This is a genomic window from Pseudaeromonas paramecii (genome assembly GCF_039540575.1).
In the GTDB taxonomy this organism is placed as follows: domain Bacteria; phylum Pseudomonadota; class Gammaproteobacteria; order Enterobacterales; family Aeromonadaceae; genus Pseudaeromonas; species Pseudaeromonas paramecii.
Genome location: NZ_BAABFC010000001.1, coordinates 55,386 through 167,582, shown reverse-complemented (window position 1 = coordinate 167,582; position 112,197 = coordinate 55,386). Strand labels below are relative to the sequence as shown.

The following is a 112,197-nucleotide window of genomic DNA, read 5'->3' as shown; positions in this document are numbered from 1 at the left end:
TCAAACACCAGTACGACAGGGATCAGCTCACCTACTGGATCAATCATGCCCAGCGTCTGGATTATGTGCTGCGGCTGATGGATAACCAGGCCCCCTCCAGTGCCACCCCCACAGGACCAAACGGTGCCTGGCTGCGTTACCGGCAGAAATTCATCACCACGCCCAATGTGCAAAATGGGGTGGATTTCTGGCAGGAGCATGACGAGACACTCAGACGTGCCCAACAGCAGTATGGGGTACCGCCGGAGATCATCGTCGGCATCATAGGGGTGGAGACCCGCTGGGGCCGGGTGATGGGCAATACCCGCCTGCTGGATGCCCTGGCTACCCTGGCGTTTGACTATCCCCGACGCGAAACCTTCTTCACCGGCGAGCTGGAGAACTTCCTGCTGATGGCCCGGGAAGACGCCGTCGATGCCCATGAGCTGCGCGGCTCCTTCGCCGGCGCCATGGGCTACTGCCAGTTCATGCCCTCCTCCTTCAAGGCCTATGCGGTGGACTTCAATGGCGATGGCAAGACGGATCTGTGGGATCCCGAAGATGCCATCGGCAGCGTGGCCAACTATTTCCGCGCCCATGGCTGGACCCCCAATGATACGGTGGCGGTGAAGGCCCGGGGCCAAGCCAAGGGTCTGGAGGCAGGTCTGCAGCACAGTTATCCGCTGCGCACCCTGCAAGCGGCCGGGCTAAAGCCAGTGGGTCCAGTGCATCACGCCGAAGCCACCCTGCTGCGACTGGATGTGGGCAAGGGCTATGAGTATTGGTATGGCCTGCCCAACTTCAACACTATCACCCGCTACAACCGCAGCGTCTATTACGCCATGGCGGTCTGGCAACTGGGCGACGCGGTGAAGCAGCAGATGGCCTACGCCTACCAGTCGGCCAATTAGTCTCTGCCGCAAAGCACAACGGGGAGCCAGGCTCCCCGTTGTGGGTCAGTTGATTCGGTGACGTTAGTGAGGCTTAAACTGATTGGTGACCGGATCGTAGAAGTAACCAATCTCTTCCATCTTCATGTCCAGCTGGCCCTTGGTGAAGTTGAAGGTGGCCAGCAGATCCTCCAGATCCGGGCACTCCAGCCGCAGTTTTTCGTTCACTATGCCCAGCAAGATGTTGGCGTCCATGCGCAGGTAGCCGCTCAAGTCCATAGGATGTCTCCTCTGTTTGCCTGGTCTGCTTAACTATAACGCCAGCCCGGGGCACCATTGCAAGGCGACATCACATTTTGTTAACGCTCCCAGTAGGCCTCTTCCAGGCTGTCTTCGCGCTCCGGCAGGCCGCGGGACAGCCGTGGGCTGCTCTGGCACAGCACCTCGTAGCTCACCCGGTTGGCGTACTTGCACAGCTGGGCAAATGAGGAGTATGAGAGAAACGGTGCCACATGCTTGGCGGAGTTGGGCACGGAGGTGCGGTGAAAACAGTTGGCCGCCATGTCATGCAGCACGGCCGACAGGGCGCCATCGCCGGCCCCATTGGTGTTCTTGATCTTATGCGGGCCACCCATGTAGGGCGAGATATGGGAGAACACCGCCAGGGGCGCCTGGCAGTCCGTCCGCCGCATGGGACGGCTGAACTCGAAGCGGTTGAACTCAGGAATACAACCGGGTAACAGCGGGTGGCTGGTCTCCCGCTTGAAAGCCTCGTCGGTATAGCCGGCCATGAAGAGCCCCAAGGGGCCGGCGGTACAGAGCACCAGATCCGCCCACTCCAGTGCCTTGGCGGCCGCCGCCAGCGGATCCTGCTGCCCCGTGAGTACGGCCCCCTCCTCTTCGTTCATCGCCAGCACGGTGACGTACTCGGCGATGAAGGCCTGCCACCAGGCGGGATCGGCCTCGATGACGTGCCGCGTCCCCAGGGTCAACACCACGGGAACCCCGGCCGCCTTGGCCAACGACACCGCCTTCATGGCCGAGGCTTTCATGGTATCGCCCTCTTCCCCCCGCACCAGATAGGCACTGATCACCAGGGCCGCCGCCCCGTTAATCACGGACTCCGGAATGTACTGGTGACTCAAGCGGTTCATGGCGCCGGGGCTGATGCCGAAGCTGCGATCGCCGTCCTGGGTGACAAAGGTGAAGCAGCGGCCGATGGGCCCCTGCACCGGTTGCAGGTGGTTGAGATCCACCCGTGACGAGGTGCTGCACAGATACCGATAGGCATAGCTGCCCACGCCGATCTGCTCGCTCATCACCCCCAACAGGATGGAGCGGGAGTCGCTGAGCACGGAGTAGTTGTGCAGGGTATTGGCCACAGTGCCACCGGCAAACTCGCTCTCCACCAGCTGGCCCGCCAGTATGGCCTGATAGATGGCCTCCGCCGTGTCATCACTCACCAGCAGGGAGTGGCCCTTGCTCAGGCCATAGCGCGCCAAAAAGGCATCATCCACATGGGCCTCGATATCCACCAACGTCTGGTCTATTCCCACCACATAGGGCGGTTGACCCTCTGGGCTGGCGAGGGGCTGGATCATGGGATCGCGACGGTCCACCGGGAAGTAATGCTTGGACTTGCGTTGGCCGGGAAATTTCATCTGGGACACCGGGTTCAGGCTGGGGGCGCGCATGGTAACACGCCCCTTTTGCCCGAAAAAAGAGGGGGGTCAGGACGCAAACGGTTTTCCGATGCCCAGGGCCTGACTGGCCAGCTGGGCCAGCAAATCCAGGTGTTCCGGCTGGTCATTCAAGGCCGGAATATAGTGGTACGCCGCCCCCCCGGCGGACAGGAAGGCGGCCTTGCCCTCCTCGGCTATCTCCTCCAGGGTTTCCAAACAATCGGCGGCAAACCCGGGGCAGATGACATCCAGTCGCCGCACCCCACTGGCAGGAAGCTGCAGCAGGGTCTCGTCCGTATAGGGTTCCAGCCAAGGCTCTTTGCCGAAGCGGGACTGGAAACTTAGGCGCCACTGCTCCGCGGCCAGGCCCAGCTCCTGGGCCAAGGCGTTCGCCGTGGCCTGACACTGGGCCGGATAGGGATCGCCTTCTTTGGCATACCGCACCGGGATGCCGTGGAAGGAGATGAGCAGACAATCCCCCTGCCCGTTTTGCTGCCAATGTTGGCGTACCCGATTGGCCAGGGCGGCGATATAACCCGGGGCCAGGTGGTAGTCCCGCACCAGGTGCAGGGCCGGCACATTCTTCTCACGGCGCATCACCCGTGCCCAGGTATCCAGCACCGGCGCCATGGTGGTGGAGGAGTACTGCGGATAGAGCGGCAACAGGCAGATCTCCTCGACCCCCTGCTCCTTTAGCTGTTGCCAGGCGGTGGCCAATGAGGGTTCACCATAGGTCATGGCCAGGCACACAGGCAGGTCGATATCGGCCTGTAGCAGTCGTGCCTTGATCCCGGCCTGCTGCCGCCGGCCGATGGCCAGCAAGGGGGAGCCATCAGGGGTCCAAATGGGGGCATAGTTGCGGGCCACTCTGGGGCTGCGGCGGGGCAGGATCACCAGCTCCAGCAGGGGGCGCCACAACCAGGGGGCGAGGTCCACCACCCGGCCGTCACTCAAGAAGGGGCGCAGGAATGCCTTGACCCCTTCCGGAGTCGGGCTTTGGGGGGTTCCCAGATTCACCAGGATCAGACCTTGCTTGTGGCGCATCGTGTTTCCTCAGGCAAAAAAAACGTCCGTACAAGACGGACGTTAATACAGCGGAAAGGGTTGGGCAACTTAGCCCAGCAGAGCGGCCAGCTGGCTGCTCACGGCGCTGACCGATTGGGTACCATCCAGGCGCTCGTAACGGGTACGGCCGGCATCGGCTTCGGCCTTGTAATAGCCCACCAGGGGTTCGGTCTGCTGGTGGTAGATGTCCAGGCGCTTGCGCACCGTGGCCTCTTCGTCATCCGGACGGATCACCAAGGCTTCGCCGGTGACGTCATCCTTGTCGGCATCCTTGGGCGGATTGAAGACCAGGTGGTAGACGCGGCCCGAGCCCGGGTGCACCCGACGACCGGCCATCCGCTTGACGATCTCTTCATCCGGCACGTCAAACTCCAGCACGAAGTCGATGGTGATACCCGCTTCTTTCATGGCATCGGCCTGGGGAATGGTACGGGGAAAGCCATCCAGCAGGAAGCCCTTGGCACAGTCGGCCTGGGCGATGCGCTCCTTGACCAGACCAATGATGATGTCATCAGACACCAGTTGGCCCTGATCCATCACTTCCTTGGCCTTGAGGCCCAGGGGGGTACCGGCCTTGATGGCGGCCCGCAGCATGTCCCCGGTGGAGATCTGCGGAATACCGTACTTGTCCATCAGAAACTGAGCCTGGGTGCCCTTTCCTGCGCCCGGGGCGCCGAGCAAAATGATGCGCATAAACTGCTCCCTAAATGTCGGATACGTCTAAATATTCAATTGCGGCGCAAAAGCTACACGCTTTCCGAGCTTTCCTCAACCTTTTGCGTATCCCCCAGATTGGCATGGCGCTTCAGGTCATAGTACTGCTGCTTCTGCTGGTACATGGCCTTGTCCGCCATGCGGTACAAGGAGGCCAGATGGGCACTGTGGGTGTCGGCATAGCCCACGCTGAAGCTGATGCCATGCTCACGCCCCGCCAGGCTGGCAGGTTGGAACTGCGCCTCTTCCAGCCGCTTTTGCAGCCAGGCCCGTTGGCTTAAACCCTCACCGGTCAGGACGATGACATACTCATCGCCGCCGATGCGATACAGGTAGCTGGTGACGCCCTGGACACAGTTGCGCAACCGCTCCGCCACTGTCTTGAGCAAGGCATCGCCGGCTTCATGGCCCTGGGAGTCGTTGAGCTCCTTGAGCCCATTGACGTCCACCAAGAACAGGCCCACCTCGGTATCCAGTGCCGTCTCCAGGCCGGTCATCAGCTGATCGAAGGCGATGCGGTTGCCCAGGCCGGTGAGGCCATCGGTACGGGCCCAGAACGCCAGCTTGTTGTTCAGCGCGCGTTTTTCCAGGTAGCCGCCCAGCTCACGGGCAAACAGCAAGAGTCCCTTGAGCTCTTCATCCCGCAGGCTGCGGGCCGCCACCTGCAACCAGCCACTGCCGTGATTGGTGGGCAGGCTGAAGCTGTACACCCCGTCCTCCAGGGTATAATCCTCATCGCTGCGATAACGGGGTGCCGGATTGTGCTGCGGGAAGCCCTCATCCTTGTGCTGCACCGTCACCATGGGCTCGCCCAGGCTCAGACTGATGGCAAACGGCAGTCCCAGCTCGCAGGCCGTCAGGTGCTTGACCGCACTCTTGAGCACCTGTTGCGGGGTGGAGTCATCGGTGAGGTGCTGACGTAGCAGGATCAGCTGGTTATAGAAGCGATTGGTGATCTCGATACGCTGCAGGCTCAACGCCAGGGTATTGGTGCGCTCCTCCACCTTGGACTCCAGGTTCTGGTTCAGCAGGGTGAGCTCCTTGAGGTAGATATCCTTCTCATTGGCCAGGCTCTCCAGCTGATGATTCTGTCGCTCCAGATCCGCCACCTGCTCGCGGATCCGCCCCTGCATCTCCATCAGCAGCCGCTCGGTATGGGCAAACTCCCAGATGCGGGTGTTGGAGTTCTCCACCGGCAGGCCACCTTCCATGCGCTGAATGATGCCGTTGAGACCGTTGAAGGCACGCAGTACCGGGGCGGAGAAGAGGCTCAAGACCACCATCAGAAACAGCATCACCAGCAGCTGCACCACCAGGAAGGGACGAATGAATTCCTTGATGGCGGTATCCATACTCTCGATGGAGCGGCTGACCCGGATATACAGGGTCAAGGCATCGGTAAAGTCCCGGTCCTGGATGTCCATCGACAGGGTCTGGTTAACGGTGTTATGGGGCAGGTTGGTGAGCTGGGGCGCTATCTCCAGCACAGTGCTGTCCTCCACCTCCTGCTGTTTGTGCAGACGATTGAAGGGCACCAATGCCAGCAAAAAACCCTGCACGGCCTCCTGCTGACGCAGACCGAAGCTGGTGACCACGGTGGCAAATACCAAGCCTTCGTTATTGCCTTCGGAGATCAGCAAGGGATCCTTGATGGACCAGATGGCCCCTCCCTGGACCCCCTCATTGGCCGACTTGCGCAGCTGGGCCAGCTTGGCCTGCAGCACCTTATCCTGTTCCAGCGGCCGGATCCGGCCGCCGTAGTTTTCCTTTACCATGCCGTCGGGCGTCAGCAGATAGAGGGACGAGATGGCGCCGTAGCGATTGGACAGCGCCTCGAAACGAGCCTGGACCTGACCGCTGTAGATGAGGGTGGAGAGCCCCTTGATGATGCTCTCGTGCCCGGTGAGCAGCCGCAGCCCCTCCTTGAGACCGATCAGCTGACGCTCCAGGCCGTCGCGGATACGAAACGCCTCCCCCTTGAGCTCATTGGTCAGGTTATCGGCCGCATAGGTGCGCAGCGCCTGGTACTGCATCAGGCTCAAGGTACCCACCGCCACCAGGGTGAACACCAGCACCAGCAGCAGATAGAGCCGACTGAGGCGTATCATCGTGGTGTCACCTCCTGCGCCGCCCGTTGCTGCATCCACTGGGCAATCTCGTCCGGTAGATACTCCTCGTTAAACAGCATCTCCATGCCTTTGCCCAATACCAGCCAGGCGATCAGCATTTGGCGGCTGTTCGGCATGGGGCGGGAAACCAGCAGCTGCTGATACAAGCCTTTACGCAGATCCCCCATCTGGGGCAGCAAGGCATCGCCGACCGACTTGATACCGGGGAACAGACCTGAGTGTTGATACAGATCGGCCTGCACCTCGGGCGAGAGCAGGAAATGGGCCAGTGCCTGGGCGGCGGCTTGTTTTTCCGAGTCGAGCCCCTGGCTCATGGCCAGCACATAGGAGCTGGACATGGGCTGCATCTGACCACCATCGAGGCTGGGCAACACGGCGACGCCCAACTTGCCTTCCAACTGCTCCTTGAGCGCCTGAAAGGCCCAATCGCCGTCGATGAGATAATCGATCTTGCCCTCATAGAACGCCTGTTCGTTGCAGGTCAGTTCGCAGCGGGTAGCGGGGTGACGATCCGAGATGGCCTTGTAGCTTTCCAGCGCCTTGATCATCTGCGGTGTGTCAAAGCCAAAGCCCTCGCCGGCCAAGGGCCAACCATCATGGGCGGTAAGAAAGGGAATAAACCAGTAAGCCTGGGAGCGCGGCCAACCCAGCCGTCCATCCGGAATAGACTCCAGGCTCTTGGGTGGCGTCACCTTATCCTTGCGGTAGTACAACACCAGCTGATTACCCTGATTAACCGGAATGCCGTACCACTTGGTGCCGACTTGGCCATCGGCCCGCAGGGGTTGGCCCTGAGTCACACTATCCGGCCAGGGCGCCAGGTGGTAGATATCCACGTTGCTGAGCTGATCGCTGGGCATGAAATAGAGATCCGGCAACACCACGGAGGACATCACCTTGTCCCGCAACTCATCGGCGCGAAAATGGTGCTGTACGATATGATGACCGGTCTTCTTTTCGAAGCGCTCCAGCACGATGGGCCTCAGGTGCTCCAGGCTGTGGGCGTTCCACAGCAAGAGCTCCACAGCCGAGCCACACAGGGGCGTCAGGCAGGTAAATAGCAGGACAAGCAATTTGCTTTTTAACACTTTGCCTCCAAACGGTCCGGCAACTTAATCACTTGATAACATTGTGTCACCGGACCGCTATTTGGCAATTACCCAAGCCGGGACTTGTGATATTCCCGGAGCTTTACCCTTAGATAGGAGTCAAAAGCAGGCGGTTGAGGCGCGCCACGAAGCTGGCGGGGTCATTGAGGCCCCCTTGCTCGGTGAGTTGCGCCTGCTCCAGCAACAGCTCTGCCCACTGAGCGAAGGTTTGTTCATCCTGCACTGCCGCCATGCGCTGCACAAGGGCATGCTGCGGATTCACCTCCAGGATGAACTTCTGCGCCGGCACCGGCTGACCGGCCGCCTGCATCAGTTTCATCATCTGGGTGCTCATGCCGTAGGCATCGGTCACCACACACGACGGTGTCTCGGTCAGACGGTGGCTGATGGTCACCTTCTTCACCTTGTCGCCCAGGGCGCTCTGCAGCCGTTCCACCAGGGAGGCGAACTCCTTCTGGGCTTCCTCGTGCTGCTTACGGCTTTCCTCGTCTTCCAGCTCGCCCAGGGCCAGATCGCCACGGGTGACGGAGATGAGCTGCTTGCCATCGAAGTCGGAGAGGTGGCTCAACAGCCATTCGTCCACCCGATCCCACATCAACAGGACTTCCACGCCCTTCTTGCGCAGCAGCTCCAGGTGCGGGCTGTTCTTGGCGGCGGCATAGCTGTCGGCGACTATGTAGTAGATCTTCTCCTGCTTCTCCTTCATGCGGGAGACATACTGCTCCAGGGAGACATTCTGCACGTCGCTGTCGTTGTGGGTGGAGGCAAAGCGCAGCAGCTTGGCGATCTCCTCCTTGTGGCCATAGTCTTCCGCCGGCCCTTCCTTGAGCACATTGCCGAACTCGTTCCAAAACAGCTGATACTTGTCGGCATCGTCCTTGGCCAGCTTGGCCAGCATGCCCAGTACCCGCTTGGTACAGGCCTTGCGCAGCTGGGCGGTGACCTTGTTGTCCTGCAGAATTTCCCGGGAGACGTTCAGCGGCAGATCGTTGGAGTCCAGTACCCCCTTGACGAAGCGCAGGTAGGTGGGCATGAACTGCTCGGCGTCATCCATGATGAACACCCGCTGCACATACAGCTTGAGGCCATGCTTCTGCTCGCGGTTCCACATGTCCCAGGGGGCCTTGGTGGGCACATACAGCAGGCTGGTGTACTCCTGGGTGCCTTCCACCCGGTTGTGACTCCAGGCCACCGGATTTTCAAAATCGTGGGACAGGTGCTTGTAGAACTCCTGGTACTCCTCGTCGGTGATCTCCTTGGGGCTGCGGGTCCACAGGGCGGTGGCGCGGTTGACCTGCTCCCAATGGCCTTCGGTGGCCGGGATGGCGTTCTCGCCCTCCCCTTGGGCGGGCTCGCCCTCCTTCCACAGCTCGACCGGTACGCTGATATGGTCGGAATACTTGCCGATGACGCTGCGCAGCTGCCAGTCATCCAGGTATTCGTCTTCACCTTCCTTGAGGTGCAGGATCACATCGGTGCCGCGCCCAGCCTTGTGGACATCCTCCACGGTGAAGCTGCCGGTACCGTCTGATTCCCAGCAGACGCCGCGATCGGCGCTCTGACCGGCGGCCCGACTCACCACAGTCACCTTGTCCGCCACTATGAAGGCGGAGTAGAAGCCCACGCCGAACTGGCCGATGAGCTGGGAATCCTTGGCCTGATCGCCGGAGAGGTGGCTGAAGAACTGGCGGGTGCCGGATTGGGCTATGGTGCCCAGGTGTTCGATGGCCTCGTCACGGCTCATGCCGATGCCGTTATCCGAGATGGTCAGGGTACGCTTGTCCTTGTCGATGTGCAGGCGGACACGCAGCTGGCCGTCATCTTCAAACAGGCTGGCATCGGAGAGGGCCTTGAAGCGCAGCTTGTCGGCGGCGTCCGAGGCGTTGGAGATGAGCTCCCGCAGGAAGACTTCCTTATGGGAGTAGAGGCTGTGGGCCATCAGGTTAAGCAGCTGCTTAACTTCGGTTTGAAACCCGTGGGTTTCCTTGTGAACGGCTTCTGTCATCTTCTGTTCCTTCGATGAAAGCGTGACTAAACGACAGAAGCCTAGATGGGGCCACCCGGAGGGATTTCAAGGGGCCAACAGCGTCACCGAACCTGTTCGGTGAAAAAATCATCACTCCAGGAGACGACGACCACTCAGGGAATGAGACAGGGTGGTGCCGTCCACCAGCTCCAGCTCGCCGCCCACCGGCACACCGTGGGCGATGCGGGTGACCTTGACGCCCCGCTCCCGCGCCAGGTTGGCGATATAGAACGCCGTGGCTTCCCCTTCGATGGTGGGGTTGGTGGCCAGGATCAGCTCCTCGAGCGGCTCCGCATCCAGCAACTGGGCCAGGCGATCCAGCCCCAGCTCGGCGGGACCTATGCCATCCAGCGGCGACAGGTGCCCCATCAACACGAAGTAACGGCCGCTGTACAGATGGGTCTGCTCCAGCGCCGCCAGATCCGCCGGTGTCTCCACCACGCACAGCTGACGCACCGCCGCCCGCTTGGGATTAGCGCAGATCTCGCAAAGATCCTGTTCGGTGAAGGTGCGGCAATGCCGGCAGTGGCCGATCTCGCTCATGGCCCTGTCCAGCACCTTGGCCAGGCGCTGTCCCCGGGGACGCTCCCGCTCCAGCAGGAAGAAGGCCATGCGCTGGGCGGACTTGGGGCCTATGCCGGGCAGCACCTGCAACTCCCGGATCAATTCATCAAGCAGAGGACTAAATTTCATCTCACAGACCTGTCTCACAGATTAAAAAGGCGGCTGACGCCGCCCTCTTATAACTCAAGATGGGGATTAGAAGGGCATCTTGAAGCCCGGGGGCAACTGCATGCCGCCGGTGAGTTCGGCCATCTTGGTCTTGTTCTGCTCTTCGACCCGACGCACGGCATCGTTGAATGCGGCGGCCACCAGATCTTCCACCATCTCCAGATCGTCTTCCACCAGGCTGGGGTCGATGGCCACCCGCCGCACGCTGTGACTGCCGGTCATGGTGACCTTCACCAGACCCGCACCCGCTTCGCCGGTGACTTCCATTTGGGCCAGCTCTTCTTGCAGCTTCTGCATGCGATCCTGCATCTGCTGCGCCTGTTTCATCAGATTGCCAATTCCACCTTTTCCAAACATCTCATCGCTTCCGAATCGGGGGCCCGACAGGGGCCGTTAACAGGATTTGAGTGGCTGGATACTATCAGCATCCAGCTCGGCGCCAAAGCGCTCAATCATAAATTGCACATGGGGATCCGCCGCCAGGGCCTGCTCCGCCTGATGGTGCAGCGCCGCGTAACGCTGCCGCTCAATGTGCAGCGGTGTGGGCCGCTCCGGCCCCGCCAGATTGACCTGCAGCTGCACCGGCTGGCCCAGGTGAGCGCCCAGCTGGCTAGCCAGCTCCTGGATGGCCCGCTCGCTCACCAGGTGCCTGTGCTCCGGCGAGAGCAGCAGGCGCCAAGGCTGGCCGCTCATGTCGCAGCTGGCGTTCAGGCACAGCTGGCGCAAGCGGCCCCGGATACCGGCCGCCACCATCAGCTCGGCCCAAGGATCGCCGCAGTCCCGCAGCAGATCATCGCTCTGCCACAGCTCGCCAGCCTCGCCGTCCGCCTCATTCACCGCCGGCGGGGCCTGAGTTGGTGCCGACGTGAATGTCTTGGCTGGCGGTGGTGACAGTGAAGCGGGTGACATCGGGGCCTGTCGCGGCCCCTCAGGCTTTGGGGGTGACGGCTCCTGCGGCGTGCTCGCCGGGGCGGCCGACTCGGGCTCCCCCTGACTCACCAGATCCTCGTAGGCACTGAGGGGAATATCGTCCCAGGGGGGCGGTTCCAACCCACTGGCGGGTGTCGTCTGCGGTTTAGACTGTGCCACCGGGGCGCCGCGTTCTGCCCTCGCCGTCGTCCCATCAACGGCGGTCTCGGCCGGGGTCGCCGGGCCACGCACCGGAGCGGGCCGCGTCACAGGATCCGGCTGTGACAAGGCCACACGCGGCGTATCGCGGGGCTGCGGACTTGGCTCGGCAGCCTCGCCCTGACGCTGGCTGCGCAGTCGGTTACGCAGCTGCAGCATCTTGGCCAGCCCATCGCTGCCGCTCGTCTGGCCCGCCTCCTCCGGTTTGGCTGCCGCCTCAGGCAATGGGGCATTGGCAAACCCACTCGGTGACGGCGCGGCACCGTCTGGTGAGGTGCTCACCACCTCAGGTGTTGTGCTGGCGACAGCCGGTTCAGAGACCATGGTTGTGGTGAGGGATGAGGGTGTCGGCACCCTCTCCTGCCGCCAGCGATCCGCCTCGGCCTCAAGCTGTGCCTGCTCGTCGATCAGCGGCTGTAGCACCTGAACCTCTTCCGCCACGCTGTCGAGCACAGCGGGTTCATGGGCGAGCGCCACTGACGGCGCACTCAGGTTGGAAGTCGAACCGAGCGAGCCGCGCGATGACGGGACCGCCTCGGCGTGCAGGGGGCCACTGCGCTGCGGCACCTGAGGCGCTGAAGCCGTCTCAACGCTGGCAGGAGCAAAGGCCAGCATGCGCAGCAGGCTCATTTCCAGACCCGCCCGGCCATCGGGGGCGAAGGGCAGCTCCTTGCGACCGGTGAGCGCCATCTGGTAGTACAGCTGCACATCCTGTGGCGCCAGGCGAGCCGCCAGCTGCTGCACCTCGGCGCCATCGCTGGCCAGGGTATCGGGTGAGCTGCCCAGTAACTGGGTCAGGGCAATGCGGTGCAGCAGGCCGGCCAGCTCGGCATGCAGCTGGTCGAAGTCGGGCCCCAGGCTGCAGATCTCGGCGATCTTGGCCAGCATGGCCGCGCCGTCGCCGTCTGCCAGATGGTGCAGCAAGCCATGAAGATGACGCTGATCCAGGGTACCCAGCATGCTGAGCACCTGGTCGCGGTGTACCTGGCCATTGCCATAGGCCAATGCTTGATCCGTGAGGCTCAGGGCATCCCGCATGCTGCCATCGGCGGCCTTGGCCAGCAGCGGCAGGGCCGCTGGCTCGAAGGGCTGCCCCTCCGCCTCCAGAATGTGTGCCAGCTGGGACACTATCTGCTCACGACTCAGTGACTTGAGATGAAACTGCAAGCAGCGGGAGAGGATGGTAATGGGCAGCTTCTGGGGATCCGTGGTGGCCAGCACGAACTTCACGTACGGCGGCGGCTCCTCCAGGGTCTTGAGCAGGGCATTGAAGCTGTGGCGGGAGAGCATGTGCACCTCATCGATGAGGTACACCTTGAAGCGACCACGGGCCGGGCGGTACTGGACGTTGTCCAGCAGCTCCCGGGTATCCTCCACCTTGGTGCGGGAGGCGGCATCAATTTCCAGCAGATCGACGAAGTTGCCCTGTTCGATCTCCCGGCAGCTGTCGCACTGACCACAGGGCTGGCTGCTGATGCCGGTTTCACAGTTGAGACACTTGGCCAGGATGCGGGCTATGGTGGTCTTGCCCACCCCCCGGGTACCACTGAGCAGATAAGCATGGTGCAACCGCCCCTGATCCAGGGCGTGGGTCAGGGCGGTCAGCACATGCTGCTGCCCCACCATCTCGTGAAAGTTGCGTGGCCGCCATTTTCTGGCCAGTACCTGATATGCCATGGCTTATGCCTGCTCCCTCTCTCTGACGCCGACCTTACTCGCCGTCAAACTGCACCATGCTCAGCACCTTGACCCCCATCCGGGTCAGGCGCGCCTCGCCCCCCAGAGCGGGCAAGGAGATGACAAAGGCGGCATCGTCCACCACGCCGCCCAGACGGCGCACCAGCTTGACCGCCGCCTCGACGGTGCCGCCGGTGGCCAGCAGATCATCGATGACCAGCACCCGTTCGCCGGGTTCAATGGCATCCACATGGATCTGCAGGCAATCCTGCCCGTACTCCAGCTCGTAACTCTCCTCGATCACCTCGCGGGGCAGCTTGCCGGGCTTGCGCACCGGCACAAAGCCCAAGCCCAGGGCCGCGGCCACCGGCGCACCAAAGATAAAGCCCCGGGCCTCCGTGCCCACCACCTTGTCCAATTTGCAATCGCGATACTGCTCAACCAGCAGATCTATGGTCGTTTTAAAGGCCTCGGGGTGCTCCACCAGGCTGGTGATGTCCCGAAACAGTATCCCAGGCTTGGGATAATCGGGAATGGTCTTGATGCAGGACTCGAGGTAGGCAAGGGTTTCAGCGTTCATAACAGCACCGTGTAACATAAAAACAAAGAGCCCGACCAGACGTCGCAAGACGTCGGTGAGGCTCAGTCACGTTTTGCCGCCATAGCTTATCAATGGTCTTGGCCAATGCAACCCTTGGCGCAGAAAAGGGAGACCCGACACGGCTCGCCAGACTCCAATGAAGCGACGATTGATTTTTCAATGACCTATCTCCGTAAACCGGCAGACCGTGCTGGAGAGCCAGGCGGAGTATTTGGCATACTGAACAAGCCAAAACAAGGATGCCCTATGCCCAGATACGATAAACCGCAACCGCCCTCCCCCGAATCCCAGGCCGAAGCCGAGCGTATCGCTCGGGCCACGCAAAAACCCGGCCAGACCAAGGAGCAGACCCGCCTGATAGCCCAGGGTATTCAAAAAGGCATCGAAGAGTACAAGCGACAACAAAAGGCCAAGGCGCGGGAGCGGGACAAAGCCAAGAAGCGACTAAGCAACGCGGCTATCGAGCCGACTGAGGAGGCGCCGGAGCTGGACAACAGCCCTGCGTCGCAGGCTCAGCCCCGTAGCACCAGCTGGTTGCCCTGGAGCCTATTGATCGTCAGCTGGTTATTGTTTGCCGTGCACCTGGCACTGGGCCGCTAAGGCAAGGGCCGGGGTCTGGGCGACAGCCACAGCGGCTCAAAACAGCCGTTGACGTAACGCACCTCCACATCCTTGACCTGTGGCCAAAGCTTGTGGGCCGACCCCGCCACCAGCACGAAGCGATAGGACTGCTCACCTATCTTGCCATTCACAGTCCCGGCGATGGTCCCCAGCACGGTGACACTGCGGCCCGGGGCATAGAGGCTGGGATCCAGCAAGCCTGGCAGGTGGGCCAGAAAACGGCCCTCAGATTTTTCTTGCTGTTGCGGCACGCCGTTGGCCTTGAGTGGCAAGAGCACCACTTCCAGCTCGGTCTGCTCCGCCAGGACCCGGGTGGCGGCAATCACACCGCTCCAGCGTACCGGCTGGCCCTTGGCCGAGTCAGGATGTTGACTCACAGTCGAATAGGGCAGCAAGGCGCTTTCTGGTTCATAGCTAAGCTCATCGGGGACGGACACACAGCCGGTCAGCCACACCAGCGCTAACAGGATCAGCCACGACTTAGGCATAGAGATCAACCTGAATGAGGGATTGCAACTGCTCACGGCGCTCCTGACGCGCCACCGTCTGATACGCGGCCACGGCACGGCTCTCGCGGCCGGAGGGCTGGTCATAGCGCAGACGGGCGGCGGCGGCCACCGCATCGGGATCCACTTGCAGGATCCCAGGGTTGGTCGTAGCACCGGTCGCCGCCTGAACCTGGGGCGCCTGGGTAGCACTGCGCCCGGCATCCAGGCCGGTGGGGCTAATAAGTGCCGAGGTATGAAAGTCGGTGGCCGCTAGCGCCATGGTCACTCCTGATCACTGCTCGGGCTAATTATTCACGGCCCGGCAGTTTTTTCCAAGTCACCTTGTCACGTAAATAGACGGGCTGTGCCAACGCGGCCTCACAGGCCAATCCCTGCTGCCAGGCCAAGCTAGCCAGCGGCAGCATGGCCGCAGCGTCCGGCAGCTCGGCCCCCAGGCCCGTCAGTTGGTTGCGCAAGGGACTCAGCGCCTCGGCATAGGCGGCCCAACCCGTGCCGGCCCCAAGCCAGCCGCCACTGCCGGCGGCCAGGTTGGCCAACCCCTGCCGTACCGCCACCTCGGGAGGCAACACCGCCTCGTCCCCTTGCAGCACCATGGTCTCCCCCATCCGGCGATAGGCGCCAAAATAGACCTCACCCATGCGGGCATCGATGGCACAGAGCACCTGCTCGGCCTGGCTGTCCAGCCAACAGCGCTGGGCCAGTACCGCCAGGTTGGAGATGCCGATCAAGGGCTTGTCCGCTCCCAGCGCCAGTCCCTGAGCGATCCCCACGCCGATGCGCACCCCGGTAAAAGAACCCGGCCCTCGCCCAAAGGCGATGGCATCCAGCTGAGCAAGCGACACCCCGGCCTCGGCCAGCAGGCTCTCCACCATGGGCAGAATGAGGCGGGTGTGGCCCTGGGGCGCCACCTCATAACGGCTCAGGGTGGTTTGCCCCACCAACAGGGCGGCGGAACAGGCTTCGGTGGCGGTATCAATGGCCAGTATCTGGGTCATGGGCATTCTCACGGCTAAGGGGGCTGGCATTGTCACGATTTGCCAGCCAAAAGTCATCGATTCGTTGCAAGTCACGGCTACGGGGCATGGGCGGCAGGCTGCCAAGGAACACCTGACCATAGGGGCGCTGCACCAGCCGGGGATCGCAGAGGATCAGTACCCCCTTGTCCTGACCATCACGGATGAGCCGCCCCACTCCCTGCTTGAGGGCGATCACCGCCTCGGGCAGCTGCAACTCGCCAAAGGGATCACGGCCCTGCAGCCGGCAATCTTCACTGCGGGCCTTGAGCAGGGGATCATCCGGCGAGGCAAAGGGCAGCTTGTCGATGATGACGCAAGACAGCGCCGCACCCTGCACGTCCACCCCTTCCCAGAAGGCGCTGGTGGCCACCAACACGGCGCGACCGTTCTCCACGAAGCGCTGCAGCAAGCCCTGCTTGCTGTCCTCCCCCTGCACCAGCACGGTCCGCCCCAGCTCCCGGCGCAACACCTCCGCCACCTGGTGCAGGCTCTGGTAACTGGTACACAAGAAGAAGATGCCGCCGGGCACCTGGTTGATCACAGGCCACAGTCGCTCGGCCAGCAAGGTGCCACGGCGGGCGTAACCGGTATCCGGCAAGCCGCGCGGCACACACAAGAGGGATTGCCGGCCGTAATCAAAGGGGCTCTCCAGCAGCAGGGCCTCGGCCTGGGCCAAACCCAGTTGCTGGCGAAAATGGTCGAAGGCGTGGTTGACCGTGAGGGTCGCCGAGGTGAACACCCAACTGCTGCCGGGCTTCACCACCTCCTGGGCGAAGCGCTCCGCCACCGACAGCGGCGTGCGGTTGAAGCTAAAGTGCAGCTTGCTGGTGTCATACCAGTAGGCCGCCCCCAGGGTTTCCACCGCCGTCAGCCGCTCCAGCCGGCCCTGATACTCCAGCATGCGTTCGAAGCAGTGGTCGAGCCGCTCACCACGCCCCAGCGCCAGCTTGAGCACCTCATACACCAGCTGAACCGTGTCTTTAAGTCGGCCCAGCAGACGCTGGGCGTTGGGGTCCGCCAGCCATTGCCGCAGATTGCCGCGACCACCTTCAACCCCAAAGGCCAGGCGACAATCCTGGCACGCCAGCAATAGGGCCTCGGCGCACCGCCCCAACTGCGCCATGTCCGGTGCCTCGCTGCGATAGGCGGCCTTGATCTCGTCGGCCAGCTCCATCAGCTGCCGACTGGCCAGCCGCTCGCCGAAATAGTCGCTGGCGATGTCCGGCAGTTGGTGCGCCTCATCGAACACATACAGATCGGCTTCGGGCATCAGCTCGGCAAATCCCGTGTCCTTGACCACCAGATCGGCGAAGAACAGGTGATGATTGACCACCAGCAGCTGGGCCTCCATGGCCCGCCGCCGCGCCTTGACCAGGAAGCACTCCTCGTAACGGGGGCACTCCCGGCCCAGACAGTTGTCATTGGTGCTGGTGATGAGGGGCAGTATGGGCGCCTGCTCCTTGAGACCGGTGAGCTCCCCCAGATCGCCACTCTTGCTGACGATGGCAAACTGTTTGACCCGCGCCAGATCCGCCAGCACCTCGGCACTCTGATCCCGAGCCTCAAGCAACAGCTGATCCAGACGATAGTGACACAGATAGTTGGCCCGCCCCTTTAGCAGGGCGATGGGCTGGCTGTAGGCCATGGCAGTGAGCAGGCGCGGTAGATCCCGGTTATACAGCTGCTCCTGTAGCGCCTTGGATCCGGTGCTGATGATGACCCGCTTGCCGGACGCCAGGGCCGGCACCAGATAGGCGTAGGTCTTGCCGGTACCGGTGCCTGCCTCCACCAGCAAGGTGCCCGCCTGATCGATGGCCCGAGCCACCGCCTCGGCCATCTGCAGCTGGGAGATTCGGGGAGAAAAACCGGGCAAGGCACGGGCCAACGGGCCATCGGCACTAAAAAAGTCGCGGATCACAGGACATCCCTTGGGACAACAGGGGGGCGATTATAGGAAAAAGCGGGGGCAGGACAAAGCAAAGCGCGTATCGGCCACTAGATATAGAGATCCACGTGCTCCTGGCCATCCTTATCGGTTTTCACTTCGGTGTCGGACTCGACGTCGTCTGGCACAGCAGAGGCCTCCTCTTCCTGGGCATGGGGTTCGGGATGATATTCATCCTGCGGCCCCCGCTCCTGCGGGTCTCTATGGGTCTCCACGTGACGCAGCTTGGCCTCCGGCGTGATATGCGCCACGTCCTTATTGAACTCGCCGCTGCCGGGCTTGATGGGTGCCCGTGGCAGTATGCTGAAGAGCAGATCCTGATTGGGCATGATGTATCTCCTGTGCTGTACCTTCATTATCGGCCGCGCTGACCAAACTTTGAGCATTTCCGTACGGATTTGCCGGGCAGCACGACTGGCTTGCATTTTTTTGCCAGCCCTGTATCGTTGGGGCCTATCGAACAAGGAAAGGGTTAGACGCCATGCGAGCACAGCTCCTGAACACTATTCATCATCACCACCATCATCCCGAATAGTCTTTCAGGAGGGTGACTGCTGGAAGACACGAAAGTGAACTTCCAGGCGGCGCCAGCCACAGTTACAAAACCCTCGGAAGATCACGACTTCCGAGGGTTTTTTCATTTAACAAGGATCAAAAAATGGATAGCAAACGCCTGCGTATCGCGATGCAAAAATCTGGCCGCCTGAGCCAGGACTCCCAAGCCCTGCTCAAGAGCTGTGGCCTCAAGATCAACCTGCGGGAAGACCGCCTCATCGCCCACGTGGAAAACATGCCCATCGACATTCTGCGGGTGCGGGATGACGACATCCCGGGCCTGGTGATGGACGGCGTGGTGGACCTGGGTGTGGTAGGCGAAAACGTGCTCGAAGAAACCATGCTGGAGCGCGCCCGCATGGAGATGCCGGTGGACTACAAGGTGCTGCAACGCCTGGACTACGGCGGATGCCGTCTCTCCTTGGCCGTGCCCCAGGAGCAGGTCTGGGAAGGCGTCGCCAGCCTCAACGGCAAGCGCATCGCCACCACCTATCCCAACCTGCTGACCCGTTACCTGGCCGAGCGCGGTGTCAAATACAAGCCGGTGCTGCTGACCGGCTCGGTGGAAGTGGCCCCGCGGGCCGGCCTGGCCGATGGCATCTGCGATCTGGTGAGCTCAGGTGCCACCCTGGAGGCTAACGGCCTCAAGGAAGTGGAGATCATCTATCAGTCCAAGGCGGTGCTCATTCAGACCTGCAACGAGTTGGATCCGGCCAAGCAGCAGATCATCGATACCCTGATCCCCCGCCTGCAGGGCATGCTGCAAGCCCGCGAAAGCAAATACATCATGCTGCACGCCCCCAAGGACAAGCTGGCCGAGATCAGTGCCCTGATGCCCGGCGCCGAAAACCCCACCATCATGAACCTGGCCGGTGACACCAATCACGTGGCCATGCACGTGGTTTCCACCGAGACCCTGTTCTGGGAAACCATGGAGAAGCTCAAGGACCTGGGTGCCAGCTCCATTCTGGTGTTGCCCATCGAGAAGATGATGGAGTAAGGAGGCGTCATGCGTATCGTCAACTGGGCCGAACTGAGCCCGCAGGATCGCCGCACGCAGCTGACCCGACCGGCCATGAATCAGGCCGCCGACATCAGCGCCACCGTGCTCAACATCCTGACCAACATCCGCCGCGAAGGCGACAAGGCCCTCAAGGAATACACGGCCGCCTTCGACAAGGTGCCCGATGGCAAGATAGTCCTGACTCAGGCCGAGATAGACGCGGCGGCCGATGCGGTCACCCCGGCCATGCAGCAGGCCATCCGTCATGCCTATGACAACATAGCCCGCTTCCACGCCGCCCAGCAGATGGCGCCCCTGGTGATGGACACCCAGCCCGGCGTGCGCTGCGAGCTGCACACCCATGCCATCGGCCGGGTCGGCCTCTATGTGCCCGGTGGCAGCGCGCCCCTGGTGAGTACCGTGCTGATGCTGGCGGTGCCCGCCAAGCTGGCCGGCTGCCGCAAGGTGGTGCTCTGCTCCCCGCCCCCCATCGCCAACGAGATACTGTTTGCCGCCCGCCTGTGCGGCGTGAGCGAGATCTACACCATGGGTGGTGCCCAGGCCATCGCCGCCATGGCCTACGGCACCCAGACGGTACAGAAGGTGGACAAGATCTTCGGCCCTGGCAACGCCTGGGTCACCGAGGCCAAGCGTCAGGTCAGTCTGGATGTGCGTGGTGCCGCCATCGATATGCCCGCCGGCCCCTCCGAGGTGCTGGTGATCGCCGATGACAGCGCCAATCCGGAGTTTGTCGCCGCCGATCTGCTCTCCCAGGCCGAGCATGGCCCTGACTCCCAGGTGGTGCTGGTCACCCCCAGCATCACCCTGGCCAAGGCGGTGGATGCGGCGGTGGAACGTCAGCTGCAGACCCTGTCCCGCGCCGACATCGCCCGTAAGGCCCTGGCCGAGAGCCTCACCATACTGTGTGGCGACATCAAGGAGGCCTGCATCATCTCCAACGAGTACGCGCCTGAGCACCTGATCGTGCAAACCAGCGCGCCGCGGGAGCTACTGCCATGGCTCGAAAACGCCGGCTCCATCTTCCTGGGTGCCTGGACCCCTGAGTCCGTCGGGGATTACGCCAGCGGTACCAACCACACCCTGCCCACCTACGGTTATGCCAGAACGGCCTCCAGCCTGGGGCTGGCGGATTACCAGCGCCGCTACACTGTGCAGGAGCTCTCCGCCGAGGGCCTCAAGGGCCTGGGGGACACCGTCATTGCCATGGCCAACGCCGAAGGTTTGGATGCCCACCGCCAGGCGGTGGTGCTGCGGATGGCAGAAATCAACGCCCAGGAGCCTTCAGCATGAGCAAGACCTTGACCCAACTGGCCTGCCAACGGGTGCAGGCTTTGACCCCCTATCTGTCCGCCCGCCGCATCGGTGGCAAGGGCCACGTGTTTTTGAACGCCAACGAGGCGCCCAAGGCCGAGCAGTACGAGCTCGATTGCAGCCGACTCAATCGCTATCCCGAGTGCCAGCCGCCGGAGGTGATCCGCCGTTATGCCGCCTACGCCGGCCTCACCGCCGACCAGGTACTGGTGAGCCGTGGCTCTGATGAAGCCATCGAGCTGCTGATCCGCACCTTCTGCGAGCCAGGCGAAGAAGAGATCCTCTTCTGCCCGCCCACCTACGGCATGTACAGCATCAGCGCCGAGACCTGTGGCGTGGGCATGCGCACCCTGCCGCCCCTGCCGGACTTCCAGCCGGACGTGCCCGCCATTTTGGCGGAGCTCTCCCGCGGCAAACCCATCAAGGTGCTGTTCTTCTGCTCCCCCAACAACCCCACCGGCACCCTGGTGGCGCGGGAGAAGCTGATCCCCATCCTGGAGGCTACCGCCGGCAAGAGCATAGTGGTGGTAGACGAGGCCTACATAGAGTTCTGCCCCGAGGCCAGCATGGTGGACTTGATCCGTCACTATCCGCATCTGGTGATCACGCGCACCCTGTCCAAGGGCTTCGCCCTGGCCGGCCTGCGTTGTGGCTTCACCCTGGCCAATCCGGAGGTGATCAATCTGCTGCTCAAGGTGATCGCCCCCTATCCCATCCCGGAGCCCGTGGCCCAGATCGCCGCCCAGGCCCTGAGCCCGGAAGGGCTGGACACCATGCGCAGCCGCGTGGCCTGGCTCAACCGCTTGAAGGCGGAACTCAAGGCCGAACTGGCCCAGCAGCCCTGCGTGCAGTCGCTGTTCGATGACCACGGCAACTTCCTGCTGGCGCGGTTCGACAGCGGCAGCGCCCTGTTCGCCGCCATGGTGGACGCCGGCATCATACTGCGGGATTTTGGCAGCAAGCCCATGCTGGAGAATTGCGTGCGCATCACCATAGGTGACGAGGCCGAAATGGCCGCCGTCTTGGATGTGCTCAAGCGCCTGTAAGCCAAGGAGTCAAAGTGAACAAGGAACGCATACTTTTTATCGACCGGGATGGCACCCTCATCGAGGAACCCGTCACCGACAAGCAGGTAGACCGGCTGGACAAGCTGCGCTTCGAGCCCATGGTGATCCCCGTGCTGCGTGAGCTGCAGGCCGCCGGCTTCAAGCTGGTGATGGTCACCAACCAGGATGGCCTGGGCACCGACAGCCTGCCGCTGGAGCACTTTCAGCCGCCCCATGACCTGATGATACACCTGTTTGAATCGCAGGGTGTGCACTGGGAAGAGGTGCTGATCTGCCCGCACTTCCCCACCGACGACTGCACCTGTCGCAAGCCCAAGCTGGGACTGGTCAAGCCCTGGCTGCAGAGCGGCCGCATCGATCACGCCAACAGCTATGTGATCGGCGATCGCCTCACCGACATCCAGCTGGCCGAGAACATGGGCATCACTGGAATTCAATACAATCCAGAGACTTGCAACTGGACTCAGATCCGTGACCGCCTGCTGGGCCATGGCCGCCAGGCCCAGGTGATCCGCAACACCAAGGAGACGCAGATCGAGGTGAAGGTGGATCTGGACAAGCAGGGTGGCAACCAGATTGCCACCGGCATCGGCTTCTTCGATCACATGCTGGATCAGATCGCCACCCACGCCGGCTTCCAGCTCAAGTTGGCGGTGAAGGGCGATCTGCACATCGACGATCACCACACGGTGGAAGACGTGGGTCTTGCCCTGGGCGAGGCCCTCAAGCAGGCCCTGGGCAACAAGCGCGGGATCGGCCGCTTCGGCTTCGTGCTGGCCATGGACGAAGTTCAGGCCAAGGTCGACGCCTTCCCCGAGTCCCTGGTGGAGCAAGAGGTGCGGGCCGCGCTGGATCTCTCCGGCCGCCCCTTCTTCGTGTTCCGCTGTGATGCCGACTTCGGCCGGGACACTGTGGGCGAGATGGCCACCGAGATGGTGCCCCACTTCTTCCGCTCCCTGTCCGATGCCATGGCCATCACCCTGCACCTGACGGTCACCCCGGGCAACACCCACCATCAGGTGGAGGCGCTGTTCAAGGGCTTCGGCCGGGCCCTGCGCCAGGCCATCCGGGTCGAGGGCACCGAGCTGCCCTCCAGCAAGGGAGTTCTCTAATGGCACAACAACAGGTCGTCATCATAGACACTGGCTGCGCCAACCTCTCCTCGGTACGCATGGCCATCGCCCGCCTAGGCGTGAACGCCGAGGTGAGCCGGGATGCCGCCACCATCGAGGCTGCCGACAAGCTGATCCTGCCGGGAGTAGGCACCGCCAAGGCCGCCATGGCCAACCTCAACGAGCGGGGCCTGACCGAGCTGGTGCGGGCCGCCAAGCAGCCGCTGCTGGGTTTCTGTCTGGGCATGCAGATGCTGGCCCAAGCCTCCGAGGAGCACATGGGCGGTGAGACCGACATCCCCTGTCTGGGGGTGGTGCCGGGCAAGGTGAAGCTGATGCAGGTGGGCGACCTGCGCCTGCCCCACATGGGCTGGAACCAGGTGGAGCATGACGGCAGCCATCCGCTGTTTGCCGGCATCCCCAGCGGCAGCTACTTCTACTTCGTCCACTCCTATGCCCTGGAGGTGACGGACGCCACCCTGGCCCGCTGTGACTACGGTGGTCCCTTCACCGCCGTGGTGGGCCGGGACAACTTCTTCGGCGCCCAATTCCACCCGGAACGCTCCGGCAAGGTGGGGGCGCGGCTCATTCAAAACTTCCTGGACATGTAAGAGGACGCCATGATCATACCGGCAATTGATTTGATTAACGGCAAGGTGGTGCGCCTCTACCAGGGGGACTACGGCCAGAAGACCGAATACAGCGCCTCGGCCCAGGAGCGTTTCGATCTCTATGTGGCGGCGGGCGCCGCCCAGCTGCACCTGGTGGATCTCGACGGCGCCAAAGACGCCGCCAAGCGCCAGCTCAGCGTCATCCGTGATCTGCTGAAACACACCCCGGCCCCGGTGCAGATCGGCGGCGGCGTGCGTACCGAGCAGGACGTGAAAGACCTGCTGGACGCCGGTGCCAACCGGGTGGTGATCGGCTCCACCGCCGTCAAGGATCCGCAGATGGTGATGGGCTGGATGGAAAAATACGGCGCCGAGCACATCGTGCTGGCCCTGGATGTGAACATCGCCGCCGACGGTCGCCGCCTCATCGCGGTGGCAGGCTGGCAGCAGGACAGCGGTGTCACCATCGAGGAGCTCATCGAGCGCTTCCTGCCGGCGGGCCTGAAGCACGTCCTGTGCACCGACATCAGCCGTGACGGCACCTTGCAAGGTTCCAACGTCGAGCTGTACCGCAGCCTGGCGGCGGCCTACCCGCAGGTGGCCTTCCAGGCCTCCGGCGGCATCGGCGGCATCGCCGATATCGAGGCCCTCAAAGGCTCCGGCGTGGCCGGCATCATATTGGGCCGCTCCCTGCTGGAAGGAAAATTCACCGTGGAGGAGGCCATCGCATGCTGGCAAGACGCATAATTCCCTGCCTGGACGTCAAGGATGGCGTTGTGGTCAAGGGCATCCAGTTTCGCAACCACGAGGTGATGGGCGACATAGTGCCCCTGGCCAAGCGCTACGCCGAAGAGGGCGCCGATGAACTGGTGTTCTACGACATCACCGCCTCCTCCGACGCCCGGGTGGTGGACAAGAGCTGGGTGAGCCGGGTGGCCGAGGTGATCGACATTCCCTTCTGTGTCGCCGGCGGCATCAAGAGTGTGGAAGACGCCCGCCGCATCCTGGAATTCGGCGCCGACAAGATCTCCATCAACTCCCCCGCCCTGGCGGATCCCAGCCTGATCACCGCCCTGGCGGACCGCTTCGGTGTGCAGTGCGTGGTGGTGGGTATCGACTCCTATTTCGATGCCGAGACCGGCTGCTACCAGGTCAAGCAGTACACGGGCGACGAGAGCCGCACCCGCATCACCCAGTGGACCACCCCCGACTGGGTGCAAGAGGTGCAACGCCGCGGCGCCGGCGAAATCGTGCTGAACATGATGAACCAGGACGGCATGCGCAAGGGCTATGATCTGGACCAGCTCAAGCTCATCCGCGGCCTGTGCAAGGTGCCGCTCATCGCCTCTGGCGGTGCCGGCGAGATGCAACACTTTTACGACGCCTTCAGCCAGGCGGACGTGGACGGTGCCCTGGCGGCCTCCGTGTTCCACAAGGGCATCATTCCCATCCCTGAGCTCAAAGCCTATCTGCGCGATCAAGGAGTAGCGATCCGTGACTGAACAACTGCAATTTGATGCCAGCCAACTGGACTGGCAAAAGGTAGATGGCCTGATGCCGGCCATCGTCCAGGACGTGGTGACCGGTGAGGTGCTGATGCAGGGCTTCCTCAACCAGGAGGCCCTCACCGAGACGCTCAAGAGCGGCCATGTCACCTTCTTCAGCCGTACCAAGGGTCGGCTGTGGACCAAGGGCGAAAGCTCAGGGCACTTTCTGAACCTCAAGGCCATCAGCACCGACTGCGACCGCGACTGCCTGCTGATCGCCGCCGAGCCGGTGGGCCCCACCTGCCACAAGGGCACGGTGAGCTGCTTCGACGGCCACCCGCGCCCGCCCCTGGCCTTCCTGGCCGAGCTGGAGCAGCTGCTGGCCGCCCGCAAGGGTGCCGATCCCGAGACCAGCTACACGGCGCGCCTGTATGCCAAGGGCACCAAGCGCATCGCCCAGAAGGTGGGGGAAGAAGGGGTGGAAGTGGCCCTGGCCGCCATGGCCAAGGATCGCGAAGAGCTGATCAATGAATCTGCCGATCTGCTCTATCACCTGACGGTGCTGCTGCAAAACGAAGGTCTGCAACTGGCCGATGTGGTGAACCGCCTGGCTGAGCGCCATCAGACCAAATAAGGCACGCGTCTGTGCTCAGACAACTGCCGCCGAGGCCTTTGTCACAACCACCAGCGCCGCTAGCCACAGCGGCGCTGTTTTTTTCTGAATGCCGCCAACAAGCAGCGGGCAACCTCACAGATCTTAACCTCAATTAACCCTCGACCTCATGGCGTGACACTCACCACGGAAATCGTTTTCAGGCGGTTTAGAGTCAGAGTCGTACCTCGTTTTTGCTGCGCCAGCTTTTACGCCAACCCAGGAGGTCGCCATGAACTTTACCCGCCAACATCAGGCCATGATGGCCCGGGTGGATGAGAATCTGACCCGCATCCATGCCGCCTTGTTCCAGCTGCAGCAACTGCTCAGTCACGCCCGGCAGCAACACTAACGACAGCGGCCCGTCACCGGGCCGCGAGACAATGACTGACGCGTCGAGGTCGGTTGGCCCTTAGGCGCGCGCCAAGGAAAACAGCCGGAAGAAGTTGGCACTGGTGGCCTCACACAGGTCATACACCTGCATGTTGCGCAACCAGGCCACGTATTCGGCCACATCCCGCACGTAGGCCGGCTCATTTTGCTGGCCGCGATGGGGCACAGGTGCCAGATAGGGGGAGTCGGTCTCTATGAGCAGACGATCAAGCGGCAGCTTGCGGGTGACCTCCCGCAGGGCATCGGCGTTGCGGAAGGTAACGATGCCGGAGATGGAGATATAAAAACCCAACGCCATGGCCGCCTGGGCCATCTCCCAATCTTCGGTAAAGCAGTGCAGCACGCCCCCTACCGCCTCGGCCCCCTCCTCCTTTAGGATCTGCAGGGTATCGGCCTTGGCATCGCGGGTATGGACGATCAGCGGCTTGTTGAGCTGCCGGGCCACCTGAATATGCTGGCGAAACGCCGCCTGCTGCTGGGGTATCTGCTCGGGACCATAAAAGTAATCGAGCCCCGTCTCGCCAATGGCCACCACCCTGGCGTCGTCGGCCAGGCTTAATAACTGCGCCTGACTCCAAGGGGTTTCCTGATCCAGCGGATGCACACCGCAAGAGGCAAACACCTGGGGATAGGGTTCGATCAGCTGACGCATGGCCGGGAAATGCTCCAGGGTCACACTGACGCTGAGCAGGTGCGACACGCCCCGGGCCTTGGCTTTCGCCAGAACGTCTGCCACATCCACATGCTTGCCGCCATAATCCAGGCGATCCAGGTGGCAATGAGAGTCGATCAGCAAGTTACTTCTCCTCAATAAGCAGATCGTTGAGCCAGTCCAACAGGCCCAACGACACATTGAACAGCGGATTTTGCCGTGCCTCCTGCAAGCGCCCCAAGCCACGCAACAGCCGCAGCAGCTGGGTAGACGGCTTGGCCGCAAGCCAGTCCAGCAAGGGGCGGGAATCCTGCATCACCAGCGCCGCCGGGGCAAGGCCCTGCTGACGCTTGAGGGCATCAAGCAGCAATAGCTGCAGCCAGTGCAGGCCCAGTGGCAGAGTTTCCAACTGCTTTTGCACCTCGCCCAGGCGCCAGGGGCTCTGGGCCAGGGCCGCCAGCAGCTGACACAGCTGCTGGCGCTGCGCCTCATGGCCCGCATCCAGATAGGCAAGCGTGGCCAGCGGCGCCCCCTGATTCAGGCGCAGATGCATGGCCGAGGCGCCCTGCCCGGCCGGCTGCTGCCGAAGCCAGACCAGGGCGCTGGCTTCGTCTGGCTGAACCAACAGACGCCGACAGCGACTGACGATGGTGGGCAGCAACGCATTGGGTTGATCGGTCAGCAAAAACAGGTAAGCCGCCCCTGGTGGCTCTTCGAGGGTCTTGAGCAGCGCATTGGCCGCCGACTCCGTCATGCGCTGGGCCTGGGGCAAAATGGCCACCTTGGCCCGCCCCAACTGAGGGCTGACGCTCAACTGGCCGATGAGCTCCCGTATGGTATCAACCCCCAGGCTGCGACCGGACACCTCAGGCTGGTGCAGATCCGGATGATGACCGCGGGCCAGCAGGGTGCAGGCGTGACAATGACCACAGGGCGCCCCCTGGTTCGGGGACTGGCATAACACCTGGTTGGCAAAGCGCCGCGCCAGCTCGCCCTTGCCCGACCCGCTGGCACCACACAGCAGCCAGCCATGAGCCAGCCGGCCTTGCTGGGCGCCGTGTAAAAATTGCTGCCAATGGGGGCTCAGCCAGGGATACACAGCTGCTGCTCCAGTATCTGATGGATTTGCGCCCGTACCTGTTCAGGCGTCAGCTGTGCCTGCACCGTGAAGATCCGCGGATCCTCGGCGGCCAGCTGCTGATAACGGGCCCGGGTACGCTCGAAGAAGCTCAGCTGTTCCTGCTCAATACGATCCAGCTCCCCCCGCGCGCTGGCCCGTGCCAGGCCGAGGGCCGGATCTATGTCCAGATACAGAGTCAGATCCGGGGCAAAGTCCCCGAGTACCGCCTGTTTGATCTGGCTGATGAGCGACGCTGAGATGCCACGGCCGCCGCCCTGATAGGCTTGGGAGGAGAGATCATGGCGATCGCCAATGACCCAGTGACCGGCCGCCAGCGCCGGCTTGATGCGGTTCTCCACCAATTGCACCCGGGCGGCATACATCAGCAGCAGCTCGGCCTGCATGGTCAAGGGTTCATCATGCACCTCCTTGACCAGGGTTCGCATCCGCTCGGCCAGCGGGGTGCCGCCGGGCTCCCGGGTCTTTTCTATGGTTTGAATACCACGGGCGCGCAACCAGGCTTCCACATAGGCGACGGCGCTGCTCTTGCCGGCGCCTTCGAGCCCCTCAATGACGATAAATTTTCCCTGGCTCATTGGCGTCCCAAGATGTAACGGCGTACCGCCGCATTATGTTCGCTCAGTGTCTTGGAGAACTGGTGCCAGCCCTCCCCCTTGGCGACAAAGTAGAGGTAGTCACTGTCAGCCGGATGCAACGCCGCCTCGATGGCCTGGCGACTGGGCATGGCAATGGGGGTGGGCGGCAGGCCATCGATGACATAGGTATTGTACGGGTTGGCATCCTGCAGATCCCGCCGACGGATATTGCCATCATAACGATCGCCAATGCCGTAGATCACCGTCGGGTCGGTCTGCAGCTTCATGCCGCGTTTGAGTCGATTGACAAACACGGAGGCGATCAGGGGCCGCTCGCTGGCCTGGGCCGTCTCTTTTTCGATGATGGAGGCCAGGATCAGTGCCTCATAGGGCGTCTTGTAAGGCAGCCCCTCGGCGCGCGTCTGCCAGGCCTTGGCAACAAACGCCTGCATGTGCTGATAGGCACGCTGGAGTATCTCCAGATCCGTCATGCCCACCGTGTAGGCATAGGTCTCCGGCAACAGCAGCCCCTCGACGCTGGCGTGGTCCGCACCCAGCGCCTTGGCCAGGGCCGTATCATCCAGGCCGGCCAGGGTAGAGACGCCATGGGGCAATTGCGCCAGCGTCTTGCGCCAGTCCGCCAGCCGCTGGCCTTCCACCAGGGTGACGTTGAGCAGATATTCCTTGCCCGCCACGATCAGCGCCAGCGCCTCTTTGAGGGACATGCCGGTTTGCAGGGCAAAGGTACCGCTACGTATGGCCGTCAGCTCGGGATGGGTCTTGAGCCAGAGGCTGATGGCCCAACCCGGTGTGGGCTTGGCGGCCAGGCGGCTGACCAAGCGGCCGGCACGCTCACCCTTGTTGACACTGAACAGGGCCGGCACATCACCGACCTTCATCTGCTCCAGCCGCTGCCATTGCAGGTAGCTCCAGCCCGCCAGCCCACTGAGCAACAGCAGCAGCGACAGGCTGATAACCAGCACAACTTTATACTTTAACTTCATCGTGATAACTCTTCTGCAAACGCCGACACACAGCGCCATCTACCGGGTAGCTTCTACCGCGCCACTGACCAACGGGCACCTGGCCCATCAAGGCATTGGTGAGCCAAATCTCGTCGGCCTGCACCAAGGCCGCCGGTGTCTGACTGACCTCTTGGACGTCCCATTGCCACCGTTGCAGTTGGTCCAGGCACCAGGCCCGCATCACCCCGGCCACGCCAGCCTGAGTGAGGGCCGGGGTAAACACGCACTGCCCTTGGCGCCAGAAAAGATTGGCGGTGACAGCCTCCACCAGGTGACCCTGTGTATCACATACCAGGGCCTCGGCCAGCCCCCGGGATTCTAACTCCGCCTTAAACAACACCTGCTCCAAACGACCCAGGGTTTTGAGCCCCGCCAGCAGCGGTTGATTGCCAAGACGTTGGTCGATCTCGCCCAGCACAATCCCCTGGGCCTGCCAAGTATCATAATGCGCCGGATAGGCATACTCGCTCAGGATCACCGTCGGCCTGGAGCAGCCCAAGGGGCTGTAGCCACGCCCCCCCTGCCCCCGGGTGACGATGATCTTCAGCACACCGTCCTGCAGGCGGGATGCCCGCGCCTGCATGGCCGTGACCATGACATCCCACTCCAGGGCTGGAAACTGCAGCCGGGCCAGGCAGTTGCGGATACGCGCCAGATGATAGGAAAGCAGACAGATCTGGCCGTTGCTCACCCGCATGGTGCTGAAAAAACCATCTCCCAGTGTTAGCCCGCGGTCGGCCGGAGACAGACCGTCGACATGGTTACCATCAAGCAGCAGCATGTTTTACCCATAAAAAAAGCCTGATACCAGGTACCAGGCTTCTTACATTTCAGCCAGATCAGGCGCGCTTGAAGATCAAGGAGCCGTTGGTACCACCAAAGCCAAACGAGTTGGACAGAGCGTACTCGAAACTGGCAGGCTTGGCGACATTGGCCACCAGGTCCAGATCGCACTCCTCATCGGGATTGTCGAGGTTGATGGTGGGCGGAGCCACCTGATCCCGAAGGGCCAGCACGGTAATGATAGCCTCAATGGCCCCAGCAGCACCCAGCAGGTGACCCGTCATGGACTTGGTGGAGCTGACCATCAACTGCTGAGCGTGCTCACCAAAGGTGGCTTTCACGGCACGCAGTTCGGCCAGATCGCCGAGGGGCGTGGAGGTGCCATGGGCATTGATGTAGCCAATGGAACTGGCATCCAGCTGGGCATCGCGCAACGCATTGACCATGGCCTGGGCGGCACCTGAACCATCTTCTGGTGGCGCCGTCATGTGATTGGCGTCACCACTCATGCCAAAGCCAACCAGCTCGGCGTAAATCTTGGCGCCACGGGCCACGGCATGCTCGTAAGACTCCAGCACCACGACACCGGCACCATCCCCCAGCACGAAGCCATCACGATCCTTGTCCCACGGACGGCTGGCCTGCTGCGGGGCATCATTACGGGTAGACAGCGCCTTGGCGGCGGCAAAGCCCCCCATGCCCATGGGCGTGGAGGCCTTCTCGGTACCACCGGCCACCATGACATCCGCATCACCATAGGCGATCATGCGGGCGGCAAAACCGATGGCATGTGTACCCGAGGTACAGGCGGTGGTGATGGCAATGTTGGGGCCACGCAATCCCTTCATGATGGACAGATGACCGGATGCCATGTTGATGATGGTGGACGGTACGAAGAAGGGACTGAGCTTGCGCGGACCACCGGCCATCAGGCTGGTATGGTTCTGCTCGATGAGCCCCAGACCGCCGATCCCGGAACCGATGGACACGCCACAGCGATGAGCGTTCTCATCGGTAATGGTCAGGCCGGAATCTTCCAAGGCCTGAATACCGGCGGCGACGCCGTATTGGATGAACAGATCCATCTTGCGCGCATCTTTCTTGCTGATGCCGAATGCCTCAGGATCAAAATCTTTAACCAGACCCGCAAACTTGGTTGGGAAGTCAGTGGTATCAAAGTGCTCGATGTTGGTGATGCCACTCTGGCCCTTGAGCAGAGCCTGCCAGGAGAGTTCAGCACTGTTACCGACCGGAGAAAGCATACCCAGACCGGTCACCACAACTCTGCGTTTTGACACAGGAAAGCCTCCGCGAGGAAAACAAAAAAAAGGAGATAAGAAAACAGGAGCGGCCGTAAGGCCGCTCCTGTTTACAGGGGATTAGTCCTGATTGGAGGTGATGTAATCGATAGCAGCCTGAACAGTGGTGATCTTTTCGGCTTCTTCGTCAGGGATCTCAGTATCGAATTCTTCTTCCAGAGCCATGACCAGCTCAACGGTATCCAGAGAGTCAGCGCCCAGATCATCGACAAAAGAGGCTTCGGACTTAACGTCTTCTTCCTTAACGCCCAGCTGCTCGATGATGATTTTCTTTACGCGTTCTTCGATATTGCTCATGACCTGAATTTTCCTTTAGAAATACGCGATTGCGTGTCGTTGCTGTAGTGTATTCAATTAGTCGTACATTGCAAGATCAATGGATGTGGTCAAACCAGGAATTTAGAGCTATATCGCCCAAATTCCCAGCATGATTTACTCCAAATAACCCCTTGATCACACCATGTACATGCCGCCATTTACATGCAGGGTTTCGCCATTGATATAGCCCGCATCCTCCGATGCCAAGAACAGCACGGCGGCAGCAATTTCCTTGGGATCACCCAGCCGATTGGCCGGTACCTGACTCAGAATGCCGGCACGTTGCTCCTCGGTCAGTGCCTGAGTCATGTCGGTTTCAATGAAGCCGGGCGCCACGGCATTGACCGTGATGCCACGTGATGCCACTTCGCGGGCCAGCGACTTGGTAAAGCCAATCAGGCCGGCCTTGGCGGCGGCATAGTTGGTCTGACCCGCATTGCCCATGGTGCCCACCACAGAACCAATGCTGACGATCCGTCCGTGACGTTTCTTCATCATGCTACGCAGCACCGGCTTGGTCAGGCGGTACAAGGAGGTCAGGTTAGTGTCGATGATGTCCTGCCACTCCTCGTCCTTCATGCGCATCAGCAGGTTGTCGCGAGTGATGCCGGCGTTGTTCACCAGGACATCCACCTCACCGAACTTGTCCTTGATGGCCTGATAAAGCTGCTCCACAGAGTCGCTTGATGTGACATTCAGAACCATGCCGCAGCCGGATTGCCCCAGATAGGCACCGATGGCCTGAGCACCAGACTCGCTGGTGGCAGTACCAACCACGGTGGCACCACGGGCCACGAAGGCCTCAGCAATGGCGCGACCGATACCACGACTGGCACCAGTCACCAATACTACTTTTCCTTCAAAGCTCATGATCGCTCCTGTTACTTGAACATATCCAGACACGCCTGCAGGGACGCCTGATCATTGATGGCAGCGCCCTCAACCCGCTTGTCGATGCGCTTGACCAGCCCGGTCAGCACCTTGCCCGGGCCCATCTCGATTTCGTAGGTCACACCGGCATTGGCCATGGATTCAACCACTTCGGTCCAGCGTACCGGGCTAAACAGCTGACGTACCAGCGCATCACGGATGCGGGCCGGATCCGTTTCTTGGGCCACGTCCACATTGTTGATCACCGGGATCTGCGGTGCCTTGATCTCGATAGTCGCCAGTGCTTCGGCCAGCTTATCGGCTGCCGGTTGCATCAAGGCACAGTGGGACGGCACGCTCACCGGCAAGGGTAAGGCACGCTTGGCACCCGACTCTTTCATCAGCACGTTGGCACGCTCCACCGCTTCCTTATGGCCGGCGATCACCACCTGCCCCGGTGAGTTGTAGTTCACGGGTGAGACCACCTGGCCCTGGGCCGCCAATTCGCAATTGGCTGCGATCACGTCATTGTCCAGGCCAATGATGGCCGCCATGGCCCCTACCCCTTCCGGAACGGCTGCCTGCATGGCATGGCCACGCAGTTCGACCAGCTTGACGGCATCGGCAAACGCCAGGGCGCCGGCACAAACCAGCGCCGAATATTCTCCCAGACTGTGACCGGCCAGCACGGCAGGTTGCGCACCACCTTGTTGCTGCCACAGGCGCCACAGGGCCACAGATGCTGTCAGCAGAGCCGGTTGGGTACGCCAGGTCTTATTGAGATCGTCTGCCGGCCCATTGAGCACCAAGTTAAGCAGATCGTAGCCCAGCACCTCGCTGGCCTCGGCGAAGGTCTCGCTCACCACCGCATGTTGCTCTACCAATTCGGCGAGCATGCCTACGCTCTGGGACCCCTGGCCGGGGAAGGCAATAGCAAACTTAGTCATCTTATGTTTCCTTCTTATTAATAGCGGACGAGTGCAGAGCCCCAGGTAAAGCCACCACCAAACGCCTCCAGCAGCAGCAGCTGACCGCGCTGGATACGACCATCACGCACCCCCACATCCAGGGCGATGGGGACGGAAGCGGCAGAGGTATTGCCATGCTGAGCCAGCGTCAGGATCACCTGATCCATGGACATACCCAGCTTGCGGGCCGTCGCGCTGATAATTCTGAGGTTTGCTTGATGCGGCACCAACCAGTCCAGCTCGGATTTCTCGATGCCATTGGCTTCCAGGGTTTCGGTGACAATCTCACTTAAGCGAGTTACCGCCACCTTGAAGACGTCATTGCCCTTCATGTACATGTAAGCATCGCCGCTAGCCTCAGGCATACCGCGCTGGGCCTGGGGCAGCTTAAGCAGCTCGCCGTAGCGACCATCGGCATGCAGATGGGTAGACAAAATGCCCGGCTCGGCAGATGGGCCCACCACGACGGCCCCGGCACCATCACCAAAGATGATGATGGTCCCTCGGTCGGTCGGATCGCAGGTGCGGGCCAGCACATCGGCCCCCACCACCAGGATATGACGGGCCGCCCCCGTCTTAACAAACTGATCCGCCACACTCAGGGCATAGCTGAAGCCTGCACAGGCCGCAGCCAGATCAAAGGCCGGGATGCCGGGACAATCCAGCATGCCCTGTAGTTCGCAGGCGGCAGAAGGGAAGGCGTTGTCTGAACTGGTGGTGGCCAGGATGATCATATCCAGCGCCGAAGGCTGAAGACCCGCCGCCTCTAGGGCGCACAATGCCGCCTGTTTAGCCATGGTAGCGACATTTTCGTCCGGCGCTGCGATGCGCCGCTCGCGAATACCCGTCCGCTCAACGATCCAGTCATCACTGGTTTCCACCATCTGCTCAAGATCGGCATTGGTCCGTACCGTTTCGGGAACATAACTGCCCGTTCCAAGAATTTTTGTAAACATAGGAATTCGACTAGGCGCCTGTAATAGTGTGAGATTCAAATCGCTGCGCGATCTGGACGGGCAAACACCGGTCCACTTCGGCTATCGCTTGTTCGATGGCATTGAAAAATGCGCAAATTTCAGCCCGACCATGGCTCTTGATCACAATGCCCCGCAATCCTAGCAGACTTGCGCCATTATACTGGTCGGGGTTCAGGTGTGACAGACGGCGCCGCATATAACGTCGCAGCAACCATTGTAACCAATTGGCGTAAGGGCTACGGGTCTGAGCGCCAGACTGACTGAGCAACCGCACCATGCCCTCGGCCGTTTTCAGGGCAATATTCCCAACAAAGCCATCGCAGACGATGACGTCCGCCTGACCGGCAAACAGCGCATCCCCCTCGATAAAGCCTGTGTAATTCAGGCGACTATCTACCGCCAAACGTGCGGCAGCTTCGCGCACCTCATCATTGCCCTTATTCTGCTCAACCCCAATGTTGAGCAGCGCAACCCGGGGACGCGGGATGCCATGGACGTATTCGGCCACCACGCTGCCCATCAGCGCGAACTGATGTAAGTGCTCCGGGGTGCAGTTGACATTGGCGCCAAGATCCAGCAACACAGACTTACCGCCGGCGACGGTGGGGATACTGGTGGTTAAGGCGGGTCGTTCTACACCGTGCACCCGCTTGAGCACATGGCGCGCCATGCCCATCAAGGCCCCGGTGTTGCCGGCACTGACACAGGCTTGTGCCTCTCCCGCTTGCAAGAGTTCCAATGCAATGCGCATGGATGAGTCAGGCAAATGACGCAAGGCATAGGCTGGCTTGTCGTCCATGCTAACGGATTGACTGGCCTGGATCAGGCGAACACGGGGATGATGCTGAAGCTGGGACTGCTGCAAATGTGGAGCAAGTTGACGTTCATCGCCAACCAACAGCAGGTGTAATTGAGGGTAAAGCGACAGTGCCTGCGCGGAGGCAGGCACTGTAACTGAGGGGCCATGATCGCCCCCCATCACATCTAACGCAATCGTCAGCGTAGACAAAATGGTTACTGCTTAATCGAAATTAAGCAATTACCTTCTTGCCACGATAGAAACCGTCAGCGGTCACATGGTGACGACGGTGAACTTCACCGGAAGTCTGATCCACGGTCAGCGCAGAGGCAGTCAGGGCATCGTGAGAACGACGCATACCACGTCTGGCACGAGTTTTACGGTTCTGTTGTACGGCCATCGACCTTACTCCTAATCAATTACTTGTTTTTCAAACCATTGAGAACTGCAAACGGATTGGGACGCTCATCAGCAGGCTCGATCTTCCCCCATGTCATGCTTCTGCCTGCCTGAGGACACACATCCAGCGGATGCATGGGTACTATGGGCAGGGCGAGAATGAATTCATCCTCAAGCACTTCATACAGGTCGAACTCGCCGTTTTCATCTAGCTCGATGGACTCGTAAGCCTCCGGCAGTTCATCCACCACCGTATTTTTCAACAGCGGAGTATAAACAAATTCGATCTCACACCGATAATCGAATGTCTCGTTGCAGCGCTGGCATTCAAGCTTGACCAGGGTATGGGCATTACCCTGCATGATGGTCAAACCTTGGGCATCAATACCAAACGACAACGAGGCCTCGATATCGGTGAGAACACCGACGGTCGATTCACCCAGCCTGATCAGCTTATCGGCTTCAACAACCCCGACGTAGTCGAGACGTTTGGCCGCGCAACGGACCGGATCAATCTTAATGGGCAACTTCACCTTTTGCATAAGGCGCGCATCATATAGACACTCCACTACAGAGTCAAAGGAAAAACCCGTATTTTACAAAAAACCATGAACTTAACGCCCCACTGGCCTAACATCCTAAAAAACAGTGATTTGGAAACTCTATATGCAGCCGCCCATCATACTCGCCTCCACCTCGCTATACCGACGTCAGCTGCTGGCGAAAACCGGCCTGATCTTCCAATGTCAGGCGCCAGAGATCGACGAAACCCCCTTTGCCAATGAGGACGCCGCCACCCTGGTGCAGCGCCTGGCGCGAGAGAAAGCCTGCGCGGTCGCCCAACAGCACGATCAGGGCTGGGTGATTGGCTCAGATCAGGTGTGTGTGCTGAACGGCCAAATCGTCGGCAAGCCCGGCGGCCCGGAGCAGGCCTATCACCAGCTGGCGCAGGCCAGTGGCCAGGTGGTGACCTTCTATACCGGCCTGTGTCTGCAGGACAGCGCCAGCGGGCGACAGCAGCTGCTCATGGAACCCTTTGATGTCCATTTCCGCCGGTTGACCCCCAGCCAGATCCAGCATTATCTGCAGTTGGAGCAACCCTATGACTGTGCCGGCAGCTTCAAGAGCGAGGGGCTGGGTATCTGTCTGTTCGAGAGGCTGTCAGGCCGGGACCCCAACACGCTGATCGGCCTGCCCCTCATGGCGCTGATCGACATGCTGGCCAACTGGGGTCTGGTGCTGCCGCTGGCCGTCGATCAGCAGTCCGAGGCGTGATCACACCAGCGCCAACAGTTCATCCATGCTGGAAATCACCGCCAAGGGGGTAAAGCGCTTGAGGATCGGCGCAGCATGCACCCCCCAATCCACGCCAATGCGGGCCATGCCCAGATTGGCGGCCATCTCCATGTCATAGCAGGAGTCCCCCACCATGACAGCCTGCTCCAGCGGCACATTCAACTGCGCCAACAGCTGCTCCAGCATCATGGGATCCGGTTTGGAGCGTGCCTCATCGGCACCACGGCTGGCATGGAACAGTTGGCTGAAGCCCGTCTCTGCCAGCACACGGTCCAGCCCGGCCCTGGCCTTGCCGGTGGCCACCGCCAGCAGATGTCCACGCTCCGCTAATTGATGCAGGGTCGAAGCCACCCCGGTAAACAGGGGTGTCGGTGTGGGATCATCATGGACATACTGCTGCCGATAGGCTTGCAGCAGCTGCTGATAGCCGAGCTCATCCAGTGGGCCAAACAGACGCGGCAACGCCTCCTGCAGACTAAGTCCGACTATGTTGCGCACCGCGTCTGCTTCCGGTACAGCTCTGCCAACCTGGATAGCCGCCGACTGCATGCTGGATACAATCCGCCCTACCGAGTCCATCAGGGTGCCATCCCAGTCGAAGATCACCAGCTCAAAGCGTCTCATGCCTGGCGATCCAACTGATCAAGCAAGGCCTGCAGATGCGGATCCAGTGGCGCCTCCACGCTCACCTGCTCACCGGTCACCGGGTGCTCGAAGGTGAGGCGGCTGGCATGCAAGAACAAGCGCTGCAAACCTGCCGCACGCATGCGCTGATCAAACGCCGCCTCGCCATATTTATCATCGCAGGCGATGGGATGGCCTGCATGGGCGGTATGCACCCGGATCTGGTGAGTGCGCCCGGTCACCGGGCTGGCTTCGATCAGGGTGGCATCGGCAAAGCTGCGCATGATCCGAAAGCGCGTCTCCGAGGGCTTGCCCTCGGCATTAACCCGCACGATGCGCTCGCCGGACTGCAACACGTTTTTCAATAAGGGGGCCGTGATGACCTTGACGTGAGGCTGCCATTGACCGCGCACCAGCGCCAGATACTGCTTACGCATGGTCTTGACCCGCAACTGCTCATGCAAATGCTTGAGCACGCTGCGCTTCTTGGCGATCAGCAAACAACCTGAGGTGTCGCGATCCAGCCGGTGCACCAGCTCCATGAAGCGTGCCTCGGGGCGCAGGGCGCGCAGCCCTTCAATCACGCCAAAGCTCAGCCCGCTGCCGCCATGCACCGCCATGCCCGCCGGCTTGTTCAACACGATCAGGCCTTCGTCCTCCAGCAGGATCTGGCTCTCCAGGGCCTGAATGCTGCTGAGCTTGGCCGAGGGCAAGGCATTCTCTTCTGCCAGCCGCAGGGGCGGCACCCGCACCTCATCACCGGTACAGAGTTTGTACTCAGGTTTTATCCGTTTTTTGTTAACCCGCACCTCACCCTTACGCAAAATGCGATAAATGAGACTTTTCGGGACGCCCTTAAGCTGAGTCTTAAGAAAATTGTCGATGCGTTGCCCCTCTTGCTCAGCCTCTATGGTGAGGAGCTGCACCCGGTTGTTTGCTGTATTCATGGCGCGGATTCTACCCCAGAAGTGCATCCTTGTCGCAAAGCGAAAAAGCCGCCTTGCTATAGATTGAGGGAAAATGAAATAATGCGCTGATTTTTTTAGGCCAACTGGCTTGTTTTGAGCCAGATCCGATAGAAAAAACGGGCTCTTCGCCGTCACTAGCAACAGACCATGCGACGCACTGAGCCCAATATTGCGGTCGGAAGCCGAGGAAAAGTCACCAAAAGAAGCTGGATATCGGCGTCTGCGCCTTCCGTTACGGGCTGCAGAGCCTGCAGGTCGCCGTCCGCATCCTTAGCGCGCCCCACGCATGATCCAACCGGGAGGTTGCCAACCCATGCTATTGACTCGGGGCCGGTGCGCGGCAGCCGTCCAGCAGCACAACGGCGAAGCTTGAGGCTTCATTTTTATCGAGACACCCATGAAAAGAATGCTAATCAACGCAACTCAAGAAGAAGAGTTGCGCGTTGCCCTGGTAGACGGGCAACGCATTTACGACCTGGACATTGAAAGTCCTGGACACGAACAGAAAAAAGCCAACATCTACAAAGGGAAAATCACCCGGGTCGAACCGAGTCTGGAGGCAGCCTTCGTTGACTACGGCGCCGAACGTCACGGTTTCCTGCCGCTCAAAGAGATTGCTCGCGAATATTTCCCCGCCAACTACAGCCTCCACGGTCGCCCCAATATCAAGGAAGTGATCAAGGAAGGTCAGGAAGTCATCGTCCAGATCGACAAGGAAGAACGTGGTAACAAGGGTGCCGCCCTCACCACCTTCATCAGTCTGGCCGGCAGCTACCTGGTGTTGATGCCCAACAATCCCCGCGCCGGTGGTATTTCCCGCCGCATCGAAGGGGATGAGCGTACCGAACTCAAGGAAGCCCTTAACGGCCTGGAAGTGCCTGAAGGCATGGGCCTGATCGTGCGTACCGCCGGGGTGGGCAAGTCGCCTGAAGAGCTGGCCTGGGATCTGAATGTGCTGCTCAAGCATTGGGAAACCATCAAGCAAGCGGCTGAGGATCAGGCGGCCCCCTTCCTGATCCACCAGGAAAGCAACGTAATTGTTCGCGCCATCCGCGACTATCTGCGCCGCGACATCGGCGAGATCCTGATCGACAACCCTGTGGTCTTTGAGAAGGCCAAGCAACATATCGAACTGGTACGTCCGGATTTCGTCAACCGGGTGAAGCCGTACAACGGCGAAATTCCGCTGTTTACCCACTACCAGATCGAGAGCCAAATCGAGTCAGCCTTCCAGCGTGAGGTGCGTTTGCCCTCCGGTGGCTCCATCGTCATCGATCCCACCGAGGCCCTGACCTCCATCGACATCAACTCGGCACGCGCCACCAAGGGCGGTGACATCGAGGAAACGGCCCTGCAGACCAACCTGGAAGCTGCCGATGAGATAGCACGCCAATTGCGCCTGCGAGATCTGGGTGGCTTGATTGTCATCGACTTCATCGACATGACCCCGGTGCGTCACCAGCGTGAAGTGGAAAACCGCCTGCGGGATGCCGTTCGTCAGGATCGCGCTCGCATTCAATTGGGACGGATCTCCCGTTTCGGCCTGCTGGAGCTGTCACGTCAGCGCCTGCGCCCCTCGCTGAATGAGTCCAGTACCCATGTCTGCCCACGCTGCATGGGTCAGGGGACCATCCGGGATAACGAATCCCTGGCACTGGCCATCCTGCGCCTGCTGGAAGAAGAGGCTCTCAAGGACAACACCGAACAGGTGCATGCCCAGGTGCCGGTGGATGTCGCCGCCTACCTGCTCAACGAGAAGCGACCGGCCATCCAGCGGCTGGAAGAGCGCCATCAGGTGCGGATCTTCATCATCCCCCATCAGGGGATGGAAACCCCGCACTTTGAAGTGTCCCGCGTCCGCAACAGCGAAGTCACAGAAGCCGTCAGCTACGAGCTGAAGAGCGAACTGCCCAAGGACGTCTATACACCACGGGATACCAGCAAGGTGATCCGCAGCGAACAACCTGCCGTGCAGATTGTCGCCGCTCCGACCACCCCGGCCCCCGCACCTACCGCCGCGCCTGTTGCCCTGCCCCAGGAGCCGGGTCTGTTCAGCAAGCTGTTCGCCGCCATCATGGCGCTGTTCAAGCCGGCCGCAGAACCTACTCAGGCACAGGACAAGCCCGACACTCGCGCCAAACCGGAAGCCCGCCAGCGTCGTCGGGAAGGTGAGCGTAGGCGGCCTGCCAACGGCGATAACCGCCGTGCTCGCCCGCAGGCGGACAAATCCGAAGAGGAAGAGACCCAGGCCAAGACCGACAGCCGTCCGGCTAATCGCCGGCCACGCAATGAAGCGGCTGGCGACAAGACAGAACGGCCGGCTCGTGGTGAGCGTCGCCCTCGTCAGCCTAAGGAAGCCAATGCCGAAGGCAGTGCACGTCCGGAGCGTAAGCCGCGTAATCCGCCGGTAGCCGCTGAGCCCAGCGAGCAACTGGATGCGGTGCAGCCCGAGCAGCAGGCCCGTGCGCCCAAAGAAGAGAAGGTGGCCGAGCGGCGTCAACGTCGCAGTCAACGCCGCAAGGTGCGTGTTGCCACCGATGCCGTTGAGCAGCCGGTGGCAGACCAGGCGGTAGAACCGGCTGCGCTCAGCGAGCCGCAACCGCCCATGGTGGAAGCGCTGGTGCCTGTGATGCCGACCAATCTGCCGCCGATGATCATGATCGACGACGAGGAAGAGGCAGTCCGTCCCGCCGCAACGCTTGATACCGTCGAGGCTAAGGACGACATGACAGCTGACTCAGTTGATGCCGAGACGCCCAGCGTTACGGACGAAGCGGCTGAACCGGCCAAGCGCCCACAGCGCCGTAAGCGGATCAACGAAGAGTCGCGCCAACGTCGCCAACAGGCAACCGAGGAGACCTCCACCCAAGTCCAGGAGCCGGCCCCTGCCCCCGAGAGCGAAGAAGCCCACACCGAGGTGGTCGCAGCCCAAGCCGAGCAGATCACTGACAGTCAGGATGAGGCCGGACAAGAGCGCCGCTCCCGCCGCCGTAAACCAGATGCCGTAGTGGTGGATGATGTGGTACTGGTAGAAGAGCCGGTGATTGAGGCTCAAGCGCCGGTTCCCGCAGAAGATGCGCCCTTGGCTCAGGTGGACGCGCCCATTGCCGTACATCAAGACACTGTCATGACTGCACCTGAAGCAGACGTCCAACCTCAGCCGGCAAAGCTTGCCACTGAGGGTCAGTCCGCGGGTGTCGTCTCTCGCATGCAGATGGTGACCTGCCAGATGGCTCAACCTGCCGAGGCACCCGCTCAACCGGCACGCCCTGTGGTGGATTACCCACCCTATGAACGCAAGCCGGTTCTGCACTCCGGTCGCCCTGCCGGGGTAAGCGGCATGCGCAGCCAAGCCAAGCATGAGCCTGCCAATCCGTAATGGATGGACAGGTAATAAAAGAGCCACCTTCTGGTGGCTTTTTTTATGGGTACTGCTGATTTATGCCGTGGGCTCAACAGTCATTCTGGCGGATCTTAACTTTTATCCTTACTCATGGCGGCCAGCTTCTGGGTCAGATCGCGACGCTCCTTGGAGAGTTCGGCATTCTTGATGATGTATTCATCCACCCGCTCGTCGTAATCGCTCTTCATGCTCGCGATGATGGCCTGGATCTCATCAACTGACATGCCAGGTTTGATGTAGTCGGAGAGGTTCTCCAGCAACAGTACCCGCTTCTGGTTGTCACGGATCTTCTTCTCAATATCGGTGATTTCGCGTTTGAGCTTGTTTTTGCGCCGGGACATCCGCACATACTCCAACACATCGGCATATGACTTGGTAACAGTTTCCATAATGACACCACTTGTTAACGTTTTCTTGGATGGGCAATTGTAGGGTCGGCCTACCAGAATGAAACAGGACACAGGGCTAACCAACCCGCTACCTGTGGCATAACCCTAACCTCAGTATGGCTGCATTACAACAGTAACAGCGCAGCTGACGGCGGTAACGCATAATTAATAGGCAGCCCGTGAGTTCCACTATCTTAGGAGGTGTACCATGGCCATTCCGTTACTTGAGCGCTACCTGAAAGCGGCACACGTGCCCTATCGCCTCACTTCCCATCCTGTGGCCTTTACCGCCATGGAAATCGCTCAGCGCGCCCATGTGCCTGGCGATGCCTTTGCCAAAACCGTGATAGTCAGAGCCGATGGTCAGCTAGTGATGCTGGTGATGCCGGCAACCCGTGGGGTGGATTTTGCAAAACTGCCCCAGGCGCTGAACTGTCAACGTCTGGAGCTGGCCAGAGAGTACGAATTCGGCGCCCTGTTTGCCGACTGTGATGTGGGGGCTGAGCCACCCCTGGGTCAGCTGTTCGGCCTGCCGGTATACCTGGATGCCGAGCTGATGCACTACCCCAGGATCAGCTTCAATGCCGGCACCCTGCGCGAGGTGATGGAGTTGGATTGCGAGGACTTCCTGCGCCTGACCACACCTTGCATCTTGCAGCAGGGATTTATGCCCAGCCGATTTCAACGGCACGAACATCCCAGGCAAGGTCCGCTACCCCACTAAGAAAAAACGCCAGGGTAGCAGCCCTGGCGTTTGACTCATGCTGGCACTTATTCTGCCAGCCTGAACTGGCCTACCGTCTTGTCCTGGGCCAGGCACAGCTCGTCGAGTATCTGGGTCTGAGCCGCCATGTCGCTCATGGTGCGACTGCTCTGCTCCACCACATCGGACATCTCATTGATGCTGCGGCTGATTTCCCGGCTGGCCTGGGTCTGCTCGCGGGTCGCATGGGCAATCAGCTCGGAAGCATCCCGCACCTGCTGCATGTGCTGTGCTATGACCCCCATGGCATCATTCACCTGCTCCATCATGGTCTGACTATCCCCCATCAAACTCAGGCTGGATTGCATGCTGGACACGGCACTGGTGGACTTACTGCGCAAGTTGCTGATCATGGCATGAATTTCTTTGGTGCTCTCACCGGTACGGCTCGCCAGATTACGCACCTCGTCCGCCACCACGGCAAAGCCGCGGCCATGCTCACCGGCCCGAGCCGCTTCAATCGCCGCGTTCAGCGCCAGCAGGTTGGTTTGCTCGGAGATAGACTCAATCACCTCCAAGATGCCGCCGATACGTTCACTCTGACCATTTACCTCTTCGATGGTTTGCTCACTGTGCCGCAAGTTCTCATACAGCTTCTCCACCCGCTGGGTGTTTTCCTGCACCAGATGACGCCCCTCCTGGATCTGATCGTCCACGGACAACACCATTGCCAAGCTGGACTCGGTATTGTTGTTGACGTCCTCAATGGCGTGCTCCATCTCGGTGACCGTGGCCGCCAACGTCGTCATGGTGCCAGATTGAACCTGCACCTGGGCCGCCAGGCTGTCGGCAAACTGGCGGTTACGCTCGGCGGTCAGACGGGTCTGTTCGGCCCCTTCTCTCACCACCTTGAGGGCCTGGTTGAAGGCCAGCACCACCGCATTGATGTCCCGTTGCAGGATGGCAAACTCACCGGTAAACCGTCCATCCACCCGGTTGGAAAAATCCCCCTTGGCCATCTTATCCAGCACCCGCTGAATCACGGCCATGGGCCCCTTGATGGCAGCGGAGAGTCGCCAGCCCACAATGCCAGCAAACAACAAACTCACCAGCACGCTGATGATGACACTCAACGAGGTGGTATTGAGGGTTGACTTGGCTGAGACGAAGGCCTGTTGGCTCAGGCCATTGGCCGCAGATTGCAGCGCCGCCTGACTAACCAGCGCCTCATCGATGGCCTGGGCGATCTGCTGTACCTGTTGCTCCAGCTGTTCCCTCTGCTGGCTGAGTCCAATAAAACGCCCTATGGCCCCCTGGTCGCTGTTCACGTTCTGCTTCAGGGCCGCCAGGCCGGCCTGGATATCGCTGTTATCGGCGATGGCGGGCACCTCACGCTGCAGCATGCCATAGCCATCCAGCAGCATCTGCCCCATGGCCTTGGCCTTTTTCTCTATGGGCTGCATGTCTGTGACCCGCTGGGCGCTGAAGATGGCATTCACCATGTATTCCAGGGTGCCGAGCCACTCGATGAATTGATTGCCCAGGCCGCCGATATAGGGGTCTTCTGCGGCATAGGGCTTGAACAACTTGTCGGCGCCAATCTTGGCAAAGGCCAGCTTGTTTAACAGCTCATCCTTGACGGTGCCGATGCGCGCGCCTTCGGCCAAGATCTGGCTGCGACTGGCATAGATGGGCTGACTCAGTGCCAACAGTCCGGTTATCTGCTGTTGTAGCGGAGCCAACTGGCTGGTCAGAGCCTGGGCATCCTGCAATTGGTTCACGCTCGACTGCAACTGAGCCAGATTGGCATTGAGCCCCTCAACCTGGCTGTCAAATGCCTGGCGGTGACGCTCCAGGCTCGCCTGGTCCGTAGCAAAGACCATGTCGGCGGTCAGCTTGTTCAGGCGCAACAGACCGCTGCCAAGTTGACCGGCCTGTTCATCCAGGCCCTTCATGTCCTTGACCACAAAAGAAAACGCGCTATCGATCCGATTCATATTGAACCAGGAGATACCCCCACCAAATGCCATCAGGCCGCACAAGATGGCAAAGGCCACCACTACCTTGACGGTTAAATTCATCTTGTCTTCCTCACTTTCGCCGTATCAGAAAATAGGGTTGTTATTGTTGTTTCTTTGCTTATTTTGCTTGTTGTTATAGTTGAAATATTTCTTTGTGGCTCATTGTTATCTAAGGGTGCATGCCGCGCACCTGCGACCAACTAGGCATCGCTAGCATATGCGGCAGCGCTCACAGCTAGATTAATTACCCAACAACCCCTTGAGGGGGTTGCCGAGTTTGGGTCGGCTACCGGCGGGTAACAACGACTGCTCCAGCAGTGCCTTAGCCCGCGACTCCAACAGTCGCCCCAGCTCCACTGAATATTTTGGCTGCTCCCAGCTACCAGTGATGCGCAGTGGCACCGTCACCATCTTCAAATCTCCCAGTCCAGGTAGATCTCCGATGACGGTAGCATCCAGTTTGAAATCCAGACTTTCGTTGACCAGATGCGTGCGCCCTGCCCCAGCCACCTGCAGCAGGCTGGAAACCATCTTGATGTTCTCTACCTTCACATCCCCCCGGGTGAGCAACGCCTGCGCACCGAGTGAGGAAAACGCGGTTTCACCTTGATCCTGACTGCCACCCAAGAGCCCCTTGACCCCCGCCTTCGCCTGGCGCAGCAAGGCGGGTAGATCCACGCCCCGAACCGCACCCTGAGTCACCTGCAGGGCCAGATTGCCGGACAGTGAGCGCCGCAAGGCCGCCGGCGTCAGCCCTTCGCCCGTCAAGCGCCCCTCCAGCTGCCCTTGCCCGGAAAGCGGCGCCTTGCCTAGCAAGGCCTTGCTTAACTTGGCCATGGCAATGCCCTGCACCTTGGGTTGCAGGCTCAGGCGTGCGGGCGTCTGCCGGCTATCCAGCCGGCCAGGAGCCGACACCTTACCGTCGAATAGGCTGGCACTAAGCTGTTGCCAGTCCAGGATGCCGTTTTGTAAGTTCAGCGCCAGTTCTACCTGCATGAAGGGCAGGTTGCCCAGTTGCAGGCTATCCAGCCGCAGGGTACCGGCCAGATCAAGCCCCTGCAGCCCACTCAGATCCGGCTCTTGTACAGGCACCTCAGTGGCGGCCTTGCCCTGAGCACTTGACGTTACGTCGGCGTCACCCTTGCCCGCCAGCCAGGCGGTATCAAAGGCGGGGCTGCGCAACGCAAACCTCACCACAGGGATCGCCTGCTGTCGCAGGCTCAACTCGCCCTGGCAACGCCAGGGGCCAGCGGTCAGCTCAAGGGAGTCCCATGCCAGCAGCTTGTCCGCCGGCTGGTAGCGTAATTGGCCCGCCAGGCTCATCTGCTGCAACAGAGGCGATATGCCATCCCCTGTGACGGCGACCTTGGCCTGCCATTTATCCAGCAGGATCAGATCTGGCGATAAGGTGAGTGTGGCCTGGCTCTCCAGACGAACCGTACCTTGCTTAGCCTGTACCTCGCCCCCCACGCTGACAGGGATGGGCCGCCCCAGCGCCAGGGCATCGGCTTGCAGGGTGACATCCTTGAGACGCCATTGCTTACCGGTGAGGTGATCATCAATGCTCAGTGCCCCATCGGTAAAATCGATCCTGGCCAAGGAGAACTGGTAGGCGGAATCCCCCTCGGTGGTGGGTTGGGCCCCTTTCTCCGGCACGGCCGCCGGCTCGGTGGCCCCCAGCAAACCATCCAGGTTGGTGCGGCCATCGGCCAGGGTGATAAAGCTCAGGCGGGCGCCAGACACCTTGAGCCGACCGGCCGCCACCTTGTGCTCCAGCAAGGGCAGCAGCGCCAAATCCACGCTGGCCTCGCTAAAGGCCACAGTGTTGCCGGCAGGAAAACCGTCAGGATTGGTCAGCGCCACCTTTTCTAGGGCGAGGCCTAAGCGCGGGAAGAGAGTGAAACGGATGGGGCCCTGCATCAGCAGATCCCGGCCGGTGCGGGCCTTGACCTGCTCGATGATCAGGGGTTTGAACTGTTCGGGGTTGATCAGCCAGACGGTGGTCACCACAGCCCCCCCTATCAATAGCAGCACAATCAGCAGCAGATAGAAGAGCGTTTTCATGGTGACCTCCAGGTCAGTCCTGATTGATACGGCTGGCAACCGCCCCTTGCTGGCGCTTGTACTTGGCGTTGGCCCGCTTGTTGTAAGGACGCTGGGCCGGGCCGGAAAGGGTTTCGAAGTTCAAGGCACCGATCACCATCTTGGGACGCAGCGCCAGAGGGAGCCTACCCCCATTATAGAACTCGAGGACGATGCGGCCAGACCAACCCGGATCGATGCGATGGGCGGTCACATGCACCATCAGCCCCAGGCGGGCCAGCGACGAACGACCATCCAGCCAGCCGACGATATCATCCGGCAGGGTGACGGACTCAAGGGTTACCGCCAGAGCCAGCTCACCGGGGTGCAGGATGAAGGCTTCCCCGTCCGGGATGATGATCTCGTCACTCATCACCCGGTTGATGGCCTCGGCCACCTCTTCTTTGGGGCCGCTCAGGTCGATGTAGGGGGCGGTATGGGCCTGGAACACACGAAACTCGTTGCCCAGCAGCACATCCACGCTGACGCCGCTGATGCGATCCGGCCCCGGGGTCGGTTCTATGATGATCTTTCCCTGTTCCAGGTAGCGTTCTATGTCGCTGTCGCAAAGACGCATTGGCTTCTCCTTGTGGCCGTTACCGGGTTAACCCAGCAGCATGTGGCGAATACGGGATTTAATCATGTCGATGGCAATGCGATTGCGCCCACCACGGGGCACTATGATGTCGGCATATTGCTTCGACGGCTCGATAAACTGGAGGAACATGGGCCGCACCGTGGTCTGGTACTGGCTCAGTACCGACTCCATGGTGCGCCCGCGCTCCTGGACATCCCGCACCAGACGCCGAATGAGGCAGATGTCCAAGGGGGTGTCCATGAAGATGCTGACATCCATCAGATCCCGCAAGTGCGGCTCGCTCAGCAGCAAGATGCCCTCGAGGATGATGATGCGCTTGGGGCTGAAGGGGCGGGTGTCACTGACCCGGGTATGTTCGCTATAGGAGTAGGTGGGGATCTCCACCTGCTCGCCCTTGAGCAACATGGTCAGGTGCTGGCACAGCAGGGCATGGTCGAAGGCGCTGGGATGGTCATAGTTGGTCTTGACCCGCTCTTCCATGGAAAGGTGGCTCTGATCCTTGTAGTAACTGTCTTCCGTGATCACCCCGATTTGATCCGCGCCCAGCTCTTCCACCAGTTCATTAAAAATGGTGTGAGAAAACAAACTCTTACCTGAGGCAGAAGCACCCGCGATACCAATGATAACGCAGGAACGGTGTTGATCTGACATGGGTCGAACTCTCTAAATGTGGCGGTGGGAGGCGTAAACCGGCGCATTATAACGAAAAAGCCTCCCCCCCACTACCGAGCCGACAGCGGGCGCCGCCCTAGCCCAGGCGGGTGATAGCCAAAGACTCCGGGATCTCCTTGCCTTGAAAATAGAGGCGAGCCGCGAGGGCGCGCGCCAGGGCCCGATAACTTTGCGCCAGCTCCCCCGCTGGCTCGGCCACCGCCGGCGGCACCCCCGCATCCATGGCCTGACGCACCCCCAACAGCAGCGGGAACTGCGCCAGCAGCGGCAGATCCAGCTCGGCCGCCAGTCGGGCACCGCCCCCCTCGCCAAACAGCGGCTCATGGTGACCACAGGCACTGCACCTGTGATAACTCATGTTCTCCACCAGTCCCACCACGGGCACTCCCACCTTGGCAAACATGGCCAGCCCCTTGCGCACATCCAGCAGGGCGACGTCCTGGGGGGTGGTAACCATCAGCACCCCTGTGGTGGGCACCTGCTGGGCCATGCTCAGCTGGATGTCGCCGGTGCCCGGCGGCAGGTCCACCACCAGATAATCCAGCGATCCCCAGTCGGTCTCATGCAGCAGCTGTCCCAGTGCCTTGCTGGCCATGGGGCCGCGCCAGATCACCGCCTCGGAGTCCGGCACCAGAAAGCCGATGCTATTGATCTTGATGCCAAAGCGCGAGAGTGGCCGCATCCGCTGGCCATCGGGTGAGTCGGGACGTTGGCCCGTCAGTCCCAGCATCAGCGGGACGGAAGGACCATAGAGATCCCCGTCCAGCAGGCCGACGCTGGCCCCTTCCGCCGCCAGGGCCAGGGCCAGATTGACCGCTGTGGTGGACTTGCCCACCCCGCCCTTGCCGGAGGCCACCGCCACAATATTCTTGACCCCAGAGAGCAGGGGCAAGCCGGCACTGGGAGCCAGGGGCGCCACCTGACAGCGCCACTGCCAGCGCAGATCCTGCCAGCCCATGGCCAGCAACGACGGGGTCAGACTCGCTTGCAGCTCATCCAAGGCACCGGTCCCGGCAAACGGCAGTGTGAGGGTCAGGGTGAGTGATGTCCCCTCGGCCACCAGCCGGGTACGGCTGGCCAGCCAGCCATGGGGCCAGTCATCCGGCTGGGCGGCGACCAATAGACTACGAACGGCATCCAATGTGGCAGACATACGACAACTCCTGATGAAACAACCGTTAACGACCGAGTCTAACCCAAGGTTCAGGCTAGGGATACGGCCGCGGCGGCCATCTAGCCTAGGCATGCCCCCTCCCTTTCGGGTAAGATGCGGACTTACTTTTTCATTGCACGACAAGACAGATCATGGCTCACGCTGCTCGGAAAATTCTCGTTACCTGCGCCCTGCCCTATGCCAACGGCTCCATCCACCTCGGCCACATGCTCGAACACATCCAGGCCGACATCTGGGTTCGTTACCAGCGGCTGCGGGGCAATCAGATCCACTTCATCTGCGCCGATGACGCCCACGGCACCCCCATCATGCTCAAGGCCCAGCAGCTGGGCATCACGCCGGAGCAGATGATCGAGGCGGTCTCCCAAGAGCACCAGGCGGACTTCGCCGGCTTTGGCATCAGCTTCGACAACTATCACTCCACCCACAGCGACGAGAACCGTGAGTTCGCCAACCTGATCTATACCCGGCTGCGGGACGGCGGCTATATCAAGAGCCGCAGCATCTCCCAGCTGTTCGATCCGGAAAAGTCCATGTTCCTGCCGGATCGCTTCGTCAAGGGCACCTGCCCCAAGTGCAAGGCTCCCGATCAATACGGCGACAACTGCGATGTCTGCGGTGCCACCTACAGCCCCACCGAGCTGATTGACCCGCGCTCCGCCGTCTCCGGCGCCACCCCTGTGATGAAGGAAACCGAGCACTACTTCTTCGATCTGCCCCAGTTCGAGGGCATGTTGAAGAGCTGGATCACCTCAGGCGCCCTACAAGAAGAGATGGCCAACAAGCTGGGCGAGTGGTTCGAGGCTGGCCTGCAGCAGTGGGACATCACCCGTGACGCCCCCTACTTCGGCTTTGAGATCCCCGATGCCCCAGGCAAATACTTCTACGTCTGGCTGGACGCCCCCATCGGTTACATGGGCTCCTTCAAGAACCTGTGCAACCAGCGCGGCGATCTGGACTTCGACAGCTACTGGCGCCAGGGCTCCGACGCCGAGCTGTACCACTTCATCGGCAAGGACATCCTCTACTTCCACTCCCTGTTCTGGCCAGCCATGCTGGAGGGCGCGGGCTTCCGCAAGCCCAGCAACGTGTTTGTGCATGGCTATGTGACTGTGAACGGCGCCAAGATGTCCAAGTCCAAGGGCACCTTCATCAAGGCCGGCACCTACCTGCAGCACCTGGATCCCGAGTACCTGCGTTACTACTACGCCGCCAAGCTCAACAGCCGCATTGACGATCTGGATCTGAACCTGGACGACTTCGTCGCCCGGGTGAATGCCGATGTGGTGAACAAGCTCGTGAACCTGGCCTCCCGCACCGCCGGCTTTATCACCAAGCGCTTTGACGGCAGGCTGGCCGCACAAAACGCTGAGCCGGCTCTGTATGCCGACTTCCTGGCCGCCCGCGAGCGCATCGCCGAGGCCTACGAGGCCCGGGAATTCAGCCGAGCCATCCGCGAGATCATGGCCCTGGCCGACGTGGCCAACCGCTACGTGGACGACAAGGCCCCCTGGGTGATGGCCAAGGAAGAGGGTCGCGAAGCCGAACTGCAGGCGGTCTGCTCCGTGTGCATCAACCTGTTCCGCGTGCTCATGACCTATTTGAAGCCCGTGCTGCCCCAGCTGGCCGAACGCAGTGAAGCCTTCCTGGGCGAGACCCTCAGCTGGGAGGCCATCGACACCCCGCTGCTGGCCCACACCCTGGCCCCCTTCAAAGCCCTGTTCAGCCGCATCGATCCCAAGAAGATCGAGGAGATGGTCAACGCCTCCAAGGAGGATCTGGTGGCCGAGGCCAGCAAGAGCCAGGGCGCCAAGGCCCAGCATCAGAGCGCACCGGGCAAGGATCAGGCCGATATCGAGCCCATCGCCGACGAGATCGCCTACGACGACTTTGCCAAGCTGGATCTGCGCATCGCCCGCATCGTCAGTGCCGAGTTGGTGGACGGCGCCGACAAGCTGCTGAAACTGCAGCTGGACATCGGGGGCGAGCAGCCCCGCCAGGTGTTTGCCGGCATCCGCGCCGCCTACGAGCCCGAGACCCTGGTGGGCAAGCTCACCGTCATGGTGGCCAACCTGGCGCCGCGCATGATGCGCTTCGGTCTCTCCGAAGGCATGGTGCTGGCGGCTGGCCCCGGTGGCAAGGATCTGTGGATCCTGGAGCCCCACGAGGGCGCCCAGCCCGGCATGCGCGTCAAGTAACCCGCGAGTTCACCTTAACAAGAGGCCAGTCAGATGACTGGCCTCTTGGTTTTCACTTGCCAATCCCGGCCCGCTCCAGCATGGCGTGCAGCAGCACGTTGGCACCGGCGGTCACCTGCTCGGGCAGGGTCTCCTCGATCTCGTTGTGGCTGATGCCGTCCTTGCAGGGGATGAAGATCATGCCGGTGGGGGCCAGCATGGACATGTAGACCGCATCGTGGCCGGCCCCGGAGACGATATCCATGTGGCTGTAGCCCAGGGTCTCGGCCGCCCGACGCACCGCGTCCTTGCACTCGGGATGAAAGGGCGCCGCCGGGTAATGGGACACCTCCTTGATGGCGATACTCAGACCCGTCTCGGCCGCCACCTGTTTGGTGTAGGCGTGGAGCGCGGCGTCCATCTGATCCACCAGCTCATCCGTCATGTTGCGAAAATCGATGGAGAAGGTCACCTGACCGGGAATGACGTTGCGGCTGTTGGGGAACACCTGCACCATGCCGACGGTGCCGCGGCCATGGGGGCCGAAGCGGTTGGCGATGGCCACCACCTCCTGCATCACCCGAGCGGCCACCTGCATGGCATCCTGGCGCATGGCCATGGGGGTGGGACCGGCGTGGGCCTCCATGCCGGTGACCACGCAGTCATACCAGCGGATGCCCAGCACCGCCTGCACCACCCCTATGGTGATGTCCTGCTCCTCCAGGATGGGGCCCTGCTCGATGTGGGCCTCGAAATAGGCGCCAATGGGATGTTCGCCCGGCACCTGATCGCCCACGTAGCCGATGCGCTCAAGCTCCCCTTTTACCGTCTTGCCCTCGGTGTCGGTGGCGGCATAGGCGTGTTCCAGGCTGAAGATGTTGGCAAACACGCCGGAGCCCATCATCACGGGCACAAAGCGCGAGCCTTCCTCGTTGGTCCAGAACACCAGCTCCACCGGCGCTTCGGTCTCGATCTGATGGTCATTCAGGGTACGGATCACCTCCAGCCCCGCCAATACACCAAAGTTGCCGTCGAACTTGCCGCCGGTGGGCTGGGTGTCGATGTGGCTGCCGGTGACGATGGGCGGCAGGCTGTTATCCCGACCGGCCCGCCGCATAAACACATTGCCTATCTGGTCTATGGTGACCGACAGGCCCGCCGCCTTGGCCCAGCCGATCACCCGATCCCGGCCCTGCTTGTCCAGGTCCGTCAGGGTCAGGCGGCAGACGCCGCCCTTGGGGGTGGCACCGATCTGGGCCAAATCCATCAGGGATTGCCACAGCCGCTCGCCGTTGACGCGGATCTTGTCCAATGACAGGGTGGCAGGGCTCTCGATTGTCTTGCTATCCATATGCTGTTCTCTCCTGTGAGGCTGAACGTTAGCGTTCCACCGGGGTGGGCGCCTGCACCTGGGCGCGCAGGGCGCTGGCACTGAACTGGGGACCGAAGGCCGGTCGCTTGATGTAACGGCCGGCACCGGGCACGGTGCGCAGATCGCCATCCACCCAGACCAGCTGGCCACGGCTGACGGTATGGCTGGCGATGCCCTTGACGGTGCGGCCTTCAAACACGTTGAAGTCGTTCTTGGAGTGATGGGTCTTGGCCGAGAGGGTCTTGCTGCCCGCAGGATCCCACACCACCAGATCCGCGTCGGCGCCCACGGCGATCAGCCCCTTCCTCGGATAGAGGTTGAACAGCTTGGCGGTGTTGGCGGAGGTGATGGCGACAAACTCGCTGGGGGTGAGTCGGCCCGTGTTGACCCCGGCATCCCAGATCACCGCCATGCGCTCCTCCACCCCGCCGCAGCCGTTGGGGATCTTGGCAAAGTTGCCTTGGCCGGCGGCCTTTTGCGCGGCGCAGAAGGTGCAGTGGTCGGTGGCGGTGGTGTGCAGCTGGCCCGATTGCAGGCCGCGCCACAGTGCATCCTGGTGGGGCTTGGCGCGAAACGGCGGGCTCATGACGTGAGCGGCGGCCACGTTGAAGTCCGGGTGGCGATAGACGCTGTCGTCGATCACCAGGTGGCCGGCCAGTACCTCGCCATAGACCCGCTGGCCCCGGGCCCGGGCCCGGGCGATGGCATCGGCGGACTCCTGACAGGAGACATGCACGATATAGATGGGTACCCCCAGCACATCGGCGATGGCGATGGCGCGGTTGGCCGCCTCCCCCTCCACCATGGGCGGCCGGGACAGCGGATGCCCCTCGGGGCCCGTGATGCCCATCTTCAGCACCTCCTGCTGCAGCAGGTAGACCAGCTCGCCGTTCTCGGCGTGGACCGTGGGCATGGCCCCCAGTTCCAGTGCCCGGCGGAAGCTGTTCACCAGGGTCTCGTCATCGCACATGATGGCATTCTTGTAGGCCATGAAGTGCTTGAAGCTGTTGACCCCCTCCTGCTGCACCAGGGTCCCCATGTCACGGTGCACCGACTCGTCCCACCAGGTGATGGCCACGTGAAAGCCGTAATCGGCGGCGGCACTCTCAGCCCAGCCGCGCCAGGTCTGATAGGCGTCCATCAGCGGCTGCTGGGGATCCGGGATGACAAAGTCGATGATGCTGGTGGTGCCCCCCGCCAGGGCCGCGCTGGTGCCCGAATAGAAATCGTCCACCGTGCGGGTGCCCATGAAGGGGAAGTTCATGTGGGTGTGGGGGTCAATGCCGCCGGGCAGCACATACTGGCCCCCCGCCTCCACCACCTGACAACCGGCCGGCGCCTGGGCCGTCAGGTTCTCCCCCACGGCCGCAATCAGACCGTCCACACACAGGACATCGGCCCGCCGCTCACAATCGGCGTTGACGACGGTGCCGCCGCGGATCAAGACGCTTTGACTCATAGTGACTCTCCTTATCGGGTGAAGGAGCCGGCGCCTAGGCGCCGACCACCGCCGCGGTCTGCTCGGCCACAGGCGCCGCCTCGGCCATAGGGTTGTTAGGATGGGTGGTCCAGTTGGCGTACAGGCCGCTCACCGTCTTGCCGGTGCGCAGGTCCACCTCACCGGGCGCCAGATCCCGCATTGTGATGCAGTTTTCCACCGGGCAGATGGAGACGCACAAGTTGCAGCCCACGCAGTCCTCCTCCTTCACCTCGAAGTGGCGCTGGCCGTTCTTTTCGGCGGTGATGGCCTGGTGGGAGGTATCTTCACAGGCGATGTGGCACTTGCCGCACTGGATGCAGCTGTCCTGATCGATCACCGCCTTGGACACGTGGTTGAGGTTCAGGTAACGCCAGTCGGACACGGTAGGCACGGCGCGACCGCGGAAGTCCTCGATGCGGCGAAAACCGTGCTCGTCCATGTAGTTGGACAGGCCGCTTATCATGTCCTGCACTATGCCAAACCCGTGGACCATGACGGCAGTACACACCTGGACGGTGCCGCAGCCCAGGGCGATAAACTCGGCAGCATCCCGCCAGGTGGAGACGCCGCCGATGCCGGAGATGGGCAGACCCTGGGTCTGGGGATCCCGCGCAATTTCCGCCACCATGTTGAGGGCGATGGGCTTGACCGCCGGGCCACAATAGCCGCCGTGAGAGCCCTTGCCGTCGGTGCTGGGACTCATGATCAGGCTGTCCAGATCCACGCCCGTGATGGAGTTGATGGTGTTGATGAGGGAGACGGCATCGGCCCCGCCCTGCTTGGCAGCCCGGGCCGGATAGCGGATGTCGGTGATGTTGGGGGTGAGCTTGACGATCACCGGCAGGCGGCAGTACTGCTTGCACCAGCGGGTCACCATCTCTATGTATTCGGGCACCTGACCCACAGCTGCGCCCATGCCCCGCTCGCTCATGCCGTGGGGACAGCCGAAGTTCAACTCGATGCCGTCGGCACCGGTCTGCTCGACGAGGGGCAGGATGAACTTCCAGGAGTCCTCGTCACAGGGCACCATGATGGAGACCACCAGGGCCCGATCCGGCCAGTTGCGCTTGACCCGGGCGATCTCCTCCAGGTTGATGTCCAGGCTGCGATCCGTGATGAGCTCTATGTTGTTCAGGCCGATGATCTTGCGATCTTGCGAGCGCAAGGTGCTGTAGCGCGGCCCGCTAACGTTCACCACATGGGGATCCAGCCCCAGGGTCTTCCACACCACGCCCCCCCAGCCCGCCTCGAAGGCGCGCACCACGTTGTACTCCTTGTCGGTGGGCGGCGCCGATGCCAGCCAGAAGGGGTTGGGGCTCTTGATACCGAGAAAGTTACTGGACAGATCAGCCATGGCAGGCCTCCTTGGAAGATGCGGCGCTGGCCGTCAGGGAAGAGGAAGTGCAAGAAACGGCCCCGTCACGCAGGGTCTTGTCGATGGAGAAAGCGGCAAGCTTGCCCAGGCGCACCGCGTCCACGGTGAGATCCAGGCCACCGGCCACGCAGTCACCGCCGGCCCAGACGCCGGCCAGCGAGGTGCGGCCCTGGTCATCCACCGCGATGCGACCGCCTTCCAGCGTGAGACCCGCACCGGCAGGTTCCGCCAGATAGCGCTGCCCTATGGCCTTGAGCAGCATGTCGGCGGCCAGGGTGAAGGTCTCACCGGTCTCGACCAGCCGACCGTTTTGCTCGGCGGTCACCGCAAAGCGCATGCCCGTCAGCTGGTCGCCTTCGCTCAGCACCGCCAGGGGCGCCGCCCACAGCCGCACGGCCACGCCATTGTGACGCGCCCAGTCCATCTCCTCGGGTGAGGCCTTCAGAGCCTCCTCGCCACGCCGGTACACCAGCGTGACCTCCCTGGCCCCCAGCTTCTTGGCCTGCACGGCGGCATCCACCGCCGTCATGCCACCGCCGATCACCACCACCTGGCGGCCCACCGGCAGTTCGGCCTTGTCCTCGGCCTGACGCAAGGCGGCGATGAAGTCCACCGCCTCGCAGATGCCGGCCACCTGGGGTTCCGGGATCCCCAGGCTATTGACCCCGGCCAGCCCCAGCCCCAGGAACACGGCGTCGAATTCCTGCTGCAGCTGCGCCAGGTGAATATCCCGCCCCAGCATTTGCTCGGTGCGCACCTCGATGCCGCCGATGGAGAGCAGCCAACGGATCTCGTGCTGGGCAAAGTTACCCGTGGTCTTGTAGGTGGCCAGACCATATTCGTTGAGGCCACCCAGCTTGGGCTTGCTGTCAAACAGCACCACCTCGTGACCCAGGCGGGCCAGGCGATGGGCCACGGTCAGGCCTGCCGGCCCCGCCCCCACCACGGCCACCGTCTTGCCGGAGCTGGGCCCCCGGGTGAACAGGGGAGCGCCGGGATCGGCAAAGTAAGTGTCGGTGGCATAGCGCTGCAGCTGGCCTATCTCTACCGGCTTGCTCTGCTGGGCCGTGCGGACGCAGGCCTGTTCACACAGCTGTTCGGTGGGACAGACCCGGGCACAGATACCGCCCAGCTCGTTGGCCTCCAGGATCACCTCGGCGGCGCCGCGGATATTCTTCTGGGCAATGCGCTGGATGAATCGGGGGACCTCGATACCCGCGGGGCAGGCCTGGGTGCAGGGGGCGTTGAAGCAGTCGTAGCAACGGTCTGCCTCGATGAGGGCCTGGGATGCGGTGAGCGGCGGATGACTGTCGGCAAAGTTCTGCGCATAGGCCGCCTGGGACAGTCGCCCGGCCAGCAGACCTGGGGCATCCATGCCGACGGGGCTGGGATTCTTCATGGGGTCGCTCCTTGTGAAACACTTGGCTCAATAACCTGACCACATGGTTAGGTTTCAAGACAAACAGAAGCGAGGTTCGTGCCAACTTGACCAGATGGTCAATTATGGGCAAAAAATGGGCTTTATCCGGCTGTTCAAGCCCGAATACCCACACTGGCAGTATTCATTTTGGGGAGCCGTGCACCGGGATTGGGCTAAAAATGCAGCACACCGGCGCAGGGCCGGCCATCAGGCCAGCCCGCAGGTGCGGAAGATCAGGGTCAGCACATGGCGCTCGGCGCGCTGGCGATCCTGTTGGCTTTGCCCGCTGCGCCCCAGCACGGCACGGATCTGAATGTCGAAATCCGCGTAGCTCTGGGTCAGGGACCAGATGGAGAAGAAGAGGTGGGTGCTGTCCAAGGGCGCCACCTTGCCATCGGCGATCCAGCCATCCACCACCGCCGCCTTGGTCTGCACCAGCTCCTTGAGCTCGGTCTTGAGCAAGTCGCCGATGACGTTGGCGCCTTGCAGCAGTTCGTTGGCAAACAGCCGGGAGGCCTCGGGCCGCTCATAGGTCAGGCGCATCTTCTGCCGTATGTAGCTTTCCAGGGCCTGCTTGGGATCGGCCTGCGGGGTGATGGCGTCCAGGGGGCTGAGCCAGTCATGAAGGATGCGATCCAGCACGTGCAGGTAGAGGTTTTCCTTGTTGCCGAAGTAGTAGTGCAGATTGGCCTTGGGCAGCTGGGCCTCGTCGGCGATCTGGGCCATGGTGGTGCCCTTGAAGCCGCTGCGGGAGAAGGCCCGCTCGGCGGCGGCCAGGATCAACGCCTCGTTGCCGCGGCGAATGCGCCCCTTCTCCTCCTCATCGAGGGCGGGATCCAGCAGGCTGTAGGCGGGGGATGGAACCGGCAATGCGTCGCTCATGGTGCTCCAACAATCCATCAAGAGGAAATAAGCGTGGCGCAATGTATCACCCCAGGGCGGCCGGTGGCAGCCGTGGGGTGGGAAAATGTGCGATCTCCTGCGGCAGATCAACCCCAGGAGATCGCACTGGCAGGGTTACAGCTTGGCGGCGGCATCCCACACCGCATGGCTCATGGCGGCATCGCCCGGATCCTGCTTGATGACCGGCGAGCTACCTCCGCTGAGCAATACCTCTATGGTACGACGATAGGCGGCCGGTTCCAGGTAACCCATCTTGGCGGTGTTGGCACTGGTGATGAGCTTGGCCACGTTCTCCATCTGCCGCTCCTGTACCTCCTCGGTGGCGGAGCCGGAGGCATCCTGCTCCACCACAATGGCGGCGGCTTCCTTGGGATGGCTTACCGCGTAATTCCAGCCCTGCAGGGTCGCCTTGACGAACTTGGCCATCTTGGCGACGAAGGCGGGATCCTTGAGATCAGAATCCAGCACATAGAGCCCATCCTCCAGGGTGGAGGCGCCCTGATCCTCGTAGGCAAAGGTGATGAGCTCGTCGGCCTTCATGCCGGCGTCGATGAGCTGCCAGTACTCGTTGTAGTTCATGGTGGAGATACAATCGGCCTGGCCCTGCAACAGGGGATCCACGTTAAAGCCCTGCTTGAGCACCTTGATATCCACATCCGGCTTGTAGCCCAGTTTGGCCATCCAGTTGAAGAAGGGATACTCGTTGCCGCCGAACCAGACCCCCAGCGTCTTGCCCTTGAGATCGGCGGGGCTGGCGATACCGCTGGCCTTCTTGCAGGTGAGCATCATGCCGGATCTGTCATAGATCTGGCTGATGTTGACGAGCGGCACCCCCGCCTCCCGGGCCGCCAGGGCATCGGGCATCCAGTTGACGATCACATCGGCGGCATGGCCGGCGATCACCTGCACCGGGGAGATGTCGGTACCACCGGGTTTGATGGTGACGTCCAGCCCGGCGTCCTGATAGAAGCCCTTCTGCTGGGCCACGTAGTAGCCGGCGAACTGGGCCTGGGGCACCCATTTGAGCTGCAGCGTCACCTTGTCTGCGGCCTGAGCCTGGACAGAGCCCAGGCCGGCGGCCAACAGGGTAGCGGCAAGCAGATGCTTGTGAAACGGGGGGTGTTTGCTCATGCAGAGTTCCTCATTGTTCTCGTTGATCATCAAGTCCATGTGTAACACGCAGCCCGACATCAGCCCTGTCCACGGATGGACGGATGCCAGAAGGTGACGCGACGCTCCAGCCTGACCAGCAGGGCGTACAGCGCCGATCCCACCACCGAGGCCACCACGATCGCCGCCCAGACGATGGGCATATGCATACGGGCGGCCTCGGCCGAGATTCGAAAGCCCAACCCGGCGGTGGGTGAGCCGAAATACTCCGCGACGATGGCGCTGATGAGCGCCAAGGTGGCGTTGACCTTGAGGGCACTGAAGATAAAGGGCAGTGCCGCCGGCAAGCGCAGGGTCAGCAGGGTGACTCTGGGGCTGGCGGCGTAGGAATGCAGCAGCTCCTGCTCCAGTTTGCCGCTGGCCTGCAGCCCCGCCAGGGTGCTCACCAGGGCCGGGAAATAGGTCACCAACACTATGACCGCCGCCTTGGAGGGCCAATCAAAGCCAAACCACATCACGGCGATGGGCGCTATGCCCACCAAGGGTATGGTGCTGGTCAGGTTGGCCAGGGGCAGAAAGCCCCGCTGCAGGAAGGGGAACCGCTCGATGGCGATGCCGGACAAGACCCCCAGGCCGCTGCCCAGCACATAGCCCACCAGCACGGACTTGAGCACCGTCTGGACAAAGTCCCCCGCCAGCAGGCCCGCGTTGTCCCACAGCGCGGCGCCGATGGCCGCCGGGGTCGGCAGCAGCACCTGGGGCACGGCAAACAGGGTTACCAGCAGCTGCCAAAAATAGAGCAGCCAGAGGCCGAACAGCCCGGCCACGGTACCGGCCGGCAGGCGTTCGCTGTAGGGCGCCAGCCGCTGCAGGCCCAACTGGGCCAGCAGCGCCAGTGCAACCAACTGCAGGCCATAGGCCCAGCCCAGCGCCGGCAGCTTGCCGCCCATCTCGGCCACCGGGGCCAGGGCCAACCAGGCTGCCAGCAGGCTCAGCCCTACCAGCACAACCGCCTGCACCAGACCTAGGCACAAGAAGATCCCCTGCAGGGCGCACAGCACCAGTACCGCCACCAGCAACCCCTGATCCGATCCCAGCGGCTGTGTCAGGCTCAGGCCACACAGCACCAGCACCAGCGGCAGTCCCACCACCCCACTCAAGCGCTGCGCCGCCAGCGATACAGAAGCAGACATCGTCATCATGCGGCTACCCTCCGATTGGCCATCACCCACCGCTCAACCAGACTCACCAAGCCGGTGAGGCTCACCCCCAGCAGGGAGGCCATCACCAGGGCGGACCAGATCTGTACCGTGTTGCCGTAATAGGAGCCGGTGAGCAGACGCGACCCCAGGCCAGCCTGGGCACCAGTAGGCAGCTCAGCCACTATGGTGCCCACCAGGCCGCTGGCGATGGCCACCCGGCAGGCAGGAAACAGATAAGGCAAGGACGAAGGCAGCCGCAGCAGCCAGAAGGTATCCAGTCGGCCTGTGCCGTAGGTGTGCAGTAGCTCCAGCTCCAGCTTCTGGGGCGCCCGCAGCCCCTGCACCATGGCCACCGTCACCGGAAAGAAACACAGGTACATGGCGATCACCGCCTTGGGCATCAGGCCCGTGATGCCCAGGCTCCCCAGGATCACCAGCACTATGGGGGCGATGGCCAGCACGGGCACAGTCTGGGAGGCCACGATCCAGGGCAGCAGGGCCCGGTCCAGGGTGCGGGAGTGAACGATGCACACCGCCAGCACCAACCCCAGCAGCAGACCCATGACAAAACCCGTCAGGGCCGCGCTGGCCGTCACCCAGGTGTGCAGCAGCAGGTTGCGCGGCGAGCCGATGGACCACTTGGTAAGGCTGGTCCAGATGTCCAGCAAGATCTGATGCGGGGCCGGCAGCAAGGGCCGCTGCATGTTGAGGGTGGCCAGCAGCAGATCTTCCAGCGACCAGCTACCGTCCTTGGGCAGCACCCGGGCGATGGCCCCGCTGGCATTGAGGCCGACGGTCAGGGCATACCAGAGGATTAGCCCCACCAGCAGCACCACCAGCACGGGCAGGCCCTGCTGGCGAAAGCGGTCAATGTTCATGATGCCCCTCCGCCAGTGCCTCCCGCACCTCCTGGGCCAGGGCCATGAAGGCCGGGGTATCCCGCAGCTTGAGTGTGCGCTCCCGCGGTAGTGGCGAATCGATCACCTTGACGATGCGCCCGGGCCGCGGTGACATCACCACGATGCGGGTAGACAGATACACGGCCTCGGAGATGGAGTGGGTCACAAACACCACGGTGCGCTGCTCGGCGCACCAGAGATCCTGCAGCTGCTGGTTGAGGTTGTCCCGGGTGATCTCGTCCAGGGCGCCGAACGGTTCATCCATCATCAGTATTTTCGGCTTGAAGCCCAGCGCCCGGGCAATGGAGACCCGCTGCTGCATGCCGCCGGAGAGCTGCCACGGGTACTTGGCCTCGAAGCCGGCCAGTCCCACCCGTTTGAGCTGCTCCTGGGCTATCTCCTGGCATTCGGCGACATGGCGCCCCTGGATCTGCAGGGGCAACATGACGTTCTCCAGCACGGTACGCCAGGGAAACAGCGCCGGTGCCTGAAACACATAGCCATAGGCCCCCGCCTCCCGTGCCGCCGCCGGCTCCAGGTCATTCACCGTCAACGCGCCCGAGCTGATGGGCTCCAGATCCGCGATGGTGCGCAGCAGGGTGGTCTTGCCACAGCCGGAGGGGCCGATGAGGGAGACAAACTCCCCCTGACGAATGGTGAGATCGATATCGCTCAAGGCATGCACGGGCCGATCCGCCGCCGGGTAGATGACATTCACCCCCTTGGCGACAATCGCGGGACGGGTCTGGAGGGGCTCGGCTTGCTGGCGTAGCGCGTCGTCGAGTCGTTTCAGGGGTTGGGTCATGACATCCTTGCCTTCTTTTTCTGACTACTTGGTTAGCTTTCACCAAGCAGACGTCATGCCAACTTAAAAAACAGGGTAATTTAAGCCCGCAGGCCGTAAAAAGATGCCATGGGTGGAAAGGCGCCACGATCCTGGTGCCACGCTTCGGCGCAAGCGATCCGAAATGGCGCAAATCTTGACCAGGTGGTCAGCCGTGACTGGATCCTAGTCGCAGTAGAAGTTGCTAGCGCCGGATCCCTCGCCGTGAGATTGCGCCACAAATGTAAAAAAAAGTTACATGATAGGGTTTTCAGTGAGATACCGCGGGTTCCCATCCTCGTCAATAGCACAGATAATGCGCAAAACATTTCGAACGAGTCCAAGGAGTGGAACCCATGAAGGCCCTGATCCCCCTGGCCCTGGTCAGCCTGCTGGCGGTGCAGCCGGCCCAGGCCGCCGTCATTTCGGCCCTGACCGGTGACACCAGCCTGTCGCAATCTCAGATTGATGAGTGGTTTTCCCGCTATGCCCAGAGCATCACCAGCGGCACCCTGAACCAGTTGAGCCAAGCCAGCGTGGAGCTGGCTAGCGCCGGCCTCAAGGCCACCTCGGATACGGTGCGCGTCACCTATCTGGGCACCGGCGCCGCCCGGGACTCCAACCTGTTCCTCGCCTCAAGCGGCAGTGGCAGCTTCGATACCGCCAGCTTCTGGAGCGACATCTACGCCAGCGGCGGCACCAACAACCTGGGCAGCTACAACCCGGTGGATGACAGCAACCTGCTGTTCAGCACCCGTGAGGGCTGCAGCTATGCCGAGGCCAAGGACGGCAACAGCTGCAGCGCCACCCAGGTGGGCCTGAGCCGGGAAATCACCGGCCTCACCAGTGGCGACAACCTGGTGTTTGGCCTGCAAGCCCTGCCGCTGACCTACAACGCCGATGGCATCAGCCTGGTGAATACCAACTACTTCTTCTCCGGCGACAGCAGCAACAACTCGGACGCCCAGGGCTGGGCCGATGGTGCCGTGCATACCCGGGTCATCCAGCTGGATGCCAACACTGTGCTGGTGGGCTTTGAGGATACCTGGTCAGGTAACCAGAGCGATTACGACTACAACGATATGATTTTCATCTTCCAAGGGGTCACCAGCGCCGTGCCCGAGCCCGCCCCCCTGGCCCTGGCCGCCACCGGCCTGCTGCTGTTGCCCTGGTGGCGGCGCCGCCAGCGGCGTTGAGCCTGCATGACCACAGATAAAAAAACCGGAGCCCCAGGCTCCGGTTTTTTTCTGCCGCACAGCATGCAACTAGGCTGTCACCCTGTAGGCGCATAGATCAATCAAACAGAGGCGCCTCTGCCAGACAACAGCCCTGTTGATCCTTGGAGGAAAGCAGCGGCGACGAGCTGATGGGCCAGGCGATGGCCAAGGTGGCATCATCCCAACGCAGGCAATGCTCGGCGGTCGGGTTGTAATAATCGGTACAGCGATACAGACTCTCGGCCCAGTCACTGGTCACATAGAAGCCATGGGCAAAGCCCTCCGGGATCCACAGCTGACGCCCGTTCTCGGCGGACAACCAGACGCCAACCCACTGGCCGAAGGTAGGCGACCGACGGCGTAGATCCACCGCCACGTCAAACACCTCACCCACCACCACCCGTACCAGCTTGCCCTGGGTATTCTGGGTCTGGTAGTGCAATCCTCGCAGGGTGCCACGACAGGAGCGGGCATGGTTGTCCTGCACAAACTGCCGCGGGGCGACCAGCTCATCGAACCCGCTCTGCCGCCAGGTTTCCATAAAGAAACCCCGCTCATCGCTAAAACGGATTGGCTCCAGGATCTTCACATCCGGGATGCTTGTGGTTATGACCTTCATCAGACTTCTACCCATACAACTAGCAGACGGCTGGCCTGCGCCAGGATGGGGCACATGATAGACCAACGTCTGCTGCAGACCTAATCAGACTAGACGGGAGTCAGATAGGGACGCAAATCCTGCAATGCGCGCCGCCAGTCGCTGGGCGGGATGCCAAAGCGCGCAGCTATCTTGCTGCAATCCAGACGAGAATTCAGCGGACGTCGAGCGGCACAGGCATACTCGGCACTGGGGATGGGGAAAAGCGCCGGTTGATAAGCCAGCAAGCCCTGCTGCCAAGCCGCCTGGATAATGGCCTCGGCAAACTCAAACCAGCTGACCGACGGGCTACCCGCGTAGTGATACAAGCCCCAGTCGACAAAATCAGGTTGCAGCGCCTCACAGGCCATACTCAACACGGCGCCGGCGAGATCCTGAGCACAGGTAGGCGAGCCCCACTGATCCGCCACGATGCGCAAACTGGATCGTGAATGCGCCAACCGCAGCACTGTGCGGACAAAATTGCTTCCTGCTGGGTCAAACAGCCAGGCGGTGCGCAGGATCAGATGCTTGGCGCAACGGGCCTGTACCTCCGCCTCGCCGGCCAATTTGGAGGCACCATACACGCCAAGGGGGTTGGGTTCATCGGTCTCTACATAGGGCGCGCTCTTGTGCCCATCGAAGACATAATCGGTGGACACCTGTATCAGGACCGCCCCCAGATCTTGGGCCACTGCGGCCAGGTGGCCAGGTCCGGCGGCGTTCACGGCAAAGGCCGTTTCCACCGCCTGCTCGGCCAAGTCCACCTGGGTATACCCCGCCGCATTGATGATGATGTGGGGCGAACACTCCCGAAGCCGGCACGCCAGGCTCGCCCCATCCTGAATATTCAGACAGTGACGATCAAACGCCTGCAGGGCGATCCCCAAAGACATGGCCTGAGCCTGTAAGCGCCGACCCAACTGTCCCCCGGCACCCAACAATACAATGCGCGCCTCTTGAATCTGCATCTTGCCCTCCGGCCCAATGAAAACGCCTCTGCCAGGCAGAGGCGCTTCATGGTAGGTATCTTGTTGGCAAATGCAACGTCGGCTTCAGCCGACCTGGTACCCCTGCGGGTTGTTGGCTTGCCAGTTCCAGCTGTCGCGCATCATGCAGTCCAGATCCCGCTGCGCCTGCCAATCTAACTCGCTGGCCGCAAAGGCCGGATCCGCCCAGCATTCGGCGATATCCCCCGCGCGGCGCGGCGCTATCTTAAACGGGATCGGCTTGCCGGATGCAGCTTCGAACGCCTTCACCATCTCCAGCACCGAATAGCCCTTGCCGGTCCCCAGGTTGTAGGTGAAGACCCCCCGCCCCTGCTGCATACGGCTCAGGGCCTTGAGATGACCAATGGCCAAGTCCACCACATGGATGTAGTCCCGCACCCCAGTACCGTCCGGAGTCGGGTAATCATCCCCGAACACCGACAACTGTGGCAGTCGTCCCACCGCCACCTGGGTGATAAAGGGCAGGAGATTATTGGGGATCCCATTGGGATCCTCACCAATCAGCCCAGACTCATGTGCCCCCACCGGATTGAAGTAGCGCAACAAGACCACGGCCCAGCGTGCGTCGGCCTTGACCATGTCCCGCAGTATCTCCTCTACCATCAGCTTGGAGCGCCCATAGGGGTTGGTGGCCGACAGCGGGAAGTCTTCGCGGATGGGCACGGAAGCCGGATCGCCATAGACGGTAGCAGACGAGCTGAACACCAGATTGAACACCCCAGCCGCCGCCATCTGTTCACACAGCGTCAGGGTGGCGGCTATGTTGTTCTGGTAGTAGGTCAGCGGGATGCGGCAGGACTCCCCCACCGCCTTGAGGCCGGCAAAGTGGATCACCGCCTCAATGGTGTGTTGACTGAATACGGTCGCCAAAGCCTGGCCGTCTCGCACATCCAGTTCATAAAAATGCGGCCGCCGTCCGGCAATGGCCTCGATGCGCTCCAATACGATGGGGTGGGAGTTGCAAAAATTATCCGCCACCACCACTTCGTGGCCGGCGTTGAGCAGCTCAACCACGGTATGACTGCCGATAAACCCTGTGCCCCCGGTAACCAAAATCGCCATCTTGTGTCCCTCTTCTAATAGTGGAGTTGTGCGCGCTCAGGTCCGACCGTATCTGTCTTCAAAGCGGACGATATCGTCTTCCCCCAGATAGGTGCCGGACTGCACCTCAATCAGCTCAAGGGGGATCTTGCCAGGATTCTCCAGCGAATGAGTCTGCCCCAGCGGGATATAGGTGGACTGGTTTTCCGTCAGCAGGCTGACGGTGTCGCCACAGGTGACCTTGGCGGTGCCCGCCACCACTATCCAGTGCTCAGCCCTGTGATGGTGCATCTGGAGGGAGAGTTTCTCCCCGGGTTTGACCGTGATGTGCTTGACCTGAAAGCGCTCGCCCTTATCGATGCCATCGAACTTGCCCCACGGACGGTACACCTCCCGGTGCACGTGATGCTCGGTGCGCCCGTCGCGCTTGAGGGAGTCCACTATCTTCTTCACCTCCTGCACCCGATCCCGATGCGCCACCAGGGTGGCATCCTTGGTCTGGATCACCACCAGATCCTCCACCCCCACCAGGCTTACCAGGGCGCTCTCGGCATAGACATAGTTATTGTGACTGTCGTGGTACAGCACATCTCCCTGCTGCACATTGCCGTCCGCCGCCTTGGGGCTGATCTCCCACAAGGAGGACCAGGAGCCCACATCGCTCCAGCCGGCATCCAGGGGCACCACCACCGCATCCTGGGTCTTTTCCATCACCGCATAGTCGATGGAGTCATCCGGGCAGGCCATGAAGGCGGTCTTGTCGACCCGGACAAAGTCCATATCCAGGGACGGATTGCCCAGGGCCTGTTCGCAGGCCGCATAAATATCCGGCCGAAACGCCTTGAGCTCTGCCAGATAGCGGCTGGCGCGGAACAGGAACATGCCGCTATTCCAGTAATAGTCGCCGGTCTCCAGGTAGTGGCGCGCAGTATCCAGATCCGGCTTCTCCACAAACTGGGCCACGGTATAACCGGGTTGTGCCAGGGCAGCACCGCGTCGGATATAGCCGTAGCCCGTCTCAGGCGCTGTGGCCACTATGCCGAAGGTCACCAGCTTACCGGCATCGGCATGCACCTGGGCCGCCTGCACGGCCTGGATGAACGCATCGGGCGAGCGAATGACGTGATCGGCCGCCAACACCAGCAGCAGGGCGTCTTCCCCCTGCGCTAGGGCCGTCATGGCCGCCAACGCAATGGCCGGCGCCGTATTGCGGCCCACCGGTTCAAGAATGATATTGCCGGTCAGCTGATTGATGGCGCGCAACTGCTCGGCCACCAGGAAGCGGTGATCCTCGTTACAGATCACCAGGGGGGCGGTGCAGACGAGACCAGTGAGGCGCAGTACGGTCTCCTGCAACATGGTGTGCTCCCCCTCCAGACGCAAAAACTGCTTGGGGTAGAGCACCCGCGACAGCGGCCATAGCCGCGAACCGTTACCACCGGCCATGATGACGGGAATGATGTTCATAGAAATCGTCTTCCTTTCTTGAATGTTATCCTGCGAAGGGCGTACTACAGCGCCACCGCAGTCTGGGCGCGGCGCGCAAGCCAACCCTTTGTCCATTGCTGCCCCCTCCGTTTGGCCAGATTACACAGCGGCAATTCAACCCACTGGGAAAACAGCCCCGGCAGCAATAGAGCCAGCAGCAACGCAAGGCCATCATAGACGGCCCCCTGCCAGCCCAGACTGAGACAGAAACGATTGAACAGATAGATCACAGGGCAATGCAGCAGATAAACGCTAAAGCTCACCTTGCCAAACCAACCCAGCAGCCGATTACCCAGCATGAAGTCCATGATACGGGACGGGAAACTCAGTACCAGCAGAGCCAGGGCCACCAGCAGGTAAAAACCACTGTGGCCATAGAAGGTCTGCTCAGACATGCCATGCAAGCTCAGAACACTCACAGTCAAGACCAGCACCATCAGGCACTGTAATCCAGCTAACAGCCAGCAAGACAGGGTAAGACGCTGCCGCAGACGGTGAAATAACATGGCGGCCAGGGTACCTGATAAAAAGAAATGCAGTTTGGAGGGCAACAGAATACCCGGCCAGGCCTCACGACTGGCCATTAGCCCCACACAGGCCAGCGTCAACAGAATGAGCAGCATCTTGCGCCCCTGCAGCCACTGCTGCCAGGCACCCCAGAACAGCAGGAAAAAAAGGTAGTACTGGATCTCGGGCGGTATCGACCAGAAGACTCCCTCAGAACCGAGAAACAGCAGATGGCGCAGCAGGTTGTGTTCGTCGATCCGAAAGACAAACTCCGGATCCACAAACCGAAACAACAAGAAGCAGAGCACTATGGTCAGCCAATAGGCGGGGGCTATCCGGCTGAAGCGGGCAATCAGATAATTGAGCACACGGCTTAAAGTAAAGGAGCTCCCCACATACAGGTGCGTCATCAAAAAACCACTCAAACCAAAAAAGAGCGCTACCCCCACCTGCCCCAGGGGTAACCCTGTCGCCAGCCAGCCACCGCCTTGAGTGAAGTACTCCGGCAGGTGACTTAAGACCACCAGGATGCAAGCCAGCGCCCTGAGGCCATCCAGGGCCGGAATTTCATCAGCTCTATGTTTATCCATACAAACTCCTTGAGCCCTGTAGAGGGACTACCAGCCAACGAAGACACGGGTTCTGTCTCCAAATGCCTTTTTCAGCGATACCGCTAGCAACATGCAGACAGCAATCACCAAGAAACAAGAGAGCCAAAATTGAATCCAAGGCAGCGAGAGATCGAATTTCAACCAGTGCTCTTTGATACCCGCTATCACTATCGGATGGATAAAATAGACCGCAAAACTCATGTCTGCGAACCAGGAAAGTGGTTTGACATTTAGAAAGGCAAACCGTTCAAACAAGCCATATAAGACAAAAAACTCCAATAGCTTAAATGGAACATACCGTTCCAATATCGTATATGGAACAGTGCCATCTTGCAGATTTGCGACAGGATATACATATGCCATTGCAAAATTGCACAGCAAAAAAACCAGAATAAGGAAGTGCAAATTCCTTACTATCCACTGAGAAACAGGTTGGTAATATTTTGAGAATAGAATACCTGCCAAGTAAAATGACTGATAATAGATCAGTGACTGAAACACATTAAGATTGTACTGTGGTCGATGCACCAGCATAGATAGCAAAAACGACAGCAGAAGAATCACCAGACTACTGACAAGCCCCAGATCGGCATATTTTTTATGTAAGGGTGACAAGCAAAACATTAAGAAAATAAATGGAATATACCAGTAAGCTGTCGTAGCTCCACCAAAAATCAAATATTTGATAAAGGGAATTAAATATAGGTCGATGATCCCTGTGCCCTGAGGTTCAAAGAAGCCACCTAGGCGAGGGTCCGGCTGGCCGAGTCTAAAAAGCAGCACGACTATGACTGATAAGAACAGATATGGACAAACAACATTTTTGATCTTCTTCTTGAGAAATCGACCATAATCAAAACGAGCATAAAAAACATGGTGAAAAAAGAATCCAGAGATAAGAACAAACAGACTAGACCCGTTCGATATCACATTAAAAACCAGCTGACCCCATAAATCATTATCTCGATATAAGAAACTGAATGGAAAACAATGTCCAGCTACAATGAGCAGCATGGCAATCGCCCGTAAAGAGTGCATAGAGAGAATAAACATACCTTACCCCGCCAATTTACGTTGCAGATAAATCAGTGCAGTGCGATGCCAAGCTCCTTTAGGAAATAGCCGCTCACCAAAGGCCGTCAAGATGGTCTTCCAACTCATGGCATAGGGTAAAGCCGCCACCGACTTGATCTTGCCGGCCTGCAGCCAGTCGTAGATTTGATGTTGCCAGGGGGTTTGCCGCAGCACCTGCCAAAACAGCGGGGCATAGTCGATGTCGGCATAAGACCAGGGCTTGGTATAGCTGGCATAGTGGATAATGGCTGGTTGTTGCCGTGCAGACCGATATTCATCCATCAAGGGGCCATCCACCTTGGCCAGAAAATGTTGATACTCGCCGCCGCCGGTCAAGAGGTTCCACCGCTGCGGCAAGATGGCAATATCCCCCACAAACAGGGAATTGAGGATATCCTGATCGGCCATCCAATATTTTTGGTTGGCTGCCAACTCCATCATCTGGGGCAAGCGGTTAAGTTCACGCAAGCGGGCCAAATCCAGCACAAAAACCCCGGCCTGATAGTAATACTCGGGGTCAGGCAAACCCAGCACCTCGCTAAAATAGCGGCGTATGGGCAGGCTACCTGATTCACGATTGGTCAAGGCACTGGTGCGCACCAGGGAATACATCATCACATCCCGAGCGGCGGCCAAGCTCTTGCCCTGCAGATCCCAGTCGTACAGCTCGCATAGATCGCCATTGATGATGAGGTCCGAGTCAAGATAGATGCCTCGCTTCGCATCCGGCAACAGATCCGGGATCGCCAGGCGATAGTAGGTCGCCCGGTTATAGATGGTATGCACATGCAACTCCATCTTGGCAAAGTAGTCCCCCACATCCAGAAAATGGATCTGGGCGCCAGGGTGCTCCTCCACCATCTGCGTCAAGGTCTGTTGGGCTGTCAGACTTAAGCCTTCATGCAGCACATAGAAGCTGAAATCATATTTATCACTCTTATTCAGCAGGGCGCTCTTAATCACGCAGCCACCGAAGGGGACATAATTATCATCAAAGGCAATAAAAAGTGGAATTTGATCAGCCATGTTCAGCCCCTTTAAAGTGAACCCATTCACACTGAATGGACATAGTGGTTGACGGTATCTACAGCCATTAACCTACAAATAAATGATGTGGTTCAGTCGCTAATTCTTAGTGAATGAACCACTACCGATACGGAATAACCCCAGTGCTGTGGTATCTATGCCGGTAAGACGACGACAGGCATAGATACAGGCGCCATTGAGCAGCAAAGAGACGCCGGCCGAGACCATGGCAATCTGCTCCAGGCTGCCGACTCGGGCGACCCAGAGCTGTAATCCCAGGCTCAACAGGGTAAATAGGCCCGAGATCCACAGGGTCAACCGCTCCTTGCCGGCCATCTGCAGGAAAAAGGCCGTTACCCCCGCCATGGCATTAAACAGCTGCACCAGGGCCAGCCAGAGCAACAAATCCCCCTCAGAGCGGTATTCTGGCGAGAACCAGGCCAGCACCTGACCCCGAAACAGCACCAGAGGAACAAACAGCAGCAGCGAGACACTGCCGGCCGCCAAGGCCGACAGAGCCACCAACCGCTGGGTCTTGGCAAAGTCCCGCTCCTCAAAGGCCCGGGATAGCCGTGGCCCCACCACGATATGAATCGCCACCAGCAAAAAGGTCAGCAGGTTGGAGGTTCGTTCGGCAGAGAAGTACGCTCCGGAGGCTTCCAGGGCAAAGGAAGAGGAAACGATCAGAGTACCCGCCTGTGTCAAGATAGGGCCGGTGAGCACTATCCCCCAGAAGTAGCAGGAGCGCTTGTGATACTGGGACGCTTGAGGGGGAACCGGCAGCCAACGCAGATGAGGGCGCAGCAAAAACAGCTGATAGAGCAGAAAGGGCAGCAGCGACAGACTCATCAGCCACAGCAGGCTCTGGGCACTGGTGGGCAATGCCAGCCGGTACAAGCCCAACAGCAATAGTATGACCAACAGACGCCAGCCAAAGTCCCTGGGCGCCAGGGCCGCTATCATACGCTCCTTGACCCGCAGGGCGACCGCGATCAGTTCACCAAAAGAGAACAGCAGGCAAAACAGCAAAATGGCGCCCATGCCACCCCAGTCGGTCTTGTCATGAAACAGCCACCAGGTGCCCAGGGCACCACACAGCAACAGGCAGAGGCTGCCAACCAGCATTGACCAGCTCAGCAGGCCATCAGCCTCGGTCTCACCGGACCGGATCAGCCGCTCGTTGTAGAACTTGATCATGGCCACCGGTTGGCCATAGCTCAGCGCAAAGGAGCAGAGCAACGAAAAAGCGATGACAGTGCCAAACAGGCCATAGTCTGCCGGCGACAACAACCAGGCAGCCACCAGGGTCGTCAGGTAGCCAAAACCGGCATTGGAGATCTTCAGTCCGGCCGGGATCACCCCCTTCACCAGCAGCTTTCTGATGTTCATCACCCGCCTTCCCCGCTGCACGTCCATGGGCGCCGTTAACACTTGGCTGTCATGCGTCATTGGCCAGCCCTGCCTTACGGTGTTGACGCTCATAGGCAAAGCAGAGCCAGAAAAACCGGCCCATCTCCAGGGTATAGCGACGCAGCAACCGTCCGGGCTCACCCAGCAAGCGATAGAACCACTCCAGGTGCATACGTTGTACCCAGCTTGGTGCTCGCTTGACGTTGCCGGACATAAAATCCAGCAGGGCCCCGACACCAACCAGTAGCGGAACCTTGAGCACATGACGGTGGGCCAGTAGCCAGGCCTCCTGCTTGGGATTGCCCAGAGCCACCAGCAGCACCTGTGCTCCTGACTCGTTGATCCGCTCAATCAAAGCAGCTTCATCGGCCATCTGGCCATAGCCATCGGCGGTGCCCACCACACTGACACCATCGAGTTGACCGAACCGCACGGCCGCCAGATCCGCCACCCCGGGTTTGGCGCCCAGCAGGAATACCCGTTTGCAGCGAGCACTGGTGGCGAGCAGGTGGGGGGTATAATCGGTGCCATTCAAGTTGGCGACAAAGCGGCTACCTGTGATGGTCTTGGCCACCAGATCCAGCGCGATACCATCATTGGCCATGACGATACTTTCCTGCCGCAGACTCTCCTGCTCGCCGTGCCACAGCTGCATCAGATTGCTGTTGGCATAGAAGAGGCAAACCTGCCCCAGACGGGCCAGTCGGGACTCAATCTCGGCGGTCAACTGGTTGGCCGTACCATTAAAAATGGCGTAGCCCAGGATGTGCTTGATGCTCGCTTGTTCCATGCTGGCCTCCTGCCATTTATTCCATCATTGACCGTTCGATCACCAACATCTGCGGCTTGTCTTCGCCATTGCTGGGTTGAATGGAGAAGGGATAGGTCCCCCACCAGGGGCCGCCCGCCCAATAGGTCCAACCGCGCCAGGGCTCTGCCTTCATCGATGTCAGCATCCCTTCCATCACACTCAGACAGTCGGTTTGTGCCGCGACACCGAACTCCCCCATCAGCAGCTGCTTGTCGTTCTGACTCGCCCAGCTGGCGATCTTGCTCAAGAAGTCGTCCATGCGGCTACTGCTGATGCAGTCCACCTTGGTGCCGGAATAGTTGCTGTCGGCGTACTGATGGACATCCAGTGCCATGTTGTTTAAGGGATCCTGAAACCCGGCAAACAGCTCGGCATTGCTGGGATCGGTGGCTGAGCTGCTGAACCAGCTATGCACGCCGCTCCAGGTGCCACCGGAGACAATCATGAGGTTGGTGATCTCTGCGCGGCGAAGCGCCAACACGGCCTTCTGCGCAATATGGAACCAATTGGTGCGACTCAGGGCCGCCGGCTCATTCATCAGCCCCAAGGCCAAATAGTTCTGCTTGTCCCCGGCAGCGGAGACGATTTGCTGCCAAAAATCCTGCAGCTTGGCACTGGCATCGGCAGTTTTCTCCAGAGATACCCCCTGATATTTGCCAAAGTTGTGCAGATCCAGCCACAAGCAGATGTCATTGTCGGCGGCAAAGCTCAGTACCCGCTGGAACTGGGCCAGATTTGTGCTATCCAGCGCGCCATACGGTGTTGGCTGATAGCGCTCCCAGGTGATGGGCAAGCGGATCAGACGAAAGCCTTTTTGCGCGTAATACTCCAGATCCGTGGTACTGGGGTAGACAAAGTCAAAGTAGAGCTTGCCCGGCAACTTGCTGGCATTGAACTCGGCCCCCGCCAGGTTGACACCGGGCGCCAGGCGAGCGGTCTGACAATCCGCCTGAGCCGTCAGGCTCAGTAGCATCAGGCTGCATAACATCATCCAGCGCATCATAGGCTTGTCTCCATAGAGTGATCTGTTTTGGCCATATCACGGTAATGCTGCAGATAGCGTTGGGCTGTCTGGACCCAGCTGTAGGGTTGCACCGACTGCACCAATTGATGCGCCACCGCAGGATAGTCGACGGCCAACGCCTGATGCCGTGCCAATATGGCCTGGCTATCGGCCTCAACCTGGTTGCGCCCCAACAGGAGACCCAGTCCGGTGGCCGCCACCAGCTTGGCAAAGGGCGGAATGTGACTGAGCAGGGGATAGAGGCCGGCACTCATGGCCTCAATGGCCGCCAGGCCAAAGCCCTCGTGGTGGGACTGGCAGATAAAATAGCTGGCTTGCGCAATCAAGGCGGCCAGATCGGCATTGCTGGGCGACGGCACTATCTGGACGGCCTCAGCCACCCCAAGCTCTTGGGCCAGCCGGCTCAGCTCGTCCGCATCATGGTCATACTCGCGACCGGCGATGATGAGCCGCCACTGGGGGGCGTGACGATGCAGACAAGCAAACAGCGCCAGTGTCTCCAGCAGGCCCTTGTTCTCGGACCAGCGACCAAAATAGATGATCACCGGCTGCAGGCGCTCCCGGGATGCAGTCTGGCGGAACTTGGTCAGATTCACCCCGTTCTCTATCACCTCCACTCGGCTATCGGCGCAAATCTGTCGGAACAGACGACCATCATTGTCACTGGTGGCCACTATCTTGCGATAGGCCAAGGCGCTGAGTCGGGTGACGGTATTGAAGAACACCTTCTTAAGCCCAGAGGCAAAGGGGGTGTGGAAATAGATGCCATGGGAGCTGGCCAGCAGCGGCTTGCCGTGCCAGAACCGCGTCCAGGCCAAAAAATCAAAGAAGAAGTCGACGCCATGAACGTGCACCACATCCGCCTCCCCCAGCACGCCCAGCACCTTGGGACACAGGGGATATCGGCTGGAGCCGCGATACGGCAGCCGGATCACCTCGACGCCCTCCCGGATCTCCCGAGCAGGCAGACGCTGCGCGTCACCACAAAACAGGCGATCCAGCGTCACTATGACCGGGGTCTGCGCGCCGTCGGCCAACTGCTGCTGGGCTATGTTGTAGACCACATCCTCCAGACCACCGATGGAGGGATGGTATTGGCGAACCACGTGATACACCTTCAGGCTCATGGGTTAGCGTCCTTACTGACAGAAGCGGATTGGGCTGAAGAGGAATGAGCAGCACAGGCCAACAGCGAGCCAAACATGAACCACAGCAGGCCGGCCGATTTCAAGGCAAACAGGGAAGTGCCGCTGATGGAGAGGATCAGCGTCATATAGAGACAGGCCATGGCGCGAAAGCGTTCGGCGGGCAGACCGCTGAGGGGCAGGCGCCACAGCCAAAACCAGCCCAGCAGGCAAAACAGCAAGCCAAACCGCGACACCACATAGGCGTAGCCCATATCACCGTAGTTCTTCAGGGGGGACTGGGCACCCAACAAGTCACGAACACTAAACTCGCCAAGAAAAAAACCAGTTCTGGTCAAACGTCCCACAAAAGAGTCTGAATAAGTGCCATGAAAGAAGTAGACGGCATAGATCAGCACCAGGGTGGCCATCAACCAGGGCGCCAGACTAAAGGCCGGCAGCAGGCAGCGGGGCACCAGAAAGCGGGTTGCCAGCAGCAGACCACTCACCACCAGGCCAAACCGCGAGTCGGCATAAGCAATAAGCAGGCCGCAGCCGGCCATAAACCACAGATACTGCCGCTCCCCCGGGCGCCAGTGAGCCAGACTCCAGGCCAGCACCAGGGTGGCATAGTTGCCCAACGAGATGGGCTCCAAAAAGAAGGAGGAGATGCGATGCGAGCCGAAAACCCAAGGCAATATGGTGCGACCTATGCCTTCGGGGCGAAAGCCATTCAAGGTCAGGGCCTGATCCTCAAAGATGGCGCCACTGCCTCCTGCACCGATGCCGCTTTGGTTGGCGAAGTAGGAGAAGGTGTGGAAGAACTTCACATAGGTGTCGAGGGCCAGCCACTCGAAGGCCCCCATCAGGATGGCCAATACCAGCGAGACCGCAATCAGCTTATTCACCAGTCGTACCGAGCCATATACCCAGCCCAGCCAGAAAAACAGAATGACGATCATCATGTCCCGAAAGGGCTTGGGATCCAGATAGCCGCGTAGCAGGCTTAACAGCAGCAGGTTGATGGCGGTCAGCAGAATAAAGGCCCCCAGGTAGTGGGGCACCTCACGACGCAGGCACCACAAACAACCCAAGTAGATGAAGAGCTCCACCAGGATCACCAGGGAGGCGCTGACCCCAAATGCCACCGTATTGATAAAGCACAGGCTCATCTGATAGAGCATGCTGCCCAGCACCAGTGCAAAGATTACAGACTCAGAAACAGAGTTACTTACCCTGGGTGAGGCCTGCGGGGCCAGCGGACTGGCAAACGCATCAGCGTACATGACCTTGCCCTATCAACAGATGACGCTGAGAGGCCGGGATAGCCGCCAGCAGATCCCGAATAAACGACTCCTGCAGGGCAAAGGCCCGGTTATCCTCCGGATCGATGGAGGAAACGCGAAATAGCAGACCGTCGGGGATCACCCCTTGTGCGGCATAACTCAGTTGCAGCAGCTTGCGCTGCCAGCCGGCGTGCACCGTCTTGTCCCCCACCAGCATCCAGTAGATAAGGGGTTCGTGCCTGGCCCCTTGCTCCGTGACCATCTTCTTGGCGATGACCCTCTGGCCATCGAGAGTCAAGGTCAATGGCTCGGCCTGCTTGATGACGAACCCCTGCCCCACGTAACAGATTTCGGGTCTGTGTACCTGAGAGACATCATTGGACTGATCCTGGCCGTAGGCGATAGACAACATGATCTGTTGTCCCTGACCGTTGCTGTAGGTGCGCACCAGTTGCTGATCATACAGGGTGTCCAAAGCAGCCTGAGTCTCCGGCAGTATGGTCTGACTGTTGGTCACCGGGAGCTGTTGCCAATCGGCAAATTGGGTCGGCACCAAGGTGGCCAGATCCAGCCGATGCGTCTGTGCCAGCAGGGTGCGATTGGCGATGAACAGATGTGAGGTGCCGGCAGTAATCAGTAGCAAGGCGCTAAACACCATGGCCGATGGCCAGCGCTGTACAGATGCAACAACAGTCGACGACACGGCCGCTGCGGCATCCGAGTTGTGAGGAACCGGCTCGCCATCTTGGGTCGACTGCGGTTGGGATTTGAACCAGCGATCCAGCAGGCTATCCAGGCTGATGATGACAAACAGGGCCAGGGCGAACAGCAAGAGTCCGGAGGCCTCATGCATAAAGCCCTGGGCAACATCATTGCCCAGGTGATATGTCATCAGGGCCAGTATCAACACCCGCAGGGTGTTGGCCAGCATGGAGATGGGGAAGATCAGCACGGCGATTATGAGGTTGCGCCAGCCTGACTCCCGCTTCACCGCGTTCAGATAGAGCAAGGCGATGGCTTCCAGGCTAAACAGGGAGTTGATACCCGAGCAGGCGTCTGCCACCAGCAGTTGATATCCGCCCAGCGTCAAGAGGACACCACTGCGGGCCACGGGGTAACCCAACCAGTAGAGGATATTCTCGGCAGCGATGGAGATAAGCTGCTTCATGGGCTGCACTATCACATCCGTGATGACATAGGGCAGCGGGATGACAAACAATAAGAGCAGCAGGGGGAGCAGGAGGGCACGGCAGGCCGGCAAGCCCAATTGCAGACAGACAATCGCCGCCAAGAAGGGGATCAAGGCCCCGACGGTGAGCATGGGCAGCAGCAACAGGTTGCCTACCACATACATCAGCAGTGCCAGGGCCGCCAGGCTCCAGCCGAGCCAAGGCTGGCTGGGGGCCGGCCGGCTTAGCTGACGCGGCAACCCATAGAGAAATAAGAACAGTGCCACCAACAACAAGATGCTGCTGGTGTTACCACCCAGACTCTGCCCTTCGGCAAAATAGAGCCGATATACGGACGGTCCGTAGACCCCCAGCATGGCTACCAGCATCAGGCTGACACTGGCGGCCAGGGAAAGGGAGCCGCGGTTAGGGCTGCTGCACTGCAAGTCCATCTCTCACCTACCTGGCATGCTGATAGATGCAACCCAACAGGGTGCATTGTGCCAGTTGCAGCCGTTGCTGCATGGCCTTGAGCGCCTTGAGGCGAGTTCGCCGCTCGGTTGCCACGCACAGGGCACCGGGTACCAACGCCGCCAGTATCTGGCTGTCATAGGCATCCAGCAGATCCGCGCCGCTGATCAGCACCACATCAAATGCCGACTCCACCGCCTCCAGCAACCGCGGCAAGGTGGGCAGGGAGAGCAGCTCCTGGGGATTGGGGGCCTCGGCGCCCCGGCTTAGTAAGGCGAGGTTCTCCAGCACAGTCACCGGCTGAACCAGTCCACCCAGCTGAGCCCGTCCGGCCAGATAGTCCGCCACACCGCGGGCGTTGCTCAGGCCAAACAGCTGATGCAGGGCGCCATCCCGCAGGTTGGCGTCGATCATCAGGGTTCGCTTGCCTGCCTGGGCAAAGGCAATGGCCAGGTTACCCAGCAACTGTGCCCGTTCGACACTGCTATCGACACCCGTCAGCAGCAGACGCTTGTTCTGTGCAGTCAGCCAGTTGAGTTGCAGTTGGCTGCGTAAGCCCTTGATTTTTTCCTTGTCCGGATCGAAGGGAGTAAAGGCCATGTAAAGGCTGGGGTCCAGTCCCCCCTCCCCTGGCGTCAGCACCGAGTAGGCAAATTGTTGTGCCAGCACCCGTTCCAGATCGGCCGCCGTGATGAAGCCCAAGGCCTGCGCCACCTCACCGAACTTGCCCCCCTGCTCTTGCTGGTGACGCACCACCTGCCCGGCCTGCTGTTCAGTCAGCTTACCGGCCGCAATCAGCAGGTGGCCAACCCGTCCAATCTGATCGGGACCGTCATGGGCACCCACCAGGGTATAAGTCGCGACCGTACTGTCATGAATCGCCATCAGCATGCTCCCTCTTGATTCAGCACTCGACCTGTGACGGAAAGCGGCCCAGATTTGCTTTTGTACTTGTGAGACTCAGTACCCAGTTGGATCAGCACAGGCATTGCCAGATCCCGCTCGAGATCCGCCACACAGCGCACCCGACGATCCAGCCATTCCAGGGCGTAGTTCAACGCCGCTGCGCAGAATAGAGCCAGGATGGCACCAATCAACAGATTGAATTTCAAGACCGGACTCACGGGTTTGGCCGGCGCTATGGCCCGCTGCAGCACGGTCACATTGGTCATGCTGGCATTGGCCTGCAGCATGGACTCAGACCAGCGCTGCATCAGCAGGTCAAAGTTACGCTGGGCGTTCTCCACCCCTCGCCGCATGATGTCCAGCTGAGCCAGCTGTCCCTTCATGTCCAGCACCGTCTTCTTTTGCTCTTCCAGTTGCGCGTTCAAGGCCTTGACGCGACTCTGAGCTGTCTCCACCTGAGACTGCATCATGGTGGAGTACTCTCGTTTGAGTTTGTTGAGCTGGGCGCGGGTGGATGACACCTGGGCTGCCGCCTGCTTGTAGCTGGGGTGATTGGGCCCTTCTCTTTGTGCCGACTCGCTCAGCAGCTTCTCCTGCTGTGCCAACTGTATGGTCATCTGCTGGATCACCGGGTTGGCCAACACATCCGGTGCCGACCCCTTGGTCAGTTCGGTGAGCTTAGACTGGGCGGTGGTCAGCTCTCCCTGGGCCTGGGCCAACTCACTGGCCAGGTAGTTGAGCTTCTGATTTTCCAGATCCAGCCGCTCATCCGGCGCCTCGATCAAGCCATGTTGCCGCTGATAATCCGCCAGCTGTTGCTGCTTTTGCGCCATGGACTGCTTGAGCTCTTCCAGTTGGGTCTGGAAAAAGGCCTCGTTCTGCTTGGCCATCTCGACCCGACTGTCCACCACCACGGCCTTATAGGCATCCACAAAGCCATTGAGGATGGCGGCGGCAAACTGAGGATCTGTTGCCTTGTAGCTCAAGGTCAGGGTGCTGCTGCCCTTACCGGGCTCCACACTGAGATTGCTCAGCAGAATGCTGGCCAGCCAATCATCAATGGTGTCGCCAGGCCCGGGATTACTGTCTCGGTAGCTCTCCTGAATGGCAGGAAAACTGGTCAACTTCAATGCCTGAACCACCTTACGAGCGCTGTTATGGCTGGCCAGCATGCTGGCCTGGGTGCCCAGATAGTTTTGATTCTGACCCGACATCAGGTTGGCCACGTTCAAGGTAACGGGATCGGCATTACCTGCATCCACGGCAATCACCGCCTGCGCCAGATACTTTTTGGGCATCAGCAGGCTAGCCACCACCACCAGGGACAAGACCGCCAAAAATACGCACACAAACAGCCGTTTGCGGGACAACAAGATGGTGAGGAACTGTTGCACTGTCATCTGATTCTCCGCCGGTTAAAAGAGGCTTTCGCCGACAAACACCACATCCTCGGCCTGGAGTTGGGTGCCCAGGTTGGCCTCTTGCCGCTGTTGCGGCTGTTGGGCATCGTCACGCTGAATGTCGATGTCGTCGCTGTCGGCCTTGCCGGTGAAACCACCTGCCATGGCGATGGCTTTGACTACCGTCATGCCGTCATCCAGCGGATACACGCCGGGACGTTGCACCTCGCCATAGACGTAGATTTGCGCCTGTTTGGGCACATAAATCTGGTCATTGGGCTTGAGACGCACCTTGCCCAATTCATCACCGACCCCGTCAGTGGCCAGATCACTGAGACGATAGCGACGACGCAGGCCATCCCGGATCAGATAGAAACTGTCGCCGCCGTTGGCAGCAATGCCGCCCGCTGTGGCCAGGATGCCTACCAGCGTGGTATCGCCGTCCAGTCGATAACGCCCCGGCTGATTGACCGCCCCCACCACCGAGACCGTCTGACTACGGTACTGGGTGATGAAGAGATTGACCTGTGGATGATTAACAAAGCCGCCCGACTGCAGACGCTCGGCGATCCGCGCCTCGGCCTGAGAGAAGGTCATCCCGGTGAGCGCCACCGCCCCCACCAGGGGCATCCGCAGGCTGCCGTCACTGGCAATCTCCGCCTCCAGGGCCAAGTCGGCATGGTCATAGACGGTGACCCGCACCACATCACCCGGCCCCAGCCGGTACTGGTTATCGATGCCATCCGCCGCCCAGACGGCGCTACTCAGGCTCAAAGCCAACCACATCAAGCCAAATAGTCTCATTGCAGCCCCTTCAATCCTTGTTCCAGATGCTCGGTCCCCGCCTGCGCGGCCGTATCGGTCGTGACAGGCTTGGACTCAGACTCGGCCTCGTCAGCAAAGCGATGGCGATATTCCACCTTGGCCGCCTGACGCAGCTGCACCATCTTCTGCTCAGCCTGCTCCCGCAGCTCACTCTGTTTGACCAGTGACACCAGTTGTGGCTTGGCCTTCTCAAGGCTGATGGGCGAGGGTGTCCGCTGCTCCAGTTGGATCAGCAGCACCTGCTGTCCCTGCTTGAGCTTGACGATGTCGCCAGGCGCTATGGTGACGAGTTTATCCAGCAGCACATCCGGCAGCTTCTCTGCCGGCACCTCGGAGTGATTCTCCGAGAAGCTGTAGCCTTGTTGCTTGAGAATGTCCCGCAGCTGCTCGGCATCCGTTGCCTTGTCCAGGGCAGACTGAGCGCTGGTGGAAATATCCTCCGCCGGGATCAAGAAGTTGGCCAGGGTAAAGATCTGACGTTGAGCAAACCGCTGCGGGTGGGCATCGTAGAAGGCCTTGAGGGCTGCATCAGCGGGTTCACCGGTGAGGTTCAGCTCCTGGGCTGCCACGGCCTGCGCCAGCACCTGACGCCGGGAAAACTCCAGTGCCTGCAGCACATTGGGGTTGCGATCCAGTTTCAGCTCATCCGCCTTCTGCACCAGCACCTCTTGATCGATCAACTGATCCAGCAACTGCTGCTTGCTCTTTTGCTGAGCCGCTGGCAGGCCATTTTGCTGCGCCAACAGGTAGTTCAACTGCAGGACTGTGATCTCCTTGCCATTGACGCTGGCCAGTACCTGACTGCCCACTTGTTTGTCCTTGTCACCGCAGCCGGTCAGCAACGCAACCAACAGCAATCCTGAGCCCAGCAGCAGGCCATTGTTCTTTGTCATAGGTGTTCTCGTGTCGTCGTGCATCAGTAGGCGTTACCATCCTTTTTGATGACCTGCAGCACTGTCATCAGGATGATCTTCAGGTCCATAAACAAGGACCAATGGCGCAGGTAATCCAGATCCAGCTGGACCCGGCGCTCCATCTTATCCAGGGTATCTGTCTCTCCGCGGCAGCCGTTGACCTGGGCCCAGCCCGTGATGCCCGGCCGCACCTTGTGGCGGATCATGTAGCCCTTGATCAGCTTGCGGTAATACTCGTTGTGGGCATTGGCGTGGGGACGCGGGCCCACGATGCTCATGGTGCCTTCCAGCACATTGAGGAACTGGGGCAGCTCGTCGAGGGAACTCTTGCGCAAGAAGCCACCGATAGGCGTCAGCCGCTGGTCATTCTTGGTGGCTTGCTGCACCTTGTCACCGTCTTCCATCACCGTCATGGAACGGAACTTATAGACCAGTATGCTCTCACCATCGGCACCATAGCGCCGTTGTTTGAAGATGACGGGGCCCGGGGAGGTCAGCTTCACCGCCAGGGCAGTGACCAGCATGATGGGCCAGATTAGCGCCAGTATCATGGTGCCCAGCACAATATCTTCCAGCCGTTTGACCACCGCCTTGAGGCCGCGGAACGGCGACTCGCAGATGCAGACCACCGGCATGCCGGCCACATAGTCCACATGGCCCTGGATCATGTCGTAGATGAAATAATCCGGCACAAAGTAGACGGAGGCGGTACTGTCTTTGAGTTCGTCCAGCAGGCGCATCACCCGGGGTTGTGAGGACATGGGCAGGGAGATGTAGACCCGATCCAGACCATGCTCGGCCGCATAGGCGGGGATATCGTCCAGCTTGGCCAGCAACTCGGCTTCGGACACCCCCTCAAGGCGTTCCAGCTCCCGGTCATCAAAATAGCCGACAAACTCCATGTTCAGATAACCGTTGCGCTCGATGCGCTCCCGCAGCGCTTGTCCTGCAGTATTGGCGCCGACGATGGCCACCCGCCGCTTGCGCTGATGCATGGGCAGCATGACAAACTGACGCACGGCCGCATGGCTGATGATCAAGGTAACGGGGGCAACCAGGGCCCAGGTGAGGATATAGGGCGGGTAGAAATAGTCACTGATGCCGCTGGCGTAACCCACTAGAAAAATGATCGCCAGGATCAGCAGCCAATTACCGATAAAGGCAACCAAGGCGCGACGATTGCGCGTATCCCCTGGCATAAACAGGAAGGTACCGTCCATCAACACCAGGGTCAGCAAGAAGGCGATGACAGACAGGATCAACTCCGTGCCCATAAACACCACATCAAAGGCAAAGTGCAGCAGATAGAGACTCAGCACCACCATGATGGGATCGAGAAACGATTTGAACAGGGTGGCCAGGGGAGCAACCTTCTCCATTTCGCTCAGACGGGCCGCCATGGAGGGCATGCCCAGCTCGTGCTGGTAGGGGTTGGGTTGACCATTCACGCTTGACTGGCCAAAGGCGATTCCATCCGTCGTCATATTGTCCATAAGCTGTCCCGTATCAATAGCTGTAGGTAAAGGTCAGGCCACACTGCTGATAGTCATAATCGGTATTGGCCTGGTTAGAATCCCGCTTGCCTAATGTCCAATAGGATTCGGCACGTATCTTGTCTGTGGTTTGCCAAATCAGCGCCATGCGATACATCAGGGCCTCGTCCTTGCGCTCCTGTCCCAAGGTGTCATCCAGTCCATACTGGGACCACATCTGGCTGACTCGTCCCTCCAGACGCCATTTTTGCGCCAGCTGCCAACCCGCCTCGAGTGCCAGGGTATCGGAATAGGAGACACGCACGTTGTATCCAGGATCCTGCGAATCACGCTGATAGCTAAGATCCAGATCCCATCTATCAGAGGGCAACCAGTGGAACTTGGTCCCTCCCAGCCAGCTGCGCTTGGATGAGTCATTGCCATCAAAATGCCACGCCATGAAACCGCCTACCGCAGACCACTCCAGCTTGGCGGAAACCGGCCAGAACAGGCTTAGCCTCAGCTTATCCAGTCGATAATCCAGCACCTGAGCCGCCGCTTGCTGGTAGTCGATCCACCGGCTCTCATAACGCAGGGTGACCTTGCTGCCACGCCGGCTGGCAAATTCACTCTGCACCCCCGCACCCGAGTCATCTAGATCCAGCTGCTCATAGGTGCTGCTGCCATGCCGTTTCTGCTCCAACCAGCCATCGGCGCCGAGGCGAATTCGGCCAATCCGGCCATACGCCAGGCCGCCTTCAAATCGCTGCCGACTCAGCATGTCCATGACACCCGCCTGTACATCCTCATATGAGGAGAGCTCACGACTCTTCATGTAGCCCAGGCTGGGTTGCCAGCGCTTGCCGACTTGGCCTAACCAGCCGGTGGACAGGCGATAGCCATGGTAATTAAGCGTGTCATGTTGCTGATAACGGGGTGAAAAAGCAGATGCCGACAAACTTACCTGCTGTTTGGAGAAAGACTGTTGGTACCCCAGGGTGGCCGTGGGCGTTAAGATGGTATCCCCGCGACCATCGACGGCACTTGCCTGTTCCGGCAAACGGAACAGGTTATCGTCATACATCACCCCCAAGGAGGCGTTAAGAATGAAGTTATCCTCCTGAGCGGCCCTGACCACGTTGGTCACCAACAGGTTCGCCAGGAACAGACCACCACACACACCACGCCATCCTAGCTGCCCAACGCGTCTCACGACTCCCCTGCCCCTTTTGTTCTTTGTTCTTGCTTATCTTGCTGGCTTATCGGCTTGGCTAAACCGACCCTCAGATCGACTTAGCCAAGCCTAAGGAATAACAGTCGGTGATTTGCATCCAACACACTGTCATCCCTGCGCCTACACACCAAACGATGAATCAGATCATCGGATTAAACGGCGAATTGACCCAGAGCAATATTCGACTTCTTCTGACGGCGACGAGCCAATGCCAGACCCGCAACCCCCAGACCAATCAGAGCATATACCCCCGGCTCAGGCACAGTTGACACGCTAACGTCGGTACCGACCCAGTTAAGGACCAAGCTATAACCTTCATCAGGGGTAAACTTCAACCACCCATAGCTCCCATCAGCGAGGGATGCATTACCAAACGTAACGTTTGCAAAGAACAGTGGGACAGAACCGAGCGTGTTCACAGTAACTGAACCATTCGTCTCCTGGCTAAAGCTGCCCCCAATACCCTGAAACAAGCTGTAACTTAAGCTGGCAGTAGATGACAAGAACTCAACGAGGATGCCATCAGAGGATTCGAGCGTTTGAACGTCTGCTCGAGCCACGTTGCTGCCCAGCAGGCTTGCGCCGACCAAGAGTGCTCCCAACCACTTGGATTTACTCATATATATCTCCGTTTCATATATAGGGCTGATCGCTCAACCACTGTTTCAGGCTCCCCATCGCCATCTTGGCATCTGGGTAAACCCACTCTTTGAACCCAGTTGCCCAGGGCAACCAGGAGTTGCTGCAGGCTTTTCTTGCTACCTGCAAAATCGTTACAGGGCCATGGCCCCTTGCATGCGCAGACTACGCTGCTGCCGGACCAACCCCAACACCAGCAGACCAGCCAGCATCAACAGGGGGGCGGCCACGCCCTTCAGCCAGCCATTGGTGTTGGCGGCAGAGGAAAAGGCCGCATCATCCTTGGCAACGACCCGGAGGCCAGCCTGGGCAGAAGCAACCAGAGCCGGCAGCGGCTTAGCGGTTGCCCCACCGGTAGTGATGAAGGCCGAGTTGCTGGGAGCCTGCGGAAGACGATTGACTAGCGTACCGATATCGGCGGTGCTCAGGCTCAGCTCCAGAGAAACCACCTGAGCAGACTCGGCATGAAGACTGAATCCCAGCATCATGACCAGCGCAGCACGGCGCAGCGACGTAACAGAAACTTTTTCCATGGCGAATCCCTCATTCCTGCAAAAAAACATATTCCTTGAGCTCAAATGTCGATTCATTCGACACACACACATCCCATTTTGCGCTCGAGATCACATTTGCAAAGAGCGTGCCTTGGTTTCACTAAATTTTACAAATCCGCCACAAAGACACGGAATATCCTGACGGAAGCTTATGCCTAAGCATGATAAGCTACTATCACAGAGATAAACGTTGCTTCTATGTGTTGATTTGGGAAAACCCCAGATTCAGCAACCGGCTAAGATGTATGATCAAAGCCTTTTTACTGGACTGATATGTCAGTCTGATGGCGCTTGCAGGAATCTATTGTTGAGCACTGTCGGCCGGCGCATTGATGTGGCGCACCAAAAGGTGTCAATTGCACCAGCCGCGATCAGTGTCTGTTCAACGTGAGTCTTTTGCGTAACAGCCTTCTAACAAAAGGCGTGTTCCGCGTCGCAAAAGAATCCGTTCGAAACCTTTTACAGCGGCAAATTACACGGCGGAGTGTCCAGGGAATGTAACAGCTCCCTAACAGGACATTGCGTTGGCCATTCTATAGACCCCTGCATAGGGGGTCAATTCTCATCTATCGCTGTTTCATACTCGCTCCCCTGACAAGCCTGACAGGTTGCAACCGAAAAACCTTCCACTTTGTGCTATATTGCGCGGCCATTTCAGTAAGAGGATGTTGACATGACCATTTCCCAATTGATGGAACGCAGCGGTGGGCGCTGTGAGCTGTGCGCTGCCGACCACGATCTCCAGTCGCTGCTGGTACCCGCCTCCTCCACCGAGGATGCTGATCACAGTGTGCTGCTCTGCTCACACTGCCAGGCAAATCTGCAACAGGCCGATGTGAGCCAAGCCGCCCATTGGCGCTGTCTCAACGACAGCATGTGGAGCCAGGTGCCCGCCGTGCAGGTCATGGCCTATCGTCAACTCAAACACCTGGTCGCTCAGGGCGAGCTGTGGGCCCAGGATCTGCTGGACATGCTCTATCTGGATGAGGCCACGCAAGCCTGGGCAGACGCCGGCCTGCCGCAGACTGACGAGGATGACACCTCGCCGACGCTCGATAGCAACGGGGCTCGGCTGCAAGAAGGGGACGCCGTCACCCTGATCAAGGATCTGGAGGTCAAGGGCGCCGGTTTTACCGCCAAGCGGGGCACCCTGGTCAAAGGCATCCGGCTGACCAGCAATCCTTTGCACATCGAAGGCAAGATCAACGGCGTCCAAATCGTGTTGGTGGCGGCCTACCTGAAAAAGGCCTGATGGGAATGCCTGGCCAAGAAATGGCCAGGCACGCGGTCGCGCGACCCGGCGGGCTAACCAAGTCGTTAAAATAATGCGACAATAGCCGTCCCGTTCCAGTGAGGTGAGAAGGAAGCATGTCAGCCAAGATTATCGATGGGAAATCGATTGCCCACGCCATTCGTCAACAGGTTGCCGACGCCGTCAAGGCGCGTGTCGACAAGGGGCTGCGCGCACCCGGTCTGGCCGTGGTGCTGGTGGGTGAGGATCCGGCGTCCCAGGTCTATGTCGGCAGCAAGCGCAGGGCCTGCGAAGAGGTGGGTTTCGCTTCCCGCTCCTATGATCTGCCGGTAACCACCACTCAGGCTGACCTGCTGGCGCTGATCGACCAGCTGAACGCCGACCCCGAGGTGGATGGCATACTGGTACAGCTGCCGCTGCCCAAACACATCGACTCCACTCTCGTGATTGAGCGAATCCTGCCGGATAAGGACGTGGATGGCTTCCACCCCTATAACATTGGCCGGCTGGCCCAACGCATTCCGGCGCTGCGGCCCTGTACCCCCAAGGGCATCATGACGCTGATCAAGAGCACGGGTGTGGATACCTACGGGCTAAACGCCGTCATCGTGGGCGCCTCCAATATCGTGGGCCGCCCCATGACCCTGGAACTGCTGCTGGCCGGCTGTACCACCATGACCACCCACAGGTTCACCAAGGATCTGGCCTCATTTGTCCGCCAGGCGGATCTGTTGGTGGTAGCGGTAGGCAAGCCGGAATTTATTCCAGGCGACTGGATCAAACCCGGTGCCATTGTCATCGATGTGGGCATCAATCGTCTGCCTGACGGACGGCTGGTGGGGGATGTGGCCTACGACACGGCCGCAGAACGCGCTGCGTTTATCACCCCGGTACCTGGCGGTGTGGGCCCCATGACGGTGGCTAGCCTCATCGAGAACACCTTGCAGGCCTGCGAGGAGTATCACAGCTGATCGGCTGGCCTCAGGAACGACAAAAGGGGCCTGATGGCCCCTTTTTTATGCAATTCTGTATTTAGAACCCTACCCCTACTTGGTCTGCGGCGGTAAGGCTGGCAATCCCACTGCCACCAGCAATCCCCCTTCCGGCCGGTTGCTAAACTGCAGGCTGGCACCGTGCAATTGGCAGATGCGTGCCACTAGGTTGAGTCCCAGGCCAACGCCACTGCCGCGCCTATCCAGGCGGCGGAAGGCATCGGTCAACCGGGACAACTCGGCCTCCGGCACCCCGGGCCCGTCGTCGGCCACCCGTAACCAGCTCTGCGTCCCCTCACAGGTCAGGCTGATATGGATATGCCGGCTGCCCTGGGCATAGCGCGCCGCATTCTCCACCAGATTGCGCAGCAGATGACGCAACAGATCCCCTTCCCCCTTGACCCAGCAAGGCTGCAACTGCCACTGGATCTCCATCTGTGCCTCCGCCGCCAGCCGCTCCAGTTCGGGCTGCATCGGGTGGATAACACGGCTGACGAGCTCCAGCTGCTCCTGCAACCCCATGACGAACTTTGGCTCCAGCCGCGCCATCTGCAGCAGCTGCGCCACGCTGCGGTGCAGCTCATCCAAACGGGCGATAAGGGGGGTGACTCCGGGTACTCCCTCATTCTCCATCAGCTCCAGGTTGAGCTTGATCCCCGCCAGGGGCGTCCTGAGTTCATGCGCCACATCGGCAGTAAACTGGCGCTCCCGTTGCAAGGCGAGCGATAACTTGGCAAACAGCTCATTGATGACCAGTGTCACCGCCTGTAACTCTTCGGTATGCCCGGTAAGCCTGATGGGCTGCAGATTACCCGGATCCCGGGTGGCCAGCTGTTGGCAGAGACGCTTAAGGGGCGCCACCAGCCAGCTGATGCCCACATAGGCCAGCAGCAGCATCAAGGCGCTTTGCCCGGCCGAGGTCAGCAACAGCGCCTCCATGGCCTCACCGGATTCCTTGGCCAATTCCGCATCCGTCATCTGCTGATCCTGCGCCGCCTTGGCGAGGATGTAGACCTGCTCCTGGGTTTCGTGCCAGACCCGCAGCACCAGGATGGTCTGGCCAATAAAAAAAATCAGGGCCAGCAGTGTGATCAGCCGGCCCCGCAGGGTACGCCAAGGGGCCATCATGAGGTGGGCTCCTTCTCCAGGCGATAGCCCTCTCCGCGCACCGTGCTGATCCAGCCCGCCCCCAGCTTGCGCCTCAGGTGGTGAATGTGCACCTCCAGGGTGTTGGAGCCAATCTCGTCCTGCCAGTCATAGAGATCTTCTTGAAGCCGCTCCCGGTTCACCGTCTTGCCGGCGGCCAGCGCCAGACGCCGCAGCAGGGCAAACTCCCGACGTGTCAATAGGATGGGTTCCCCCGCCAGGGTCACCAGCTTGTCGTCGAGCTCCAGACACAGAAGGCCACACTCCAGCCGGTTGCTGGCCTGCCCATGATCTCGCCGCAGCAAGGCACGAACCCGCGCCTGCAACTCCGCCAGGGCGAAGGGCTTGACCATGTAATCGTCGGCTCCCAGATCCAGCCCCTGGATCTTCTCATCCAGCGTATCCCGGGCGGTGAGGATCAGCACGGGCACCCGCAGCCCCTGACGGCGCCAACGCTTGAGCAGGGAGAGTCCATCACCATCCGGTAATCCCAGATCCAGCACCACCAACCCATACTGGGTCACGGCGACATGGGCTTCTGCCTGGGCCAGGCTGGCCACCGCATCACAGCTGTATTGCTCCAGCTGCAGGGCCTTCTGCACCCCTTGCCGCAGCAGGTCATCGTCTTCCACCACCAGGATTTTCATCCAGTCAGATCCTTCTTCTTATCCACTGCGGGCATCCTATCACTGCTGCAGACGTTGTTGTAACGCCTGGATTTCCTGTCGGCGACCGGCATCAGCCACCTCGCGCCCTGGCCTGGGCTGGGCCTTGAGCGCCTTGGCCAAGAAGGCCATGGCCTGGGGCTTTTGCCCCTGGCTGGCCAGGTAATCGGCATAGAAATAGTTGCTATCGATGCCGTGGGGGTTGTACTTGAGCCCTTCCATCAGCATCTTTGCCGCCAACTTGTCATCGCCAAAGCCCAGCGGCCAGCCCGGCACCTTGTAGTAGAGCACTCCCAGAGAGGTCAGCGCCGAGCCCTGCAGGGTGGACGGATCCTGTGCTATCACCGCCTCATAGTCTGCCTTGGCCTCCTTGGCCAGCCCAAGGGCACCCAACCCACCCTTGGCCCCGGCGTAGCTACCTATGATGATGCCAGCCCAGGTCTTGAGCGCCAGATCCTGCGGCGCGGCGGCACTGGCCGCCCGCACCTCCTCACTGAGCTGGGCCAGGGCGGCTTCTTTGGCATCGCCGCTTTGCTGATAGTTGGCCTGGGCCCAGCGTGCGGCAAAGGACTGATAATCGGACTCCCCCGCCCAGGCGAAGGCGCCGAACAAGAGGCCGGCCAGACTCAGCAATCGCAGGCTAAAACGCAATTGTGTCATGCTTGTTTCTCCTTGGGTGTGGCCGCGGGGTGCTCCTCTCGGCAAAACTGCAGAATTTTTTCTCGCTGCGACCCCAGCACCCGATCCAGCAGTCCTGGGAACAGACGATTGAGCAACACGTAGAGCCGCTCCGCGCCCCCCAGATACCGGCGGCGCCTACCCTTGAGCAGGGCCATCAGGGCGGCGGCCACCTGCTGCGGACTGTCCACTCCATTGCCCATGGCTCGGTTGAGGGCAGCTACCCCGCCGGCATTGAGCTCGGTGTCGGTGGCCCTGGGGGCCAGCAGGCAGATCCGGGGACCCTCAGCGCCCAATTCGCGCCCCAGGGCCTGACTGAACTGATGTAAGCCGGCCTTGGTGGCGCAGTAGACGCTAAAACCCGGATAGCCGATATCACCGAAGGTGGAGCCCAGGTTCACCACCTGACTGCGGCCGTCCATGAAGGGCAACAGGGCACGGGTCAGCCGTATGGGTGCCAGCAGATTCAGCTGCAGCTGTGCCTGGATTTGTGCATCGGTCTGTTGTTGCAGAGGGGCAAATGCCTGTACCCCGGCGCCATTGACCAGCAAGCCCAGACGCAGATCCCGCACCTGGCACCAGTCGGCCAAGATGCTGACTGACGCCTCCTGCGCCAAATCCAGGGCCAGGCTCGCCAACTGGCAATTGGGATAACGCGCTCGTAACTCCCCTTCCAACGCCGCCAGGGGGACGTGACGGCGCGCAACCATCAACAGAGGCCACCCGTCCGCCAGCAGGCGGTCACAGATGGCGCGTCCTATGCCACCGCTGGCGCCGGTCACCAGAGCCCAGGTTTGACCATCAGGCTGCATCTTGATGCGCCTCCATGGGCAGGGCGCGAAACACATCGCCATACAGGCGATACATCACCTTGGCCATGTGAGTCACCGCCGCCTGATCCGCTGGCGAGTCCAGCCGGTCCATCAAGGACTCGAAGAAACGAATATGCTCCTGATCCAGACTGCCGTGAGAGTAGAGGTAACTCATGGCCGTATCCGGCAAGCCCAAGGTGCGCTGAATAAGCTGCCCCATGGGGGTGGCCAGGTTGACACTGGTCCCCTCCAGCACCAGCACCATGCCGAAGAAGGCCACCGGGTTGCCTCGTTGGATGCTGTCCCAGGCATAGCTGACCATCAACTCGGTGGCCAGGGCCGGCTGGCCCGCCTCCACGGCGGCCGCATCGCCACCGGCCTGCTGGATATCACTCAGGATCCAGCGGTCATGGCCCCGCTCCTCTTCGATGTATTCGGTGATGGCATCGAACAGCCAGCGATGCTGCTCGTCCAGCCGGCTGCCGCAGGCCATCAGCAAGGGCACCGTATGGCGCACGTGGTAATAGGCCTGAGTCAAGAAAGCCAGATAACGTGGCAGGGTGATCTCCCCCCGCTGACAGGCCAGGATGGCCGGCGCACTGAGCAGGTACTCGCGCTCGGCCCGGGTATCGTTAACCAGTTGGGCATAAAAACTCATGCAGTCTCCTTGTCGCCTTGGCACGCCACCGCTGCGGCGCCCTGGCGGTTGTGATTCAAACGGGTGAGATACAGGGTGTCGCGACGCAACCGACCGTTGCTGGTCAGCTCGCCCTGAGCCGCACTAAAGGGGGTGTCGGTCCGCTGCCAGCCTTGCAGGCGGGCGTAAGCCGGCAGGCGGGCCATACAGTGCTGGATCTGCACTGCCAGACCGGCAGGATTGGCCGCCCAATGAGGGGCAAACAGCAGGGCCTGGATCCCCATGACCTCATCGCCATACACCCAGGCTTGCAGGACGCCGGGGATGGCGCACAGCTCGGCCTCCAGCCATTCCGGGCTCACGTTGCGGCCAAGGCTTGTCACCAGGGTGGACTTCTTGCGCCCCAGCACCAGTAGTCGGCCCGTATCATCCCACTGCCCCAGATCGCCGGTGGCCTGCCAGTGTGGTGCGGCCGAGTCCGGCACGCCCAGGATGCCCAAATGGCCATTGCCACCCAGCCAGATTTCACCGTCTTCGGCTATCTTCACCGCCAGATGTGGCAGGGGCTGACCAACGGTGCCGGCCACGGGGGCCGCGGGATCATCCAGGGCCACCACAGACGCCACCTCCGACAGGCCATAACCTTCACAGACCGGCAGCCCCAGGGCTCGGGCACGCTGGAGCAAGGGCACGCTACTCTTGCCGCCCCCCACCGCCAGCATGGACCAGGGCTTAGCCAATTCTGGCTGTTGCTCGACCCCGGCCACCAGCCAACTCAGGGTGGCCGGCAACAGGATGAGGCTATCGGCCCCGGACTGCGCCAACGCGGTGACGAAAGCATGGGGGTCCGGCCGCGCCAGATCCCCTAACCCCAGAGAGGCTAAGGACTGCAGTTGTACCTGCCGGCCAAGGTAGAGCGGCAGATACACCCCAGCCAGGTTCTCCAAGAGCACCGCCAACGGCATGGTGCACAGGTGACGTCGTCCTGAAACCTGCCCCAGCCGCTGGGCCAGGGCTTGAGTGGTGGCCAGCTGCTGTTCCGCCCCCAGGCAGATGCCCTTGGGGGTGCCCGTGGTGCCCGAGGTGTAGGTCACCTTGAGGCTGCCCGCCGGCAGACTGGGCATGGGGGTTGAGGGCAATGGCTGGTGCTGCCAGGTAAGGGTCTCGGCCACCAGCAGACCGCTGGCGCCGCTGTCCCGCAACAGGTGTTCCCGCTGCAATGGGCTGAAAAACGGCGGTATGGGGACACAGGGCACCTGAGCACGGGCACAGGCCAGATCTGCCAACACCCAGCCGACACTGTTGTCGCCCGCCAATGCCAGGGGCCGTCCCGCCACGGCCAGGGCTCGGCAACGCTCGGCACCGGCCTCGATGGCCTGCCAGAGGCCGGCAAAGTCCAGCTGGCCCGCCGGACTGACGAGGGCCGTCGCGCTGGGTCGCGTCTGGGCCCAGTTGGCCAGTTGCTGCCATAAGCCCTTCATAGGCTAGCCTCTCGTGCCAGATCCAGTCCGCAAGCGGGCAAGCCCGCCAACAGGGGGGCAAAGGTCGAGGTCTGCAGCCGCTGCCAGCCCTGGGCTATGCTGCCCGCCAGCACCCGAGGGTTGCTCTCGTAATAGCGCCCCCAGCTGGCCGGTTCTTCAACACGCTGCGCCTGAGCCGGCGCCAGGGTGATGGGCAAGAGCCCCAGCTGATTAAACAGCCCTTGCACCTGTTGGGTGGCGGTGAAGGTGACATAGCGAAACTGTTGCTGGTTGAGGTACGTCACCATGATGAGGATCAGCAGGCGGGCCATGCCGCCACGGGAGGCCAGGTTGCCCAGCTCCAAGATGGCGGCACGATCTACCGGCTGCTGCAGTTGGGCGGCCAGCTGCTGCTCGATGGGATAGTCCAGGTATTGTTCCAAAAACAGCGGCTCGTGACCGGCCAGCCGCAGGCCGACACTGGCCAGCAGTGGGCCGTCGGCACGGCGTAACACCGCTTGCCATGGCATCAGGGCTCCCACCCGGGCGCCATGCACGGCGCTAAAACGTTCGGCAACAAACTGGGTCAGCTCCGCATCCGGCCGATGCAGCGAAAAGTGCAGCTGGGCCAGTTGCTGGGCAGTAGGCGGGGCAAAGTGCAGTGCAGGCTCCATAAAGGACTCCGGATAATCACCATGTCCTCAGGCTAGACCGCCAAGATTAAGATGAACTTAAGAGACAGCTTAACTTATGGAAACAGCAAGGCCGGATAGCGCAATTGATCCGCCTCAAACGTTCGCCGCAGCTGGTCATAGGCTGGAGAGGCCAGTACCTGGGCAAAGCCACGGGCAAACTCCGCCACCACCGCCGGATCCTGATTGGCGTTGAAGGCATAGCACAGGGGCAGCTCATCGATGACCCACTTGATGACAAAGGCACCAGGCTCGGCCCCCAGATCGGCAAAGGCCTTGGCCAGTATGGTGTCTGTGCCGGCGATGTAACGTACCCGCCCCGACTGCAACTGGCGCGCCAATTGCTGGTAGCTGTTGGCCGGCATCAGCAACCTGTCGTCAAAGCTGTGATTGAGCAGCATCTGCTCCCCCACATCCGAGCGCTGGGCACCGATCCGCGCCGTGCGCGCCTCATCCAGGCTCGCCAACCGGCCACCATCCTCCCGCCGCCCCACCAGCACCACCCGCAGGGTGGCAATGGGACAGACCCACTGGAACAGAGGTTCCCGGTTGGGAGTTCGGGTGGTGGAAAACAACACCACATCCGGCTTCTGGGTCAACAGGTAATAGCCTCTGGGCCAGGGCACCAGCCGGATGGGTGTGGGACGCTGCCCAAGTGCCTGCCAGGTTAAATGAAGCAGGGAGACAGCCAGGCCACCGGGTTCGCCATTGGCCTGCGGATAGTTGTAGGGATAGGCATCTTCGGTTAGGTAATCCAGCGGCGGCAGCGCCCTCGCAGCACAGCTCACCAGGCACGCCAACACCAGTATGATCTGCTTCACCTGCGCCTCTCCATCACACACGGCCATGGAGTTGAGTGTAGGTGGCTATGCGGGATCGCGAACCGAAAGCCAGACGCACAGAAGAAAAAGCCCCGCCGAGGCGGGGCTTGGACAGATCCTGCTTACTTACGACGCCAACTGGTGCCGGCGGGGCCGTCTTCCAGCACTATGCCCATGGCGGTGAGGGCATTGCGCGCCGCATCGGCGGCCGGCCAGTCCTTGGCGGCACGCGCATCGTTGCGCGCCTTGATCAGGGCCTCGATCTGCGCCACCTCGTCATCGTCCTCACCGGACTGGAAGAAGCGCTCGGGATCCTGCTGCAGTATCCCCAGCACGGCCCCCAGGGCCCGCAGCCGCGACGCCAGGCCCGCAGCGGCCGACTCGTCCACCGTCTTCAGGCGGTTGACCTCACGCGCCAGGTCGAACAGCACCGAATAGGCTTCCGGAGTGTTGAAGTCGTCATTCATCGCCGCCTCGAAGCGCTCGACCAACGCCTCCCCCCCGGCTGGCGACACCTGAGGCAGTCCCCGCAATGCGGTGTAGAGCCGCTCCAGGCCAGCTCTTGCCTGGTTGAGGTTTTCATCGGAGTAGTTGAGCTGGCTGCGATAGTGGCCGGACATCAGGAAGTAGCGCACCGTCTCTGGGTCGTAGACCTTCAGCACATCCCGGATGGTGAAGAAGTTGCCCAGGGACTTGGACATCTTCTCCCGGTCCACCATCACCATGCCCGAGTGCATCCAGGTGTTGACGTAGGGGGTGTGGTGGGCGCAGCAGCTTTGGGCCACCTCGTTCTCATGATGCGGGAACATGAGATCAGAGCCGCCGCCATGAATGTCAAAATGGGCCCCCAGGTGCTTGGAGTTCATGGCGGAGCACTCTATGTGCCAGCCAGGACGGCCCGGGCCCCAGGGAGAGTCCCAGGTCGGTTCGCCCGGCTTGGACATCTTCCACAGCACGAAGTCCATGGGGTTGCGCTTGGCCTCGTCCACACTGACCCGGGCGCCGGCCTGCAGCTGCTCCAGATCCTGGCCGGAGAGGCGGCCATACGCGGGAAAGCTGTCGATGGCGAACAGCACATCGCCGTCCGCGGCCACATAGGCATGGCCGTTGTCCAGCAGCTGCTGCACCAGATCGATGATCTCCTGGATATGGGCGGTGGCCCGCGGCTCGATATCGGGCCGTACCAGGTTCAGGGCATCGAAGTCGGCATGCATGTCGCCGATCAGCCGCTCGGTCAGGCTATCGCAACTCTCGTGGTTTTCGGCCGCCCGCTTGATGATCTTGTCATCCACGTCCGTGATGTTACGGACGAAGGTCAGGTCGTACCCCAAATAGCGCAGGTAGCGGGCCACCACATCGAAGGCCACAAAGGTTCGACCATGGCCTATGTGGCACAGATCGTAGATGGTCACGCCACAGACATACATGCCCACCTTGCCAGGCTGGATGGGAACAAATTCTTCTTTTTGCCGGGTGAGGGAGTTGTAGATCTTGAGCATGACGAACCCTGTGTCGATAACCAATGAATGCGAGGGGCTATTCTAACGACTCGGGCGAGCCATGACGAGAGGCATAGACTACCGGCGCAAGGCCGGTAGTCTGTCGTTTATTGCACCAGGCCGTGGCGGCGCGCCACCGCCAGATCGATCTTCAGCCGATCGTCCGGCTCATAGTAGCCATAGACCAGACAATCGGACGAAATGCCCAGGTCATCACACAATCCCTCCCAGTTATCGCAGTGATCGTGCATGTAGCCGATGGGCAATTCGATGAGGTCTGATGTCTGCATGGGGCACCTCCTGCATAATCGGCAGCCACGGTTTGAGTATAGCTGCGCGCTGAAATTGTTAGCTGGATCACGCCATTCTCCCCTGCCAATGATCGTGCTAGACTGTCGCCCAACCGTTGCGCATTCCACATGCCAATGCATCACAACCTACTGAAATGCGGTCGGTTTGCCCTACCCCAATAGGTAACAAGGAACGAATATGATCACACTGCACACCAACCACGGTGATATCAAACTGGAACTGTTTGCCGACAAGGCGCCCATCACGGCCGCCAACTTCGAGCAATATTGCCGGGATGGCCACTACGATGGCACCCTGTTTCACCGTGTCATTGATGGCTTCATGATCCAGGGCGGTGGTTACCTCTCAGGTTTCGAGGAAAAGGAGACCCGGGCACCGATCCAGAACGAAGCAAGCAACGGTCTGTCGAACAAGACCGGCACCATTGCCATGGCCCGTACCATGGATCCCCATTCCGCCACGGCCCAGTTCTTCATCAACGTCTCCGACAACGACTTCCTGGACTTCAAGTCCGAAACCATGCAGGGCTGGGGCTACTGTGTGTTCGGCCAGGTGGTGGACGGCATGGATGTGGTGAACAAGATCAAATCCGTGAAAACCGGTCGCTCCGGCCGCATGCACCAGGACGTACCGGTCGACGAGGTGCGCATCGAGCGCGTCACCCTCGACTAAGCCATAGCGGGCAGCCTTGGGCTGCCCTTTTTCATCCAGCCCAGCCAGCCTCATGACCACACTCTTTATCTCCGATCTGCACCTGTCCGACCACAGACCCGAGCTGACCGCCGCCTTCCTGCGCTTCCTGCAACAGGAGGCCTGTCAGGCCGAGGCACTCTACATCCTGGGGGATCTGTTCGATTTCTGGGTGGGGGATGACGAGCCCAGCGGGCTGCACGAGCAGGTGGCCGCTGCCTTGCGGGCCCTCGCCGAACAAGGGGTGGCGCTCTATTTCCTGCATGGCAACCGGGATTTTTTGTTGGGCGACGCCTATGCACGACGCGCCGGGCTGACGCTGCTACCGGAATGCCATCGGCTGATGCTCTACGGCCGCCCCACCCTGCTGCTGCACGGCGATACCCTGTGCACCCGGGATTTGGCCTATCAGAAATACCGCCGCTGGGTCAGCCAAGGCTGGCTGCAGTGGTTGTTCCTGCGTCTGCCACTGAGGTTGCGGTTGCGCCTGGCCCGGCGCATCCGGCAAAACAGCCGGCAGGATAAGGCCTACAAGTCCAGCAGCAGCATGGATGTGACTCCGGAGGCGGTCAGCCAGTTGCTGCAGCAGCACGGCTGCAGCCTGATGATCCACGGCCACACCCACAGACCCGCTTGTCATGCCCTAGCCGAGGGTGAGCGCTGGGTGCTGGGGGACTGGGACAGTCACTGGTATCAATTAGCAGTCGGCCCGGACGGTATCCATCAGCAGCGTCACCCCGTCGAACCGGTCACCGCCGGCTAGTCTTCCCCGCCGCCCCGCCCAATGCCGTACTCCCGCAGCTTGTTGGCCACGGCGGTATGGGAGATGCCCAGACGCTTGGCCAGCTGGCGACTGGAGGGATAGAGCGGATAGAGGCGGGAGAGCATCAGCTGTTCAAACCGCTTGGCCGCCTCCGGCAGACTGCCATCAAACCACTGATCCGAGATGGGCTCCTCCTGCTCCAGCAGCGGCAGGCGCAGATCCTCGGGCCTCAGCTCGTCCGCGTCCAACAGGGTCAGTGCCTGATAGAGGGCGTTCTTGAGCTGACGCACATTGCCCGGCCAGGGGTATTGAGCGACAAACTCCAGCAGGCTGCGACCCAGCCGCGGGTGACTGCGCTGGAGCTCATCGCAGATCCGGCTCACTAGTTGGCGGGTCATGGGGCCTATGTCCGCCTGGCGGCGACGCAGCGGCGGCAGCTCCAGCTGCAGGGCGCTCAGGCGAAAATAGAGATCCTCGCGAAAGCGCCCCTGGCGCACCCGCTCCGCCAATGACTGCCGAGTGGTGCAGAGGATCCGCACATCCACCCTCACCTCCTGCTCCTGGCCGACCCGGTGAAAGCGTCCATCCTCCAGCACCCGCAACAGCTTGCTCTGCAACAGGGGCGACATCTCCGCCACCTCATCTAGCAGGAAGCTGCCGCCGTTGGCCTGCTCCAGCAGGCCCCGCTTGCCAGGCCAGGCCGCGCCGAATGCGCCCGGGGCCGAGCCGAACAGCTCGTGCTCCGCCACCTCGTCAGGCAAGGCGGCACAGTTGAGGGTCATGAAGGGGCCACCGGCCCGCAGGCTGCCCTTGTGGCACGCCCGGGCCAGCATCTCCTTACCGGTGCCGGTCTCGCCGGCGATGAGCAGCGGCAAGTCCTGCATGGCCAGTCGGCAAGCCTGGTGCAGCAGGCTGCGCATGGCCTCGCTTTGCGCGGTGAAGAGTTCGAAGCGGCTGTCATCATCAGCGTGCAGCAGGCTGAAATGATGTCCCACCCGGCGGGCGGACTTGAGCACCACCAGGGCGCCGGCCAGGCACTCCTGGCTGGCCCCCTCGGGAATGCTGATAGGCAGGATATCGGCCAGGTACTCCTCGCCGGCGAAGCTCAGCTTGCAGGTTTCCGGCTGGCAGGCGCCCGCATCCAGCCAGGCCAGAAAGGCAAAGCCCCGCAGAAAGCTGCCCACCTGCAGGCCCAGCACATCCTTGAGGCCGAGCCGCAGTATGTTGAGCACCGCCTCGTTGACATGATTGATGCGCCCCTTGGCGTCGATGGCAAACACCAGATCCGGCAATGCCTTGAGCAGGGCCGCCACCTCGTGATGCTCACGTTCGGATGGCATCCAGGCGACGGTTTTCACATCCAGTACCCCTTGGATGCGCCGTATCTCCGGCATCAGCTGCTGCAGGCGGGAAAAGTCCAGCTCCGGGAAGTGCAGGTAGATGACGCCTGCCACATCCAGCTCTATCCCTCGCAGATCGATGGAATGCTCCTCCAATCGGGCCAACAGCTCCCGGGTCAACCCCAGCCTGTCCTCACAACTTACCTGCAGACGCATCATGACTCCTTAGCTTGCCTCGGCAGGATTATACGGCAGCCGGCCGGCAAGGCCAGCCACAGGGCATCAGGCCACTGGCGGTATGGGTGCCGCCGCCAGTTGCAACAGCAGGCCCCGCAACAGACCGCTCTCCCAGGCCTTCAGCAGGGTGCCCTCATTGCTCTGTTCGATCCTCAGCAGGGCACTGAGCACCTTGCGGGCCGCCAGTTCGCTCAGCTCCTTCACCTCGGCCAGGCTCAGCTGCAGTGGATCCCGCTGCCACTGTCCCCAGTCGAAGAACACCACCAACTGGTGGCGATGGCAGGCGCTGGTGAACTGATGCAACGTGGAGACAGGCCCGCGATAGGCCAGTCGCTCGGCCCACTGCTTGGCTATCCGCTGGCGCTCCTCGCCGCTGGGTTCACAGGGATTGGCACCGATGAGGGCCAGTGCGGTCTGCTGGATGGCAGCAGCCTGATGCAGCTGGCTGCGCCAGTGGGCCGGCAGGCTGCTCAGGCCGTAAAGGGGGCCAGCCAGTTGGCCATAAACGGACGCGGTGGTGCCGGCCTCCTCTCCCAGATTGGCGGCCAGCAGGGCCCCGCTGGCGAAATCATCACATTGCCACAGGGCCCAGAGGGCCGCCTCCAGGGTATGAATGACATAGCCGGTGGCCCGGATATGCTGGGCATCCTTGTGGCGATAGCTGCCACTGATCACATCGACAATATCCGGATGCCAGTGGGCGCCCCAGGGTTTGAGCAGGCTCAACAGGCGGCGGGGATCCAGCCAGTGCTCCTTGTCCTGCTCGCCATCCAGCAACTGCCACAGCAACCAGGTCACCAGTTGACAGGCCTGGACGGCGCGCTCCTCGCCATGGGTCAGCATGGCCTGCCAGGCGGCGATCTGCATGGCGCGTTCCACCGACTGCCGCTCTCCGTAGTAATACAGAGCGATAGGCGCCACCCGCATCAGGGCACCGTTGCCGGCGGTGAGGGGATCTTCATCGCCAGACCAGGGATCATGGGTGTGTTGGTAGCGGGTCAGGGCGGCCAGCACCGTCTTGCCCACCCGGGGCGGCTGGCCGGTACAGCTGCGGTAGCCTTGCTGCCACCAGCGTAAGTACCTGTCCATCTGATCGCGGCTGTGAAAGCCATGGCAGGCCAGCAGGCTATCGGCCAGACAGAGGGTCATGGCGGTATCGTCGCCCCACTCCCCGGCCTGCACCCCCAGCAGGCCACCGCCTTGCAGATCCGAGATGGGCTGCACCAGGCGCTTGGGGGTGCCCTCCTGGATGGAGCCCAAGGCATCACCACAGGCCGCCCCCAGCAAACAGGCGACGGCCTGCTCACTCAGCGGTGACAACGGATTGAAATTCAGCATACAGATCTCCCCAAAGCGACTCCCAGCCGGAGTCACAGCGCTTGCTTGTCGCCCTCGGCCATGGAGGGCGCGTTCTGCATGATGGCCGCAGCCAGGGGCACGGTCGCTGGATCTAGCTTGCTTGGTCTTTGGAAAACAAATTGCCCAGCTGACGCTTGAGATGTTGTAGCAAGTCCAGCCGGATCTGAGCAAGGCGCGGCCGCTCGTTTGGTGAAAAGCTCAGCGGTCGGCACAGGCTCATGGCCTGGATCCCCAGCCGGGCGCACAATAATCCGGCACCCAGCCCCTGGGCCACCCGGGTGGACAGGCGAGCCGTCAGCTCGGCGCCCAGCCAGTCCAGACCGACCTCGGTGACGGCCTCCGCCGCGCCGATATAGATGGCATGACGCAGTATCTGCCGCAGCAGGGTGATGCGACTCCAGTAACCCAGGCTGACGCCGTAGCAATCGGCGATGGCATCCAGCATGCGCAGGCTGCGCCACAGCACCAGCAGCATGTCGACGATGGCCAATGGACTGATGGCCACCAGCACCGCCGCCTCACTGCTCCAACGCACTATCTGCTGGCGGGCCAGGTTATCGGCATGGCCCAGCACCAGCTGGCTGAACAAGGCCTGCTGCTCTGCCGGACTATGGTGGGGTTCGCACTGGGACTGCCAGCGGGCATAGCCTTCGGTGTCGGCCAGGCCGCACGCCTTGGCCAGGGCCGGCAGGTAGTTGGCCTTCCCGTCCGGCGCCTCGGCGCGCCAGCGGGCCAGCCGCTTGAGTCGGCGCAGCTGACGCCACTCCTTGAACAAGCGGCCACCGGCCCCGATGACCACCAGGGCCAGCACAGGCAGCCAGAGCCAGGCCAGCCCGACCCCCTGGCCCAGCCGATCCACCAGCCACCAGGCCAACTGGACGGTTCCTAGCCCCAGGACACCCAGCACGCCCCAGCCCAGGCTCCCCAGCCGGGGTAGCGGCGGTTCGGGCGGGACCGGCGGCTCAGGGTCTTGCCAGACTTCGGTCTCTGGTGGCAGGTGACCGGCCAGATCCACCGGACTGGCCCGCTCGGCATGGCGGGGCTGGGCCAATTCGGCAGGATCCAGTCGGATGGCGGTACGACGTGGCTGTGTCATCTGAGCTTGTCTCCCAGTAAAAACTCCAACGCTTGATCCAGGCGCAGATGGGCCATGGGCCCGGTCTGATCCCAGGGGCGTGGCCGCAGGGCCAGGGGCTGAATCGGGGCCTGCCAATAGGCAGCATCGGGACGGCCGATGGGCAGATCGCCGGGGAACAGGGCCACCGGCGTGCCATCCAATCCGGTCCCCTCAATCACCGTCAATGGCTTACCCTGGTGAGTCAGGGTATGAAACTGGCCGGCCCGCACCGACGCCAGTACCTGGCTGGCCACCTGGATCCCCTCAAAGCGGGCGTGGGCGCGGCCACCCTGGGTCAGACTCTCCAGCAGGGCTTGCAGGGCGCCATGTTGATCCGGGGTGACATGATCGGCCTTGCTGGCGGCAAACAGCAGGCGGTCGATGCGGGGAGCAAACAGCCGGCGCCACCAGTTGCTCTGACCATACTGAAAGCTTTGCAGCAAGAGCCCCAGGGTCTGGGCCAGATCGTCCCAGGCCGCCGGCCCCTGCTGCAGCGGTTGCAGGCAGTCCACCAGCACCACCTGACGGTCGAAGCTGGCGAAGTGATCGTGGTAAAAGCCCGCCACCAGATGGCGCTTGTAGTGCTCGAAACGCTGCTCGAACATGGCGTACAGGCTCTCCCGCCCCGGCGCGCCCTCGGGGGCCGGCCACAGCCAGGGGGTAAATTGCAGCACGGGGGCGCCGGCATATTCGCCAGGCAGCACGAAGCGCCCCGGCTGGATCAGCTGCCGCCCCAGTTGTGCCTTGGCCGCATGCAGGTAGTCGGTGTAGGCCTGCGCCAGGCGGGCCGCCAGCGCCTCGTCATACCGACTGGTGCCGTTGAGCGCGGAGCCCAACTGCAGCCAGGGCGCTGCCAAGGCCGCCAGCTCTGGTGCCGCCAGCTGCTTGCGCACCTGCTGACTCCACTGCGCATAGCTTTGCTGCAGCAGCGGCAAGTCCAGCAGCCATTCCCCCGGATAGTCCACTATCTCCACAAACAGCCGGGAGGTGTCGCCCCCCAAGTGCCGCCACAGGGGGTGACGGCTGTGGTAGCGCAGCTCCAGCCGCAACTCGCTCAAGCCTCGGGTGGGGGCCGGCCAGGCGGGTGGCTCGCCGCTTAAGGCCGCCAGCCCCGCCTCATAGCCGAAGCTGGGAATATGGTGATGTTGCTGGGGCACCCGCCGTGCCCCCAGCAGACGGCCACTGGCGCACACCTGCCACAGGGGCAGGCGGGCCTGTTGCAGACCGGCCTGCTCCAACTGGTGTACCAGCGCCGTGATGAAGGCGGTCTTGCCGCTGCGGGAGAGCCCGGTGACCGCCAAGCGGACATGCCGGTCCAGGCTGCGCTCGGCCAGGGTGGACAACTGATGTTGCAATGCTTGCAGGGGACGACGGTCAAACATGGTCGCTAGCGACTCCTCTTGATATCCCGGCTCACCCGATACTGGGACGAGGTGACCCACTTCTCCAGGCGCTGCAGGCGTTTATCCAGCTCATCGAAGCGCTGGCTGACGCTGCTCACACTGCTTGTCCCGCCCATAGGCCCCGCTGTCGCCACCGGCGGCATGGGATCCAAAAACAGCCAGGCTGCCAGATAGAGCAGCACCAGTATGCCCCCCAGGCCAAACAGGGCCGCCAGCACCACCAGCAGCCTGACCAGCCAGATTTCCATGCCCAGACGATGGGCCAGCCCGGCACAGACACCGCCCAGGGCGCCGTGCCGGGTATCGCGATACCAGTTGCTCATAGTCGCTCCCGCCAATGGGGATCGTCCTGATCCAGTAACAATTCCAAGGTATGGAGGCGCTGCTCCAACTGGGCGGCCCGTTCGCTCAACGCCTGTAACTGGGCCTGCCCACCCTGTGTGACGTCGGCAGCTAACCGACGCTGGGCCCGGTAGTGCAACACCAACCACACGGGAGCCACCACCACCATAAAGACGATGAGGGGCACCGACAGCGCCCACAGCATGCTACTCATCATGCTTGCTCTCTCCTCCTGTTACCGGCTTACCTGCCACCCGGGCCTTGAGGTTGGCCAACTCCTGCTCGATGGCATCGTCCACCGCCAATTCGGCGAACTGTTGTGCCAGGCTGGGGTTGCCCTGGCTGTGAATATCGGCCCTGGCTTCGAGCTCACTGATCTTGCGCTCCATCTGTTCAAACTTGGCCCCCATCTGCCGTGGCACCTCGCCCCCACTGCGGGCCTGGATCTGCAGTCGGCTGTCGGCGGTGGCACAGCGCAACGACATGGCCTGCTGGCGCGCCCGCGCATCCAGCAGCTTGGCTTCCAGCTGCTGGATCTCATGGCCCAGCTTGCTGATGCCCTCGGCCACGTGCCCCAGCTCCTCTTGCAAGGCTTGCTGGGCCTCGGTCAGTTTGGCCTTCTCCAGCAAGGCCGCCCGCGCCAGATCCTCGCGGTTCTTGATCAGCGCCAGCTGTGCCTTATCCTGCCACTCCTGGGCCTGATCGGCATAGCGGTTAAGCTGACGAGACAGCTCCTTTTGCTGGAGCAGGTAGCGGGCCAGGTTGCTGCGTTCCTGCACCAACCCCTCCTCCATCTCCTGGATGATGAGCCGCACCATCTTCTGCGGATCTTCGGCCTTGTCCAGCAGGCTGTTGAGGTTGGCACTGACAATATCGGCAATTCGAGAAAAGACGCCCATCTTCTGATTCCTCCACGGATTAACCCCACTGCGCCATCGCAGTCCATCCTGCTATTACAAATAGAATGCCAACTCTCATAAAAATATATCCTATTGATATTAAAGTAGTTATATAAAATGATGCTGGCGACATGATGTAAAGAGTGATTAAATTGACCAATCGTTTGGTCAAATTTACCAACCGCCATGGATGAAGAACGTCTGTTAGGGGAATCGAACCCCTTCCTCGAGGTCATAGAGCAGGTCTCCCGCCTGGCGCCTATCGCCCGCCCCGTGCTCATCATCGGCGAGCGAGGCACCGGCAAGGAACTCATCGCCCATCGCCTGCATTATCTCTCCCCCCGCTGGCAGCACCCCTTCATCAAGCTTAATTGCGCCGCCCTGAACGAGAGCTTGTTGGACAGTGAGCTGTTCGGCCATGAGGCCGGCGCCTTCACCGGCGCCCAGCGCCGGCATCCGGGACGGTTCGAGCGAGCCCACGGCGGCACCCTGCTGCTGGATGAGCTGGCCACCATGAGCGATCGCCTGCAGGAGAAACTGCTGCGGGTCATCGAGTATGGCGAATTCGAGCGGGTGGGCGGCCAGCAGCCGGTGCAGGTGGATGTGCGCCTCATCTGTGCCACCCATGCCGATCTGCCGGCCCTGGCGCGGGCCGGCAAGTTTCGCCACGATCTGCTAGATAGGATGGCCTTTGATGTAATAACCTTACCGCCCCTGCGGGTGCGCCAGGGTGATATAGTGCTGCTGGCCCACCATTTTGCCCAGCAGTGGGCCCAGGAGCTGGGCTGGCCACAGGCGCCGACGTTCGACCAGGCGGTGTTGACACAGCTGTGTCAGCATCCCTGGCCGGGCAATGTGCGGGAGCTGCGCAACGTGGTGGAACGCAGCCTGTTTCGCTATGGCGAGCCCGGTGTGCCCCTCTCGCGCCTGTGCCTGGATCCCTTTGCCTCAACCTGGCAAATGCCCACCGCCGAACCCGCTACCGCGGGGGTGAGTTGGCCGCTGGACTGGAAGCAGCATCTGGCAGAGTATGAGACGGCACTGTTACGGCAGGCCCTGCTGCGCAGCGACTTCAATCAGCGCCAGGCTGCCCAGAGCCTGGGCTTGAGTTACCATCAACTGCGGGGGCTGCTGCGCAAATACCCCGGGCTTTTACACCGCCAGGTCGAGACCGACACGGATAGAGAATGAACAGGATGCGAACCCTGCTGCTGCTCTCCCTATTGGGAGCGCTGACGGCCTGCAAGTGGCGCGACAACCCTCCGCTGGAGGGAGCCATCTATTGTGTGGAGGGCTATAATCAGTCCCTCAACCCCCAGGTCAGCACGCCGGGTCTGGTGGTCTCCTCCATCTCGGCCCAGCTGTATAACCGCCTGCTGCGGCTCAATCCCGTGACCCTGCGGCTGGAAGGCGATCTGGCCGATCGCTGGCAAGTCTCCCGGGATGGTCTCACCTACCGCTTCCACCTGCGCCAGAACGTGCCCTTCCAGACCACCCCCTGGTTTGCTCCCAGCCGTATGCTCAACGCCGACGATGTGCTGTTCAGCTTTGAGCGCATCATCAATCCCAAACACCCGTTTCACGGGGTCTCCGGCGGCCGTTATCCCTTCTTTGACGCCCAGGAGATGGGCAAGCTGATCCGCCGCATCAACCGGCTGTCGGCTCAGGAGGTGAGCTTCGAGCTGTGGCAACCGGATGCCGGCTTTCTGGCCAGCCTGGCCAGCGATTACGCCGTGATACTGTCGGCCGAATACGGCGATCGGCTCATCGCCCAGCGCGCCCGCAGCCAGATGGACACCCTGCCGGTGGGTTCAGGGCCCTTCGCCCTGCTGGCCTATCAGCCCGATGAATACCTCAAGCTGGTACGCCACCCCGGCTACTGGGAGGGGCAGCCACCCCTGGAGCGGGTGGTGTTCGACTTCTCGCCGTCGGCGGCCCGCCGGGTGGCCAAACTGCTTACCGGTGAGTGTCAGGTGGCGGCCTTCCCGGCCGCCAGCCAGATCGACTTCATCGCCCAAAAAACCCAGTTGAAGCTGGATATCCAGACCAACCTCAACACCAGCTTCCTGGCCATCAACACCGACAAGGCCCCCTTCAACCAGCTGAAGGTGCGCCAGGCCCTGGCCATGGCCATCAACCGGCGCAAGCTGCTGGATGCCATCTTCTACGACTCGGCCGACGAGGCGGACTCCCTGCTGCCCCCCAGCTCCTGGGCCCACAATCCCAACCTGGCGCCCTACCCCTTCGATCCACTCCAGGCCAAGCGCCTGCTGGCGGAGGCCGGTTACCCGGACGGCTTTAGCATGACCCTCTGGGTGCCGCCCATCTCCCGGGCCTACAACCCGGACCCCTTGAAGACCGCCCAACTCATCCAGTCGGATCTCAAGGATGTCGGCATCCAGTTGCGCATAGTGCAGCTCAAGCCTTACCAGATGCAGCAACGGCTGGCCCGTCGGCAGCAGGATGCGGTGCTGCAAAGCTGGGTGGCCAACACCATGGATCCGGACAACTTCTACCGGCCGCTACTCAGTTGCCAGGCCAAGCAGAGCAATGCCAATAACTTCTCCAGCTGGTGCAATCCTCATTTCGACCTGCTGCTGGACAAGGCCATTGCCAGCAACAAGCTGGCGGATCGTATCGCCGACTATCACCTGGCGGAGACCCTGATCAAGCAGGAGGTGCCCCTGATCCCCCTGGCCCATGCCCTGACCATTCACGCCTTCCGGCCCCAGCTGCGCCAGCTGCAGGTGGATCCCATGGGTGGAGTGGCCTTCAAACAGGCCTATCTGAAGGATTAAGTCATGCTCAATTACATAATGCGACGCCTTAATCTGCTGCTCTTCACCCTGCTGATGCTGAGCCTGCTGGCCTATTGCATCGACGTCACCCTGGTGAACCCGCGGGCTGACGGGCTGGTCGGCGGTTATTTCCGCTTCCTGGCCCGCCTGCTGGAGGGGGATCTGGGCTTCTCGTCCAGCTCCAACCAGCCGGTGGCAGAGCTTATCCGCCTGCACCTGCCGGCCACCGTCGAACTGTGCCTGGCCGCCCTGCTGCTGGCCATGCTGATGGGCATCACCCTTGGCACCCTGGCCGCTCTGAATCAGGGGCGCTGGGTCGACCGCATCATCCTGGGCCTGAGCCTGCTGGGGTACTCCATGCCCGCCTACTGGCTGGGCATGCTGCTGATCATGACCCTCTCCATGGATCTGGGCTGGTTACCCTCTTCCGGCCAGCTGAGCCTGTTGTACGAGGTCAAGCCGGTCACCGGCTTTACCCTGATGGATACCTGGCTCTCTCACTCCCCCTACCGGGAAGCCGCGTTCCGTGATGCCCTGGCGCACCTGCTGCTGCCCGCCGTGGTCCTGGCCATAGTGCCCACCACTGAGGTGATCCGCCTGGTGCGCGGCGCCATGATCAACGTGCTCAAGCAAAACTACATCAAGGCCGCCTTCAGCCGCGGCCTCTCCGCCCCCCGGGTGATGTTCAAGCACGGCCTGCGCAATGCCCTGCCCCCCATAGTGCCCATGCTCAGTCTGCAGTTCGGCAGCCTGGTCACCGCCGCCGTCATCACGGAGGTGGTGTTCAGCTGGCCCGGCATGGGCCGCTGGCTGGTGAACAGCATACAGGCCCGCGACTATGCCGCCATCGAGGGCGGCGTGCTGGTGATCGCCTGTTTCCTGGTGGTGGTGAACCTGCTGAGCGAATCCCTCACCACATTGCTTTACCCCGCTAAACGCAAGGATCTGTATGGCCAGGAAGATTAAGGTCTACCCCGAGATCAAGGTTCCGTCCGCCCTGGGGCAGACCTGGGCCGCCTATCGCCAGGACTCGCTGGCCATGCTGGGACTCTGGGGCCTGCTGTTTTTGCTGGCCACCCTCTGCTTTGGCCCCATGATGGTCTCGTTTGATCCTTTAAAACAGGATCCCAATGCCCTGTTGCTGCCGCCGTCCTGGACCCAGCAAGGCACCATAGAGTACTTCTTCGGCACCGATGATCTGGGACGGGATCTGCTGTCGCGTCTGGTGCACGGTGCCCGGCTCACCTTTGGCTATGCCCTGGTGGCCACCCTGGTGGCCCTGCTGTGCGGCTGCCTGCTGGGGCTCATAGGCGGCATGTCCCGTGGGCTGTTGGCCAGCACCCTGCACCATGTGCTGGATCCCCTGCTCTCCATCCCCTCCCTGCTGCTGGCCATCGTGCTGGTGGCATTGCTGGGGCCCGGGCTGCCCAACGTCACCCTGGCCATCACATTGGCCCTGATCCCCCAGATCACCCGGGCCACCTACAATGCGGTGCGCCAGGAGCTGGGCAAGGAGTATGTCACCGCCGCCCGGCTGGATGGCTCTCCGCCCTACCGCATCCTGCGCTGGGCCGTGCTGCCCAACATCCTGGATACCCTGGTGGCCCAGACCACCCGGGCCTTGTCCATGGCCATCCTGGACATCAGCACCGTCTCCTTCCTGGGCATAGGGGCTCAGGCGCCGGCGCCCGAATGGGGCAACATGCTGGCCGGTGGCTTGGAACTTATCTATGTGGCCTCCTGGAACGTGACCCTGCCGGGGCTGGCCATCATGCTCAGCGTGGTGATCACCAACCTGGTGGGTGATGGCCTGCGCAATGCCTTGCAAAAGGGGATGGACTGATGCCGCTGCTGGATATTCGCAACCTCACCATCGAGATCGACACCCCCCAGGGCCGGGTCAAGGCCGTGGACAGGGTGAGCCTGACCCTGAACGAGGGGGAGATCCGCGGTCTCGTCGGTGAATCCGGCTCGGGCAAGAGCCTGGTGGCCAAGGCCATTTTGGGGATGAAGAAGGATAACTGGCGCATCACCGCCGATCGCATGCGCATGGACGGCCATGATCTGCTGAGCCTGACCCAGGCCCAGCGTCGCCGCATCATGACCCGGGACATCGCCATGATCTTTCAGGAGCCCAACTCCTGCCTGGATCCCAGCGTGCCCGTGGGCGAGCAGCTGATCGATGCCATCCCCTGGCGGGTGTTTGACGGCAAATGGTGGCAGGTATTCCACTGGCGCAAGCGCCACGCCATAGCCCTGCTGCACCGGGTTGGCGTCAAGGATCACAAGGAGGTGATGAATGCCTACCCCCACGAGCTGTCGGTGGGGGTGTGCCAGAAGGTGATGATCGCCATGGCTATCGCCATCAAACCGCGGTTGCTGGTGGCGGACGAGCCCATCAGCGCCATGGAGGCCACCACCCAGGCTCAACTGCTCAAGCTGCTGGACAAGATGAACAAGGTGGGCAACACCACCATACTGCTCATCAGCAGCGATCTCTCCGCCATCGGCAACCTGGCGGACAGCTTCAGCGTCATGTATTGCGGCCAGATGGTGGAGACCGGCAGCCGGGAGCAGGTGCTGACCCAGCCGCACCATCCCTATACCGATGCCCTGCTGGATGCCATTCCCGACTTCAGTGGCCGGCTGGCCCACAAGTCCTACCTCAATCCCCTGCCCGGATCCATACCCCCGCTGCAGCACCTGCCCATCGGCTGCCGCCTGGGGCCTCGCTGCCCTTACGCCCAGAAGCAGTGCGTCAAGACGCCGCCCCTGCTGCAGAACAAGGGCCATCACTACAGCTGTCACTTCCCCCTCAACCTGGAGGAATCCCGTAAATGACCCCTGCTCCCCTGTTGCAGGTCCATGGCCTGAGCAAAAGCTATAGCCGCCGCAGCGGCCTGTTTCGCCGGGTGGTGCAAAAGGCGCTGGATCATGTCTCCTTTAGCCTAGAGGCGGGCGAGACCATCGCCCTGGTGGGGGAAGCCGGTTCCGGCAAGAGCACCCTGGCCAAGATACTGGCCGGGGTGACCCAGGCCACCTCGGGAGAGATACGGGTGGATGGTCAGGTGATGGATGAGGGTAACTATCAGCAGCGTTGCAAGCTTATCCGGATGATTTTTCAGGATCCCAACTCGTCGCTCAATCCCAGCCTGCGCATCGGACGCATCCTGGAGGCGCCCCTTATCCTCAACAGCCGGCTGAGCCCCCTGGAGCGCAAGCACAAGGTCATCGACACCCTGCGCATGGTGGGCCTGCTGCCCGAGCACGCCCTCTTCTACCCCCAGATGATCTCCGCCGGCCAGAAACAGCGGGTGGCTCTGGCGCGGGCCCTGATCCTGAGCCCACGCATCATAGTGGCCGATGAGGCCTTCTCGGTACTGGATGTGTCCATGCGGGCCCAGATCGTCAACCTGTTGCTCAAGCTGCAGAAGAACCTGGGGCTCTCCTACGTGATCGTGGCTAACGATCTGGGTCTGGTGCGGCACATGAGCGACAAGGTGATCATCATGCACCAGGGCAAGGTGGTGGAGACGGGGCCAACCGAGGCGGTCTTCTCCGCCCCTCAGCAGGAGATCACCCGTCGCCTGATCCAAAGCTACGAACACGAATACCGCCACGCCCCCGAGCACAGGGTGGCCGCCGACTAAGCAACGGCCGGCCAGGGCTACGGGGCCAGAGGTACGCCACTGTGAAAACGCAGCTGCGGATCCGGCGTGCTAATCAGCTCCGCCTCCAGAGCTCCGAACAGCGCCACCCTGGGGGCGATGGACGTGGGACTCAGGGACTGGGCCAGGCTCAGGTAATCTTGGTAGTGGCGCGCCTCGGAGCGCAGCAGCGACAGGTAGAAGCGGCCCAGCTCCTCATCCACCAGGGGCACC

The 112,197-nt window shown here is 61.2% G+C and carries 110 protein-coding genes and 1 other annotated feature (2 of these 111 running past the window's edge); of the genes, 25 read left to right on the top strand and 85 right to left on the bottom strand.

Features of this window, described 5'->3' with window-relative positions:
• A protein-coding gene (gene mltB, locus ABD847_RS00805; RefSeq protein ID WP_345009094.1) for a lytic murein transglycosylase B crosses the window boundary here: on the top strand, nucleotides 1–890 show its 3' portion. Its footprint begins 253 nt before the window's first position; 890 of the gene's 1,143 nt are visible here — the last part of the coding sequence; the start codon falls outside the window, past its left edge; its stop codon occupies nucleotides 888–890.
• Nucleotides 891–953: 63 nt separating this feature from the next.
• Here mltB and ABD847_RS00800 read toward each other — a convergent pair whose 3' ends face one another.
• The 11 genes from ABD847_RS00800 to apt form a co-directional block, all read right to left on the bottom strand.
• Nucleotides 954–1,148 carry a DUF4250 domain-containing protein gene (locus tag ABD847_RS00800; RefSeq protein WP_345009092.1) on the bottom strand — a complete coding sequence of 65 codons (195 nt, stop codon included), beginning with the start codon at nucleotides 1,146–1,148 and terminating at the stop codon, nucleotides 954–956.
• Between the two features lie 80 nt (nucleotides 1,149–1,228).
• The gene (locus tag ABD847_RS00795) at nucleotides 1,229–2,530 is read right to left on the bottom strand and encodes an inosine/guanosine kinase (RefSeq protein ID WP_345009090.1); all 1,302 of its coding nucleotides are present in this window, start codon (nucleotides 2,528–2,530) and stop codon (nucleotides 1,229–1,231) included.
• Between the two features lie 69 nt (nucleotides 2,531–2,599).
• Entirely contained in the window at nucleotides 2,600–3,595 is a 996-nt protein-coding gene (hemH, locus tag ABD847_RS00790) for a ferrochelatase (RefSeq protein ID WP_345009089.1), read from the bottom strand.
• Between the two features lie 69 nt (nucleotides 3,596–3,664).
• Nucleotides 3,665–4,309 (bottom strand): adenylate kinase, encoded by a 645-nt coding sequence (gene adk / locus ABD847_RS00785; RefSeq protein WP_345009088.1) that lies wholly within the window; start codon nucleotides 4,307–4,309, stop codon nucleotides 3,665–3,667.
• Between the two features lie 53 nt (nucleotides 4,310–4,362).
• Nucleotides 4,363–6,438: a sensor domain-containing diguanylate cyclase gene (locus tag ABD847_RS00780; protein ID WP_345009086.1), complete on the bottom strand. Its 2,076-nt coding sequence runs from the start codon at nucleotides 6,436–6,438 to the stop codon at nucleotides 4,363–4,365.
• Nucleotides 6,435–7,547: a sugar ABC transporter substrate-binding protein gene (locus ABD847_RS00775; RefSeq protein WP_345009084.1), complete on the bottom strand. Its 1,113-nt coding sequence runs from the start codon at nucleotides 7,545–7,547 to the stop codon at nucleotides 6,435–6,437. Before ABD847_RS00775 ends, ABD847_RS00780 begins: the two co-directional genes overlap by 4 nt.
• A 109-nt stretch (nucleotides 7,548–7,656) precedes the next feature.
• Complete coding sequence (gene htpG / locus ABD847_RS00770) at nucleotides 7,657–9,573, bottom strand: molecular chaperone HtpG (RefSeq protein WP_345009082.1); 1,917 nt, start codon at nucleotides 9,571–9,573, stop codon at nucleotides 7,657–7,659.
• 111 nt (nucleotides 9,574–9,684) lie between these two features.
• Nucleotides 9,685–10,287, bottom strand: coding sequence for a recombination mediator RecR (gene recR, locus ABD847_RS00765; RefSeq protein WP_345009080.1), 603 nt, complete (start codon nucleotides 10,285–10,287; stop codon nucleotides 9,685–9,687).
• A 66-nt stretch (nucleotides 10,288–10,353) separates the two neighbouring features.
• A complete protein-coding gene (locus tag ABD847_RS00760; RefSeq protein WP_345009078.1) occupies nucleotides 10,354–10,683 on the bottom strand; it encodes a YbaB/EbfC family nucleoid-associated protein in 330 nt (109 codons plus the stop codon).
• A gap of 36 nt (nucleotides 10,684–10,719) precedes the next feature.
• Entirely contained in the window at nucleotides 10,720–13,131 is a 2,412-nt protein-coding gene (gene dnaX, locus ABD847_RS00755) for a DNA polymerase III subunit gamma/tau (RefSeq protein WP_345009076.1), read from the bottom strand.
• Between the two features lie 34 nt (nucleotides 13,132–13,165).
• A complete protein-coding gene (apt, locus tag ABD847_RS00750) occupies nucleotides 13,166–13,711 on the bottom strand; it encodes an adenine phosphoribosyltransferase (RefSeq protein ID WP_345009074.1) in 546 nt (181 codons plus the stop codon).
• A 267-nt stretch (nucleotides 13,712–13,978) separates the two neighbouring features.
• On the opposite strand from apt, the gene ABD847_RS00745 reads away from it, so the two are divergent.
• Nucleotides 13,979–14,332, top strand: a complete 354-nt coding sequence (locus tag ABD847_RS00745) for a DUF2956 domain-containing protein (RefSeq protein ID WP_345009072.1) — start codon at nucleotides 13,979–13,981, stop codon at nucleotides 14,330–14,332.
• Here the strand turns inward: ABD847_RS00745 and ABD847_RS00740 are convergent.
• The 5 genes from ABD847_RS00740 to ABD847_RS00720 form a co-directional block, all read right to left on the bottom strand.
• Nucleotides 14,329–14,841 (bottom strand): Slp family lipoprotein, encoded by a 513-nt coding sequence (locus ABD847_RS00740; RefSeq protein ID WP_345009070.1) that lies wholly within the window; start codon nucleotides 14,839–14,841, stop codon nucleotides 14,329–14,331. The two genes, ABD847_RS00745 and ABD847_RS00740, sit on opposite strands and share 4 nt — an antisense overlap.
• Nucleotides 14,834–15,121 (bottom strand): hypothetical protein, encoded by a 288-nt coding sequence (locus ABD847_RS00735; RefSeq protein ID WP_345009068.1) that lies wholly within the window; start codon nucleotides 15,119–15,121, stop codon nucleotides 14,834–14,836. The genes ABD847_RS00740 and ABD847_RS00735 overlap by 8 nt, the downstream gene beginning before the upstream one ends.
• A gap of 28 nt (nucleotides 15,122–15,149) precedes the next feature.
• On the bottom strand, nucleotides 15,150–15,863 hold the full coding sequence (tsaB, locus tag ABD847_RS00730) for a tRNA (adenosine(37)-N6)-threonylcarbamoyltransferase complex dimerization subunit type 1 TsaB (RefSeq protein WP_345009066.1): 714 nt from the start codon (nucleotides 15,861–15,863) through the stop codon (nucleotides 15,150–15,152).
• On the bottom strand, nucleotides 15,835–17,796 hold the full coding sequence (yoaA, locus tag ABD847_RS00725) for a DNA repair helicase YoaA (RefSeq protein ID WP_345009065.1): 1,962 nt from the start codon (nucleotides 17,794–17,796) through the stop codon (nucleotides 15,835–15,837). The genes tsaB and yoaA overlap by 29 nt, the downstream gene beginning before the upstream one ends.
• Before the next feature lie 77 nt (nucleotides 17,797–17,873).
• Nucleotides 17,874–18,152: a hypothetical protein gene (locus ABD847_RS00720; RefSeq protein ID WP_345009063.1), complete on the bottom strand. Its 279-nt coding sequence runs from the start codon at nucleotides 18,150–18,152 to the stop codon at nucleotides 17,874–17,876.
• Nucleotides 18,153–18,333: 181 nt separating this feature from the next.
• Nucleotides 18,334–18,464, top strand: a sequence feature (His leader region).
• 17 nt (nucleotides 18,465–18,481) lie between these two features.
• Here ABD847_RS00720 and hisG point away from each other — a divergent pair.
• From hisG to hisIE, 8 genes are read left to right on the top strand one after another with little or no spacing between them, the layout of a single operon-like run.
• Nucleotides 18,482–19,378, top strand: coding sequence for an ATP phosphoribosyltransferase (gene hisG, locus ABD847_RS00715; RefSeq protein WP_345009061.1), 897 nt, complete (start codon nucleotides 18,482–18,484; stop codon nucleotides 19,376–19,378).
• Between the two features lie 9 nt (nucleotides 19,379–19,387).
• Nucleotides 19,388–20,692 (top strand): histidinol dehydrogenase, encoded by a 1,305-nt coding sequence (gene hisD / locus ABD847_RS00710; RefSeq protein ID WP_345009059.1) that lies wholly within the window; start codon nucleotides 19,388–19,390, stop codon nucleotides 20,690–20,692.
• Complete coding sequence (hisC, locus tag ABD847_RS00705) at nucleotides 20,689–21,759, top strand: histidinol-phosphate transaminase (protein ID WP_345009057.1); 1,071 nt, start codon at nucleotides 20,689–20,691, stop codon at nucleotides 21,757–21,759. Before hisD ends, hisC begins: the two co-directional genes overlap by 4 nt.
• Nucleotides 21,760–21,773: 14 nt before the next feature.
• Nucleotides 21,774–22,892, top strand: coding sequence for a bifunctional histidinol-phosphatase/imidazoleglycerol-phosphate dehydratase HisB (hisB, locus tag ABD847_RS00700; protein WP_345009055.1), 1,119 nt, complete (start codon nucleotides 21,774–21,776; stop codon nucleotides 22,890–22,892).
• Nucleotides 22,892–23,503, top strand: coding sequence for an imidazole glycerol phosphate synthase subunit HisH (hisH, locus tag ABD847_RS00695; RefSeq protein WP_345009053.1), 612 nt, complete (start codon nucleotides 22,892–22,894; stop codon nucleotides 23,501–23,503). Before hisB ends, hisH begins: the two co-directional genes overlap by 1 nt.
• Nucleotides 23,504–23,512: 9 nt before the next feature.
• A complete protein-coding gene (gene hisA, locus ABD847_RS00690; RefSeq protein ID WP_345009051.1) occupies nucleotides 23,513–24,250 on the top strand; it encodes a 1-(5-phosphoribosyl)-5-[(5-phosphoribosylamino)methylideneamino]imidazole-4-carboxamide isomerase in 738 nt (245 codons plus the stop codon).
• Complete coding sequence (hisF, locus tag ABD847_RS00685; RefSeq protein ID WP_345009049.1) at nucleotides 24,232–25,005, top strand: imidazole glycerol phosphate synthase subunit HisF; 774 nt, start codon at nucleotides 24,232–24,234, stop codon at nucleotides 25,003–25,005. The genes hisA and hisF overlap by 19 nt, the downstream gene beginning before the upstream one ends.
• Entirely contained in the window at nucleotides 24,998–25,624 is a 627-nt protein-coding gene (hisIE, locus tag ABD847_RS00680) for a bifunctional phosphoribosyl-AMP cyclohydrolase/phosphoribosyl-ATP diphosphatase HisIE (protein WP_345009047.1), read from the top strand. The genes hisF and hisIE overlap by 8 nt, the downstream gene beginning before the upstream one ends.
• Before the next feature lie 430 nt (nucleotides 25,625–26,054).
• Here hisIE and ABD847_RS00675 read toward each other — a convergent pair whose 3' ends face one another.
• The 13 genes from ABD847_RS00675 to yceD all read right to left on the bottom strand — a co-directional run bounded on the left by ABD847_RS00675 (nucleotide 26,055) and on the right by yceD (nucleotide 36,403).
• Nucleotides 26,055–26,831: a TatD family hydrolase gene (locus tag ABD847_RS00675; RefSeq protein ID WP_345009044.1), complete on the bottom strand. Its 777-nt coding sequence runs from the start codon at nucleotides 26,829–26,831 to the stop codon at nucleotides 26,055–26,057.
• A 1-nt stretch (nucleotide 26,832) separates the two neighbouring features.
• Nucleotides 26,833–27,786: a DNA polymerase III subunit delta' gene (gene holB, locus ABD847_RS00670; RefSeq protein ID WP_345009042.1), complete on the bottom strand. Its 954-nt coding sequence runs from the start codon at nucleotides 27,784–27,786 to the stop codon at nucleotides 26,833–26,835.
• Entirely contained in the window at nucleotides 27,771–28,403 is a 633-nt protein-coding gene (gene tmk / locus ABD847_RS00665) for a dTMP kinase (RefSeq protein WP_345009040.1), read from the bottom strand. Before tmk ends, holB begins: the two co-directional genes overlap by 16 nt.
• On the bottom strand, nucleotides 28,400–29,407 hold the full coding sequence (gene mltG / locus ABD847_RS00660; RefSeq protein ID WP_345009038.1) for an endolytic transglycosylase MltG: 1,008 nt from the start codon (nucleotides 29,405–29,407) through the stop codon (nucleotides 28,400–28,402). Before mltG ends, tmk begins: the two co-directional genes overlap by 4 nt.
• Nucleotides 29,391–30,209, bottom strand: a complete 819-nt coding sequence (pabC, locus tag ABD847_RS00655) for an aminodeoxychorismate lyase (protein WP_345009036.1) — start codon at nucleotides 30,207–30,209, stop codon at nucleotides 29,391–29,393. The genes mltG and pabC overlap by 17 nt, the downstream gene beginning before the upstream one ends.
• Before the next feature lie 58 nt (nucleotides 30,210–30,267).
• Nucleotides 30,268–31,509 carry a beta-ketoacyl-ACP synthase II gene (gene fabF / locus ABD847_RS00650; RefSeq protein ID WP_345009034.1) on the bottom strand — a complete coding sequence of 414 codons (1,242 nt, stop codon included), beginning with the start codon at nucleotides 31,507–31,509 and terminating at the stop codon, nucleotides 30,268–30,270.
• Nucleotides 31,510–31,590: 81 nt separating this feature from the next.
• Nucleotides 31,591–31,827 (bottom strand): acyl carrier protein, encoded by a 237-nt coding sequence (gene acpP / locus ABD847_RS00645; RefSeq protein WP_345009032.1) that lies wholly within the window; start codon nucleotides 31,825–31,827, stop codon nucleotides 31,591–31,593.
• Between the two features lie 156 nt (nucleotides 31,828–31,983).
• Nucleotides 31,984–32,718, bottom strand: coding sequence for a 3-oxoacyl-ACP reductase FabG (fabG, locus tag ABD847_RS00640; protein WP_345009030.1), 735 nt, complete (start codon nucleotides 32,716–32,718; stop codon nucleotides 31,984–31,986).
• Nucleotides 32,719–32,729: 11 nt separating this feature from the next.
• Nucleotides 32,730–33,665 (bottom strand): ACP S-malonyltransferase, encoded by a 936-nt coding sequence (fabD, locus tag ABD847_RS00635; RefSeq protein ID WP_345009028.1) that lies wholly within the window; start codon nucleotides 33,663–33,665, stop codon nucleotides 32,730–32,732.
• Between the two features lie 17 nt (nucleotides 33,666–33,682).
• Nucleotides 33,683–34,642, bottom strand: coding sequence for a beta-ketoacyl-ACP synthase III (locus tag ABD847_RS00630; protein ID WP_345009026.1), 960 nt, complete (start codon nucleotides 34,640–34,642; stop codon nucleotides 33,683–33,685).
• 10 nt (nucleotides 34,643–34,652) lie between these two features.
• Nucleotides 34,653–35,672, bottom strand: a complete 1,020-nt coding sequence (gene plsX / locus ABD847_RS00625; RefSeq protein ID WP_345009024.1) for a phosphate acyltransferase PlsX — start codon at nucleotides 35,670–35,672, stop codon at nucleotides 34,653–34,655.
• A gap of 22 nt (nucleotides 35,673–35,694) precedes the next feature.
• Entirely contained in the window at nucleotides 35,695–35,862 is a 168-nt protein-coding gene (gene rpmF / locus ABD847_RS00620; protein WP_345009022.1) for a 50S ribosomal protein L32, read from the bottom strand.
• A 19-nt stretch (nucleotides 35,863–35,881) separates the two neighbouring features.
• Nucleotides 35,882–36,403: a 23S rRNA accumulation protein YceD gene (yceD, locus tag ABD847_RS00615; RefSeq protein ID WP_345009020.1), complete on the bottom strand. Its 522-nt coding sequence runs from the start codon at nucleotides 36,401–36,403 to the stop codon at nucleotides 35,882–35,884.
• Nucleotides 36,404–36,527: 124 nt separating this feature from the next.
• On the opposite strand from yceD, the gene ABD847_RS00610 reads away from it, so the two are divergent.
• Nucleotides 36,528–37,136, top strand: coding sequence for a Maf family protein (locus ABD847_RS00610; protein WP_345009018.1), 609 nt, complete (start codon nucleotides 36,528–36,530; stop codon nucleotides 37,134–37,136).
• On the opposite strand, the gene ABD847_RS00605 is transcribed toward ABD847_RS00610, so the two are convergent.
• Together ABD847_RS00605 and rluC are read right to left on the bottom strand one after the other, a co-directional pair.
• Nucleotides 37,137–37,781 (bottom strand): HAD-IA family hydrolase, encoded by a 645-nt coding sequence (locus tag ABD847_RS00605; RefSeq protein ID WP_345009016.1) that lies wholly within the window; start codon nucleotides 37,779–37,781, stop codon nucleotides 37,137–37,139. It lies immediately after the preceding gene.
• Nucleotides 37,778–38,728, bottom strand: coding sequence for a 23S rRNA pseudouridine(955/2504/2580) synthase RluC (gene rluC / locus ABD847_RS00600; protein ID WP_345009014.1), 951 nt, complete (start codon nucleotides 38,726–38,728; stop codon nucleotides 37,778–37,780). Before rluC ends, ABD847_RS00605 begins: the two co-directional genes overlap by 4 nt.
• A gap of 418 nt (nucleotides 38,729–39,146) precedes the next feature.
• On the opposite strand from rluC, the gene rne reads away from it, so the two are divergent.
• Nucleotides 39,147–42,128 (top strand): ribonuclease E, encoded by a 2,982-nt coding sequence (gene rne / locus ABD847_RS00595; RefSeq protein WP_345009012.1) that lies wholly within the window; start codon nucleotides 39,147–39,149, stop codon nucleotides 42,126–42,128.
• Nucleotides 42,129–42,223: 95 nt separating this feature from the next.
• Here rne and tmaR read toward each other — a convergent pair whose 3' ends face one another.
• Nucleotides 42,224–42,541 (bottom strand): PTS system regulator TmaR, encoded by a 318-nt coding sequence (tmaR, locus tag ABD847_RS00590; protein ID WP_345009010.1) that lies wholly within the window; start codon nucleotides 42,539–42,541, stop codon nucleotides 42,224–42,226.
• A 208-nt stretch (nucleotides 42,542–42,749) separates the two neighbouring features.
• Here tmaR and ABD847_RS00585 point away from each other — a divergent pair, with 208 nt between their 5' ends.
• Nucleotides 42,750–43,265 (top strand): aminoacyl-tRNA deacylase, encoded by a 516-nt coding sequence (locus tag ABD847_RS00585; protein ID WP_345009008.1) that lies wholly within the window; start codon nucleotides 42,750–42,752, stop codon nucleotides 43,263–43,265.
• A 47-nt stretch (nucleotides 43,266–43,312) separates the two neighbouring features.
• Here the strand turns inward: ABD847_RS00585 and ABD847_RS00580 are convergent, their stop codons facing one another.
• The 5 genes from ABD847_RS00580 to apbC form a co-directional block, all read right to left on the bottom strand.
• On the bottom strand, nucleotides 43,313–45,325 hold the full coding sequence (locus ABD847_RS00580; protein ID WP_345009006.1) for a HAMP domain-containing methyl-accepting chemotaxis protein: 2,013 nt from the start codon (nucleotides 45,323–45,325) through the stop codon (nucleotides 43,313–43,315).
• A gap of 180 nt (nucleotides 45,326–45,505) precedes the next feature.
• Complete coding sequence (locus tag ABD847_RS00575) at nucleotides 45,506–47,329, bottom strand: AsmA family protein (RefSeq protein WP_345009004.1); 1,824 nt, start codon at nucleotides 47,327–47,329, stop codon at nucleotides 45,506–45,508.
• A 13-nt stretch (nucleotides 47,330–47,342) separates the two neighbouring features.
• Nucleotides 47,343–47,924, bottom strand: a complete 582-nt coding sequence (gene dcd / locus ABD847_RS00570) for a dCTP deaminase (protein WP_345009002.1) — start codon at nucleotides 47,922–47,924, stop codon at nucleotides 47,343–47,345.
• Nucleotides 47,925–47,951: 27 nt separating this feature from the next.
• Nucleotides 47,952–48,596 carry a uridine kinase gene (udk, locus tag ABD847_RS00565; protein ID WP_345009000.1) on the bottom strand — a complete coding sequence of 215 codons (645 nt, stop codon included), beginning with the start codon at nucleotides 48,594–48,596 and terminating at the stop codon, nucleotides 47,952–47,954.
• 97 nt (nucleotides 48,597–48,693) lie between these two features.
• The gene (apbC, locus tag ABD847_RS00560; protein ID WP_345008997.1) at nucleotides 48,694–49,770 is read right to left on the bottom strand and encodes an iron-sulfur cluster carrier protein ApbC; all 1,077 of its coding nucleotides are present in this window, start codon (nucleotides 49,768–49,770) and stop codon (nucleotides 48,694–48,696) included.
• A gap of 152 nt (nucleotides 49,771–49,922) precedes the next feature.
• On the opposite strand from apbC, the gene metG reads away from it, so the two are divergent.
• Nucleotides 49,923–51,989, top strand: coding sequence for a methionine--tRNA ligase (gene metG, locus ABD847_RS00555; protein WP_345008995.1), 2,067 nt, complete (start codon nucleotides 49,923–49,925; stop codon nucleotides 51,987–51,989).
• Nucleotides 51,990–52,041: 52 nt separating this feature from the next.
• On the opposite strand, the gene ABD847_RS00550 is transcribed toward metG, so the two are convergent.
• The 9 genes from ABD847_RS00550 to ABD847_RS00510 form a co-directional block, all read right to left on the bottom strand.
• A complete protein-coding gene (locus tag ABD847_RS00550; protein WP_345008994.1) occupies nucleotides 52,042–53,319 on the bottom strand; it encodes a Zn-dependent hydrolase in 1,278 nt (425 codons plus the stop codon).
• A 28-nt stretch (nucleotides 53,320–53,347) separates the two neighbouring features.
• On the bottom strand, nucleotides 53,348–54,799 hold the full coding sequence (hydA, locus tag ABD847_RS00545; RefSeq protein WP_345008993.1) for a dihydropyrimidinase: 1,452 nt from the start codon (nucleotides 54,797–54,799) through the stop codon (nucleotides 53,348–53,350).
• Between the two features lie 34 nt (nucleotides 54,800–54,833).
• Nucleotides 54,834–56,174 (bottom strand): NAD-dependent dihydropyrimidine dehydrogenase subunit PreA, encoded by a 1,341-nt coding sequence (gene preA, locus ABD847_RS00540; protein ID WP_345008991.1) that lies wholly within the window; start codon nucleotides 56,172–56,174, stop codon nucleotides 54,834–54,836.
• The gene (locus ABD847_RS00535) at nucleotides 56,167–57,594 is read right to left on the bottom strand and encodes an NAD(P)-dependent oxidoreductase (protein WP_345008989.1); all 1,428 of its coding nucleotides are present in this window, start codon (nucleotides 57,592–57,594) and stop codon (nucleotides 56,167–56,169) included. Before ABD847_RS00535 ends, preA begins: the two co-directional genes overlap by 8 nt.
• Before the next feature lie 228 nt (nucleotides 57,595–57,822).
• The gene (locus ABD847_RS00530) at nucleotides 57,823–58,497 is read right to left on the bottom strand and encodes a TetR/AcrR family transcriptional regulator (protein ID WP_345008987.1); all 675 of its coding nucleotides are present in this window, start codon (nucleotides 58,495–58,497) and stop codon (nucleotides 57,823–57,825) included.
• A 135-nt stretch (nucleotides 58,498–58,632) separates the two neighbouring features.
• Nucleotides 58,633–59,649, bottom strand: a complete 1,017-nt coding sequence (locus tag ABD847_RS00525; protein WP_345008985.1) for an ABC transporter substrate-binding protein — start codon at nucleotides 59,647–59,649, stop codon at nucleotides 58,633–58,635.
• A 59-nt stretch (nucleotides 59,650–59,708) separates the two neighbouring features.
• Nucleotides 59,709–60,830, bottom strand: coding sequence for an ABC transporter permease (locus ABD847_RS00520; RefSeq protein ID WP_345008983.1), 1,122 nt, complete (start codon nucleotides 60,828–60,830; stop codon nucleotides 59,709–59,711).
• Nucleotides 60,827–61,708: an ABC transporter permease gene (locus ABD847_RS00515; RefSeq protein WP_345008981.1), complete on the bottom strand. Its 882-nt coding sequence runs from the start codon at nucleotides 61,706–61,708 to the stop codon at nucleotides 60,827–60,829. Before ABD847_RS00515 ends, ABD847_RS00520 begins: the two co-directional genes overlap by 4 nt.
• Complete coding sequence (locus ABD847_RS00510) at nucleotides 61,698–62,534, bottom strand: ABC transporter ATP-binding protein (RefSeq protein WP_345008979.1); 837 nt, start codon at nucleotides 62,532–62,534, stop codon at nucleotides 61,698–61,700. The genes ABD847_RS00515 and ABD847_RS00510 overlap by 11 nt, the downstream gene beginning before the upstream one ends.
• A 374-nt stretch (nucleotides 62,535–62,908) precedes the next feature.
• Between ABD847_RS00510 and ABD847_RS00505 the strand changes: the two genes are divergently transcribed.
• The gene (locus ABD847_RS00505) at nucleotides 62,909–63,748 is read left to right on the top strand and encodes a DUF4114 domain-containing protein (protein WP_345008977.1); all 840 of its coding nucleotides are present in this window, start codon (nucleotides 62,909–62,911) and stop codon (nucleotides 63,746–63,748) included.
• A 97-nt stretch (nucleotides 63,749–63,845) separates the two neighbouring features.
• Here ABD847_RS00505 and rfbC read toward each other — a convergent pair whose 3' ends face one another.
• The 21 genes from rfbC to ABD847_RS00400 all read right to left on the bottom strand — a co-directional run bounded on the left by rfbC (nucleotide 63,846) and on the right by ABD847_RS00400 (nucleotide 86,381).
• The gene (rfbC, locus tag ABD847_RS00500; RefSeq protein WP_345008975.1) at nucleotides 63,846–64,388 is read right to left on the bottom strand and encodes a dTDP-4-dehydrorhamnose 3,5-epimerase; all 543 of its coding nucleotides are present in this window, start codon (nucleotides 64,386–64,388) and stop codon (nucleotides 63,846–63,848) included.
• 89 nt (nucleotides 64,389–64,477) lie between these two features.
• Entirely contained in the window at nucleotides 64,478–65,377 is a 900-nt protein-coding gene (rfbD, locus tag ABD847_RS00495; protein ID WP_345008972.1) for a dTDP-4-dehydrorhamnose reductase, read from the bottom strand.
• Nucleotides 65,378–65,461: 84 nt separating this feature from the next.
• On the bottom strand, nucleotides 65,462–66,478 hold the full coding sequence (galE, locus tag ABD847_RS00490; RefSeq protein WP_345008970.1) for a UDP-glucose 4-epimerase GalE: 1,017 nt from the start codon (nucleotides 66,476–66,478) through the stop codon (nucleotides 65,462–65,464).
• A 36-nt stretch (nucleotides 66,479–66,514) separates the two neighbouring features.
• Nucleotides 66,515–67,924: a mannose-1-phosphate guanylyltransferase/mannose-6-phosphate isomerase gene (locus ABD847_RS00485; RefSeq protein WP_345008968.1), complete on the bottom strand. Its 1,410-nt coding sequence runs from the start codon at nucleotides 67,922–67,924 to the stop codon at nucleotides 66,515–66,517.
• Nucleotides 67,925–67,968: 44 nt separating this feature from the next.
• Complete coding sequence (locus tag ABD847_RS00480) at nucleotides 67,969–69,042, bottom strand: acyltransferase family protein (protein ID WP_345008966.1); 1,074 nt, start codon at nucleotides 69,040–69,042, stop codon at nucleotides 67,969–67,971.
• A gap of 27 nt (nucleotides 69,043–69,069) precedes the next feature.
• Entirely contained in the window at nucleotides 69,070–70,116 is a 1,047-nt protein-coding gene (locus ABD847_RS00475) for an acyltransferase family protein (protein WP_345008964.1), read from the bottom strand.
• Between the two features lie 3 nt (nucleotides 70,117–70,119).
• Complete coding sequence (locus ABD847_RS00470; RefSeq protein WP_345008962.1) at nucleotides 70,120–71,163, bottom strand: glycosyltransferase family 8 protein; 1,044 nt, start codon at nucleotides 71,161–71,163, stop codon at nucleotides 70,120–70,122.
• Nucleotides 71,164–71,262: 99 nt separating this feature from the next.
• Nucleotides 71,263–72,552 (bottom strand): lipopolysaccharide biosynthesis protein, encoded by a 1,290-nt coding sequence (locus tag ABD847_RS00465; RefSeq protein ID WP_345008960.1) that lies wholly within the window; start codon nucleotides 72,550–72,552, stop codon nucleotides 71,263–71,265.
• Between the two features lie 49 nt (nucleotides 72,553–72,601).
• Nucleotides 72,602–73,363: a WecB/TagA/CpsF family glycosyltransferase gene (locus tag ABD847_RS00460; protein WP_345008958.1), complete on the bottom strand. Its 762-nt coding sequence runs from the start codon at nucleotides 73,361–73,363 to the stop codon at nucleotides 72,602–72,604.
• A 16-nt stretch (nucleotides 73,364–73,379) separates the two neighbouring features.
• Complete coding sequence (locus ABD847_RS00455) at nucleotides 73,380–74,387, bottom strand: glycoside hydrolase family 5 protein (RefSeq protein ID WP_345008955.1); 1,008 nt, start codon at nucleotides 74,385–74,387, stop codon at nucleotides 73,380–73,382.
• Entirely contained in the window at nucleotides 74,384–75,535 is a 1,152-nt protein-coding gene (locus ABD847_RS00450) for a glycosyltransferase family 4 protein (protein ID WP_345008953.1), read from the bottom strand. The genes ABD847_RS00455 and ABD847_RS00450 overlap by 4 nt, the downstream gene beginning before the upstream one ends.
• Nucleotides 75,532–76,818, bottom strand: a complete 1,287-nt coding sequence (locus ABD847_RS00445) for a hypothetical protein (protein WP_345008951.1) — start codon at nucleotides 76,816–76,818, stop codon at nucleotides 75,532–75,534. Before ABD847_RS00445 ends, ABD847_RS00450 begins: the two co-directional genes overlap by 4 nt.
• A complete protein-coding gene (gene epsI / locus ABD847_RS00440; RefSeq protein WP_345008949.1) occupies nucleotides 76,808–78,439 on the bottom strand; it encodes an exosortase-associated protein EpsI, B-type in 1,632 nt (543 codons plus the stop codon). The genes ABD847_RS00445 and epsI overlap by 11 nt, the downstream gene beginning before the upstream one ends.
• 7 nt (nucleotides 78,440–78,446) lie before the next feature.
• Nucleotides 78,447–79,349 (bottom strand): CpsD/CapB family tyrosine-protein kinase, encoded by a 903-nt coding sequence (locus ABD847_RS00435; RefSeq protein WP_345008947.1) that lies wholly within the window; start codon nucleotides 79,347–79,349, stop codon nucleotides 78,447–78,449.
• A complete protein-coding gene (locus ABD847_RS00430) occupies nucleotides 79,343–80,764 on the bottom strand; it encodes a hypothetical protein (protein ID WP_345008945.1) in 1,422 nt (473 codons plus the stop codon). Before ABD847_RS00430 ends, ABD847_RS00435 begins: the two co-directional genes overlap by 7 nt.
• A 15-nt stretch (nucleotides 80,765–80,779) precedes the next feature.
• Nucleotides 80,780–81,568 (bottom strand): SLBB domain-containing protein, encoded by a 789-nt coding sequence (locus ABD847_RS00425; RefSeq protein WP_345008943.1) that lies wholly within the window; start codon nucleotides 81,566–81,568, stop codon nucleotides 80,780–80,782.
• Nucleotides 81,565–82,482 (bottom strand): EpsD family peptidyl-prolyl cis-trans isomerase, encoded by a 918-nt coding sequence (locus ABD847_RS00420; RefSeq protein WP_345008941.1) that lies wholly within the window; start codon nucleotides 82,480–82,482, stop codon nucleotides 81,565–81,567. The genes ABD847_RS00425 and ABD847_RS00420 overlap by 4 nt, the downstream gene beginning before the upstream one ends.
• A 23-nt stretch (nucleotides 82,483–82,505) precedes the next feature.
• The gene (locus ABD847_RS00415; protein ID WP_345008939.1) at nucleotides 82,506–83,996 is read right to left on the bottom strand and encodes an undecaprenyl-phosphate glucose phosphotransferase; all 1,491 of its coding nucleotides are present in this window, start codon (nucleotides 83,994–83,996) and stop codon (nucleotides 82,506–82,508) included.
• Nucleotides 83,997–84,009: 13 nt separating this feature from the next.
• Entirely contained in the window at nucleotides 84,010–85,188 is a 1,179-nt protein-coding gene (locus ABD847_RS00410; RefSeq protein ID WP_345008937.1) for a porin family protein, read from the bottom strand.
• Between the two features lie 173 nt (nucleotides 85,189–85,361).
• Nucleotides 85,362–85,829: a PEP-CTERM sorting domain-containing protein gene (locus tag ABD847_RS00405; RefSeq protein ID WP_345008935.1), complete on the bottom strand. Its 468-nt coding sequence runs from the start codon at nucleotides 85,827–85,829 to the stop codon at nucleotides 85,362–85,364.
• A 153-nt stretch (nucleotides 85,830–85,982) separates the two neighbouring features.
• A complete protein-coding gene (locus tag ABD847_RS00400) occupies nucleotides 85,983–86,381 on the bottom strand; it encodes a hypothetical protein (RefSeq protein ID WP_345008933.1) in 399 nt (132 codons plus the stop codon).
• Between the two features lie 694 nt (nucleotides 86,382–87,075).
• Here ABD847_RS00400 and ABD847_RS00395 point away from each other — a divergent pair.
• A complete protein-coding gene (locus tag ABD847_RS00395) occupies nucleotides 87,076–87,654 on the top strand; it encodes a PhnA domain-containing protein (RefSeq protein WP_345008931.1) in 579 nt (192 codons plus the stop codon).
• Nucleotides 87,655–87,770: 116 nt separating this feature from the next.
• A complete protein-coding gene (gene folD, locus ABD847_RS00390) occupies nucleotides 87,771–88,625 on the top strand; it encodes a bifunctional methylenetetrahydrofolate dehydrogenase/methenyltetrahydrofolate cyclohydrolase FolD (RefSeq protein ID WP_345008929.1) in 855 nt (284 codons plus the stop codon).
• A gap of 75 nt (nucleotides 88,626–88,700) precedes the next feature.
• Here folD and pmrB read toward each other — a convergent pair whose 3' ends face one another.
• The 10 genes from pmrB to ABD847_RS00340 form a co-directional block, all read right to left on the bottom strand.
• Complete coding sequence (pmrB, locus tag ABD847_RS00385) at nucleotides 88,701–89,774, bottom strand: two-component system sensor histidine kinase PmrB (RefSeq protein WP_345008927.1); 1,074 nt, start codon at nucleotides 89,772–89,774, stop codon at nucleotides 88,701–88,703.
• Entirely contained in the window at nucleotides 89,771–90,439 is a 669-nt protein-coding gene (locus tag ABD847_RS00380) for a response regulator (protein WP_345008925.1), read from the bottom strand. The genes pmrB and ABD847_RS00380 overlap by 4 nt, the downstream gene beginning before the upstream one ends.
• Nucleotides 90,440–90,478: 39 nt before the next feature.
• A complete protein-coding gene (locus ABD847_RS00375; RefSeq protein WP_345008923.1) occupies nucleotides 90,479–91,117 on the bottom strand; it encodes a tetratricopeptide repeat protein in 639 nt (212 codons plus the stop codon).
• A complete protein-coding gene (locus ABD847_RS00370) occupies nucleotides 91,114–91,947 on the bottom strand; it encodes an SDR family oxidoreductase (protein ID WP_345008921.1) in 834 nt (277 codons plus the stop codon). Before ABD847_RS00370 ends, ABD847_RS00375 begins: the two co-directional genes overlap by 4 nt.
• Entirely contained in the window at nucleotides 91,937–92,605 is a 669-nt protein-coding gene (locus tag ABD847_RS00365; RefSeq protein WP_345008919.1) for an iron-containing redox enzyme family protein, read from the bottom strand. Before ABD847_RS00365 ends, ABD847_RS00370 begins: the two co-directional genes overlap by 11 nt.
• The gene (locus tag ABD847_RS00360; protein ID WP_345008917.1) at nucleotides 92,602–94,065 is read right to left on the bottom strand and encodes an AMP-binding protein; all 1,464 of its coding nucleotides are present in this window, start codon (nucleotides 94,063–94,065) and stop codon (nucleotides 92,602–92,604) included. The genes ABD847_RS00365 and ABD847_RS00360 overlap by 4 nt, the downstream gene beginning before the upstream one ends.
• The gene (locus ABD847_RS00355) at nucleotides 94,062–94,718 is read right to left on the bottom strand and encodes a thermostable hemolysin (protein ID WP_345008915.1); all 657 of its coding nucleotides are present in this window, start codon (nucleotides 94,716–94,718) and stop codon (nucleotides 94,062–94,064) included. Before ABD847_RS00355 ends, ABD847_RS00360 begins: the two co-directional genes overlap by 4 nt.
• Nucleotides 94,719–94,792: 74 nt before the next feature.
• Entirely contained in the window at nucleotides 94,793–95,557 is a 765-nt protein-coding gene (locus ABD847_RS00350) for a substrate-binding periplasmic protein (RefSeq protein ID WP_345008913.1), read from the bottom strand.
• Nucleotides 95,558–95,679: 122 nt separating this feature from the next.
• The gene (gene cysS, locus ABD847_RS00345; protein WP_345008911.1) at nucleotides 95,680–97,056 is read right to left on the bottom strand and encodes a cysteine--tRNA ligase; all 1,377 of its coding nucleotides are present in this window, start codon (nucleotides 97,054–97,056) and stop codon (nucleotides 95,680–95,682) included.
• A 107-nt stretch (nucleotides 97,057–97,163) separates the two neighbouring features.
• Nucleotides 97,164–97,346 (bottom strand): hypothetical protein, encoded by a 183-nt coding sequence (locus ABD847_RS00340; RefSeq protein WP_345008909.1) that lies wholly within the window; start codon nucleotides 97,344–97,346, stop codon nucleotides 97,164–97,166.
• Between the two features lie 199 nt (nucleotides 97,347–97,545).
• On the opposite strand from ABD847_RS00340, the gene ABD847_RS00335 reads away from it, so the two are divergent.
• Complete coding sequence (locus ABD847_RS00335) at nucleotides 97,546–98,040, top strand: peptidylprolyl isomerase (protein WP_345008907.1); 495 nt, start codon at nucleotides 97,546–97,548, stop codon at nucleotides 98,038–98,040.
• Nucleotides 98,041–98,092: 52 nt separating this feature from the next.
• Nucleotides 98,093–98,821 (top strand): UDP-2,3-diacylglucosamine diphosphatase, encoded by a 729-nt coding sequence (locus ABD847_RS00330; protein WP_345008905.1) that lies wholly within the window; start codon nucleotides 98,093–98,095, stop codon nucleotides 98,819–98,821.
• Here the strand turns inward: ABD847_RS00330 and tyrR are convergent.
• The 7 genes from tyrR to pspA form a co-directional block, all read right to left on the bottom strand.
• Nucleotides 98,818–100,377: a transcriptional regulator TyrR gene (tyrR, locus tag ABD847_RS00325; RefSeq protein ID WP_345008903.1), complete on the bottom strand. Its 1,560-nt coding sequence runs from the start codon at nucleotides 100,375–100,377 to the stop codon at nucleotides 98,818–98,820. The genes ABD847_RS00330 and tyrR overlap by 4 nt on opposite strands.
• 66 nt (nucleotides 100,378–100,443) lie before the next feature.
• Entirely contained in the window at nucleotides 100,444–101,736 is a 1,293-nt protein-coding gene (locus ABD847_RS00320; protein ID WP_345008901.1) for an ADP-ribosylglycohydrolase family protein, read from the bottom strand.
• A gap of 112 nt (nucleotides 101,737–101,848) precedes the next feature.
• Nucleotides 101,849–102,853, bottom strand: a complete 1,005-nt coding sequence (locus ABD847_RS00315) for a TIGR01620 family protein (protein WP_345008900.1) — start codon at nucleotides 102,851–102,853, stop codon at nucleotides 101,849–101,851.
• Nucleotides 102,850–104,256 (bottom strand): YcjX family GTP-binding protein, encoded by a 1,407-nt coding sequence (locus ABD847_RS00310; RefSeq protein ID WP_345008899.1) that lies wholly within the window; start codon nucleotides 104,254–104,256, stop codon nucleotides 102,850–102,852. Before ABD847_RS00310 ends, ABD847_RS00315 begins: the two co-directional genes overlap by 4 nt.
• Before the next feature lie 5 nt (nucleotides 104,257–104,261).
• The gene (locus ABD847_RS00305) at nucleotides 104,262–104,600 is read right to left on the bottom strand and encodes a PspC domain-containing protein (protein ID WP_345008896.1); all 339 of its coding nucleotides are present in this window, start codon (nucleotides 104,598–104,600) and stop codon (nucleotides 104,262–104,264) included.
• A complete protein-coding gene (gene pspB, locus ABD847_RS00300) occupies nucleotides 104,597–104,836 on the bottom strand; it encodes an envelope stress response membrane protein PspB (protein WP_345008894.1) in 240 nt (79 codons plus the stop codon). Before pspB ends, ABD847_RS00305 begins: the two co-directional genes overlap by 4 nt.
• Complete coding sequence (gene pspA / locus ABD847_RS00295; protein WP_345008892.1) at nucleotides 104,826–105,518, bottom strand: phage shock protein PspA; 693 nt, start codon at nucleotides 105,516–105,518, stop codon at nucleotides 104,826–104,828. Before pspA ends, pspB begins: the two co-directional genes overlap by 11 nt.
• 186 nt (nucleotides 105,519–105,704) lie before the next feature.
• Between pspA and pspF the strand changes: the two genes are divergently transcribed.
• From pspF to ABD847_RS00265, 6 genes are read left to right on the top strand one after another with little or no spacing between them, the layout of a single operon-like run.
• Nucleotides 105,705–106,709: a phage shock protein operon transcriptional activator gene (gene pspF / locus ABD847_RS00290; protein WP_345008890.1), complete on the top strand. Its 1,005-nt coding sequence runs from the start codon at nucleotides 105,705–105,707 to the stop codon at nucleotides 106,707–106,709.
• Complete coding sequence (gene sapA, locus ABD847_RS00285; protein ID WP_345008888.1) at nucleotides 106,706–108,316, top strand: ABC transporter substrate-binding protein SapA; 1,611 nt, start codon at nucleotides 106,706–106,708, stop codon at nucleotides 108,314–108,316. Before pspF ends, sapA begins: the two co-directional genes overlap by 4 nt.
• 3 nt (nucleotides 108,317–108,319) lie before the next feature.
• On the top strand, nucleotides 108,320–109,282 hold the full coding sequence (locus tag ABD847_RS00280) for an ABC transporter permease subunit (RefSeq protein WP_345008886.1): 963 nt from the start codon (nucleotides 108,320–108,322) through the stop codon (nucleotides 109,280–109,282).
• The gene (locus tag ABD847_RS00275; RefSeq protein ID WP_345008885.1) at nucleotides 109,266–110,159 is read left to right on the top strand and encodes an ABC transporter permease subunit; all 894 of its coding nucleotides are present in this window, start codon (nucleotides 109,266–109,268) and stop codon (nucleotides 110,157–110,159) included. Before ABD847_RS00280 ends, ABD847_RS00275 begins: the two co-directional genes overlap by 17 nt.
• Nucleotides 110,159–111,157, top strand: coding sequence for a peptide ABC transporter ATP-binding protein (locus ABD847_RS00270; RefSeq protein WP_345008883.1), 999 nt, complete (start codon nucleotides 110,159–110,161; stop codon nucleotides 111,155–111,157). The genes ABD847_RS00275 and ABD847_RS00270 overlap by 1 nt, the downstream gene beginning before the upstream one ends.
• Entirely contained in the window at nucleotides 111,154–111,966 is an 813-nt protein-coding gene (locus ABD847_RS00265; RefSeq protein WP_345008880.1) for a peptide ABC transporter ATP-binding protein, read from the top strand. The genes ABD847_RS00270 and ABD847_RS00265 overlap by 4 nt, the downstream gene beginning before the upstream one ends.
• A 17-nt stretch (nucleotides 111,967–111,983) precedes the next feature.
• On the opposite strand, the gene ABD847_RS00260 is transcribed toward ABD847_RS00265, so the two are convergent.
• Nucleotides 111,984–112,197 carry the 3' end of a MiaE family protein gene (locus tag ABD847_RS00260; RefSeq protein ID WP_345008878.1) on the bottom strand. It continues 545 nt past the right edge of the window, so only the last 214 of its 759 coding nucleotides appear in the window; the start codon falls outside the window, past its right edge; its stop codon occupies nucleotides 111,984–111,986.

What these genes read in the sequence shown, in the direction of transcription:
- ABD847_RS00800 (WP_345009092.1), bottom strand. Translation starts at nt 1,148, where the DNA reads ATGGACTTGAGCGGCTACCTGCGCATGGACGCCAACATCTTGCTGGGC.
- ABD847_RS00795 (WP_345009090.1), bottom strand. Translation starts at nt 2,530, where the DNA reads ATGAAATTTCCCGGCCAACGCAAGTCCAAGCATTACTTCCCGGTGGAC.
- hemH (WP_345009089.1), bottom strand. Translation starts at nt 3,595, where the DNA reads ATGCGCCACAAGCAAGGTCTGATCCTGGTGAATCTGGGAACCCCCCAA.
- adk (WP_345009088.1), bottom strand. Translation starts at nt 4,309, where the DNA reads ATGCGCATCATTTTGCTCGGCGCCCCGGGCGCAGGAAAGGGCACCCAG.
- ABD847_RS00780 (WP_345009086.1), bottom strand. Translation starts at nt 6,438, where the DNA reads ATGATACGCCTCAGTCGGCTCTATCTGCTGCTGGTGCTGGTGTTCACC.
- htpG (WP_345009082.1), bottom strand. Translation starts at nt 9,573, where the DNA reads ATGACAGAAGCCGTTCACAAGGAAACCCACGGGTTTCAAACCGAAGTT.
- recR (WP_345009080.1), bottom strand. Translation starts at nt 10,287, where the DNA reads ATGAAATTTAGTCCTCTGCTTGATGAATTGATCCGGGAGTTGCAGGTG.
- ABD847_RS00760 (WP_345009078.1), bottom strand. Translation starts at nt 10,683, where the DNA reads ATGTTTGGAAAAGGTGGAATTGGCAATCTGATGAAACAGGCGCAGCAG.
- dnaX (WP_345009076.1), bottom strand. Translation starts at nt 13,131, where the DNA reads ATGGCATATCAGGTACTGGCCAGAAAATGGCGGCCACGCAACTTTCAC.
- apt (WP_345009074.1), bottom strand. Translation starts at nt 13,711, where the DNA reads ATGAACGCTGAAACCCTTGCCTACCTCGAGTCCTGCATCAAGACCATT.
- ABD847_RS00745 (WP_345009072.1), top strand. Translation starts at nt 13,979, where the DNA reads ATGCCCAGATACGATAAACCGCAACCGCCCTCCCCCGAATCCCAGGCC.
- ABD847_RS00740 (WP_345009070.1), bottom strand. Translation starts at nt 14,841, where the DNA reads ATGCCTAAGTCGTGGCTGATCCTGTTAGCGCTGGTGTGGCTGACCGGC.
- ABD847_RS00735 (WP_345009068.1), bottom strand. Translation starts at nt 15,121, where the DNA reads ATGGCGCTAGCGGCCACCGACTTTCATACCTCGGCACTTATTAGCCCC.
- tsaB (WP_345009066.1), bottom strand. Translation starts at nt 15,863, where the DNA reads ATGCCCATGACCCAGATACTGGCCATTGATACCGCCACCGAAGCCTGT.
- ABD847_RS00720 (WP_345009063.1), bottom strand. Translation starts at nt 18,152, where the DNA reads ATGCCCAATCAGGATCTGCTCTTCAGCATACTGCCACGGGCACCCATC.
- hisG (WP_345009061.1), top strand. Translation starts at nt 18,482, where the DNA reads ATGGATAGCAAACGCCTGCGTATCGCGATGCAAAAATCTGGCCGCCTG.
- hisD (WP_345009059.1), top strand. Translation starts at nt 19,388, where the DNA reads ATGCGTATCGTCAACTGGGCCGAACTGAGCCCGCAGGATCGCCGCACG.
- hisC (WP_345009057.1), top strand. Translation starts at nt 20,689, where the DNA reads ATGAGCAAGACCTTGACCCAACTGGCCTGCCAACGGGTGCAGGCTTTG.
- hisH (WP_345009053.1), top strand. Translation starts at nt 22,892, where the DNA reads ATGGCACAACAACAGGTCGTCATCATAGACACTGGCTGCGCCAACCTC.
- hisA (WP_345009051.1), top strand. Translation starts at nt 23,513, where the DNA reads ATGATCATACCGGCAATTGATTTGATTAACGGCAAGGTGGTGCGCCTC.
- hisF (WP_345009049.1), top strand. Translation starts at nt 24,232, where the DNA reads ATGCTGGCAAGACGCATAATTCCCTGCCTGGACGTCAAGGATGGCGTT.
- tmk (WP_345009040.1), bottom strand. Translation starts at nt 28,403, where the DNA reads ATGAGCCAGGGAAAATTTATCGTCATTGAGGGGCTCGAAGGCGCCGGC.
- mltG (WP_345009038.1), bottom strand. Translation starts at nt 29,407, where the DNA reads ATGAAGTTAAAGTATAAAGTTGTGCTGGTTATCAGCCTGTCGCTGCTG.
- pabC (WP_345009036.1), bottom strand. Translation starts at nt 30,209, where the DNA reads ATGCTGCTGCTTGATGGTAACCATGTCGACGGTCTGTCTCCGGCCGAC.
- acpP (WP_345009032.1), bottom strand. Translation starts at nt 31,827, where the DNA reads ATGAGCAATATCGAAGAACGCGTAAAGAAAATCATCATCGAGCAGCTG.
- fabG (WP_345009030.1), bottom strand. Translation starts at nt 32,718, where the DNA reads ATGAGCTTTGAAGGAAAAGTAGTATTGGTGACTGGTGCCAGTCGTGGT.
- fabD (WP_345009028.1), bottom strand. Translation starts at nt 33,665, where the DNA reads ATGACTAAGTTTGCTATTGCCTTCCCCGGCCAGGGGTCCCAGAGCGTA.
- ABD847_RS00630 (WP_345009026.1), bottom strand. Translation starts at nt 34,642, where the DNA reads ATGTTTACAAAAATTCTTGGAACGGGCAGTTATGTTCCCGAAACGGTA.
- rpmF (WP_345009022.1), bottom strand. Translation starts at nt 35,862, where the DNA reads ATGGCCGTACAACAGAACCGTAAAACTCGTGCCAGACGTGGTATGCGT.
- yceD (WP_345009020.1), bottom strand. Translation starts at nt 36,403, where the DNA reads ATGCAAAAGGTGAAGTTGCCCATTAAGATTGATCCGGTCCGTTGCGCG.
- ABD847_RS00610 (WP_345009018.1), top strand. Translation starts at nt 36,528, where the DNA reads ATGCAGCCGCCCATCATACTCGCCTCCACCTCGCTATACCGACGTCAG.
- ABD847_RS00605 (WP_345009016.1), bottom strand. Translation starts at nt 37,781, where the DNA reads ATGAGACGCTTTGAGCTGGTGATCTTCGACTGGGATGGCACCCTGATG.
- rluC (WP_345009014.1), bottom strand. Translation starts at nt 38,728, where the DNA reads ATGAATACAGCAAACAACCGGGTGCAGCTCCTCACCATAGAGGCTGAG.
- rne (WP_345009012.1), top strand. Translation starts at nt 39,147, where the DNA reads ATGAAAAGAATGCTAATCAACGCAACTCAAGAAGAAGAGTTGCGCGTT.
- tmaR (WP_345009010.1), bottom strand. Translation starts at nt 42,541, where the DNA reads ATGGAAACTGTTACCAAGTCATATGCCGATGTGTTGGAGTATGTGCGG.
- ABD847_RS00585 (WP_345009008.1), top strand. Translation starts at nt 42,750, where the DNA reads ATGGCCATTCCGTTACTTGAGCGCTACCTGAAAGCGGCACACGTGCCC.
- ABD847_RS00580 (WP_345009006.1), bottom strand. Translation starts at nt 45,325, where the DNA reads ATGAATTTAACCGTCAAGGTAGTGGTGGCCTTTGCCATCTTGTGCGGC.
- ABD847_RS00575 (WP_345009004.1), bottom strand. Translation starts at nt 47,329, where the DNA reads ATGAAAACGCTCTTCTATCTGCTGCTGATTGTGCTGCTATTGATAGGG.
- dcd (WP_345009002.1), bottom strand. Translation starts at nt 47,924, where the DNA reads ATGCGTCTTTGCGACAGCGACATAGAACGCTACCTGGAACAGGGAAAG.
- udk (WP_345009000.1), bottom strand. Translation starts at nt 48,596, where the DNA reads ATGTCAGATCAACACCGTTCCTGCGTTATCATTGGTATCGCGGGTGCT.
- apbC (WP_345008997.1), bottom strand. Translation starts at nt 49,770, where the DNA reads ATGTCTGCCACATTGGATGCCGTTCGTAGTCTATTGGTCGCCGCCCAG.
- metG (WP_345008995.1), top strand. Translation starts at nt 49,923, where the DNA reads ATGGCTCACGCTGCTCGGAAAATTCTCGTTACCTGCGCCCTGCCCTAT.
- ABD847_RS00550 (WP_345008994.1), bottom strand. Translation starts at nt 53,319, where the DNA reads ATGGATAGCAAGACAATCGAGAGCCCTGCCACCCTGTCATTGGACAAG.
- hydA (WP_345008993.1), bottom strand. Translation starts at nt 54,799, where the DNA reads ATGAGTCAAAGCGTCTTGATCCGCGGCGGCACCGTCGTCAACGCCGAT.
- preA (WP_345008991.1), bottom strand. Translation starts at nt 56,174, where the DNA reads ATGGCTGATCTGTCCAGTAACTTTCTCGGTATCAAGAGCCCCAACCCC.
- ABD847_RS00535 (WP_345008989.1), bottom strand. Translation starts at nt 57,594, where the DNA reads ATGAAGAATCCCAGCCCCGTCGGCATGGATGCCCCAGGTCTGCTGGCC.
- ABD847_RS00530 (WP_345008987.1), bottom strand. Translation starts at nt 58,497, where the DNA reads ATGAGCGACGCATTGCCGGTTCCATCCCCCGCCTACAGCCTGCTGGAT.
- ABD847_RS00525 (WP_345008985.1), bottom strand. Translation starts at nt 59,649, where the DNA reads ATGAGCAAACACCCCCCGTTTCACAAGCATCTGCTTGCCGCTACCCTG.
- ABD847_RS00520 (WP_345008983.1), bottom strand. Translation starts at nt 60,830, where the DNA reads ATGATGACGATGTCTGCTTCTGTATCGCTGGCGGCGCAGCGCTTGAGT.
- ABD847_RS00515 (WP_345008981.1), bottom strand. Translation starts at nt 61,708, where the DNA reads ATGAACATTGACCGCTTTCGCCAGCAGGGCCTGCCCGTGCTGGTGGTG.
- ABD847_RS00510 (WP_345008979.1), bottom strand. Translation starts at nt 62,534, where the DNA reads ATGACCCAACCCCTGAAACGACTCGACGACGCGCTACGCCAGCAAGCC.
- ABD847_RS00505 (WP_345008977.1), top strand. Translation starts at nt 62,909, where the DNA reads ATGAAGGCCCTGATCCCCCTGGCCCTGGTCAGCCTGCTGGCGGTGCAG.
- rfbC (WP_345008975.1), bottom strand. Translation starts at nt 64,388, where the DNA reads ATGAAGGTCATAACCACAAGCATCCCGGATGTGAAGATCCTGGAGCCA.
- rfbD (WP_345008972.1), bottom strand. Translation starts at nt 65,377, where the DNA reads ATGCAGATTCAAGAGGCGCGCATTGTATTGTTGGGTGCCGGGGGACAG.
- galE (WP_345008970.1), bottom strand. Translation starts at nt 66,478, where the DNA reads ATGGCGATTTTGGTTACCGGGGGCACAGGGTTTATCGGCAGTCATACC.
- ABD847_RS00485 (WP_345008968.1), bottom strand. Translation starts at nt 67,924, where the DNA reads ATGAACATCATTCCCGTCATCATGGCCGGTGGTAACGGTTCGCGGCTA.
- ABD847_RS00480 (WP_345008966.1), bottom strand. Translation starts at nt 69,042, where the DNA reads ATGGATAAACATAGAGCTGATGAAATTCCGGCCCTGGATGGCCTCAGG.
- ABD847_RS00475 (WP_345008964.1), bottom strand. Translation starts at nt 70,116, where the DNA reads ATGTTTATTCTCTCTATGCACTCTTTACGGGCGATTGCCATGCTGCTC.
- ABD847_RS00470 (WP_345008962.1), bottom strand. Translation starts at nt 71,163, where the DNA reads ATGGCTGATCAAATTCCACTTTTTATTGCCTTTGATGATAATTATGTC.
- ABD847_RS00465 (WP_345008960.1), bottom strand. Translation starts at nt 72,552, where the DNA reads ATGAACATCAGAAAGCTGCTGGTGAAGGGGGTGATCCCGGCCGGACTG.
- ABD847_RS00460 (WP_345008958.1), bottom strand. Translation starts at nt 73,363, where the DNA reads ATGGAACAAGCGAGCATCAAGCACATCCTGGGCTACGCCATTTTTAAT.
- ABD847_RS00455 (WP_345008955.1), bottom strand. Translation starts at nt 74,387, where the DNA reads ATGATGCGCTGGATGATGTTATGCAGCCTGATGCTACTGAGCCTGACG.
- ABD847_RS00450 (WP_345008953.1), bottom strand. Translation starts at nt 75,535, where the DNA reads ATGAGCCTGAAGGTGTATCACGTGGTTCGCCAATACCATCCCTCCATC.
- ABD847_RS00445 (WP_345008951.1), bottom strand. Translation starts at nt 76,818, where the DNA reads ATGTACGCTGATGCGTTTGCCAGTCCGCTGGCCCCGCAGGCCTCACCC.
- epsI (WP_345008949.1), bottom strand. Translation starts at nt 78,439, where the DNA reads ATGGACTTGCAGTGCAGCAGCCCTAACCGCGGCTCCCTTTCCCTGGCC.
- ABD847_RS00435 (WP_345008947.1), bottom strand. Translation starts at nt 79,349, where the DNA reads ATGCTGATGGCGATTCATGACAGTACGGTCGCGACTTATACCCTGGTG.
- ABD847_RS00430 (WP_345008945.1), bottom strand. Translation starts at nt 80,764, where the DNA reads ATGACAGTGCAACAGTTCCTCACCATCTTGTTGTCCCGCAAACGGCTG.
- ABD847_RS00425 (WP_345008943.1), bottom strand. Translation starts at nt 81,568, where the DNA reads ATGAGACTATTTGGCTTGATGTGGTTGGCTTTGAGCCTGAGTAGCGCC.
- ABD847_RS00420 (WP_345008941.1), bottom strand. Translation starts at nt 82,482, where the DNA reads ATGACAAAGAACAATGGCCTGCTGCTGGGCTCAGGATTGCTGTTGGTT.
- ABD847_RS00415 (WP_345008939.1), bottom strand. Translation starts at nt 83,996, where the DNA reads ATGGACAATATGACGACGGATGGAATCGCCTTTGGCCAGTCAAGCGTG.
- ABD847_RS00405 (WP_345008935.1), bottom strand. Translation starts at nt 85,829, where the DNA reads ATGAGTAAATCCAAGTGGTTGGGAGCACTCTTGGTCGGCGCAAGCCTG.
- ABD847_RS00400 (WP_345008933.1), bottom strand. Translation starts at nt 86,381, where the DNA reads ATGGAAAAAGTTTCTGTTACGTCGCTGCGCCGTGCTGCGCTGGTCATG.
- ABD847_RS00395 (WP_345008931.1), top strand. Translation starts at nt 87,076, where the DNA reads ATGACCATTTCCCAATTGATGGAACGCAGCGGTGGGCGCTGTGAGCTG.
- folD (WP_345008929.1), top strand. Translation starts at nt 87,771, where the DNA reads ATGTCAGCCAAGATTATCGATGGGAAATCGATTGCCCACGCCATTCGT.
- pmrB (WP_345008927.1), bottom strand. Translation starts at nt 89,774, where the DNA reads ATGATGGCCCCTTGGCGTACCCTGCGGGGCCGGCTGATCACACTGCTG.
- ABD847_RS00380 (WP_345008925.1), bottom strand. Translation starts at nt 90,439, where the DNA reads ATGAAAATCCTGGTGGTGGAAGACGATGACCTGCTGCGGCAAGGGGTG.
- ABD847_RS00375 (WP_345008923.1), bottom strand. Translation starts at nt 91,117, where the DNA reads ATGACACAATTGCGTTTTAGCCTGCGATTGCTGAGTCTGGCCGGCCTC.
- ABD847_RS00370 (WP_345008921.1), bottom strand. Translation starts at nt 91,947, where the DNA reads ATGCAGCCTGATGGTCAAACCTGGGCTCTGGTGACCGGCGCCAGCGGT.
- ABD847_RS00365 (WP_345008919.1), bottom strand. Translation starts at nt 92,605, where the DNA reads ATGAGTTTTTATGCCCAACTGGTTAACGATACCCGGGCCGAGCGCGAG.
- ABD847_RS00360 (WP_345008917.1), bottom strand. Translation starts at nt 94,065, where the DNA reads ATGAAGGGCTTATGGCAGCAACTGGCCAACTGGGCCCAGACGCGACCC.
- ABD847_RS00355 (WP_345008915.1), bottom strand. Translation starts at nt 94,718, where the DNA reads ATGGAGCCTGCACTGCACTTTGCCCCGCCTACTGCCCAGCAACTGGCC.
- cysS (WP_345008911.1), bottom strand. Translation starts at nt 97,056, where the DNA reads ATGCTCAAGATCTACAACTCCCTCACCCGGCAAAAAGAAGAATTTGTT.
- ABD847_RS00340 (WP_345008909.1), bottom strand. Translation starts at nt 97,346, where the DNA reads ATGCAGACATCAGACCTCATCGAATTGCCCATCGGCTACATGCACGAT.
- ABD847_RS00335 (WP_345008907.1), top strand. Translation starts at nt 97,546, where the DNA reads ATGATCACACTGCACACCAACCACGGTGATATCAAACTGGAACTGTTT.
- ABD847_RS00330 (WP_345008905.1), top strand. Translation starts at nt 98,093, where the DNA reads ATGACCACACTCTTTATCTCCGATCTGCACCTGTCCGACCACAGACCC.
- tyrR (WP_345008903.1), bottom strand. Translation starts at nt 100,377, where the DNA reads ATGCGTCTGCAGGTAAGTTGTGAGGACAGGCTGGGGTTGACCCGGGAG.
- ABD847_RS00320 (WP_345008901.1), bottom strand. Translation starts at nt 101,736, where the DNA reads ATGCTGAATTTCAATCCGTTGTCACCGCTGAGTGAGCAGGCCGTCGCC.
- ABD847_RS00315 (WP_345008900.1), bottom strand. Translation starts at nt 102,853, where the DNA reads ATGACACAGCCACGTCGTACCGCCATCCGACTGGATCCTGCCGAATTG.
- ABD847_RS00310 (WP_345008899.1), bottom strand. Translation starts at nt 104,256, where the DNA reads ATGTTTGACCGTCGTCCCCTGCAAGCATTGCAACATCAGTTGTCCACC.
- ABD847_RS00305 (WP_345008896.1), bottom strand. Translation starts at nt 104,600, where the DNA reads ATGAGCAACTGGTATCGCGATACCCGGCACGGCGCCCTGGGCGGTGTC.
- pspB (WP_345008894.1), bottom strand. Translation starts at nt 104,836, where the DNA reads ATGATGAGTAGCATGCTGTGGGCGCTGTCGGTGCCCCTCATCGTCTTT.
- pspA (WP_345008892.1), bottom strand. Translation starts at nt 105,518, where the DNA reads ATGGGCGTCTTTTCTCGAATTGCCGATATTGTCAGTGCCAACCTCAAC.
- pspF (WP_345008890.1), top strand. Translation starts at nt 105,705, where the DNA reads ATGGATGAAGAACGTCTGTTAGGGGAATCGAACCCCTTCCTCGAGGTC.
- sapA (WP_345008888.1), top strand. Translation starts at nt 106,706, where the DNA reads ATGAACAGGATGCGAACCCTGCTGCTGCTCTCCCTATTGGGAGCGCTG.
- ABD847_RS00280 (WP_345008886.1), top strand. Translation starts at nt 108,320, where the DNA reads ATGCTCAATTACATAATGCGACGCCTTAATCTGCTGCTCTTCACCCTG.
- ABD847_RS00275 (WP_345008885.1), top strand. Translation starts at nt 109,266, where the DNA reads ATGGCCAGGAAGATTAAGGTCTACCCCGAGATCAAGGTTCCGTCCGCC.
- ABD847_RS00270 (WP_345008883.1), top strand. Translation starts at nt 110,159, where the DNA reads ATGCCGCTGCTGGATATTCGCAACCTCACCATCGAGATCGACACCCCC.
- ABD847_RS00265 (WP_345008880.1), top strand. Translation starts at nt 111,154, where the DNA reads ATGACCCCTGCTCCCCTGTTGCAGGTCCATGGCCTGAGCAAAAGCTAT.